Here is a 115,343-nt window from a genome sequence, read left to right as displayed (position 1 = left end):
GGTGCTCGCCGTAGTGCTGCTCCAGCGTGTCGTGGTCCAGGCTGCGCAGCTCCAGCGCGGTGATCCGCCACTCCGCCTTGCGCTCGATCCGGCCCACGATCTCACCGATCAGGCCGCGGCGGACCGCGTCGGGCTTGAGGAGGACGAGGGTGCGCTGAGTCATGTGCGGCTCCTTGCAGACACTACGGGTGCGGTGAGGCGAGGTTACAGGGATACGGGACGGGGTCTGCGCCCGGGTTCACTCAGGGTCACCTCCGCGCCCCGGGCACCTGCCGTCACGTCAGGCCGTGGCCCCGCCGGCCTCCTGCTGGGCGGCCCAGCGGGCCTTGGCCTCGTCGATCTTGCGGCCGTAGTGCACGGAGGCCCACCACAGCCCGCCGAAGACCAGGCCGAGGATGAACATCATCGGGACCACGAAGCCGCTGAGGACCAGCGCGACCTGCAGCGCCCAGCCGAGCTGGATGCCACCGGGCCGGGTGAGCATCCCGCAGAGCAGCAGCGAGAGCACCATGCCGGCTCCGCAGACCGTCCAGACCGTGGCCATGGAGAGGTCGTCGAGCTTCATCGCGACGAGACCGGCGAAACCGATCACGAAGAACTCACCGAGCAGCGTCGAGGCGCAGAGCGTACGCATCCCTCTCAGCCCCTTCCCAGAAGCAGCCGGGCCTCGCCGACCGTGATCACCGATCCGGTCACCAGGACCCCGGCGCCCGCGTACTCGTCGTCCTCCTCGGCCAGCGTGATCGCCGCCTCCAGCGCGTCGTCCAGACGCGGTTCGACCTGGACCCGGTCGTCGCCGAAGACCTCGACGGCGATGGCGGCCAGCTCGTCCGCGTCCAGCGCGCGGTCGGTGGAGTTCTGCGTGACGACGACCTCGGCGAAGATCGGCTCGAAGGCCTCCAGGAGACCGCGTACGTCCTTGTCGCCGCTGGTGCCGACCACACCGATCAGCCGGGAGAAGCTGAACGCCTCGGAGACCCCGTCCGCCGCGGCCCTGGCTCCCGCCGGGTTGTGCGCGGCGTCCAGGACGACGGTCGGGCTGGAGCGCACGACCTCCAGGCGGCCGGGCGAGATGACCGAGGCGAACGCCTTGCGGATGGCGTCGATGTCGAGCGAGCGGGCCTGCTCGGCGCCGATGCCGAAGAACGCCTCGACGGCGGCGAGCGCGACGGCCGCGTTGTGCGCCTGGTGGGCCCCGTACAGCGGGAGGAAGATCTCCTCGTACTCACCGCCCAGGCCCCGCAAGGTGACGAGCTGTCCGCCGACGGCGACCTCGCGGGCGGTGACGCCGAACTCCATGCCCTCGCGGGCCACGGTGGCGTCCACCTCGACGGCCTTCTTCAGCATCACCTGCGCGGCGTCCACCGGCTGCTGCGCCAGGATGACCGTGGCGCCCGCCTTGATGACACCGGACTTCTCGCTGGCGATCTCGGCCGGTGTGGTGCCGAGGCGGTCGGTGTGGTCCAGCGAGATCGGCGTGACGACGGCGACGGTGGAGTCGATGACGTTGGTGGCGTCCCAGGTGCCGCCCATGCCGACCTCGACGACCGCCACATCGACGGGCGCGTCGGCGAAGGCCGCGTACGCCATGCCGGTGAGCACCTCGAAGAAGGAGAGCCGGTAGGGCTGCTGGGCGTCGACCATCTCCACGTACGGCTTGATGTCCTCGTACGTCTCGATGAAGCGCTCGGGCGCGATCGGCGCGCCGTCCAGGCTGATGCGCTCGGTGATCGACTGGACGTGCGGCGAGGTGTACCGGCCGGTGCGCAGCTCGAAGGCGTTGAGCAGGGCCTCGATCATGCGGGCCGTGGACGTCTTGCCGTTGGTGCCGGTGATGTGGATCGACGGGTAGGCGCGCTGCGGCTCGCCGAGCACGTCCATCAGGGCGGCGATGCGCGTGACGGAGGGCTCCAGCTTGGTCTCGCCCCAGCGTCCGGCGAGCTCCTGCTCCACCGCGCGCAGTGCCTTGTCGGTCTCGGGGTCGGCGGGCCGGGTGGGGACGGCGTCGGACAGCGGAGCGCCCCCGTAGGTGCGCAGGGTGCGGCTCCCGGCCTCGATCACCGCCAGGTCGGGGTCGCGCTGGGTCTCTTCGCCGACGATCTCCTCGAAGGTGTCGTCGGGCTGGGACGCGTCGTGCCGGTCTGAAGGGCGGGGCTCACTCACGGGGCCAGTCTACGGATGGGCACCGACATCGCGCGCAGCGCCCGGCGCAGTGCGCAGCGGCGGTACGGCGAAGCCCCCGCATCCCCGGTCGGTCGGGGGTGCGGGGGCTTCGTCGGTCAGCACATCAGCTCTGCGGGAGGGCCGCCAGCTGTGCGGAGATCCGCTCGATGTCGGCCTCGGCCTTGGAGAGCCGGCCGCGGATCTTGTCGACCACGTTGTCCGGCGCCTTGGCGAGGAACGCCTCGTTGCCGAGCTTGCCCTCCGCCTGCGCCTTCTCCTTCCGCGCCGCCTCCAGATCCTTGGTGAGGCGCTTGCGCTCGGCCGGGACGTCGATCGTGCCGGACAGGTCCAGCGCGACGGTGGCCCCGGCGACCGGAAGGGACGCGGTGGCGTGGAAGCCGTCACCGGCCGGTTCCAGCCGCAGCAGCTGGCGGATGGCCGCCTCGTGCGGCGCGAACGCGGTGCCGGTGAGGGTCAGCTGGGCCGGGACCTTCTGGCCGGGCTTGAGGCCCTGGTCGCCCTTGAAGCGGCGGACCTCGGTGACGACCTGCTGGACCAGCTCGATCTCCTTCTCGGCCGCCTCGTCACGGAAGCCGGAGTCCGCGGGCCACGGCGCGATCACGACGGACTCGCCGCCGGTCAGCGTGGTCCACAGCGTCTCCGTGACGAACGGGACGATCGGGTGGAGCAGGCGCAGCGTGACGTCGAGGACCTCACCGAGGACGCGGCCGGAGACCTTGGCCTGCTCGCCGCCCGCGAAGAACGTGGTCTTGGACAGCTCGACGTACCAGTCGAAGACCTCGTCCCACGCGAAGTGGTAGAGCGCGTCGGAGATCTTCGCGAACTGGAAGTCGTCGTAGAAGCGGTCGACGTCCGCGACGGTCTCGTTGAGACGCGACAGGATCCAGCGGTCGGTGGCCGTCATCTCGGCCGGGTCCGGCAGCGGGCCCTCGACCGTCGCACCGTTCATCAGCGCGAAACGGGTGGCGTTCCAGATCTTGTTGGCGAAGTTGCGGGAGGCCTTGACCCAGTCCTCACCGATCGGGACGTCGGCGCCCGGGTTGGCGCCGTTGGCGAGGGTGAAGCGGACGGCGTCGGAGCCGTACGCGTCCATCCAGACGATCGGGTCGACGGCGTTCGGGTTGGACTTCGACATCTTCTTGCCGAACTCGTCGCGGACGAGACCGGTGAGGGCGACCGTCTTGAACGGGACCTCGCCGTCCATCGCGTACAGGCCGAACATCATCATCCGGACGACCCAGAAGAAGATGATGTCGTGGCCGGTGAGCAGGACGTCCGTGGAGTAGAACTTCTCCAGGTCCGGCGTCTGCTCCGGCCAGCCGAGCGTGGAGAACGGCCACAGGCCGGAGGAGAACCAGGTGTCCAGGACGTCCTCGTCCTGGAACCAGCCCTCGCCGGTCGGCGGCTCGTCGTCGGGTCCGACGCAGACGACCTCGCCGTCCGGGCCGTACCAGACGGGGATGCGGTGGCCCCACCAGAGCTGGCGCGAGATGCACCAGTCGTTGAGGTTGTCGACCCAGTCGAAGTAGCGGCGCTCCAGCTCCTTCGGGTGGATCTCGACGCGGCCGTCGCGGACCGCGTCGCCCGCGGCGGCGGCGAGCGTCTCGACCTTGACCCACCACTGGAGCGAGAGCCGCGGCTCGACGGTGGTCTTGCAGCGGGAGCAGTGGCCGACGGAGTGCATGTACGGACGCTTCTCGGCGACGACCCGGCCCTGCTCGCGCAGCGCCTCCACGATCGCGGAACGCGCCTCGAAGCGGTCCAGGTCCTCGAAGGGACCGGGGACGGTGATGACACCGCGGCCGTCCATGATCGTGACCGACTCCAGGCCGTGGCGCTGGCCGATGGCGAAGTCGTTGGGGTCGTGGGCCGGGGTGACCTTGACCGCGCCGGTGCCGAACTCCGGGTCGACGTGGGTGTCCGCGACGACCGGGATCGTACGGTCGGTCAGCGGCAGCTTGATCCGCTTGCCGATCAGGTGGGCGTAGCGCTCGTCGTCGGGGTGGACGGCGACGGCGGTGTCGCCGAGCATCGTCTCGACGCGGGTGGTCGCGACGACGACCGTCTCGTCACCTTCGCCGTACTCCAGCGAGACCAGCTCGCCGGCGTCGTCCTGGTGGTCGACCTCCGCGTCCGAGAGGGCCGTCATACAGCGCGGGCACCAGTTGATGATGCGTTCGGCGCGGTAGATCATCCCGTCGTCGAACAGGTTCTTGAAGATCGTCTGGACGGCCTGGGACAGGCCTTCGTCCATGGTGAAGCGCTCACGCGACCAGTCCAGGCCGGCACCGAGGCGACGCAGCTGGCCGAGGATCCGGCCGCCGTACTCCTCCTTCCACTGCCAGGTCCGCTCGACGAACGCCTGACGGCCGATGTCGTGCCGCGACTTGCCCTCTTCGGCGAGCTGCTGCTCGACCTTGTTCTGGGTGGCGATACCGGCGTGGTCCATACCGGGCAGCCACAGCGTCTCGAAGCCCTGCATCCGCTTGCGGCGGGTGAGGGCGTCCATCAGCGTGACCTGGAAGGCGTGGCCCAGGTGGAGGGCGCCGGTGACGTTGGGCGGCGGGATGACGATGGTGTACGGAGGCTTCTCACTCTTCGCGTCGGCTTCGAAGTAACCACGCTCTACCCAGCGCTCGTACAGCTTCCCCTCTACATCGGCCGGCGCGTACGTGGTCGGCAGTTCGGGGTTGCTGGCTGGCTGCTGCGATGAGTTCTCGGTCACGGGAGACAGTTTAGGGCCGTCACAGGTCTGCACTGAAACGGATTGGTTGAGTAACGGTGTCCGGGCCGATGGCCCATGTCAGGGCGGCTTCCGTCAGGATGTCCGCAACGCACAAGAGTTTCGGAGGGGACACCGCATGAGCTACAACCAGCCGGGCCCGTACGGTGGGCAGCCGCCGCAGGGCCAGCCCGGACCGTACGGACAGCAGCCCGGGCCGTACGGCGGCCCGCCGCCGCAGGGCCCGCCTCAGGGCCGGCCCGGCTACGGCTACCCCCAGCAGGCCCCTCAGGGTGTCCCGCCGCAGCAGCAGCCCGGCCCGTACGGCGCACCGCCGCAGGGCGGCCAGCCCGGCTACGGCTACCCGCAGCCGCAGCAGCCGGGCCCGTACGGCCAGCAGCCGCCCACTCCGCCGTACGGCGGCCAGCCGGTGTACGGCGGCCAGCCGCCGTACCCGCCGCAGCAGCCGAAGAAGAAGACCGGCCTGATCGTGGGAGCGTCCGTGCTGGCGCTGGCGGTCATCGGAGCGGGGATCTGGTACTTCGCCGGCGGCGGCAGCAGCGATGTGGCCGACTCCACCAAGGGCTACAAGCTGACGCCGGCCGCGTCGGTGGACGACTACAAGCAGGACCCGTCCAAGAAGAAGCCCGAGCGGGCGATGACCGGCAAGGACAAGGCCGAGGCCGAGGCCATGGGGGTCAAGAACCCGCACGAGGTCAGCGCCCAGTACGTGAGCGGTGACCTCGCGACGAATCCTCTCCTCGCCAAGATGCTGATGCTGGAAGGCGTCTGGGGTGAGGTCGAGGACCCCGAGAAGGTCATCGACGGCTCCTTCAAGAACGCCGAGAAGGAAGCGGCGGCCAGCGAGGACACCAAGGGCTCACTGGTCGGCAGCCCGAAGGCCGTCACCCCGGCCGGTTTCGAGGACGCGCTGATGAAGTGCCAGGACGTCAAGGTCATCAACGACAAGGCCGACGGCACTCCGCAGAAGGGTCCCAAGGAGATGACCATGCCGGTCTGCATCTGGGCCGACTACAGCACCGTGGGCGTGGTGATCGGCTTCGACATCGGCGGAGCCATGACCAACAAGCCGATGACCCAGGACGAGACGTCGGCCCTCGCCGCCAAGCTCTACAACACCTCACGCACCAAGATCTGACGCCTCAAACCCCGAAGGGGCGCCCACCGGTCGACCGGTGGGCGCCCCTTCGGCGTAGGTAAGTTCTCTGCGGCTAGGCCGACTTCTCGTGGCGGCCGCCGTCGTTCTTGCCGATCGTGCGCGGCTCGCGCGGGACCAGCGTCGGGTTGACGTGGTCGCGGACGACGTCCGGCGTGATGACGACGCGGGCGACGTCCTTGCGGGACGGGACCTCGTACATCACGGACTGGAGGACTTCCTCCATGATGGCGCGCAGGCCACGCGCGCCGGTCTGGCGCAGGATCGCCTGGTCGGCGATGGCCTCCAGCGCCTCGCGCTCGAACTCCAGCTCCACGCCGTCGAGTTCGAAGAGGCGCTGGTACTGCTTGACCAGCGCGTTGCGCGGCTCGATGAGGATCTGGAGCAGCGCCTCGCGGTCCAGGTTGTGGACCGAGGTCAGCACCGGGAGGCGGCCGATGAACTCGGGGATCATCCCGAACTTCACCAGGTCCTCCGGCATGACCTCCTGGAACTGGTCGCTCGCCTGGATCTCCAGCTTGGAGCGGATCGTGGCGCCGAAGCCGATGCCCTTGGCGCCGGCCCGGGACTCGATGATCTTCTCCAGCCCGGAGAAGGCGCCGCCCACGATGAACAGCACGTTCGTCGTGTCGATCTGGATGAACTCCTGGTGCGGGTGCTTGCGTCCGCCCTGCGGCGGCACGGAGGCGGTGGTGCCCTCCAGGATCTTCAGCAGGGCCTGCTGGACGCCCTCGCCGGAGACATCGCGGGTGATCGACGGGTTCTCGCTCTTGCGGGCGACCTTGTCGATCTCGTCGATGTAGATGATCCCGGTCTCGGCCTTCTTGACGTCGTAGTCGGCCGCCTGGATCAGCTTCAGCAGGATGTTCTCGACGTCCTCGCCGACATAGCCGGCCTCCGTCAGCGCGGTGGCGTCGGCGATGGCGAACGGGACGTTGAGCATGCGGGCCAGCGTCTGCGCGAGGAGCGTCTTGCCGGAGCCCGTGGGGCCCAGCAGCAGGATGTTCGACTTGGCGAGCTCGATCGCGTCCTCACGATTCGCGCCGCCGCCGTTCTCGCCGGCCTGGACCCGCTTGTAGTGGTTGTACACCGCGACCGAGAGGGCCTTCTTCGCGGGCTCCTGCCCGACGACATACCCCTCGAGGAACTCGTAGATCTCGCGGGGCTTGGGAAGCTCTTCCCAGCGGACCTCGCTCGTCTCCGCGAGCTCCTCCTCGATGATCTCGTTGCAGAGATCGATGCACTCGTCGCAGATGTACACACCGGGTCCCGCGATGAGCTTCTTCACCTGCTTCTGGCTCTTGCCACAGAACGAGCACTTGAGCAGGTCGCCGCCATCACCGATGCGTGCCACGAGGTGCTTCCCCTTCGCCTGGGAGGCCGCCTGGTTCAGCGGCTCCTGGTGCCTCTATCCGACGGTACCTTGCCTGGGCCCCCGTTCGGGCCCCCCTTGGCACGGTTCACACGGCCGAGACCGTGCAAAAGGAATGTGCCAAGGGGAAAGACCGACGTCAGACCGATGCGCCCGCGGTCGTCTTGCGGGTGGACACGATCTGGTCGACGAGCCCGTACGCCAGGGCGTCCTCGGCCGTGAGGATCTTGTCGCGCTCGATGTCCTCGCTGATCTTCTCCAGCGGAGTGGTCGAGTGGCGGGCCAGCATCTGCTCCAGCTGCGTCCGCATCCGGAGGATCTCGTTGGCCGCGATCTCCAGGTCGGAGAGCTGCTCGCGGCCCGTCTGCGAGGACGGCTGGTGGATCAGGACGCGGGCGTGCGGGAGCGCCATGCGCTTGCCCGGCGTGCCGGCGGCGAGCAGGACGGCGGCGGCGGAGGCGGCCTGGCCCATGCAGACCGTCTGGATGTCCGGCTTCACGAACTGCATCGTGTCGTAGATCGCGGTGAGCGCGGTGAACGAGCCGCCGGGGCTGTTGATGTAGATCGAGATGTCGCGGTCGGGGTCCATCGACTCCAGGCAGAGCAGCTGCGCCATGACGTCGTTGGCCGAGGCGTCGTCGATCTGGACGCCGAGGAAGATCACGCGCTCCTCGAAGAGCTTCGCGTACGGGTCGTACTCACGCACACCCTGCGAGGTGCGCTCCACGAAGCGCGGGACGACGTAGCGGTTGTCCACCTGCGGGCCGGTGTAGAGGCCGCTCGCGGAGGCGCCGGAGAAGTTGTTCATGTGGGTGTTCACCATCCTGGTGGCGTTCTGGGGCTGGAGGTCTCGGCGTACGAGAAGGGGGTGCGGGTGGAGTGCCGACGGTCCGGTGAGGACCGGATCAGGCACCCGTGCCGCCGCCGCCCGGGATGCCCGACGCGACCGTGATGATCTCGTCGATGAGGCCGTAGTCCTTGGCCTCCTCCGCCGTGTACCAGCGGTCGCGGTCGCCGTCGCGGATGATCGTCTCGACGGACTGGCCGGAGTGGCGGGCGGTGATCTCGGCCATGCGCGTCTTGGTGCGGAGCAGGTACTGCGCCTGGATCTTGATGTCCGAGGCCGTTCCGCCGATACCGGCCGAACCCTGGTGCATCAGGATGTCGGTGTTCGGGAGCGCGAAGCGCTTGCCCGCGGCGCCGCCGGTGAGCAGGAACTGGCCCATGGAGGCCGCCATGCCCATGCCGATGGTGACCACGTCGTTCGGGATGTACTGCATGGTGTCGTAGACCGCCATGCCGGCGGTCACCGAGCCACCGGGGCTGTTGATGTAGAGGTAGATGTCCTTGTCCGGGTCGGCGGCAAGGAGCAGGAGCTGTGCGGTGATCTTGTTGGCGATGTCATCGTCGACCTGCTGACCGAGGAAGATGATGCGTTCGCCGAGCAGTCGGCTGTAGACCTGGTCACCGAGGCCTCCACCGAGGGACGGCTCTCCGGCGGCGTAGGGCATCAGATTCGTCACGTATCCACCTGCTCGTCTCTGACGGCTCCGGCCGTCTCAGCGTCTTCGTACCGGGTGGATGGGGGACTCCCCCACCCTTCCTCTTCATGGACCCTAACGCGCAGGTGGGACAACGCCATCCCGGTTCCGCAACTGTTCGCTGGGAGCGCAAGGTCCGCCGGGGGCACAGGGGTTCCGTTGCCGCACAGCGATGCGAGGCGTTACGGCGACGGGCCCCGGACGCGTGGAGCGTCCGGGGCCCGTCGTGCGGTCGGCGCGAGGCCGGCGCGCGGATCAGGGCGAGGCTCAGGCCTCGTTCTTCTCCTCGGCCTTGTCCTCGGTGGCGGCCTCGGCCGTCTCCGTGGTCTCGTCCTCGTCGTCCTCCAGGTCGACGACCTCACCGTTGGTGTCGACGACCTTGGCGGCCTCGACGACGACGGCGAGCGCCTTGCCGCGGGCGACCTCGCCGACGAGCATCGGCACCTGGCCGCCTTCGACGACGGCCTGGGCGAACTGGTCGGGGCTCATGCCGGAGGAAGCGGCGCGCCGCATGAGGTGCTCGGTGAGCTCCTCCTGGTTGACGTTCAGCTTCTCCTTGTTGACGAGCTCGTCAAGGATGAACTGGGTCTTGATGCCCTTGATGGCCTGCTCGGAGGTCTCGTTCTCGAACTCCTCCAGGGTCTTGCCCTGGATCTCGAGGTACTTCTCGAGGTCGAGGCCCATCTGACCGAGCTGGTGGTGCTCCAGGTTGTGCTTGCGGGTCTGGACCTCGTCCGCGAGCAGCTTCTCCGGGATCGGGACCTCGGCGAGCTTCAGCAGCTCCTCCAGGACGCGCTCCTGGGCCTGGGTGGCCTGGTCGTACTGCTTGGTGGTCTCCAGGCGCTTGCGGCTGTCGGCCTTCAGCTCCTCCAGCGTGTCGAACTCGCTGGCCATCTGGGCGAAGTCGTCGTCCAGCTCGGGGAGCTCGCGGGCGGCGACGGCGGTGACCTTGACGGTGACCTCCGCGGCCTTGCCCTCGGCGGAGCCGCCCTTCAGCTCGGAGGTGAAGGTGGCCTCGCCACCGGCCTCCAGGCCGGTCACGGCCTCGTCGATGCCGTCGAGGAGCTCGCCGGAACCGATGGTGTACGAGACACCGGCGGCCACGCCGTCCTCCAGGACCTCACCGTCGACCTTGGCCTCCAGGTCGATCGTGACGACGTCGCCGTCGGCGGCGGCGCGCTCGACCGGGTTGGTGGCGGCGAAGCGCTCACGGAGCTGCTCCACGGCCTTCTCGACCTCTTCGTCGGTGACCTCGAGGGCGTCGACGGTGACCTCGATGCCGGAGTAGTCCGGGATCTCGATCTCGGGGCGTACGTCAACCTCGGCGGTGAAGGCCAGCAGCTCGCCGTCCTTCAGCTCGGTGATGTCGACCTCGGGCTGGCCGAGGACGTTCAGCTCACCCTCGTTGACCGCCTCGGTGTAGAACTTCGGAAGGGCGTCGTTGACGGCCTCCTCCAGCACAGCACCGCGGCCGAACCGCTGGTCGATGACCCGGGCGGGGATCTTGCCCTTGCGGAAGCCCTTCACCGTGACCTGCTGGTTGATCTTCTTGTACGCCGCGTCGAGGCTGTCCTTGAGCTCCTCGAAGGGCACCTCGATGCTGAGCCGAACCCGAGTCGGGTTCAGGGTCTCCACGGCGCTCTTCACGGTTCGGTCTCCTTGGTGGCTGACTTCTTGGGGTTCTGCTGGGCCGCCGATTGGCGGCTTCGCGGACCGAGCCCGGTACATCAGACACACGGGCACGCAATTTGCATAGTAACGGCAAGGGGGAGGACTCCCACAATGCGATCTTGCTGGTGGTCGGGGTGGCCGGATTCGAACCGACGACCTTCCGCTCCCAAAGCGGACGCGCTACCAAGCTGCGCCACACCCCGTCGGTGCGACACGTAGGGTACATGCCCCGGAGCCCTCCGTCGGCCCCTTAACGGGACGGGCGGGGAGCGGCGGTCCGGCGGCCGGCGTCAACGGGTGTGCGGAGAGCGCCGCCGACCCGCTACGATGCTTTCCGTGCCGCGGTCCGGTGGACCTGCGGTGCGGTGCACGCGGGCGTAGCTCAATGGTAGAGCCCTAGTCTTCCAAACTAGCTACGCGGGTTCGATTCCCGTCGCCCGCTCCACGCCTGGGCCCGGTCCGACATCTCCGTCGGACCGGGCCTCTTGCGTACCAGTGCTTCTCGCAGGCGGGAGCCTGACCCGCTTCAGAAGCTGATCTGGTTGATCGTGTCGGCTATCGAGTTCATGAACCTGTTGATCGACGGGGCCATGCCGGTCGACGCCAGGAAGAAGCCGAAGAGCACGGCAACGAGCGCGGGGCCGGGCTTGATGGAGCCCCCACGGATCAGCACCACCAGGATGACCGCGAACAGCAGCACCATAGACAGTGAAATAGCCACGTCTGATCACACCCTCGGTCGGTCCGCCTTGCCGGCCCGGAAACGTGCACCACTGCGCGCCCCGTCGCGTCCATCGTGCCACCAACTCCCCGGTGTCTGCTGCCGGGTGACGGATCGCACTGACCGGATCCCGCCATCCTGCCCAGCTCAGCGGCGCTCCACGCCGCATGCCCCACGCTTCCACGGCGAAATCCGCACGGCCGCATATTCACCGACCTCGCCGTGGCGATCTTTTCCCTGTCCCCACAGGCCGTTCACAGGTAATTGGCCCGCGCGGATGCGACGTAATTCACTGGCCCAACACGCCGCCGATATGCCCTGTTTAAGCGGGATCAAGTGTGCCATAGCGGGCGGTGTTCGATTGTTTCGCACGCTAATAGAAGGGAACACGCGCTATCTCATCGCGGTTTTACGCGAGGCAATCGACGGGCCTAAGGTGCCTTAGATGTTCCAAGCTCCGAGCGTATTCACCAGGGCCCCGCTCCCCCCGGCGACCCGCAAGTCGGAGCCCAGACGCGAGCAGACACCCACGCCCACCGCCCAGGCCCCCAAGGCCCCGCCGGCGGCGGCGAAGCAGCGTGATCCCTACTTCGACAACGTGAAGTACCTGGCCATCGTGCTGGTCGCGGTGGCGCACGCCTGGGAACCGGTGATGGACGGCAGCCGGGCCACCCGGGCGCTCTACATGATCGTGTACACGTTCCACATGCCGGCCTTCATCCTCATCTCCGGCTACTTCTCGCGTAACTTCGACCTGTCCGCGCCGAAGGTGAAGCGGCTGATCACCGGCGTCGTCGTGCCGTACGTCCTGTTCGAGACGGCCTATTCGCTCTTCAAGCGGTACGTGGACGACTCCCCCGGCACCGCGATCAGCCTGGCCGATCCGCTGTATCTGACGTGGTTCCTGATCGCCCTGTTCATCTGGCGGGTCACCACGCCGATCTGGCGCACGCTGCGCCATCCACTGCCGGTGGCGCTCGCCATCGCGATGCTGGCCTCGGTCTCTCCGGACATCGGGGACGACCTGGATCTCCAGCGGGTCTTCCAGTTCCTGCCGTTCTTCGTCCTCGGCCTGCTGATGAAGCCCGAGCACTTCCAGCTGGTCCGCCGCCGCGAGGTACGGCTCCTCGCCCTGCCGCTCTTCGCGGGCGCCCTGCTCTTCGCGTACTGGATCGCGCCGCACATGCGGCTCGGCTGGCTCTACCGCGCCAACAGCGCCCAGGAGATGGACGCACCGTGGTGGTCGGGCGCGGTGCTGTCACTGGCCCTCTTCGGCTGCGCGCTGGCGCTGACCGCCGGCTTCCTGGCCTGGGTGCCGCGCCGGCACACCTGGTTCACGGCGCTGGGCGCCGGGACGATCTGCGGCTATCTGCTCCACGGCTTCCTGATCAAGGGTGCCGTCTACACGGGCCTGTTCGACCGGTACACCTGGCTCTCGGACCCGGTCGGCCTGGTCGTCGTCTCGACCGTGGCCGCCGTCACGGTGACGCTCATGTGCTCGCCGCCGGTGGGCCGTGCGCTGAAGTTCGCCACCGAACCGGACATGCCGTGGGCGTTCCGGAAGGACCCCGCCAAGCGCTGAACCCGCTCCCCCGCCCAGGCCCTGATCCGCCGGACACGCCCTGACTCTCCGATCCACCCGCACCACCGGCCGCGGGTGGATCAGTGCGTTTCCGGGTTGGCCGAAACCTTTCGGTCGGAGGGCGGTTCTCCACCGGTCAGCCCCAACAGCTCCCGTACCTGCGCGTACTTCGCCGTCAGCCGGGCACGCGTCGGCTCCTCCAGGACCGCGAGGCGGGCCGGATCGGCGTTGTGGGCCAGATCCGCCTCCTTGATGAGCAGCGCGCCCTCGGTGGCGAGGATCCGCGCGGTGTACGCGGTCAGCTCCTCGCCCGGCCACTTGGTGACGGCCAGGACCAGGTCCTTGACCTCCTGCGGCAGTGCGGCCTCGGCCAGCCAGGCCGCGGAGAGCGCGTCGTCCTCGATCGCGTCGTGCAACCAGGCCGCCGCGATCTGGTGGCCGGTGCCGCCGCGCACCCGTACGCCCTCGGCCACCGCCGCCAGGTGTTCGGTGTACGGGCGGCCCGCCTTGTCGGTCTGCGTCGCATGGGCCGCACGGGCGAGGGCCTCGACCTGGGCCAGGTTCAGATGGTTGCCGGACATGGCCCGACTCTACGGCGGCACGGCAACGACCTCCCGGACCTGCGGCGTTGCCGGATTCGGCCGCCTTCACCCAACCCGACAAAAGCTGACAATGCGGCGGTCTCATAGTTGCAGAGTCAATCGTTCGGTAAACTAATTACTGATGGTTTATTGACACCCCCTTGACCCTCTCTTGACCTATCGCGAAGGAACAGGCTCATCGGACACGCAGACACCCTCCTCGCCATGGGCGGCGCCTTCCTGGCCGCTGCCGTCCTCGCCCGCCTCGGCGGCCGCATCGGGCTGCCGACGATCCCCCTGTTCATCCTGGCCGGCATCCTCCTCGGCCCGCACACCCCCGGTTACACGCTTCTCTCCAACCCGCACGACCTGGAGATGCTCTCCGCGCTGGGACTCGTCCTCCTGCTCTTCTACCTGGGGCTCGAGTTCCACATGGACGACCTCAAGACGGGCGGCCGGAAGATGGCGATCGCGGGCGGGACCTATCTGGTCCTGAACGTGGGCGCCGGTCTCGGCTTCGGTTTCGCGCTGGGCTGGGGCACGTCGGAGGCGTTGGTCCTCGCCGGTGTGCTCGGCATATCCTCGTCCGCCATCGTCACCAAGATCCTGGTGGACCTGGGCCGCATCGGTAACCCGGAGACCCGGCCGATCCTCGGCATCATCGTCGTCGAGGACGTCTTCCTCGCCCTCTACCTCGCCGCTCTCCAGCCGATCCTGTCCGGTGCGGACAGCCTCTCGGCGATGCTCGTCGACGCCGGCAAGGCCTTCGGCTTCCTGCTGCTGCTCGCTCTGGCGGCCCGGTTCGGGACGAAGGTCATCGGCAAGCTGATGAACACCAGGGACGACGAGCTCCTCGTCATCTCCTTCCTCGGTGTCGCGGTCTTCGTCGCCGGTGTCTCCGAGATGTTCGGCGTCGCCGACGCGATCGGTGCCTTCATGGTCGGCCTCATGCTCGGCTCGACCACCTCCGGCGAACGCATCCTCAAGCTGGTCCACCCGCTGCGCGACGCGTTCGGCGCGATCTTCTTCTTCGCCTTCGGCCTCTCCATCGACCCCGGCGTCCTCCCGAGCGTCCTCTGGCCGGTGCTGGCGGCCGTCGTCCTGACGCTCGCGATGAACGTGGCCGCGGGTCTCGCCGCCGCCCGGATCTACGACTTCGGCTCGCAAGGCACGGCCAACATCGCCACCACGCTGGTGGCCCGCGGCGAGTTCGCGCTCATCCTCGCGACGATGGCGGCCGCCGCCGGACTCGACAGCCGGCTCTCGCCGTTCATCGCCGGCTACGTACTCCTGCTCGCCGTCCTCGCGCCGCTGGCGGCCGGACGCTCGCACTGGCTGGCCCGGGTCCTGCCCGGCGGACGCGGCGGTGGCAAGGACGGTGGCGGGAAGGACGGCGACAAGGATCAGGAACAGATCCCGGTCTCGGTCTGAACGGAGGCAGAGAGGTGTCCTCGCGCCGCACCCGTGAGTGACGATCCCCACATGATCATTCGCGGGTGATGGACACCTCTCCGTTGACGAGGCCCTCTCAGTGCCGGCGCGAGAGCAGCAGCAGCGCCCGGTCGTCGTTGACGTCCTTGGCGCAGGCCTCGATCAGATGCCAGGCCGCGCCCTCGAAGCCGGTGGAGACATAGCGGTCGGCCTCGCCCGTCAGCCGGTCGATGCCCTCGGCGATGTCCCGGTCGGACGCCTCCACCAGGCCGTCCGTGAAGAGCATCAGCACATCTCCCGGCGCGAGCGAACCCTTCACCGCGTCGAACTCGGCCCCGTCGTAGACGCCGAGCAGCGGCCCCTCCCCCGACTTCTCCTCCCACTGCCCGCTGCCCGCGTGCAGTTGCAGGGCCGGCGGATGACCGGCCGAGAAGATCTCGTAGTCGCCTGACTCCAGGTCCAGCACCAGGTGGATCGAGGTCGCGAACCCCTCGTCCCAGTCCTGCCGCAGCAGATAGCCGTTGGCGGCGGCGAGGAAGCCGTGCGGCGGCAGCGAGCCGAGCAGGCCGCCGAAGGCGCCGGAGAGCAGCAGGGCCCGGGAGCCCGCGTCCATGCCCTTGCCGGAGACGTCGGTGAGGACGACCTCCAGGGTCCGGCCGCCGTGGGTGCGGGCCGCGACGACGAAGTCCCCGGAGAAGGACTGGCCGCCGGCCGGGCGCAGGGCCATCTCGCGGTGCCAGCCCTGCGGCAGGCGGGGCAGGGAGCTCTGGACCCGGATGCGTTCGCGCAGGTCGAAGAGCATGGTGCCGCCGCGCCGCCACGGCACGCCGACCCGGGCCCGGAACTGAGCCAGGATCAGGCCGAAGAACCCGCAGGCGGCGACCACGAGGACGGTGCCCGGAGTGACCCGGGCAGGGCCGTCCAGGTACGGGCCGAGGGTGAGCGCCTCCACGATCAGGGCGCCGGCGGCCGTGGCGTACAGACCGAGCAGGCTGGCCGGGCGCAGCAGCAGGCCGCCCGCGACGATGGGCAGCGCGAGGGCGGCCGGGTCGATCCAGACCGGGCTGGCGATGGTGGCGAAGGTGATGGCCGGGATCGTCAGCAGGAGACCGGCCATGGCGATCCAGTCGGAGCCGTCGCCGCGGAAGTAGTCCACCCCGGATTTGCGCAGCCCGATACGGGCCCGGTGCGCCGATCTGCGCCACCGGGCCCAGAAGTCGTCCACTCCTGCGCGACGGGCCATTGCCGGGACCCTATCCACCCGGACGCCGCCGGTGCAGGGGGACCCCGGTGCCCGTACGCGCGAAATGAGGTCGTCCGCTTCGGCGCGCCCTGGTAGGGATGGCCTATGACTTCAGAACTCCGTGTGCTGCGACCTGCCGAATGGGACCCCTGGTTCGCCTGTCTGGAGCGTGCGTTCGGCGGTGTGGAGAGCGCTCCGGAATCACGTGCGCTCTGGCGGGAGCTGACCGAGCACGAGCGGTCCATCGGGCTCTGGGACGGTGAGGCGTGCGTCGGTACGGCCGGGGCTTACAGCTTCCGGCTCACCGTGCCCGGCGGCGCGGCCGTGGAGACGGCGGGCGTCACGATGGTGAGCGTGGCGGGGACGCACCGGCGGCGCGGGCTGCTGCGGACGATGATGCGGCGCCAGCTGGACGACGTACGGTCCTGGGGCGAGCCGCTGGCCGTGCTGACGGCATCGGAACCGGCCATTTACGGACGGTTCGGGTACGGAGGTGCGACCCGCGCTCTGAGTGTGAACGTCGACACCTCGCGCGTACAGCTCGATCTGCCGCCGGGCACGGAGGACGTGCGGGTGCGGTACACGGATCCGGTGGCGGCCCTGCCCGCCTGCGAGGAGGTGTACGGGCGGCTCGCCGCGGAGCGTCCGGGCACGCCGGTGCGGCAGCCGAAGTGGGAGCAGGCGGCGGTGATCGACACGGCGCAGGACCGGGCCGGTGCCTCGGCGTTGCAGTGCGTGCTCGCCGAGCGGGACGGCGAGGTGACCGGGTACGCCACGTTCCGGGTGCGGCCGGACTGGGACCGGGCGGGGCCGAAGGGGACGGTGGCGCTGCGGGATCTGGGGGCGCTGGATCCGGCGTCGTACGCGGCGCTGTGGCGGTTCCTGTTCGGCATCGACCTGACGTCGTCCGTGGAGGCGGGCCCGCGGCCGGTGGACGAGCCGCTGCTGCAGCTGGTCTCGGACGTACGGCGGTGCGAGGCGCGGGTGCAGGACGCGCTCTATGTACGGCTGGTGGAGGTCGGTGCGGCACTGGAGGCGCGCGCGTACCGGGCGCCGGTGGATGTGGTGCTGGAGGTGGCGGACGCCTTCTGCCCGTGGAACGCGGGGCGCTGGCAGCTGGTGGCGGATGCGAAGGGCGGCGCTTCGTGCCGGCGTGCGCCGGATCGCGCGCCGGATCTGGAGCTGTCGGTACGGGAGCTGGGCGCCGCCTACCTGGGCGGGGTGTCGTTCACCTCGCTCGCGGCGGCCGGGCGGGTGCGGGAGGTGCGGCCGGGAGCGGTGGCGGAGGTCTCGGCGGCGTTCTCGTGGCATGTGGAGCCGTGGCTGCCGCACAACTTCTGAGCCGGGACGGGTACGCGGGTCAGGCCCCGGACGTCAGGTCCGGGTCCTGGCAGCGCGGGCACCAGAAGAGGTTGCGGGCGGCGAGGTCCGCCGTCCGGATCTCGCTCGCGCAGATATGGCAGGGCAGGTTGGCCCGGCGGTAGACGTAGACCTCGCCGCCGTGGTCGTCCTTGCGGGGCGGGCGGCCCATCGCCTCGGGAAGGTGCTCGGGGCGGACGGTGTCGATCCGGTTGTTCGTCACGCCCTCGTGCATCAGCTCCACCAGGTCCGCCCAGATCGCGTCCCACTCGGCGCGGGTGAGGTCCTTGCCGGCGCGGTACGGGTCGATGCCGTGGCGGAAGAGGACCTCGGCCCGGTAGACGTTGCCGACGCCCGCGATGACCTTCTGGTCCATCAGGAGCCCGGCGACGGTGGTCCGGCTGCAGGAGATCCGCTGCCAGGCCCGCTCGCCGTCCTCGTCGCCGCGGAGTGGGTCCGGGCCGAGCCGCTCGTGTATCGCGCGCTTCTCGGGCTCGGTGATCAGCGCGCAGGTGGTGGGGCCGCGCAGATCGGCGTGGTGGGCCGCGTTGACCAGGCGCAGGCGCACGGTGTCGGTCGGCGGCGGTGGCGGCGCCGTGCCGAAGCCGAGCTTGCCGAAGAGGCCGAGGTGGATGTGGACCCAGCCGGTGGAGCCGAAGCCCAGGAAGAGGTGCTTGCCGTGGGCGTCGGTGGCGGTGAGGGTGCGTCCGTCGAGGAGGGCCGCGCTGTCGGAGAACTTGCCCTGTGGGCTGCTCACCCGGACCGGTCCGCCCACGAACCGCTCGGCGTGGTCCTGGGCGAGGCGGTGGATCGTGTGTCCCTCGGGCACGGCGGGCTGCTCCTGTGGTTCCTGCGAAGGGCGGACGACATGGCCGTGCCGCCGGGTGCGGGACCCGGCGGCACAGGTGGCGTGGCGCGGGCTGGGTCAGCCCTGCTGCGGGTGGTGGGCCGGGATCGGCGGGAGCTCGCCGGTGGTCTCGTACGCCGAGAGCATCTCGATGCGGCGCGTGTGGCGCTCCTCGTTCGAGTACGGCGTGGAGAGGAAGATCTCGACGAACTTGGTCGACTCCTCCAGCGTGTGCATCCGGCCGCCGATCGCGACGACGTTGGCGTTGTTGTGCTCACGGCCGAGAGCGGCGGTCTGCTCGCTCCAGGCCAGTGCGGCGCGGACGCCCTTGACCTTGTTGGCGGCGATCTGCTCGCCGTTGCCGGAGCCGCCGATCACGATGCCGAGGCTGTCCGGGTCCGCGGCCGTCTTCTCGGCGGCACGGAGGCAGAACGGCGGATAGTCGTCCTGGGCGTCGTAGATGTGAGGGCCGCAGTCGACGGCCTCGTGCCCGTGGGCACCGAGCCACTCGACGAGGTGGTTCTTGAGTTCGTAACCGGCATGGTCGGATCCGAGGTACACGCGCATGGAGCGAAGTGTGGCACGAACCGCGCGGGGTGGCCGCCAGCGGGGTCGGAGCCTGTCACGTCGCGGGACCGCGGCCGCCTCCTCGGCCCGTGTGGCACACATCACTTGGGTAATGATCAGGCAAATGATCCGGAGGAGAGGGTTCCGTTTTCGCCTTCTTCCGGGCTTGAATGCGTGGCCTTGTCTTCCGCACCACCCCACGTGGAGCAGGGCACACCCTCATGCACGGAAACGTTAGGACTTCCCCCCATGACGTCGCAGACGACGCTGGCGGAGCCGGGCCACGAACCCGGTGAGCCGGATCGGCCCGACTCCTCGGGCGGGCTTCAGGCCGGCCTGAAGAACCGCCACCTCTCGATGATCGCGATCGGCGGTGTGATCGGCGCGGGCCTCTTCGTGGGCTCCAGCGCCGGGATCGCGGCCGCCGGACCGGCGATCCTGGTCTCGTACGCGATGGTCGGCCTGATGGTCGTCCTCGTGATGCGGATGCTCGGCGAGATGGCCGCCGCCCGCCCGAGCTCGGGCTCCTTCTCCGCCTACGCCGACCAGGCGCTGGGCCGATGGGCCGGTTTCTCCATCGGCTGGCTCTACTGGTTCTTCTGGGTCGTGGTGCTCGCCGTCGAGGCCACGGCCGGCGCCAAGATCCTGGAGAGCTGGATCCCGGGCGTCCCGCAGTGGGCCTGGGCGCTGATCGTGATGGTCGTGCTGACCGCCACCAACCTGGTCTCGGTGGGCAGTTACGGCGAGTTCGAGTTCTGGTTCGCCGGGATCAAGGTCGTCGCGATCGCCGCGTTCGTGGTCGTCGGCCTGCTCGCCGTCTTCGGCTTCCTGCCCGGCTCGGACAACCCGGGCTCGGGGCTCGCGCATCTCACGGACTCCGGCGGCTTCTTCCCCGAAGGACCCGGCGCGATCCTCACCGGTGTGCTGATGGTGGTCTTCTCGTTCATGGGCAGTGAGATCGTGACGCTGGCGGCCGGTGAGTCCTCGGACCCGCAGCGGGCCGTGTCGAAGGCCACCAACAGCGTGATCTGGCGTATCGCCGTGTTCTACCTCGGCTCGATCTTCGTCGTGCTGACGCTGCTGCCGTGGAACGACCCGTCGATCCTGGAGAAGGGCAGCTATGTCGCCGCCCTCGACTCGATCGGGATCCCGCAGGCCGGCAACGTCATGGACTTCATCGTGCTGACGGCCGTGCTGTCGTGTCTCAACTCCGGCCTGTACACGGCCTCCCGGATGGCGTTCTCGCTCGGTGAGCGCGGCGACGCGCCGAAGTCCTTCGCCAAGGTCAACAAGCGCGGCGTGCCGCAGGCGGCGATCCTGTCCTCGGTCGTCTTCGGCTTCGTGGCGGTGTTCTTCAACTACCAGTGGCCCGACACGGTGTTCCAGTTCCTGCTGAACTCCTCCGGCGCGGTCGCGCTCTTCGTGTGGCTGGTCATCTGCTTCACGCAGCTGCGGATGCGCGGGATCATCCTGCGCGAGACGCCGGGCAAGCTGGTCGTACGGATGTGGCTCTTCCCGTATCTCACCTGGGCGACGATCGCGGCGATCTCCTTCGTCCTGGTCTACATGCTGACCGACGACACCGCCCGTGAGCAGGTCGTGCTGTCGCTGCTGGTCGCGGCGCTCGTGGTGGGCATCTCGCTGGTCCGCGAGGCGCGCAGCCGTAAGGCGGTCACTCCGGCCGAGTGACCCGTAGGTGAGACATACGTGACGGAAGGTGTCACGTATACCGGGGAGGCTTTTCTTCGTACCGCCGAACAGCGCGAGCGAAGGAGAGCCTCCCTCATGGTTTCCGCATCCGCAGGGCACGCAGGACCCGCAGAGCCCCTTCCCACCTTCCAGACCGGCTTCCCGATCCGGCCCGACCGGCTGGTGGAGGCCGTCACGCCGGAGGACGTACGGAAGGCCGTGGCGTACGCCGGCGCGCGCGGGCTGCACGTCGCCGCGCACGCCTCCGGCCACGGCCTTCCCGGCCCGGTCGACGGCGGAGTCCTCATCGCCACCCGAGCCCTGGACTCCGTCACCGTCGACCCGGTCCGCCGCACCGCCCGGATCGGCGCGGGCGCGAGCTGGGCCCAGGTGATCGAGGCGGCGGCCCCGCACGGGCTGGCCCCGCTCAACGGCTCCTCTCCGTCCGTGGGCGCCGTCTCCTACACGCTCGGTGGTGGGCTCGGGATCCTGGCCCGGGAGTTCGGGTACGCCGCCGACCAGGTGCGCTCGCTGGACGTGGTGACCGCCGACGGCACCGCGCGCCGGGTCACGCCGGAGCGCGAGCCGGAGCTTTTCTGGGCGCTGCGCGGAGGCGGGCACCGGCTCGGCGTGGTGACCGGTCTGGAGATCGGGCTGGTGGCGGTGGAGCGGCTCTACGGTGGCTCGATCGCCTTCGACGGGGCGTCGGCGGCCGAGGTGGTGCGCGGCTATCTGGAGTGGACGCGGACCGTGCCGGACGCGTTGACGTCCTCGCTGGCCGCGCTCCTCCACCCGGACATGCCGCAGCTGCCGCAGGAGCTGCGCGGCCGGTACGTGCTCTCCGTGCGGGTGGCGTTCACGGGGAGCGTGGCGGAGGGCGAGCGGCTGGTGGCGCCGCTGCGGGCGATCGGGACGGCCGCGTCGCACGGCTCGCACGGGACGGCCGCGCCAATCCTCTCGGATTCGCTGCGGGAGATGCCGTACACCGAGAGCCACACCATCCACAGCGACCCGCCGTTCCCGCACGCGTACTACGGGGACAGTGCGGTGCTCGGCGAGCTGGACGCGGAGCGGACCGTACAGGCGTTTGAACTGGCCGGGCCCCGGGCGCCGATGATGACCGTGGTGCAGCTGAACCACCTGGGCGGAGCGCCGGCCGCCGGGCCTGAGGTGGCGAGCGCCGTGCCGTACCGCGATGCCCGGTACCTGCTGCGGCTGCTGTCGCCGCTGGACGGTACGGATGTGGCCGCGGTCCGCGCGCTGTACGGGGAGGTGGAACGGGTGCTGGAGCCGGCCGTCATGGGGCGGTCGCTGAACTTCTCCTTCGGCGGCGGGGACCGTACCGCCGGTTTCCATGACGCGGAAACGGCGAAGAGGCTCGCCGGTCTGGTCTCCCAGTACGATCCGGCGGGCCTCTTCGGTGGTCCTTACGGGGCTTGAGTCTTCCGACAGCGGGCTGTCAGCCTCGGCTGCCGAGCAGCTTCCAGGCGGCGGGCAGCACGCCCATCGCCAGGGCCGCCTTCAGCGCGTCGCCGATCAGGAACGGTGTGAGTCCGGCCGCGACGGCGGCGCTCAGGGACATGCCGGTGGCGAGCGCCAGGTACGGCACGCCGACGGCGTAGATGATCGCGGAGCCGATCACCATCGTGCCCGCCGTACGGAGCACCGAGCGGTCGCCGCCGCGCCGCGCGAGGGCGCCGACGACGGTGGCGGCGAGCAGCATGCCGAGGATGTAGCCGAGGGACGGCATCGCGTAGCCCGAGGTGCCCTCCGCGAACCACGGCATGCCGGCCATGCCGACGACCGCGTACACCGCGAGGGAGAGGAAGCCGCGGCGGGCGCCGAGCGCGGTGCCTATGAGGAGCGCCGCGAAGGTCTGGCCGGTGACGGGGACCGGGGAGCCAGGGACCGGGACGGCGATCTGGGCCGCGATGCCGGTGAGAGCGGCGCCGCCCAGCACGAGGGCCGTGTCGACGGCGTAGCGGTGCCGGGCTGCGGGCAGCAGGTCGGCGAGGACCGCTCCGGAACGGACGGGGGCGGCAGCAGTGCTCATCGGGACTCCGCGGGTGAGGGCAGGCAGGTGGTGGGGTGGGACTGCTGCCGACGTTAGCCCAGCAGTGAACGACCGATCACCATCAGCCGCCCACAAAGCGGTGGTTGACGGGTTGGTGGGATTCACACAAAGGTTCCTCCGCAATCACCACCGGGCGTGATGCTCGTCACGGAGGTGAGGCGGCAGGTGACCCGTTTTGCCGGGAGGGGCCTTGGAGGCTCAGACTGTAGGTTCCCCATAAATGATCCGAGAGTGACCCGCACACCATGCACGACGCTCCCCCCACCCCCACCGGGGCTCCCACCACCCCCGCAGAGCCTCTCGAACACGGGCTGAAACAGCGTCACCTCACGATGCTCGGGCTCGGCGGCGTGATCGGCGCCGGGCTCTTCGTCGGCTCCGGCGCGGGCATCGCGGTGGCGGGGCCCGCCATCGTCGTCTCGTATCTGATCGCGGGCGCGCTCGCGATGCTGGTGATGCGGATGCTCGGCGAGATGTCCGCCGCGATGCCGGCCTCCGGCTCGTTCTCCGTGCACGCGGAGCGGGCGCTCGGGCGGTGGGCCGGGTTCAGCGTCGGCTGGCTGTACTGGTTCCTGCTGGTGGTGGTCCTCGCCGTGGAGGCGACGGCCGCCGCGCAGATCGCTCATGGATGGGTGCCGGCGGTCGAACCGTGGGCGTGGGTGCTGCTGTTCATGGTGGTGTTCACCGCGGCCAACCTGGCGGCGGTGAAGAACTTCGGCGAGTTCGAGTTCTGGTTCGCCTCCTTGAAGGTCGGCGCGATCGTGGTCTTCCTGGTGCTCGGCGCGCTGGCCGTCTTCGGCCTGCTGCCGGACACCGACCCGGTCGGGATGACCAACCTGACCGGCCGAGGCGGCTTCCTGCCGAACGGGTGGAGCGGGGTCGCCTCCGGCGTGCTGACGGTGGTCTTCGCCTTCGGCGGCCTGGAGGTCGTCACCATCGCCGCCGCCGAGACGGACGACCCGGCCCGCGCGGTCGGGCGCGCGGTGCGCAGTGCGGTGGTGCGCATCCTCTTCTTCTACGTCGGCTCGATGCTGGTCATCGTGACCGTGCTGCCGTGGACCGCTCAGCAGGCCGGGCTGAGCCCGTACGTGAAGGTGCTGGACTCGATCGGCGTGCCGTCGGCCGGGCAGATCATGAACATCGTGGTGTTCGTGGCGCTGCTCTCGGCGCTCAACGCCAATCTGTACGGATCCTCGCGGATGGTGTTCTCGCTGGCGGAGCGCGGCGAGGCGCCGCGCGGGCTGCTGAAGGTGTCCCGTAAGCCCGGAACGGAGGGTGGTGTGCCCCGGCGGGCCGTGCTGGCCTCGGTGGCCTTCGGTTTCGTCTCCGTCCTGCTCAATCTGCTCTGGCCGGACACCGTGTTCCTCTACATGCTCAACTCGGTCGGCGCGGTGCTGCTGTTCGTCTGGGCGCTGATCGCCGCCTCCCAACTGCGGCTGCGCGCCCGGCTGGAGCGGGAGGCACCGGGAGCGCTGGCGCTGCGGATGTGGTGGTTCCCGTATCTGACCTGGCTGACGCTGGCGGGGCTGTTCGGCGTGCTGGTGCTGATGCTGACGGACGCCGACGCGCGGCCGCAGGTGCTGTGGTCGGCGGGCGCGACGGCGCTGGTGCTGCTGGTGGCGGTGGGGCGTCAGTGGCGGGAGCGTAGGAGTTCGGCGCTTACCGACCGGTAGGCGCGTGTGCACCTTGTGTGAGCCTCGTGCCCGTATAGCGGACACCCGTTCCGTGTGAGCGGTGAGGATGCTCAGACTGTGGGTTCGTCCCTCGTCTCAGCTAGCGAACAGAGCTCGTCCATGTCTCGGACCTCCGCGTCTTCCCCCACCGCTGACTCCGCGGCCGCAGCCGGAGCCTCGGCGGACTCCGCGCTCACCCACGGTCTCAAACAGCGCCACCTCTCGATGATCGCCCTCGGCGGCGTCATCGGCGCCGGGCTCTTCGTGGGCTCCGGGGCCGGGATCGCCGCCGCCGGGCCGTCCATCGTCGTCGCGTACGCGCTCTCCGGGCTGCTCGTCATGATGGTGATGCGCATGCTCGGCGAGATGTCCGCCGCCAACCCGGCCTCCGGCTCCTTCTCCGTGCACGCCGAGCGGGCCATCGGCCCGTGGGCCGGGTTCACGGCGGGCTGGTCGTTCTGGTTCCTGCTCTGCGTGGCCGTCGGCCTGGAAGGGATCGGCGCGGCCCAGATCGTCAGCGGCTGGCTGCCCGGAACGCCGGAGTGGGCCTGGGTGGCCCTGTTCATGGTGGTCTTCCTGGGGACAAACCTGGCGGCGGTGAAGAACTTCGGCGAGTTCGAGTTCTGGTTCGCCGCGCTCAAGGTCATCGCGATCACGCTGTTCCTGGTGCTCGGCCTGCTGGCGATCCTCGGCCTCCTCCCGGACACGGACGCGCCCGGCCTGACCAACCTCACCGGCGACGGCGGCTTCCTGCCGAAGGGCATGGACGGCTTCATCATCGGACTCCTCGCCTCCGTCTTCGCGTACGGCGGTCTGGAGACGGTCACCATCGCCGCCGCCGAGTCGGAGAACCCGGTGCAGGGCGTCGCGAAGGCGGTCCGTACGGCGATGTGGCGCATCGCGGTCTTCTACATCGGCTCCATGGCCGTCATCGTCACCCTGGTCCCCTGGGACAACCCGAAGGTCGCCGAGGTCGGGCCCTTCTACGCGATGCTCGACCACCTCGGCATCGGCGGTGCCGCGCAGATCATGAACGTGGTCATCCTCATCGCCCTGCTCTCCGCGATGAACGCCAACATCTACGGCGCCTCGCGGATGGCCCGTTCCCTGGTCGCCCGGGGCCAGGGACCGGCCGTACTCGGCAGGATCTCGTCCGGAGTGCCGCGTAACGCGGTGCTGTTCTCCTCGGTGTTCGGCTTCCTGTGCGTGCTGCTCAGCTACTGGCGGCCGGACGACGTCTTCCCGTGGCTGCTGAACATGATCGGCGCGGTGATCCTGGTCGTCTGGATCTTCATCGCCGTCTCCCAGCTGATCCTGCGCCGCCGCACCGAGCGCGAGTCGCCCGAGAAGCTGGTCGTACGGATGTGGCTCTTCCCGGTCCTGACGATCGTGGCGCTCGCGGGCATGGCGGGCATCTTCCTGCTGATGCTGCGCCAGCCGGAGACCCGCGACCAGCTGCTGGCCACGGGCGCGCTGACGGTGGTGCTGATCGGGATCGGGGTCGTACGTCAGCGGCGGCGTCCGGCCACCGACGCGGCGGAGATTCCCGCGCAGCGGAGGTAGGCGATCCGGGCAGCCCGGGGCACGGCCGCGCTGTTTCCACGGCGGTGCGGTGACCCGGCCGGAGGTCCGGGTCACCGGCGCACTGGTGGCCGGTGACCCGGACGGCATTCAGCCCGTGGTGCTCAGCGCGTGGTGCGCCTGTTCGCCGTCTTCTTGGCGGTCTTCTTGGCCGTCGTCTTCTTGGCCGGAGTGGGCAGCGCGGTCTTCTTCGCCGGGGTGGGCTTGGCGGCCGTGCGCTTCGGGGACGCGGCGGCGGCCGCGGCCTCCTCGGTGTCGGCGCCCGCGTTCGACAGCGTGCCGGAGCTGCTCTCCAGGTGGGCGCGGACGAACCACTGGAACTGCTCCAGGCCGCGCAGGTGCTCGATGAGCAGGTCCTCGGTGACGGGGTCGATCTCGCCGGCCTTCTCGACCGCCTCGCGGTGGTCCTCGATGATCCCCGTGTAGACCAGGTCCAGCGCGCCGAGGTGGGCGATGGCGTCGGCGCGGCCGACGCTGTAGTCGTCCCAGGTGCGCTCCTTGACCAGTACGCCCGGCGTGCCCTGCGGCTCGCCGCCGAGGGCCGAGATGCGCTCGGCGGCCGCGTCGGCCATCTCCCGTACGGCGGCGGTCTGCGGGTCGAGCATCTCGTGCACGGCGACGAAGTGCGGACCGACCACGTTCCAGTGGATGTGCTTGAGCGTCAGCGCGAGGTCGTTGAGCGCGTGCAGGCGCAGCGTCAGGAGGTCGATGACCTGGCGGCCCTCGTCGACGTCGAGGCCGGGAACGGTGTAACGCGGGGTGCTTGCGGGGGACATGGGGCTCCTTGTGCAGGGGGGATGGGTGACAGGGGTGGTCGCAAGATGCGGCTAGCCGGCGTCGGCGGTGCCGCCTTCGGTCGGAGTGGCGCCGGGGCGCTCGCCGCCGGGGCGGACCGGGCCCGCCGCCGCGCGGATGCTCGCCAGGGCGGCGTCGGCCACCGCGCGCGGGGTGATGCCGAACTCCTCGTACAGGCGCTCGTAGGCGGCCGAGGCGCCGAAGTGCTCCAGGCTGACCATGCGGCCCGCGTCGCCGACGATGTCCCGCCAGCCCTGGGCGACGGCGGCCTCGACGCTGACCCGGGCCCGAACGGCGGGCGGCAGGACCTCGTCCTGGTACGCGTCCGGCTGCTCGGCGAACCACTCGCGGCAGGGCAGCGAGACGACCCGCGCGTCGTGGCCCTCGGCGGCGAGCAACTCGCGGGCCTCCAAGGCGATGTGGACCTCGGAGCCGGTGCCGATGAGGAGGACGTCGGGCGTGTCGCCACGGCTGTCGGCGAGGACGTAGCCGCCGCGGGCGGCTCCGGACGCGGCGGCGTACGCACCTTCGCCCTTGCCTCGCTCCAGGACGGGCAGCGGCTGCCGGGTGAGGGCGAGGCCGGCGGGCCGGTCGTGGTGCTCCAGGACGGTGCGCCAGCAGACGGCGGTCTCGTTGGCGTCGGCGGGCCGGACGACGTCGAGGCCGGGGATCGCGCGGAGTGCGGCCAGCTGTTCGACCGGCTGGTGGGTGGGGCCGTCCTCGCCGAGGCCGATGGAGTCGTGGGTCCAGACGTAGGTGACCGGGAGCTTCATCAGGGCGGCGAGGCGGACGGCCGGGCGCATGTAGTCGCTGAAGATCAGGAACGTACCGCCGTAGGGCCGGGTGAGGCTCTGGAGCGCGACGCCGTTGAGGATGGCGCCCATGGCGTGCTCGCGGATGCCGAAGTGGAGCGTGCGGCCGTACGGATCGCCCGGGAACTCGCCCGTCTGCTTGCCTTCCGGCACGAAGGACGGCTCGCCCTCCATGGTGGTGTTGTTGCTGCCCGCGAGGTCGGCCGAGCCGCCCCACAGCTCGGGCAGCACCGGCGCCAGCGCGGTGAGCACGTCGCCGGAGGCCTTGCGGGTGGCGATGCCCTTCGGGTCGGCGTCGAAGACCGGGAGGCTGTCGGTCCAGCCGTCGGGGAACTTCTGCTCCAGCAGCCGGTCCAGGAGCGCGGCGCGCTCGGGGTGGGCGGTGCGCCACTCCTGGTAGCGCGGCTCCCAGGCGCGGTGGGCTTCGGCGCCCCGGTCCCGTACCGCACGAGCGTGCTTCAGTACGTCGTCCTCGACGGTGAAGTCGGCGTCCGGGTCGAAGCCGAGCAGCTTCTTGGTGGCGGCGACCTCGTCGTCGCCGAGCGCGGAGCCGTGGGCCTTGCCGGTGTTCTGCTTGGTGGGCGCGGGCCAGCCGATGATCGTGCGGAGCAGGATCAGGGACGGGCGGCCGGTGTCGTTCTTCGCGGCCTCGACGGCGGCAAGAAGCGCGTCGACGTCCTCCACGTAGTCGCCGGTGCGGGTGAAGTCGACCGTCTGGACATGCCAGCCGTACGCGGCGTAGCGGGCGGTCACGTCCTCGCTGAAGGCGATGTCGGTGTCGTCCTCGATGGAGATGTGGTTGGAGTCGTAGAAGACGACGAGGTTTCCGAGCTCCTGGTGTCCGGCCAGCGAACTGGCCTCGGACGTGACGCCCTCCATCAGGTCGCCGTCGGAGGCGACGACGTACACATGGTGGTCGAACGGGCTGGTGCCGGCGGGCGCGTCGGGGTCGAGGAGGCCGCGCTCGCGACGGGCCGCCATGGCCATGCCGACGGCGGAGGCGAGCCCCTGGCCGAGCGGTCCGGTGGTGATCTCGACGCCCCGCGTGTGGCGGTACTCCGGGTGGCCCGGCGTGCTGGAGCCCCAGGTGCGCAGCGCCTCCAGGTCCGCCAGCTCCATGCCGTAACCGCTCAGGTAGAGCTGGATGTAGAGCGTGAGGCTGGAGTGGCCGCAGGAGAGGACGAAGCGGTCGCGCCCGAGCCACTGGTCGTCGGCCGGGTCGTGGCGCATGACCTGCTGGAAGAGCAGGTACGCGAGCGGGGCCAGGCTCATCGCGGTGCCCGGGTGGCCATGGCCCGCCTTCTGCACGGCGTCGGCGGCCAGCAGCCGGACGGTGTCGACGGCCCGGACGTCGAGCGGACCCCAGCCCGCGTCATCCGCGACCGGCAGGGCGAGCTTCGGGTCACGGGGGCGGGCGGGGCCCTCCGGCGCTTCGGGGGCGTTGGGGGGTGCCATCAAGTCCTCCTGGTCGGTGGGGCGGGCGGGCGGCGAGCGGCGCACCTGCGGTCCCCGACCCCGGGCCACCCGGCTGCTTGGCCGGGTCCCCCGGGAAACGGCGTCCAAACATGGGCACTCGCGTGCGAAAGGTGGGGGCAAGCAAGAAGACAGAACGTCTTTATAACAAGAAAAGTGAAGATAATAGGACACCCGACCAGGGCGAGAGGCCCACCATGTCGAAGAAACCGCCCCGGCACGGCGAGGGGCCGAGCAGGTTCAAGGGCGAGGGACAGCACGGCTGGGCCCCCGATGTCGACGAGACGTCCCAGCAGTCCAATCCCAGCACGCACCGCTCCTTCCACCCGGACACGTACGCCCCGGAGCCGGACAGGCCCCGCAAGAAGCCGACCGAGGAGGAGAGAAGCGCGCCCCCTTGGAAGGCACCACGACGGAGAGCTCGACGAGCCGCGGCGAGGACCGCGGCGGCGACTCGGACATGCACGAGACCGGCCGCCGGGGAAAGTCCCGGCGGCCGAGCGGCGAGAAGGACGCGTCGGCGCATACGGGTGTCGACCCGGAGGAACGGAAGGACGGCGACCTCACGCACCGAGCCGTCAGACGTGTGAGCGGGCCCGTCCGGTCAAGCCGGACGGGCCCGCTCACGCATGCTCCGGCCTTCTGCGCCGCAGGTCCTAGGCCGAAGGGCTGATCACTTCGCGAACCTTCCTGCTGTTAGCCTGCTCTTGCATATAGGTTGCAATAACAACTGGACGGCATTCCCAGCAGTCGGAGGGCTCGCATCATGGCCACGTACACGCTCCCGGAACTCCCGTACGACTACGCGGCGCTCGAACCGGTCATCAATCCGCAGATCGTCGAGCTGCACCACGACAAGCACCACGCCGCCTACGTCAAGGGTGCGAACGACACCCTGGAGCAGCTGGAAGAGGCCCGCGACAAGGAGGCCTGGGGTGCGATCAACGGCCTCCAGAAGAACCTCGCGTTCCACCTCTCCGGCCACATCCTGCACTCGATCTACTGGCACAACATGACCGGCGACGGCGGCGGCGAGCCCCTCGCGGCGGACGGCGTGGGCGACCTCGCCGACGCGATCACGGAGTCCTTCGGCACCTTCGCGGGCTTCAAGTCCCAGCTGACGAAGGCCTCGGCCACCACGCAGGGCTCGGGCTGGGGCGTGCTCGCGTACGAGCCGCTCAGCGGCAAGCTCATCGTCGAGCAGGTCTACGACCACCAGGGCAACGTCGGCCAGGGCTCGGTCCCGATCCTGGTCTTCGACGCCTGGGAGCACGCCTTCTACCTTCAGTACAAGAACCAGAAGGTGGACTTCATCGAGGCGATGTGGCGGGTCGTCAACTGGCAGGACGTGGCGAAGCGTTACGCGGCCGCCAAGGAGCGCACGGACGTACTGCTGCTCGCCCCCTGACTCCGCTCCGGCGGTTGACGCGTCCTGCCTCGTGATCGTCTTCTCAACCTTCACTTCGGCAGGCGGATGAACGGAGAGCCCTCGCGAGGACGTGACTCGCGGGGGCTTTCCCATGCCCTGAGCCGGGTTGTTAGCTATTTAGCTCACATGCTAAACATGGCTCATGGAACCACCCTCCGCTTCTCCTTCTCCTGCCTCGGATGACGAGGCGAGTGCCTTCCGCGCGCTGGCCGACCCCACCCGGCGCCAGATCCTGGAGGATCTGCGCGGAGGCGAACTGGCCGCCGGAGAGATCGCGAGCCGGTTCTCGATCAGCGCGCCGTCCATCTCGCGCCACCTGGGCGTACTCAAGGGCGCCGGACTGGTCACCGAGCGCAGGGACGCCAACCGCATCCTCTACTCGCTCGCCGAGGAGCGGCTCGCCCTGTGCGTGGGCCGCTTCCTGAGCACGGTCTGCCCCGAGCAGATCGTCCTCCGCAACGCCAAGTGGCGCCCCGCGCCGGAAGGCGATGCCTCATGATCCGGCCCAAGCTCTCCAGCACCATCCAACGCCTCCTCCTGGTGAACTACCGGGTGGACCCGTACGTCGCGGCGGCCCTGCTGCCCGCGCCGCCGCGGCCGCACCTGGTGCGGGGCCAGGCGGTGGCGGGGATCTGCCTGCTCGGGATCGGCGGCGTCCGCCCCGGCTGGGCCCCGGCCGCGACCGGCTTGACCAGCTAACGCCGGCGGCACGCACCTGGACGTCCTCGTACTGTCCACGCCCGCCTGGAAGGTGACGGCGGGCCGGCCCCGTACCGTACGCTCCTCGTTCTTCGAGGACCCGGACCGCTTCCCGCCGGGCAGCGCGGTGCTGGACAGCGCGCTGGTGATGCGGGGCGTGGCGGCGGAGTGGTCGCAGGGGGCGGCGTTGCGGGTGGGGTACGGGGTGAGGGTGGCGTAGGGCGGCTACAGGGCTACGGCCCCGGGGGCGCAGCGGGCCGGGAGAAGGACGGCCGGTGGGGCGAGTTCGCTCGGGCGTACGCCGGTGACGTGCAGGCACGCGTCGGGGCTGCCGTCCTCCGGTCGGTAGTGGAGTGCGACCTGTTCGAGCGGGGTGACGCGGCCGGCCAGGTGCAGCTCCACCGTCTGCGGACCTTCAGCCGGAAATCGGCCCGCGAGAGTCCCGAGGACCACGGCATCATCGCCGTCGGCCTCGGACTCCTGGACGTCGAACCGCCAGTGCTCGGCCGCGTCGGCCAGCAGCCACTTCCCCTCCCTCCCCGATGCGGCGAGAAGGTCGGCGGCACCTCTGAGCCGGTCCGCGAGGGCGCAGCAGATCGCGACGGCTTCGGCATAGGGGGTCGCCACGCGGGTGTGCCGGTCGTGGGTGGCGAACGCCAGTGCGTCGTCGAGCAGCCCCAAGGCGGTGGTCCCGGCTTCGGAGTGCCCGTGCCGGGCGATGGCGAGGAGGATGGGAGCGGCGGTGACGACGGCGGGGAAGACCCCTCCGCTGTGGTCGTGCACGAGCCCGCCACCCGCCAGGACCGAACCGGCTCGGGCGGCCTGGACGAGGCCCGTCGCCGTGGCGAGGGCGCGCAGGCCGGAGGCGGCGAGGTCGGGTCGGTACCAGTCGGCGGGTCCGGGTATGCGGGCCCAGTTCACTGCCTCGATCGCGTCCAGCACCGTCGTATCGTCCCACGGCGACGGCGAGGCGCCGGCGCCAGCGACGGCGAGGCGCCGGCCCGGCCACGACGGTCGGCGGCCACGGCTCCGTCCCTGGACCTCGCCCGCCTGCGCCGAAAATACCCGCAGCTCACCGGCCCGGACTGCCACGATGGCTTTCGTCCCCGCCCATGCTCTCCCTCCGGAAGGCAACCGTGAGTTCCCATCCCGAACCCGTCCCGGCCGACCCCGCCGTCCTGCACCCGATGCCCGGTCAGCCGCGAGTGGTGCAGCTGCAGCCGCTGGTCACCTCGGAGCTGATCGAGGTGGGGGCGTACTCGTACTACGACGACCCGGTGCACGCCACGGAGTTCGAGACCCGGAACGTGCTGTACCACTACGGGCCGGAGCGCCTGGTGATCGGCAGGTTCTGCGCGCTGGGCACGGGAGTACGGTTCATCATGAACGGCGCCAACCACCGTATGGACGGCCCGTCCACGTTCCCGTTCCCGATGCTCGGCGGCTCGTGGTCGGACCACTTCGACCTGCTCACGGGCCTGCCCAACCGGGGCGACACGATGATCGGCAACGACGTGTGGATCGGCTACGAGGCGGTCATCATGCCGGGCGTCCGCATCGGGCACGGAGCAATCATCAGCTCCCGGTCCGTGGTCGTCTCGGACGTCCCGGACTACGGCATCGTCGGCGGCAACCCGGCCCAACTGATCCGCACCCGCTACGAGGAGGCGGACATCGCGCGCCTGCTGGCGGTGGCGTGGTGGGACTGGCCGGCGGACCACCTGACCCGCCACATCCGTACGGTGATGTCGGGCACGGTGGCCGAGCTGGAGGCGGCGGCACCGAGCAGCTGAGAGGCGGAGCGCCCTGCGGCCTCCGCCTCCGCGAAGGAGGCCGGGGCCGTTCAGCCGCTGTTCTTCTTCAGCGACTCCACGTAGTTGTGTGCGGCTTTGCTTCCCTGCCTGCCCGGCGAGATCGTCAGGATCGCCTCGTCCGTCTCGGAGTCACCGCTGAGGTACGCCTCGGTGAGGACGTACGGCAGTCCGTCGACCCGGAACCGGATGCTGCCGTCAGGGTAGGCGCGGACGCACACCGTCCGCCCGCCGGGAAGCACGATCGGGTCGGCGTCGAAGTGAGCCTGAGGCGGCTGACCATCCATGCGGGACCTCCGGGTCGTGCAGGCTTGCCGGGCTCGCGAGATTACCGCCGGACCGTCGACACCACCACGCCGCCAGCCGCCGAAGGTAACCGCGTCACGGCCGGCCCGAGCGGAACACCGACCCCACGAACTCCGTAAGCAGCCGTTCCTTCAGCCGGCCCGGCAGCTCGTCCAGCAGGAACAGGACCGGAGCCATCCGCTCCGGGAGGCCGGCGCCCTCTCCCAGGCCCGCGAAGGCCAGGATTCCCGCGATCTCGTCCGGGGTGAGCGTGTCGGGGTCCAGGTCCGCCGCCAGGTCGGTCAGGGCCGGGTCGGCGGTGGCCGGAGGCAAGGCGCGGGCCGAGGTCAGGGCTTCCGGCAGGTCGGTGAGCAGGGTGTCCACGCGGTCGACCGTGGCGGGGGTCAGGGTGAGGTGGAGGTTGGGCGGGAGGCCGTCGAAGGAGAGTTGGGGCTGGAGGTACCAGCCGCGTACGCGCATCTCGTCGGCCAGGTGGAGGAGGAGGCTCAGGTCCGGCGTGCCGGAGGGTCGGTCCGGTGTGGCTGTGGTGAGGACCGTGAACGCGACCAGGCCCGCCTCCGGTTCGCCGAGGATGTGGACGTCCGGGATGGCGCGGAGGCCCTCGGTGAGGTGGTCGGAGGCTTCCGCCACCCGTGCGGCCAACGCCGTGTAGCCGTCCTCGCCTATGTGCTGGAGCACCGCCCACGCCTGGGCCAGCAGGCCCGCCGACTTGGTGCCCTGGACCGTCGGGTTGACGACCGGATAGCCGGGCCAGCCCGCGTGGGCGAAGTACTGGTGGCGGCGGAGTTCGGCGTCCCGGTAGAGGACCACCGAGGCGCCCTTGTCCGCGTAGCCGTACTTGTGCAGGTCAACCGAGAGCGACGTGACGCCGGGCAGGGAGAGGTCGAACGGCTCGACCTCACGGCCCGTCTTACGCAGGTACGGCAGCAGCCAGCCGCCTATGCAGGCGTCCACATGGCACAGCACCTCGTGCTCGGCCGCCGCCTCCGCGATCCTCGCCACCGGGTCGATGACCCCGTGCGCGTACGACGGGGCCGAGGCGACCACCAGCGCGGTGCGCGGCGTGATCGCGGCGGCCATCGCGGTCGGGTTCGCCTTGTACGTCACCGGGTCCACCGGGACCACGACCGGTTCCAGGCCCAGATAGGCGGCGGCCTTGTGGAACGCGGCGTGCGCGGTGGAGGGCAGCACCAGCTGCGGGTCGGTCACACCACGGGTCGAACGGGCGTGGTCCCTCGCCGTCTTGACCGCGAGCAGGATCGATTCGGTGCCGCCGCTGGTGAAGGTGCCCCGCGTCTGCGGCGATCCGCCGAGGAGCGCCGCCGCAGCGCCGACCAGCTCGTTCTCCAGCCGCGCCACGCTCGGGAAGACCGTGGGGTCGAGGCCGTTGACGGTGGCGTACGCGGCGTAGGCCTCGGCGGCCAGCTCGTCCAGGCCCTCGCGCCCGGCGTCGTAGACGTACGCGAAGGTCCGGCCGCCCCGGGTCGGTGCGTCGGCGGTGCGCAGGGCCTTCAGTTCGGTGAGGATCTCGGCGGCCGGGCGGCCGGTGGGGAGGGCGGGGGCGTTGTCCTGGTCATGGGACACGGGCGGGTTCCTCCAGGGCGTCGGCGGGGTCCTCGCGGTAGTGGTGGAGCAGCCACAGGCTCGCGGCGGCGAGGAGTGCGGGCAGCAGGCTCATACCCGCCGTGATGCCGGTCAGCGCGGCGGCGGGCTGCGCGACCTCGTGGTCGGCGTCCGATGAGCGGAATCCGGTCACCGTCAGGACCAGCGCGAAGACGCCCGCGCCCAACGCGAACGCCAGCGTCTCGACCGCCGTCCACAGGCCGGTGAACGTGGCCGCGCGGCGCTTGCCGGTACGGGCCGTGTCGGCGGCCAAGGTGTCCGCGAGCAGGGTGAGCGGCAGGAGTTGGAGGCCCGCGTAGGCGATGCCGATGACCGCGACCGCCGCGTATCCGAGCGCGCTGCCCACCTGGCCGGTGAGCGCGAGGGCGGCGGCCCCGGCGACGTACAGCAGCGTTGCGCAGCCCTGCGCGTACTTCGCGCCGCGCACCTTGGCGAGCCTGGTCCACACCGGCATGACCAGGACCAGCGGGCCGATCAGGCAGGCGAAGAGCGGGGTCACGGCGGTCGGTGAGCCGAGGGTGTACGTGGCGAAGTACTGGACGCCCGCCAGCATCACGCCGACCGCCAGCGCCTGGAGGAACCACATGCCGGCCAGGAAGAGGAACGGTCGGTTCGTGCGGGCCACGGCGAGTTGGGCGCGGAGGGAGGGTTCGGCGGTGGAGCGGGCCACGCCGGGCGCCCAGCGGGTGGTGAACCAGGCGCCGAACATGCCGACCGCGAGCACGACGGCGACCGCGATGCCCATCAGCCGGTAGCTCGCCGAAGTGCCGCCGTCCGCATGGGCGATGGCCGGCGCGAGCGCGCCCGAGAGGAGGATCGCGGCGCCCAGGAAGCCGACCCGCCAGCTCAGCACCCGGCGGCGTTCGGCCGGGTCCTCGGTGATCTCGGCCGGCATCGTCACGTACGGCACCTGGAAGATCGCGTACGCGGTCGCGGCGAGCAGGAAGAGCGCGGCGACGTACGCGGCGGCCGCCGTGCCGCGCAGCGGTGGCGCGGCGAAGATCAGCGCGAAGAGCGGCGGCAGGGTGCAGGCGCCGATGAGGAGGAACGGGCGGCGCGGACCTCCGCGCAGCCGGCTGCGGTCGGAGAGCGCGCCGACGAGCGGGTTGATCAGGACGTCCCAGGCCTTCGGCAGGAAGACCGCGGCGCCGGCGATCGCCGGGGAGACGGCGAGCACGTTGGTCAGGTAGTAGAGCAGGATCAGGCCGGGCACGGTGGCGAAGGTGCCGGTGCAGAGCGAACCGAGGCCGTAGCCGATCCGCACCCGGCGCGGGAGGAGCGGGCCCGGGCTCCGCTCCGTCACCCTGTCGCGGCGGTTCTCGGTCGGCATGGGGCAGAGCATGAACGAGAGTTCGACCGCGCGGCAAGAGCTGGGCCCGGAGACCTCTCAGGTCACTGCGTGCCCTCGTCCGCCAGGCAGAACTCGTTGCCCTGCGGGTCCTGGAGGACGTTCCAGGTGAGCCCGTGCATGGAGTGCTCGCCGATCACCGTCGCCCCGAGCCCCACCAGGCGCTGCACGTCCGCCGGACGGTCGGGCGAGGCGAAGTCGATGTGCAGCCGGTTCTTGACGGACTTGGGTTCGGGCACCCGCTGGAAGCCGAGGACCAGCGGCGTGGCGGGGACGATGACGAACTCGCCGTAGTCCTGCGTGCCTTCCACTCCCAGCGCCGTGGCCCACCAGGCGGCGAGCGTCTGCGGGTCGGGACAGTCGATCGTGATCATCTCCGGTGAGATTCGCATGGTCCTCACCGTACGGTCCGCCACTGACAACGGGCCGGGAGCGCGCGCGCTCCCGGCCCGGAGCCACCGGAAAGGCCGGTCAGTCGAAGACCGGGCCCTGCGTGCGGGTCCGCTTGAGCTCGTAGAAGCCCGGGATGGAGGCGACGAGCAGCGTGCCGTCCCAGAGCTTCGCCGCGTCCTCGCCCTTGGGTGCGGGAGTGACGACGGGGCCGAAGAAGGCGACCTGCTCGCCGTCGGCGCCGGGCACGGCGACGACCGGCGTGCCGACCTCCTGGCCGACCTTGTCGATGCCCTCCTGGTGGGAGGCGCGCAGCTCGGTGTCGTACGTGTCCTTGTCGGCGTACTCCACCAGGTCCTCGGGCAGGCCGGCGTCCTTGAGGGCGCCGACGATCGCCTCGTGGGTGGGGCCCTCGTCGTTGTTGTGGAAGCGGGTGCCGAGCGCCGTGTAGAGCGGGCCGACGACCTCGTCGCCGTGGAGCTGCCGCGCGGCGGTGACGACCCGGACCGGGCCCCATGCCTGGGTCGCCAGCATCTCGCGGTACTCATCGGGGACGTCGTCCAGCTTGTCCTCGTTGAGGACGGCGAGGCTCATCACATGCCAGCGGACCTCGATGTCGCGGACCTTCTCGACCTCCAGGATCCAGCGCGAGGTCATCCACGCCCACGGGCAGAGCGGGTCGAACCAGAAGTCGGCCGGGGTCTTGCCGTTCGCGGGGGTGCTCTGGGACATCTCTCTCCTCAAGGAATGGCCTGGTGCTGCTGTGGTCCAGAACACTCCTCCAGGGCCCTCCATTCCCGGACCGGCCGCTACCGGCTGACCGGATATCGGCCGCCACGGACGCGTGCAAGGATCAATAGGTTCGAACACGACACATGACGCGCGTCACGAAGGAGTGCCCGTGCCCGGTGAAAACCTGTCCCGCGACGAGGCCCAGAAGAGGGCCGAGCTGCTGACCGTCGACGGTTACGAGGTCGAGCTCGACCTGCGTTCCGCCGTCGACGGGCCCGATGGGGCCGACGGGGGCGGGGGGCCGGTCACGTTCCGGTCGCTCACCACGATCCGGTTCCGCTCCGCCCGGGCCGGTGCCTCGACCTTCGCCGACCTGGTGGCGCCGGGTGTGGACGCCGTGACGCTGAACGGGAAGGCCCTCGACCCGGCCGCTGTCTTCGACGGCGTCCGGGTGGCCCTGGACGGGCTCCTGGAGGGCGAGAACGTCCTCGTGGTGGACGCCCGGTGCGCGTACAGCAGGACCGGCGAGGGCATGCACCGCTTCGTCGACCCGGAGGACGGCGAGGTCTACCTCTACACGCAGTACGAGCCGGCCGACGCCCGCCGTGTCTTCGCCAACTTCGAACAGCCGGACCTCAAGGCGCCCTACCGCTTCCAGGTGACAGCGCCGGACGGCTGGCGGGTCTGGTCCAACGGGGCCGAGGAGTCGCACGAGGGCGGGGTGTGGCGGTTCGCGGAGACCAAGCCGATCTCCACGTACATCACGGCCGTCGTCGCCGGTCCGTACCACTATGTGACCGACCACTACAGCCGGACGTTCGACGACGGCACCACCCTGGAGATCCCGCTCGGCGCGATGTGCCGCAAGGGGCTCGCCAAGCACTTCGACGCGGACGACGTCTTCCTGGTCACCAAGCAGGGCCTGGACTTCTTCCACGACAACTTCGACTACCCGTACCCCTTCGGCAAGTACGACCAGGCCTTCGTGCCGGAGTACAACCTCGGGGCCATGGAGAACCCGGGCATGGTCACCTTCCGCGAGGAGTACATCTTCCGCGGCAAGGTCACCTCGGCGGCCTACGAGCGGCGCGCGAACGTCATCCTGCACGAGATGGCGCACATGTGGTTCGGCGACCTGGTCACCATGGAGTGGTGGGACGACCTGTGGCTGAAGGAGTCCTTCGCGGACTTCATGGGCTCCTTCTCGATGGTGGAGGCGACCCGCTTCACCAACGGCTGGATCACCTTCGCCAACAACCGCAAGGCGTGGGCCTACCGCGCCGACCAGCTGCCCTCCACGCACCCGGTCACGGCCGACATCCGTGACCTGGAGGACGCCAAGCTGAACTTCGACGGCATCACGTACGCCAAGGGCGCCTCCGTACTGAAGCAGCTCGTCGCGTACGTGGGACGTGACGCCTTCCTCGAAGGCGCGCGGCGCTACTTCAAGAGTCACGCGTACGGCAACACGCGTCTCGGTGACCTTCTTTCGGTGCTGGCGGAGACCTCCGGCCGCGATATGACGGCCTGGTCGCGCTCCTGGCTGCAGACGGCCGGCGTCAACGTGCTGACGCCCGTCGCGACCTACGACGAGGCCGGCACGTTGACGGAACTCGTCGTCGTACAGGAGGCCGCCGCATCCCATCCGGAGCTGCGCCCGCACCGGGTCGCGGTCGGCCTGTACCGGCGTACGCCTCAGGGTGAGCTGACGCGGTACACGCGGGCCGAGGTGGATGTGGCCGGCGAGCGCACGGTGGTGAAGGAGCTGGCCGGTTCCGAGCGGCCCGACCTGATCCTGGTCAACGACGACGACCTCACGTACTGCAAGGTCCGCTTCGACGAAGGTTCGACGGCCACGCTCCGCGACCACCTGGGAGACATCACCGACCCGCTGGCCCGTGCCCTGTGCTGGTCGGCGCTGTGGAACCTCACCCGGGACGCACTGCTGCCCGCCCGCGACTTCGTCGCGCTGGTGCTGGCGCACGCCGGTCGCGAGAGCGACATCGGCGTCCTGCAGATGCTGCACGCCTGGGCGCAGTCGGCGCTGGTGAACTACGCCGCTCCCGCCTGGCGCGAGGAAGGCGGCCGGGCGCTGGCCGAGGGCGCACTGCGCGAGCTGCGCGCCGCCGAGCCGGGCAGCCAGCACCAGCTGACGTGGGCCCGGTTCTTCGCGGCCGTGGCGGGCTCCGAGGCGGACTTCCAGCTGCTGGGCGGGCTCCTGGAGGGTACGGCCCGGATCGACGGCCTGGAGGTCGACCAGGAGCTGCGCTGGGCCTTCCTCTCGCCGCTCGCCTCGCACGGCGTGGCGAACGAGGCGGCGATCGACGCCGAACTGGCCCGGGACGACACGGCGTCCGGCAAGCGCCACCACGTACGGTGCCTGGCCTCGCGTCCCTCGGAGGCGGTCAAGGCGCAGGCGTGGGCGGCGGTCGTGGAGTCGGACAAGCTCTCCAACGCGCTGGTCGAGGCGACGATCGCGGGCTTCGAGCAGCCCTCGCAGCGGGAGCTGCTGGCCCCGTACGCGGACCGGTACTTCGCGGCGATCGAGCGGGTCTGGGCGGAGCGGTCCATCCAGATCGGCATGCATGTGGTGAAGGGCCTCTTCCCGGCGCTCCAGGACAGCCCGGAGACCCTCGCGGCGACCGACGCCTGGCTGACCGGGCACGCGGAGGCCGCTCCGGCGCTGCGCCGGCTGGTCCTGGAAGCCCGCGACGACCTGGCGCGGGTCCTGCGCGGCCAGGAGTGCGACGCGCGAGCATAAGAGAGAGGCCGGTTCAGGGGGCGCGCGGGACGGGTGTGTGCGCGGCGCGAAAGTGGCGCTCGCACACCCGTCCCAACGCGCCCCCTGGCCAATTCCGGCGCGACAGCCCTTTTCGGATGTCGAACATCCTTACTTTAGGGCGGTGTTGTCCGCAATTGTCGACGGCTCTGTAACAGGGGTTAAGGGACCCTGAGCTGGCGGGAAATCATCGGCCATGACCCAGAACACCCCGCTGCCTCCCCTGTCACCCCTCTCTCCCCTGTTCTGCCGCCCTCCGCACCACCTCCCCGACGTGGCGCACCGCGTCCTCTCCGCCGCTCAGCTCCGCGCGCGCGGCGTCTCCGCCGCGCAGACGTCCGCGCACTGCCTGCCCGGCGGCCCCTGGCAGCACCTGCTCCCCGGCGTCTACCTGCTCCACCCGGGCCCGCCCGGCGGCCGGGAGCGGCTGCACGGCGCCCTGCTGTACGCCGGACGCCCGCCGGTCTCCTCCCGGCGCACGCCTCCGGAGTCCTCGGACGCGGGGTTCGGCGAGGCGATGGTGACCGGGCTCGCGGCGCTCGCGCTGTACGGCTTCGCCGCGGCGCCGGCGCTGGAGGCACTGCACCGGATCGACGTCCTGGTGCCGCGCACCCGGCGGCTGCGCTCGTCCCGGTTCGTGGAGGTGGTGCGGGCCACCGCCGCGCTGCCGGAGCCGGTGCTGCTGGCCGAAGTGCCCGTCGCCCCGGTGGAGCGGGCGCTGGCGGACGCGGTGGCGGGGCTGAGCGAGGCGGCGGAGGTGACCCGGCTGCTGACCGAGGCCGTACGGGCCGGGCACAGCGAACCGGCCGCCGTGGTGCGGGAGCTGAGCGCGGCCGAGGTGCTGGGACGGCCGGCGGTGGCCGGTGCGGTGGACGCGCTGCTGGCCGCGGGACGGGCGGTGGCGGAGGAGCGGCTGTACGCGATGGTGCGCGAGCACGGACTGCCGGAACCGCTGTGGAACGTGGAGCTGCGGCTGCCGGGCGGGCCGGAGCTGGGCGGGGTCGACGCGTACTGGCCGGATCTCGCCGTCGCCGTCGAACTGGACACCCGGGCGCCGCGGTTCGGTGCGCCGGAGGCGGGGTGGCGCGGCGGGAACCGGGGGCCGGGGCGTGCGGAGGACCCGCAGTGGTCCGCGTACGCCGCCAAGCGGGAGCGGCTGGAGCGGCTCGGGGTCACGGTCGTCCACCTCACCCCGCGGAAGCTGCGCGAGGCGGCGGAACAGCAGGCCACGGTGGTGCGTACGGCACTGATGGCGGCGGACGACCGGGAGCCGGCGGCGTATCTGGTGGTGCTGCCGCGGTGAGCGGCGCACGAGGTGGCGCCGCTGCCACTGGTCCGGACCACACAGGCCGTGGTCCGGACCGCAGAGGCGGAATGATCAATTCCAATAGGCACTTTGGCCTCATTCATCCCGTGTGACGCATCGTCCCCGGTGGCGGATCTATGCCATGTACCTGTCTCGTCTCCGTCAACTCTCCACAAAGCCCTGTCATTTACGACAGGCTGAGCGGTCATCCGGTACCGAATTCCGGACTCTCTCTTTCAATTACAGGGATGCTGATGACCAAGGAATCCCCCAGCTCCATACCCGGGACGAGACGCGCCGCGCGCATAGCGGCCGCTGCCGGCCTGGCTGCCGCTCTCGCGGCCGCCGGCGCCGCGCCGGTGTTCGCCGTCGACGACCCGGCACCGGCACCCGTCAAACCGGCCGCCACGAGCGACCGGGGCGACAAGCTCGGCACGGCCGACGCCGAAGTTCTGGCGAAGGCCGAGGCCAAGGGCGAGAAGAACGTCACGATGATGATCGCCACCACCCCGGGGGCGACCGAGCAGGTCACCGAGCAGCTGGACGCCGTCAAGGGCTCCGTGCTCGGCCAGACCTACGACAAGCTCGGCTACGTCCGGGCGACGGTGCCGACCGGCACCGCCGAGGCCACCATCGAGGCGGCGTCCAAGCTCACGTCCGTCCTCGGCATCGATCTCAAGCAGGAGATCAAGCTGGACGACCCGACGCCCTCGGGCGACCGGGCCGCGGGGGCCAAGCAGCTGAAGGCCACGGGCAGTTACCCGGCGCCGGGCAAGAACACGCCGGCCGCCAACCCGTACAACCCCTCCTTCGAGACGGGTGCGGTCGAGTTCGTCGAGAAGAACCCGAGGGCCGACGGCCGCGGGATCACCATCGGTGTCCTGGACTCCGGTGTCGACCTCGGCCACCCGGCCCTGAAGAAGACCACCACCGGCGAGCGCAAGATCGTCGACTGGGTCACCGCCACCGACCCGGTGAACGACGGCGACGGCACCTGGCTGCGGATGTCCGAGACCGTCACCGGCCCGACGTTCACGTCCGGCGGCAAGACGTACTCGGCTCCGGCCGGCAGCTACAAGTTCACCACCTTCGCCGAGTCGGCCACCACCGGCGGCGACATGGCGGGCGACCTCAACCGCGACGGTGACACCACCGACGTGTGGGGCGTGCTGTACGACGCGGTCAAGGGCACCGTCCGGGTGGACCTGAACGAGAACGCGGACTTCTCCGACGACACGGCCCTCAAGCCGTACAAGGACAAGTTCCAGGTCGCGTACTTCGGTGAGGACAACCCGGCCACCAAGGTGGTCGAGCGCATCCCGTTCGTCGTCGAGACCCGTAAGAACGTGGTCTACAACGCGGCCGGCGCCAAGGCCGACTACGTCAGCATCGGCGTGATCGAGGGCTCGCACGGGACGCACGTCGCGGGCATCACCGCGGCCAACGGCCTGTTCGGCGGCAAGATGAACGGCGCGGCGCCCGGCGCCAAGGTCGTCTCCTCGCGCGCCTGCACCTGGTCCGGCGGCTGCACCAACATCGCGCTGACCGAGGGCATGATCGACCTCGTCGTCAACCGTGGTGTCGACATCGTCAACATGTCGATCGGCGGCCTGCCGCCGCTGAACGACGGCAACAACGCCCGCGCCGAGCTCTACAAGCGCCTCGTCGACATCTACGGCGTCCAGCTCGTCATCTCGGCCGGCAACAGCGGCCCGGGCCTCAACACCATCGGTGACCCGGCCCTGGCCGACCACGTCATCTCGGTGGGCGCGTCGATCTCCAAGGAGACGTGGGCCGCGAACTACGGTTCCAACGTCACCAAGAAGTACGACCTGCTCCCCTTCTCCTCGCGCGGTCCGCGTGAGGACGGCGGCTTCACGCCGACCATCTCGGCCCCGGGTGCGTCGATCAACACCACGCAGACCTGGTCCGAGGGCGGTCCGGTCAAGGAGGCGGGCTACGCCCTGCCGCCCGGCTACTCGATGCTCCAGGGCACCTCGATGGCCTCGCCGCAGGCCGCCGGTGCGGCGGCCCTGCTGCTCTCCGCCGCGAAGCAGAAGGACCTGGAGCTGCCTCCGGCCGACCTCCGTGTGGCGCTGACCAGCTCGGCGACCCACGTCAAGGACGTGCCCGCGCACGCCCAGGGTTCCGGTCTGATCGACATCGTCGGTGCCTGGAAGCTCATCACCAAGAAGGGCAACCCGGCGCACGAGTACAAGGTGAAGGCCCCGGTCGACACCGCGATCGACTTCGCGCTCAAGGACCCGGGCTTCGGCACCGGCCTCTACGACCGTGAGGGCGGCCTCAAGGTCGGCGAGACGAAGGTCTACGAGATCACCGTCACCCGCACGACCGGTCCGGACCGCAACGTCCAGCACAAGCTGTCGTGGAAGAACAACGACGGCACCTTCAGGCTGAGCAGCCCCGAGTACGTCTCGCTGCCGCTCGACACCCCGGTGAAGCTGAAGGTCACGGCGAAGGCCAAGAAGGCAGGCGTGCACAGCGCCATCCTGGAGCTGGACGACAAAAAGACCAAGGGGATCGACCACCAGGTCCTCTCCACGGTCGTCGTCGCCAACGAGCTGGGCGGCCCCGCCTACGCGTTCAAGTCGTCGAGCTCGGTCCAGCGCAACGGCACCACCTCGTACTTCGTCAACGTGCCGCAGGGCGCCAAGACCCTTGAGGTCGCCCTCAGCGCGCTGCGCTCGGGCAGCCAGACCCGGTTCATCGCCCTGCACCCGTACGGGACGCCGGTCGACCCGACCTCCACGGTCAACTGCTACCCGAACTACGAGAACCCGGCCAACACCTGCCGTCCGGACGTGCGGTCCTACAAGGACCCGTTCCCCGGCGTCTGGGAGATCGAGGTCGAGTCGCGCCGTACGTCGCCGCTGCTGGACAACCCGTTCAAGCTGGACGTCTCGATCCTCGGTGCCACCTTCGACCCGGCGGTGCAGACCATCGCCGAGGCGAAGATCGGCGCTCCGGCCGCGGTGAACTGGAAGGTCACCAACGGCGCGGCGGCTCTTGAGGGCAAGCTCAAGGGCGGCTCGCTGGGCTCGGCCAAGGTGGCCGAGCCGACGATCTCCACGGGCCAGACCCAGCAGTCCACGGTCACCATCGGTGCCGGCGTCGAGAAGCTCGACATCGCCATCGGCGGTACGTCGGACGCCAACGCCGACCTCGACCTGTACGTCTTCCGGGGCGCCACGCAGGTCGGCAGCGGCACCACCGCCGGCTCCGAGGAGAGGGTCAGCCTGGCCAACCCGGCCGCCGGTACGTACACGGTCATCGTCGAGGGCTACTCGGTTCCGTCCGGGTCGACCACGTACGACTACCGCGACGTGTACTACGCGGCCTCGCTCGGCACCCTGAAGGTCGACGCGGCGAAGACCTACAGCCTGGCGAACGGCGCCTCGGCGCAGGTCGGCGCCGAGGTCGTGGTCGCCGGTGCGGCTCCGGAGGGCCGCCAGTTCTTCGGTGAGGTCCAGCTGGTCAACGCGCGCGGCACCGCCGCGGGCACCGGAAGCGTCGTGATCGAGAAGGTCACGCCGTAACGGACACCGTACGAACAGCAGCGGGGCGGGCGCTCTCCATGAGCACCCGCCCCGCTGTGCGTGTTCCTCGTCACAGGCGGCGGCCCGGGCCGCAGATCTTCCCCTTGGCGCACACGGCCGATGCGGATTCTGCGGTCCTCGCGCGGAGAGTCCGCAGGTCGGACAATGGATTGGACAAGCTGTGCCCGGTCATACGCATGATGGAGCGGCAAACGGGCCGCGCGCACGTCCAGCCCACGTGCTCACGTACAGAGGAGTCCCAGTGAAGGTCGGAATCGTCGGCGCCACCGGTCAGGTCGGCACAGTCATGCTCAGGATCCTGGCCGAGCGGGACTTCCCGGTCGACGAGCTGCGGCTCTTCGCCTCCGCCCGGTCCGCGGGCTCCACGATCGACTTCCAGGGCTCCGCCGTCACCGTCGAGGACGCCTCCACCGCCGACTACACCGGCCTGGACATCGTGCTGTTCTCCGCCGGCGGCGCGACCTCCAAGGCGCTGGCCGAGAAGGTCGCCGCCCAGGGCGCCGTGGTGATCGACAACTCCTCCGCCTGGCGCAAGGACCCCGAGGTCCCGCTCGTCGTCTCCGAGGTCAACCCGCACGCCGCCCGCGTACGGCCCAAGGGGATCATCGCCAACCCGAACTGCACCACGATGGCCGCGATGCCCGTGCTGCGCCCGCTGCACGCCGAGGCCGGCCTCGAAGCGCTGACCGTCGCCACGTACCAGGCGGTCTCCGGCTCCGGTGTGGCCGGCGTCGCCGAGCTGCACGGCCAGGCCTCCAAGGTCGTCGCCGACGCCGAGAAGCTGGCGCACGACGGCGAGGCCGTGGACTTCCCGGAGCCGGCCGTCTACAAGCGCCCGATCGCCTTCAACGTGCTGCCGCTGGCCGGCTCGATCGTGGACGACGGCTCGTTCGAGACGGACGAGGAGCAGAAGCTCCGCAACGAGTCCCGCAAGATCCTGGAGATCCCGGAGCTGAAGGTCTCCGGCACCTGTGTCCGGGTCCCGGTCTTCTCCGGCCACTCGCTCCAGATCAACGCCCGCTTCGCCCGTCCGATCGGCGTCGAGCGCGCCTACGAGCTGCTCAAGGACGCCGAGGGCGTCGAGCTCTCGGAGATCCCGACCCCGCTCCAGGCGGCCGGCAAGGACGCCTCCTTCGTGGGCCGCATCCGGGTCGACGAGACCGTGGACAACGGCCTCGCGCTCTTCGTCTCCAACGACAACCTCCGCAAGGGCGCCGCGCTGAACGCCGTCCAGATCGCGGAGCTGGTGGCGGCCGAGCTGAAGGGCTGACGCGCGGCCCTTGTATGCGCACGCGTACGCGGAAAGGGCGGCCACCGAGTGCACCGGTGGCCGCCCTTTCGCGTGCGTGCCTCAGGCCCGCCGCACCTCGAAGTGGAGACACCCGTACTCCACCGCCCGTACCTGCACCAGCGCCACCTCCGGGTCCGCGAACGCCTCCTCGAAGGCCGCGTCGAAGCCCTTCTCCGCCTCGGCCGGGATCTCCAGCAGCCGGCCGCCGACGATGTGCCCGCGCGCGTCGTAGCGGCGGAGCGTGCGGAGTGCGCCGGGGCGCGAGAAGGGGTAGCCGGGGCGCCTCAGGTCCGGGCCCGCGCACTTCTCGGCGTGGATGAAGACCGGGCCCTGTTCGTCGTACGCCCCCGGGCTCGCGCCGGTCCCGGCCGCCCAGCGGCGCAGCGGGGCGTAGGAGACCAGCGCGACGCGCTCGCCCGGTTCGCTGCCGCGCAGGCAGCAGCGGAGCGGGGCGCCGGCCCCCGTCTCCGTGTACGGGGCGCAGGGGCGGCCGGCGTCGTCAGTGGTGCGGAGCTCGGCGAGGGCCTCTGGTGTGATGGGGCGGGGCTCGTATCCGGTCATGGTTCGAGCCTGTCCCCCGGAGCCCTTCGCGTCCGGCGGAAAACGGACATCGCGCTGAGAGCACGGCCCATGGAAGGATGACGGAAACGTCGCATATCAAGTCGCACACCTAGGAGATGACCGCGTGCCTGGCACGAATCTGACCCGCGAAGAGGCACAGGAGCGGGCGCGCCTGCTGACCGTGGACGCGTACGAGATCGATCTCGACCTCTCCGGAGCGCAGGAGGGCGGCACCTACCGGTCCGTGACCACCGTGCGCTTCGACTCCGCGGAGGCGGGTGCGGAGACCTTCATCGACCTGGTCGCCCCCGCCGTCCACGAGGCCGTGCTCAACGGTGAGGCACTGGACGTCGCCGCCGTGTTCCGCGACTCCCGGATCGCCCTGGCCGGGCTGCGCGAGGGCGCCAACGAGCTGAAGGTCGTCGCGGACTGCGCGTACACCAACAGCGGTGAGGGACTGCACCGGTTCGTCGACCCGGTCGACGAGCAGGCCTACCTCTACACCCAGTTCGAGGTGCCGGACGCCCGCCGCGTCTTCGCCTCCTTCGAGCAGCCGGACCTGAAGGCGACCTTCCAGTTCACCGTGAAGGCCCCGTCCGGCTGGACGGTCATCTCGAACTCGCCGACGCCCGAGCCGAAGGACGACGTCTGGACGTTCGAGCCGACGCCGCGCATCTCCACGTACATCACGGCGCTGATCGTCGGCCCGTACCACTCGGTGCACAGCACGTACGAGAAGGACGGCCAGTCCGTCCCGCTCGGCATCTACTGCCGCCCCTCGCTCGCCGAGTACCTGGACGCGGAGGACCTCTTCGACGTCACCCGGCAGGGCTTCGCCTGGTTCCAGGAGAAGTTCGACTACGCGTACCCGTTCGCCAAGTACGACCAGCTCTTCGTCCCGGAGTTCAACGCCGGCGCGATGGAGAACGCGGGCGCGGTCACCATCCGCGACCAGTACGTCTTCCGCTCCAAGGTGACGGACGCGGCGTACGAGGTGCGGGCCGAGACGATCCTGCACGAGCTGGCCCACATGTGGTTCGGCGACCTCGTCACGATGGAGTGGTGGAACGACCTCTGGCTCAACGAGTCGTTCGCGACCTTCACCTCGATCGCCTGCCAGGCGGACGCCGAGGACTCGAAGTGGCCGCACTCCTGGACCACGTTCGCCAACTCCATGAAGACCTGGGCGTACCGGCAGGACCAGCTGCCCTCCACGCACCCGATCATGGCGGACATCGGGGACCTGGACGACGTCATCGTCAACTTCGACGGCATCACGTACGCCAAGGGCGCGTCCGTGCTCAAGCAGCTCGTGGCGTACGTCGGCGAGGACGCGTTCTTCCAGGGCGTGCAGGCGTACTTCAAGGCGCACGCCTTCGGCAACACGCGCCTCTCCGACCTGCTGGGCGCGCTGGAGAAGACCTCCGGCCGTGACCTGAAGACCTGGTCGAAGGCGTGGCTGGAGACGGCCGGGATCAACATCCTGCGCCCGGAGATCGAGACCGACGAGAACGGTCACGTCACCTCCTTCACCGTCCTCCAGGAGGCTCCGGCGCTGCCCGCCGGCGCCAAGGGCGAGCCGACGCTGCGTCCGCACCGGATCGCGGTCGGCTGCTACGACCTGAACGCGGACGGCAAGCTCGTCCGGACGGACCGGATCGAGCTGGACGTCGACGGCGAGCGCACCACCGTGCCGTTCCCGGAGAACACCGCCCGCCCGGCCGTCATCCTCCTCAACGACGACGACCTCTCGTACGCGAAGGTCCGCCTCGACGAGGAGTCGCTGCGGGTCGTCACCGAGCACCTCGGCGACTTCGCCGAGTCGCTGCCGCGCGCGCTGTGCTGGGCCTCCGCCTGGGACATGACGCGTGACGGCGAGCTGGCGACGCGGGACTACCTCTCGCTGGTGCTCTCGGGCATCGGCAAGGAGTCGGACATCGGCGTCGTCCAGTCGCTGCACCGCCAGCTGAAGACGGCCCTGGACCTGTACGCGGCCCCGCAGACCCGCCAGGCGGCGCTCAACCAGTGGACGGAGGCGACGCTGGCGCACCTGCGTGCGGCGGAGCCGGGCAGCGACCACCAGCTGGCGTGGGCCCGTGCCTTCGCGGCCACTGCCCGCAACCCGCAGCAGCTGGATCTGCTGCAGTCGCTGCTGGACGGCACGGAGTCGATCGAGGGCCTGACCGTCGACACCGAGCTCCGCTGGTCGTTCGTGCAGCGGCTGGCGGCCGTCGGCCTGCTGGACGCGGAGGAGATCGCCGCCGAGTACGAGCGCGACCGGACGGCGGCGGGCGAGCGCCACGCGGCCTTCGCGCGGGCCTCGCAGCCCTCGGAGGAGGCCAAGGCGCAGGCGTGGGCCTCGGTCGTGGAGGACGACAAGCTGCCCAACGCGGTCCAGGAGGCGGTCATCGGCGGCTTCGTGCAGCCGGACCAGCGCGAGCTGCTGGCCCCGTACACGGAGAAGTTCTTCGCCGTGGTGAAGGACGTCTGGGACTCGCGCAGCCACGAGATGGCCCAGCAGGTCGCGGTCGGCCTCTACCCGACGCTCCAGGTCTCGCAGGAGACGCTGGACGCCACCGACGCGTGGCTGGCCTCGGCCGAGCCGAGCGCGGCGCTGCGCCGGCTGATCTCGGAGTCGCGGTCGGGCGTGGAGCGCGCGCTGAGGGCCCAGGCGGCGGACGCGGCGGCAGCCACCGCGTAGTTCGTACGGCCCCGGGGGCGTCCTTTCCGCTGCGGCGGAGGGGCGCCCCCTTGACGTACGCCGGTGTCTCTTGTGTCGTCTCGGCGTACGCCCGCGCGTTTGACGTACGTCCGCGCGCGAGGTGGTCTCCCGTGGCCTACGGTCCGAAGGGTCGTCGCAAGAGCTTCGGTCGCAGGCCAGGGGAGGGTTCGGATGCCCGGCTTCGCCGCCGTGCCGGTCGCGCTGGCCCTGTGCGCGGGCCTGCTGACGGGCCCGGCCGCCGAGCCTTCGCGCGCGGACTGCCGCACGGGTCCGGCGGGCTGCCACGACCTCTACACGTACGGGTACGGCCTCGGGCCGCATCCCTTCACGGAGGCGGCCGACGTCCGCGAACAGCTGACGGACCACTTCTGGCTCTTCCCGGTCAGCGGCGGCTGCCCGAGCCGGATCCGGGCCGGGGCCCGCTGCGAGCTGCTGGGCGGCAATCCGGTGGAGGTCGAGTACATCGGGAACGACTTCTTCCAGATCAACACGCTGCCGGGCCACCAGCTGGGCCGGGGCATGCATATCCGGTTCGCCTTCTCCCGCTCCCTCGGCTTCCACTCCCTGACCGTCCACGCCTGGCAGGACCGGCCGACCGACTGCACCGGCGAGATGTTCTGCTCCGCCGTGAACAGCGCGTTCGCGTGGGGCACCTGGCTGGTGCTGGCCACGACCCTGCGGTTCTCCGCGTACGTGGCCTGAACCGCGGTCCGTTGGAGACCGCCCGGCGGGCGGGCGCAGAAGCGCAGCCGTCCGCCGGGCGGAAACTGAGCGGGCTACGCGCCGGACTCCTCGTAGCGGCGGGTCAGCTCGGCCGTGCCGGACTCCGTGAAACCGCCGTGCAGCCGCATCCGGGCCACGCCGCCGTCCGGGAAGGCGTCGAGGCGGACGTGGGTGACGACGGCCTGGGCGCGGAGCACGAAGCGGTGGAGGGTGTCGGGCTGGAGGCGGGTGCGCGGGATGATCTCGAACCACTCGCCGCTCTCGCCGTTGCGGCCCTGAAGGGCGATCCAGCCGGCGGAGTTGCCCTTGAGGTAGGCGGTGTCGATCTCGACCGCGCGGACCGCACCTTGGGCCGGAAGGCGGAAGCGGACCCAGTCGTTGGTGTCGCGGACCCGGCGGCGGCGGTTCTCCCAGCCGTCGTCCATCTTGCGGGAGGTGCCCGGCAGGATGATCTGGGTCGGTGAGGAGTAGAAGCGGTCGGAGGCGTCCTCGTACGTACCGCCGTTGAGCACCGAGATCAGGTCGACGGTGCCGAGCGCGGCGATCCAGGCCGGGTCCGGGACGACCTCGCCGTGCACGCGGAGGCGGGCTATGCCGCCGTCGGGGTGCTGGCAGAGGCGGAGGTGGGTGTAGCGGCGGCCGCCGGTGATCTCGAAGGCGTTGGCCGCGTGGCCGCGCACGGGCGTGGGCGGAAGGATCTCCTCCCACTTCACGTCGTCGGCGAGCAGCTCCTCCGGGCTCGGGGCGCCTTCGACGGCGGCGGCCTGCACCGATACGCGCTGCGGGTAGTTGCCGCGGAAGTGCGCGGTGTCCACGATCAGGCCGCGCACGATGCCGGGCGCGCCGAGGCGGACGATCGCCCAGTCGTGGTCCTCGGGGGCCGGGAAAGGGCTCTCGGCGTCGGCGCCACGGCGGCGGCGGGTCTCCCAGCCGTCCATGATCTTGCCCTTGTGGCCGAAGTGCTCGGGGTCGAAGACGGCGCGCTCGCGCAGGAGGAGGTTCTCGCGTTCGGCGAAGAACTCGTCGTTGGCGGCGATCACACCGGCGCCGAGACGGCGGTCGGCGAGGTCGACCAGCTCGGTGAAGGGGAGGTCGCCGGCCTCGCGGTAGTCGGCGTACGGGTCGCCGCCGCCGTAGGGCGCGGCGTCGTTGGCGTGGGGATCGGTGTCGGAGTTCTGGAATGTGGTCTCGCTCGCGTCGAAGGTCATGTGCTTACCTTCGCGCTACCGGAACCGTCAGGTCCATCGAAAGTTTTCGCAGACACTGTTCAGTTCAGCTGAACGATGTGGCGACAGCCGTCAGCGCTGTGAGGACCCGGGCCGCCGCCGGGCCGCTCTCCGCGCCGTGCCGGACCGCCGCCACCACATGGCGGCGCGGCTGGTCCGCCTCCAGGACCCGCATCACCACGCCTTCGCGGCGCTGTTCGCGGGAGGCCATCCGAGGGACGAGCGCGATGCCCATGCCCGCTTCGACCAAGGCGAGGATCGCGGTCCAGCCGGCGGCGCTGTGGGCCTGCTCGGGGACGAAGCCCGCCGCCTCGCAGGCGGCCGTGGTGATCTCGGACCAGGGGCCGGAGCCGCCGAAGATCCAGCGGTCGGCGGCCAGGTCCGCGAGACGCAGCGCGGGCGCGTCGGCCAGCGGGTGGCCGGCCGGGAGCGCCACGTCCAGCGGGTCGGCCAGCAGCGGGAAGAGAGTGAAGCGCGGGTCGCGGGCGGTCGGGGCGTGCGCGGCCAGCGAGAGGGCCAGATCCACCTCGCCCGCGGTGAGCAGCTCGTACGCCTGTGCCGCCTCGGCCTCCCGTACGCGTACGTCGGGTCCTGGACGCTCCTCCGCGCGCAGGAGCCGCACGGCGGGGACGACGAGAGCGGGCACGGCGGTGGAGAACGCGGCGACCCTGACCTCGCCGGCCTCGCCGCGCAGATAGCCGGTGAGTTCGGCGTCCGCCCGCTCCAGCTGGGCGAAGACCGCCTCGGCGTGGCGCAGGACGAGGTGGGCGGCGTCGGTGAGGCGGACGCGGCGGCCCTGCGGCTCCAGGAGCTCCACGCCGAGCTGCTTGGCCAGGTTGGTGAGCTGCTGGGAGACGGCGGAGGGGGTCATCAGGAGCGCCTCGGCGGTCGCCGTGACCGTGCCGTGGTCGCGCAGGGTGCGCAGGATCCGGAGCTTCTTGACGTCCCACTCGGTCATGGCCGCAACCTACCGGTGAGCCGTCCGGTGCCGGACACGCCGATGCGCCGCGCGGTAGCTCCTACCGGCGGCGCATCCTGCGTACGGGTGCGGGTCAGACCTGCTTCTTGGACTTGTCCAGGACCATGACCAGGGCCGTGATCAACAGGAAAAGGCCGATGGGCGCGATGACGTAGAGGCCGATGGTCTCCATCGCGCTGAGGCCCGGACCCGGGTCGTCACCGTCGTCGCGCGTGTACGCGAGAGCCGGGGCCGACATGAGCAGCATCATCAGCGTCGTCCCGGCCGCAACGACGCCGGCGCGCATAGCGTTCTTCTTGTCCACGGTGCCAACGTAGCGAACGGCTAGCCGAGGCGCGCGCCCGGGGGTGCCGTACGGGCCTTCGCGGGCCGCAGGACCTCCATCAGACCGTGCAGCCGCGGCGAGGCGGTGATCTCCTCCAGGGTGACGGGATGGCCGTCCGGATCGGCGATCGGCAGCCGCCAGTTGGGGTACTGGTCCCAGGTGCCGGGGAGGTTCTGCGGGCGGCGGTCGCCGACGGTGTCCGGGAGCCAGATGCCGGTCATCCGGGCGGGGGTGGCGCGCAGGAAGCGGTGGACCGCGCGGACGGCCGCCTCCTCGTTGCCGTCGCCTTCGGGCAGCATCCGCAGCCTGGCGAGGAGGGCCAGCCACTCGGCGGTGGAGGTGACGTCCTCGGTGAGCTCCTCCTCCAGCGGGCGGGTGAGCAGGCCGAGGCGGTGGCGGAGCGTCACATGGTCGCCGGTCAGCCGGGCGGCGGTGGAGGGCAGGTCGTGGGTGGTGGCGGTGGCGAGGCAGTCGCGCCGCCACTTCTCGGGAGCGAGCGGGCGGCCGTCGCCGTCCCAGTCACGCTCGAACCAGAGCACGGAGGTGCCGAGCACGCCGCGCCGGGCGAGCGCCTCGCGGACGCCGGGCTCGACGGTGCCGAGGTCCTCGCCGACGACGGCGGAACCGGCGCGGTGGGCCTCCAGGACGAGGACGGCGAGCATCGCCTCGGCGTCGTACGCGACGTACGTGCCATCGGTCGGCGGTCTCCCCTCCGGCACCCACCAGAGCCGGAAGAGGCCCATGACGTGGTCGATGCGCAGCGCGCCGGCGTGGGCCAGCAGGCCGCGCAGCAGGCCCCGGAAGGCGGCGTAACCGGTGGTGGCGAGGACATCGGGGCGCCAGGGCGGCAGGCCCCAGTCCTGGCCGCGCGCGTTGAAGGCGTCCGGCGGCGCGCCGACGGACATGCCGTGGGCGAAGGCGTCCTGCTGGGCCCAGGTGTCGGCGCCCGCCGGATGCACGCCGACGGCCAGGTCGTGGACGATCCCGATCTCCATCCCGGCGTCCTCGGCGGCCCGCTGGGCGTCGGCGAGCTGGGTGGCGGTGAGCCAGGCGAGGCGGCAGTGGAGGTCGACCCGGTCCAGCAGCCCGGAGCGGGCGCGGGCGGTCGCCGGCGAGCGGGGGTCGCGCAGCGGCTCGGGCCAGGAGTGCCAGTCGGGGCCGTGCACCTCGGCGAGCGCGCACCACAGGGCGTGGTCCTCCAGCGCCTGGCCCTGCTCGGCCAGGAAGTCGCAGTAGGCGGCGCGGCGGCCCGGGGTGAGCGGGACCTCGGCGATCAGCTCCAGAGCCTGCCGCTTCAGCTCCCAGACGGCGTCCCGGTCGATCAGAGCGCCCTTGTTGAGCACGGCCTCGCTCAGCGCGGCGGCGTCCTGGTGGAGGTCCTCCAGGGTGGTGCGGTCGCGGATGTGCCCGTACTCCGGGATCGACTCGACGCGCAGGTGCACGGGGTCGGCAAAGCGGCGCGAGGAGGGGCGGTACGGCGAGGGGTCGGTGGGCTTCCCGGGGACGGCCGCGTGCAACGGGTTGACCTGGACGAACCCGGAGCCGAGGGTGCGCCCGGACCAGACGGCGAGGTCGGCCAGGTCACCGAGGTCGCCCATGCCCCAGGAACGGGCGGAGAGCAGGGAGTAGAGCTGGACCAGGAAGCCGTGGGTCCGCTCGGGCGGCTGCGGGACCCGGGCCGGAGCGACGACCAGGGTGGCGGTGGCCTCGTGGTGGTCAGGCGTACGAACGTGGAGGCGGTGGATCCCGTACGGAGGCTGGGTCCAGCCGGCGGGAGCGGCGGGCCCGGCGGCCTCGGCGGAACCGGCCCCGACGAGCGCGGCGCCGAAGTCCCCGGCCGCCGGCTCCGGCTCGACCCTGACGGTCGAGCCGGGCGGCAGTCCGGTCAGCGTGGGCGGCAGCGGCTCACCGGCCCAGACCACCACGGTCGGCGGCAGCAGGCGCGAGCGGGACTCCGCGGCGACGAGTGACCTCCGTACGTCCTCCGGCGTGCCGGCGTCCACGCCCAGCGCGGCGAGCACGGCGATGACCGTGTCGTCGGGGACGGACACCGTGACATCCGGGGACGGGGAGTAGGAGGTGGCGACACCGTGCAGTGCGGCGAGCCGGGACAAGCCCATTCAGACTCCTGGGAACTCCATGCCCCCTGCGGTGCCGGGTGCGGTCGGCTCGCTGGTCAGAGGGGCGACGGCGGCGAGCGGAGGCTCGCTCGTGAGAGGGGTGGCATCGGCGAGCGGCGGCTCGCTGGTCAGCGGTGCGGCATCGGCGAACGAGGATTCACCGAGCAGGAGGGAGACATCGGCGAGCGGCGGCCCGCTGATCAGGTGGGCGACATCGGCGAGCGGAAGGCCGCTGGTGAGAGGTGCGGGATCGGCTTGGGCGGGTACCTGTTTGGAGAGGGCGGAGAGCAGAAGCTGCGCGGATGCGGGCATGGTGGCCTCCTGGCCGTGGAGAACAGGACCCTGAGGACCTACCCAGACCTGGCATGCGCAGACCTGGACGTGACCTACCCGTCATACATGGCGTCATGACGGCGTGCACCTTCGGACAACGAGCCCAACGTGCTCTGGGTCACACCCCGTTCCCTCACTCGACAGGTATGGACCGTTTTCAGCCACTCCCATCAGCCACACCTGTCCCACCAGGCGCGAAGGCGTCACCATTCCCGGCAAATCCGACAGAACAGCCATCTGCATTGACACCCTCGCGCCCGGGTGGTGGGCTCGGACTCCACTCAGGCCTTTCGAGGGAGCGCGACGTGCGGTTCGGGCGCAGAAGGCAGGCCACGGCCGTGGCCGTCGCCGTGATCGGTGGGCTGCTGAGCCCCTTCGCGCCGGCCGCCACAGCCGCTCCCGCCGACCCCGGCAAACCGCCCGCCTCCTCGCCCGACCGCGCCGCCGACGCGCAGCCGCCCGCCGTCTGGCCGCGGCCGCAGAGCATCAGGACCACCGGTCCGGCCCTGCCGCTCTCCACCGAGGCCACCGTCGTCGTCGCGCCGGACGCCGATCCGTACGCCGTGGCGGAGCTCCGCTCGCTGCTGAGCGCCGTTGGAGTCACGACCGTCCATGAGAGCCTGCCGGGCCGCGGACCGCTGATCCGGGCCGGCGGCCCGGGCGCCGGCGAGGCGCTGCGGGCGCTGCGCGCTCCCGACCGCGCCGACCTGCCCACCGGCGGCTACCGGATCGCGTCCGGCAAGGTCGACGGGCGCGTCACCGTGGCGCTGGACGGGCTCGGCGAGGACGGCTTGTTCCATGCGGTCCAGACCCTGCGGCAGCTGGTGAGCGGCGGCGCCGTGGCCGGGGTCGTGGTGCGGGACTGGCCGGGCACGGCCGTACGCGGCATGGCGGAAGGGTTCTACGGGCAGCCCTGGACCCAGGAGGAGCGGCTCGCGCAGCTCGCCTTCATGGGCCGCACCAAGCAGAACCGGTACCTCTACGCGGCGGGCGACGACCCCTACCGGCTGGCCCGGTGGCGTGAGCCGTACCCGGCCGAGCGGCGCGCCGACTTCCGGGAACTGGCGCGGAAGGCTGAAGCCGAGCACGTGACGCTCGGCTGGGCGGTCTCGCCGGGCCAGGCGATGTGCATGGCCTCCGACCAGGACGTCCGGGCGCTGACGAAGAAGATCGACGCGATGTGGGCGCTGGGAGTGCGGGTCTTCCAGCTGCAGTTCCAGGACGTCAGCTACAGCGAGTGGCACTGCGACCTGGACGCGGAGACGTTCGGCAGCGGGCCGGAGGCGGCGGCCCGCGCGCAGGCGAAGGTGGCCGGTGCGGTGGCGCGCCATCTGGAGGAGCGCCATCCGGACGCGGCGCCGCTCTCGGTGCTGCCGACGGAGTTCTACCAGGACGGCGAGACCGACTACCGCACGGCGCTCGCCGCCGAGCTGGACGACCGGGTGCAGGTGGCCTGGACGGGCGTCGGGGTCGTACCGAAGAAGATCACCGGTCGTGAGCTGGCCGGAGCGCGCGCCGCGTTCCGCCATCCGCTGGTGACGATGGACAACTATCCGGTCAACGACTACGCCCAGGACCGGATCTTCCTCGGGCCGTACACCGGCCGGGACCCGGCGGTGGCGAGCGGTTCGGCGGCGCTGCTGGCCAACGCGATGGAGCAGGCGTCCGCCTCGCGCATCCCGCTCTTCACCGCCGCCGACTTCGCCTGGAACCCGAAGGGGTACCGCGCGGACGAGTCCTGGCGGGCGGCGATCGACGATCTGGCGGGCGGCGACGCGTCGGCCCGGGAGGCGCTGTCGGCGCTGGCGGGCAACAGCGCGGACTCGGTGCTCGGCTCGGCGGAGTCGGCCTATCTGCAGCCCTTGTTCGCCACCTTCTGGCAGTCCCGGGCCGCCGCAGCGCCCGTACGCGACCGGGCGGCGCGTGAGCTGCGGGCGGCGTTCACCGTGATGCGGCAGACCCCCGACCGGCTCGGCACACCCGCCGACGGCCGCCTGGCCGACGAGGTGCGCCCGTGGACCGAGCAGCTGGCCCGTTACGGCCACGCCGGCGAGCTGGCCGTGGACCTGCTCCAGGCCCAGGCGGCCGGTGACGGAGCGGGCGCCTGGCAGGGCCGGCTGGCGCTGGAGCCGCTGCGTGAGGAGATAGCGGCGCAGAAGGCGACCGTCGGCAAGGGCGTGCTCGACCCGTTCCTGGACCGGGCCGAGAAGACCGCCGACGGCTGGAACGGCGTCGACCGCGCGGCCGGCCGGGTCACCAAGGACGCGCACAGCTATACGGTGCGGCTGGAGCGGACCCGTCCGGTGGAGGCCGTGACGGCGCTCGCCGAGCCGGGACCGGATCTGGCCGGCGCGGTCGTGGAGGCCCACGTTCCGGGCGAAGGCTGGCGGGCGCTGGGCCGGCTGTCGCCGAGCGGCTGGACCCAGACCGCCGCGAAGGGGCTGCGCGCCGATGCCGTACGGGTCACCGTGCCCGAGTCCGCCCGGACCGCGCCTCCGTCGTACCTGAGCCCCAGCCTGCCGCCGTCGCCCGCGATCCCGGCGGGCGCTCCGCGGCTGCGCGCGCTGGTGCCGTGGTTCGGGGACGAGCCGGACGCGGTGCTCGACCTGGCGCACGGCGAGACGGACGCGGAGATCGGCGGTGAGCCGCAGCGGGTGGCGGCGCGGCTGGCCGGGCGGCGTCCGGCCGAGGTGAAGGGCAGGCTGACCGCGAAGGCGCCCAAGGGCATCGAGGTGCGGGTCCCGAAGCAGACGACCGTGCCGCGCGGATCCCGTACGGAAGTGCCGGTGGACATCACCGTTCCGGCGGACACTCCGGCGGGTGAGTACGAGGTCCCGCTGACCTTCGGCGGCCAGGAGTCCACGCTGACCGTGCGGGCCTTCCCGCGGACCGGCGGCCCGGATCTGGTGCGTACGGCCGCGGCCTCCTCCTCCGCCGACGAGACCCCGGACTTCCCGGCCTCCGCCGCCTCGGACGGCGATCCGGAGACCCGGTGGTCCTCGCCGGTGGAGGACGGCGCGTGGTGGCAGGCCGAGCTGGAGCAGCCGGTGCGGCTGGGACAGGTGGTGCTGTCCTGGCAGGACGCGTACGCCTCCGCCTACCGCATACAGACCTCCGCCGACGGCCGCACCTGGCGCACCGCCGCGACCGTCCGGGAGGGCCGGGGCGGGCGTGAGTCGGTGCGGATGGACGCGAAGGACACCCGGTTCATCCGGGTGCAGGGCGAGGCGCGGGCGACGCAGTACGGCTACTCGCTCTGGTCGGTGGAGGCGTACGCGGTCGCGGAGTGACCTCCTTGACCGAGGAGACGGCGAAGGCCCGGTCTCAGGCGGAAACGCCGTCGATCCGGGCCATCACGTCGTCCGCGCCGAACGGTTGCAGATACGGCAGCCAGCGCGGGTCGCGGTGTCCGGTCCCGATGATCCGCCAGGCCAGGCCGGTCGGCGGGGCCGGCTGGTGCCGCAGCCGCCAGCCGAGCTCGGGGAGGTGGCGGTCGGCCTTGACGTGGTTGCAGCGGCGGCAGGCGGCCACCACGTTGTCCCAGGCGTGCTGTCCACCGCGGCTGCGCGGAATGACGTGGTCGACGCTGGTCGCGGCGGCCCCGCAGTACATGCAGCGCCCTCCGTCCCGGGCGAACAGCGCCCGGCGCGTCAGGGGAACGGGCCCCCGGTAGGGGACCCGGACGAAACGCTTGAGCCGGACCACGCTGGGAGCGGGCACGGCACGGGTGGCACTGTGCAGGAAGGCGCCGGTCTCCTCGAGGCAGATCGCCTTGTTTTCGAGGACGAGGACGAGCGCGCGGCGGAGCGGTACGACGCCGAGCGGCTCGTACGACGCGTTGAGAACCAGGACGTGCGGCACGGTGGATGCCTCCTTGTACGCCGGCGGCGCGTGGCTCGCGCCGGGACGATCCGATCTCAGTCTCTCCTCATGCCTGGTCGAAGCGCCACCACGTACGGGTAACGGGCCGAGAGGATTTTTCTCACCCTCCGGCGCGGCGGGCGTCCGCCGCGCTCCTCGGAGGTGTCTCACCAGGGCGGCGTCACGCGTTGTGCGATCGGCCACAGCACACATGTCCCCGGTGAGACCTGTCTCTCCTCCGAAGACGGCAACGATCCACTCCCCCGGCTTCGTTAGTGTTGTCGGTCAGCCGTCGTCCCTCTGGAGGTCCCCGCCGTGCACCTGTCCGTCCTCTTGGCCGCAACCCCGTCACCCGAGCCGGGCGGCTCGCTGGAGGAAGCCGCCGAGCAGGCCGGGAACGCCGCGGGGTGGGTCGAGGAGAACTGGTCCACCTGGCTGAGCACCGGTCTGCGGATCCTGCTGATCGTGGCCGTGGCGGTCACGCTGCGCTATCTGATCCGGCGCACCCTGACCAACCTGATCGACCGGATGAACCGCAGCGCCCAGGCGGTGGAGGGCACGGCGCTCGGCGGTCTGCTGGTGAACGCGGAGCGCAGACGCCAGCGCTCGGAGGCGATCGGCTCGGTCCTGCGGTCGGTGGCCTCCTTCATGATCATGGGAACGGCCGCGCTGATGGTGCTGGGCGCCTTCCAGATCAACCTTGCGCCACTCCTCGCCTCCGCCGGTGTCGCCGGTGTGGCGCTCGGTTTCGGCGCCCGCAACCTGGTCACGGACTTCCTCTCCGGCGTCTTCATGATCCTGGAGGACCAGTACGGGGTCGGGGACACGGTCGACGCCGGTGTGGCCTCCGGTGAGGTCATCGAGGTGGGCCTGCGGGTCACCAAGCTGCGCGGCGACAACGGCGAGATCTGGTACGTCCGCAACGGCGAGGTCAAGCGGATCGGCAACCTGAGCCAGGGCTGGTCCACCGCCGGCGTCGACGTCACGGTCCGTCCGACGGAGAGGCTGGAGCACGTCCGCGAGGCGATCAACACGGCCGCCGAGGCCATGGCCAAGGAAGAGCCCTGGTCGGAGCGGCTCTGGGGCCCGGTGGAGGTGCTCGGCCTGGACGCGGTCCTGCTGGAATCCATGACGGTCCGGGTCACCGCGAAGACGATGCCGGGCAAGTCGGTGGGCGTGGAGCGCGAGCTGCGCTGGCGCATCAAGCAGGCGCTGGACGATGCGGGCATCCGGATGATCGGCGCGGTGCCGCTCCAGGCGGACGGCGAGTCCACGGCGGACCCGACGGCGGCGATGGCGGCCCCGTCGGCGTACGCGTCGGCCACCTCGCCGCAGTCGCTGGCGGCGACGCCGATACCGCCGCCGGCGACGAACCTGAACAAGTAGGCCCTCGCCTGCCGGAAGCCCCCGGCCGCCCCTGGATCCCAGGAAGGCGGCCGGGGGCTTTCGCGTACGAGAGGTAACGCTTTCGTTGCCGGACCGGCGGTCCCCATTGACGCCCCGGCGACCCGCGTCTTACCGTCCTCCCTGAATAGGAAAGTTTCCTAACAGAGTCGACGAGGGTGGGGCATCCACGATGACGGGAACCACACCGGGCACTCCTCGGGTGCTGCGGGCCATGAACGACCGCGCCGCCCTCGATCTGCTGCTGGAACACGGTCCGCTCTCCCGGACCCGGATCGGCAAGCTGACCGGCCTGTCCAAGCCGACCGCGTCGCAGCTCCTGGCCCGGCTGGAGGCCGCCGGTCTTGTCGTCGCCACCGGGACCAGTGAAGGGCGGCCAGGGCCCAACGCGCAGCTCTACACCGTCAACGCGCGCGCCGCGCATGTCGCCGGGCTCGATGTGAACGAGCGGCGCATCGTCGCCGCCGTGGCGGACGTGACCGGGGCGGAGGTCGGGCAGTTCGAGCTGGCGACGCCGGGCCGGCGCGCCGACAGCGTGGTGCGCCAGGTGGCCGACGCGCTGGACGGAGCGGCGAAGGAGGCCGGGCTGACCCGCGCCGACCTCCACCGGGTCGTCATCGGCACACCGGGCGCCTTCGACCCGAGCACCGGGCGGCTGCGGTACGCCTCACACCTGCCCGGCTGGCACTCCCCCACCCTCCTGGAGGAGCTGGCCGCGTCGTTGCCGATGCCGGTGGAGTACGAGAACGACGTCAACCTGGTCGCCGTGGCCGAGCAGCGCCTCGGTGCGGCCCGCGGCCACGAGGACTTCGTACTGCTCTGGAACGAGGAGGGCCTCGGCGCCGCCCTCGTCATCAACGGGCGCCTGCACCGCGGCTTTACCGGCGGCGCGGGCGAGGTCGGCTTCCTGCCGGTGCCCGGAACCCCGCTCGTACGCCAGGTCGTCAAGGCCAACAGCGGCGGCTTCCAGGAGCTGGCGGGCGCCCAGGCGGTGCCCCGGCTCGCCAAGGCGCTCGGCATCGACACACCGCAGCAGCCGTACGCCGAGGCCGCCGCCGCGCTGCTGGAGCGGGCGGCCGCCGCGTACGAGCAGGACGACGCGCTCACCGAGCTGCTGCGCCAGTACGCCCACCGGCTCGCCACCGGCCTCGCCTCCGTCACCGCCGTCCTGGACCCCGGGCTCATCGTGCTCTCCGGCGGCGCGGTCGCGGCCGGCGGCGAGGTCCTGCGCTCCCTGATCCAGTCCGAGCTGGCCGAACTCGCCGCCTCCCGGCCCCGGCTGGTCGTCGGCGAGATCGACCGCACCCCGGTGCTGCGCGGCGCCCTGGAGAGGGCGCTCGCCGACACCCGCGACGAAGTGTTCGACACCTCGCGCTGAGCCCGCCTCCTCCCCGTACCGCCGTCCGCTTCTCCACCTCGCGCCGAGCCTGTTCCCCCGTTCCCGCCGTCTGCCTCTCTTCCCCGTCCCTGGGAGTTTTGTCATGCGCACAAATCGTCTCACCACCACCGCTGTCGCCGTCGCCGCGATATCGGTGCTCTCCACCGCGTGTACCGGCCAGTCCGAGGCCGGAGCCACCGACGATCCGAAGGCGGAGACCACGATCAACTTCTGGCACGGCTGGAGTTCGCCCGCCGAGGTGAAGGCCGTCCAGGACAACATCGACCGGTTCGAGAAGGCCCATCCGAACATCACGGTGAAGGTCTCCGGCAACATCAACGACGACAAGCTCAACCAGGCGCTGCGCGCGGGCGGTTCGAACGGGCCCGACGTGGTCTCCTCCTTCACCACCGCCAACGTCGGCAAGTTCTGCTCGTCGGGCGCCTTCACCGACCTGAAGCCGTTCATCGAGAAGTCGAAGCTCGACCTGGAGAAGACGTTCCCGAAGGTCCTCCTCGACTACACCCAGTTCGAAGGCAAGCGCTGCGCCCTGCCGCTGCTCACGGACGCCTACGGCCTCTACTACAACAAGGACGCTTTCAAGAAGGCCGGAATCACCGCGCCGCCGAAGACCATGTCCGAACTGGCGAGCGTGGCCGCGAAGTTGACGGTGGAGAAGGGCGACAGCTACCAGCAGCTCGGGTTCATGCCGAACTTCCACGGTTACGAGACCGTCGCCGACCACTACCTCTCCTCGTGGGACCACCGGTACTTCGACGAGAACGGCAAGTCCAACATCGCCAAGGATCCGGCGTTCGCGGAGATGTTCACGTACCAGAAGAAGCTCGTGGAGACGCTCGGCGGCTACGCGAAGCTGGAGAAGTACCGCTCCACCTTCGGTGACGAGTGGGGCGCCGAACATCCGTTCCACACCGGCCAGGTGGCCATGCAGCTGGACGGCGAGTGGCGGCTCGGGATGGCCGAGGACGCCGGGGCCGGCTTCGAGATCGGCGTCGCGCCGATGCCCGTCGCCGACGACGAAGCCGACAGCTACGGCAAGGGGTTCCTCTCCGGCACCATCGTGGGCATCGCGCCGGCCGGCAAGAAGCAGAACGCCGCGTGGGAGCTGGTGAAGTACATGACCAGCGACACCGAGGCGGTCGTCAACTTCGCCAACGGCATCCGGAACGTGCCGTCCACCTTCGAGGCGCTGAAGTCGCCCGACCTGAAGTTCGACCCGCGCTTCCGGACCTTCCTGGACATCGCCCAGCACCCGAAGTCCAGCACGCCGGACGGAGCCGTCAACGGCTCCACGTACCAGCAGACCCTCCAGGACTTCGGCTACCAGTACGAGAAGGGCGCGGTGAAGGACCTCCAGGCCGGTCTGGAGAAGACCGCGAAGCAGATCGACACCGACATCGCCAAGGCCAAGTAGCCCGCCGATGACGACGCACACACTCCGCTCCAAGCGCCGCAGGTCGGCGCTGCGGAACGCGGCCTTCATGTCGCCGTGGCTGATCGGGTTCTCGGTCTTCTTCGCGTACCCGATGGTCTCGACGGTCTACTTCTCCTTCACGTCGTACGACGGGTTCGGCGCGCCGGTCTTCAACGGGCTGACGAACTGGACGTACGTCTTCCAGGACTATCCGATGTTCTGGCCGTCGCTGTGGAACACGCTCTGGCTGGTCGTCGTCATGGTCAGCTGCCGGGTCGTCTTCGGCCTCGGGATCGGCCTGCTGATCACCAAGATCAAGACAGGGACCGGCGTCTTCCGGACGCTCTTCTACCTGCCGTACCTGGCTCCGCCGGTGGCCGCGACGCTCGCCTTCGTCTTCCTCCTCAACCCCGGCACCGGGCCGGTCAACGCGATCCTCGGGGACCTGGGGCTGCCGACACCCGGGTGGTTCAACGACGCCACCTGGTCCAAGCCGGCCCTCACCATGCTCGCGGTCTGGGGCATCGGGGACCTGATGGTCATCTTCATGGCCTCGCTGCTGGACGTGTCGACCGAGCAGTACGAGGCGGCCGAGCTGGACGGCGCCTCGGCCTGGCAGAAGTTCCACTTCGTGACGCTGCCGAACATCTCGCCGATCGTGCTGTTCGCCGTGGTGACGGGCGTCATCCAGGCCATGCAGTACTACACACAGCCACTGGTGGCCGGAAAGGTCGCCTCCGGAATCATCGGCGGCTCAGGACAGTCCTTCGAACCCGGCTATCCCGACAAGTCGACACTCACGCTCCCCCAGCTCGTCTACAACCTCGGCTTCCAGCGCTTCGACTACGGCGCCGCCTGTGTCGTCGCCCTCATCCTGTTCGCCCTGGCCATGGCCTTCACCGCGCTGCTCATGCGGGGCCGCAACAACCTGATCCAGGCCGGTGACTGAGCCATGACCCAGCTCCTCGACCAGCCCGCCACCACCTCTGCGGCGAAGGTCCCGCACACGCCCGCCGCGCGCACCGCACGCCGCAAGGCGCTGCTGCACTGGATCGCCGTCCACTCGCTCGGGATCGCCGCCGCGCTCTTCTTCGTGCTGCCGTTCGTCTTCGTGGTGCTCACCTCGCTGATGAGCGACCAGCAGGCGCTGACCCGCGACCTCACACCCAACACCTGGGAGTGGGGCAACTACGAGAGGGTCTTCAACACTCCCGGCTTCCTTGTCTGGTGGCGCAACACCCTCTTGTACGCGGGACTCGGCACCGTACTGACCGTCGTGTCGTCGATCCCTGTGGCGTACGCGCTGGCGAAGTTCCGCTTCCGGGGCCGCAAGCTGTCCCTGATGCTCGTCATCTCGATGATGATGCTGCCGCCGCAGGTCGTCATCATCCCGATGTACCTGTTCTGGGCGAAGCAGATGGACCTCTCCGGCACGCTGTGGCCGCTGATCATTCCGATGGCCTTCGGTGACGCGTTCTCCATCTTCCTGCTGCGACAGTTCCTTCTGACCATCCCGAACGAGTACCTGGACGCCGCCAAGGTGGACGGGTGCGGCGAGTTCCGTACGCTGATGAAGGTCGTCCTGCCGATGGCCAAGCCCGGCATCGCGGCCATCGCGCTCTTCCAGTTCTTCGCCGCCTGGAACGACTACTTCGGACCACAGATCTACGCCTCCGAGAACCCGGCCGCCTGGACCCTCAGTTACGGCCTGGAGTCCTTCAAAGGCGCGCACCACACCGACTGGAACCTGACCATGGCCGCGACCGTTCTGGTCATGGCCCCTGTGATCGCCGTCTTCTTCTTCGCTCAGAAGGCATTCGTCGAGGGCGTCACACTGACCGGAGTAAAGGGCTGACAATGAAGCTCGCAGTAGTGGGTGGCGGGTCCACCTACACACCTGAACTGATCGACGGCTTCGCGCGGTTGCGGGACACGCTGCCGGTCGAGGAGCTGGTGCTCGTCGACCCGGCGGCCGACCGGCTGGAGCTGGTCGGCGGCCTGGCGCGGCGGATCTTCGCCAAGCAGGACCACGCCGGGAAGATCACCACGACCACCGACCTGGACGCGGGCGTCGCCGGCGCCGACGCGGTCCTCCTCCAGCTGCGCGTCGGCGGACAGGCCGCGCGCAACCAGGACGAGACGTGGCCGCTGGAGTGCGGCTGCGTCGGTCAGGAGACCACCGGCGCCGGCGGCCTCGCCAAGGCGCTGCGGACCGTGCCGGTCGTCCTGGACATCGCCGAGCGGGTGCGCCGCACCAACCCGGACGCTTGGATCATCGACTTCACCAATCCGGTCGGCATCGTCACCCGCGCGCTGCTCCAGGCCGGGCACAAGGCGGTCGGCCTGTGCAACGTGGCGATCGGCTTCCAGCGCAAGTTCGCCCGGCTGCTGGAGGTGAGCCCTTCCGAGGTGCACCTGGACCACGTCGGGCTCAACCACCTCACCTGGGAGCTGGGCGTGCGCCTGGGCGGCCCGGACGGCGAGAACGTGCTGCCGAGGCTGCTGGCCGAGCACGGTGACGCGATCGCCGACGACCTCCACATGGACCGGAAGCTGGTGGACCGGCTCGGTGTCGTCCCGTCGTACTACCTGCGGTACTTCTACGCCCACGACGAGGTCGTACGGGAGCTGGGGACCAAGCCGACCCGCGCTGCCGAGGTCGCGGCGATGGAGAAGGAGCTGCTGGCGATGTACGGCGATCCGACGCTGGATACGAAGCCCGAGCTGCTCGCCAAGCGCGGCGGCGCGTTCTACTCGGAGGCGGCGGTGGACCTCGCGGCCTCGCTGCTGGGCGGCGGCGGTTCGCCGGTCCAGGTGGTGAACACGTACAACAACGGGACGCTGCCGTTCCTCCCGGACGACGCGGTGATCGAGGTGCAGGCCCGGGTCGGCCACGACGGAGCGGCGCCGCTGGCCGTGCCGGCGCTGGACCCGCTGTACGCCGGTCTCATCGCCAATGTGACGGCGTACGAGGACCTCGCCCTGGAAGCCGCGCTGCGCGGTGGCCGGGAGCGGGTCTTCAAGGCGCTGCTCTCGCATCCGCTGATCGGCCAGTACGACTACGCCGAGCAGCTCACCGACCGGCTCATCGCGCACAACCGGGAGCACCTCGCGTGGGCGTGAACGTCTCGGTCGTCGCCGTCGACGCGGGCAACAGCAAGACCGATGTGGCGTTGATCGGTGACGACGGCACGGTCCTCGCCACGGCCCGCGGTGGCGGGTTCCAGCCGCCGCTGGTGGGCGTGGACTCCGCGATCGACGTGCTGGGCTCGGTCCTGGACCGGGCGGTGGCCGGGCTTCCGGATGAGGCCGCCGCCGAACTGGGCTCCGCTCCCGGCTCGTTCGGCCACATCTCCGCATGTCTCGCCAACGCCGACCTGCCGGTCGAGGAGGCCGAGCTGGCCCGGGCGCTGGAGGCCCGTGGCTGGGGAACGTCGGTCCAGGTGCGCAACGACACCTTCGCGATCCTGCGCGCGGGGGTGGACGAGCCTCGGGGCGTCGCGGTGGTCTGCGGGGCCGGGATCAACTGCGTGGGCATGGTGCCGGACGGGCGGACGGCCCGCTTCCCGGCGATCGGGCGGATATCCGGTGACTGGGGCGGCGGTGCGGGGCTGGCGGAGGAGGCGCTGTGGTTCGCCGCGCGGGCCGAGGACGGGCGCGGTGAGCCGACCGAGCTGGCCCGTGCGCTGCCGGGCCACTTCGGGCTCGACTCGATGTACGCGCTGATCGAGGCGTTGCACCGGGGCGCGGTCCCGCTGACCCGCCGCCATGAGCTGACGCCGGTGCTGTTCGCCACGGCGGCCGCCGGGGATCCGGTGGCCGCCGCGCTGGTGGAGCGGCTGGCGCAGGAGGTGGTGGCGATGGCGTCGGTGGCGCTCACCCGGCTCGGGCTGCTGGAGGAGGAGGCTCCGGTGCTGCTGGGCGGCAGCGTGCTGGCCGCGCGCCATCCGCAACTGAACGACCGGGTCGCCGAACTGCTGGTGGCCCGCGCGCCGAAGGCGGTGGTGCGGGTGGTGTCGGAGCCGCCGGTGCTGGGTGCGGCGCTGCTGGGCCTGGATGTGACGGGGGCTCCGCCGGAGGTCCACCGGCGGCTGCGGGAGCAGTACGCCTGATCGCTCGGAAGGGCTGGCAGGAGGGGCGTCCCGTCGCGTTCGTGCGGCGGGACGCCCCTCGTTCGGGGGAACGTGAGGGTGCTCGGGGAACCGATCGGGCGCCTCGCACGTGTACCTGATGGGGAGTCCGCAACGCGTGGGGATGGCTGGACGGTCGGGGAGGCCCGGGGCGGAACGGAGCGGTGCGAAGGGGCCGGCGACGATGCCGTTCGCTTATGGGGATGTTTCGGGGCACGTTGCGCCGATCGCCTTGATCCACCGCGTCCGCCCTGATCGAATGCGTTGTCCGGTGCGGGATCCAGGCGTTCTCGATGTGCGGGTCCGTCACCGCGGCCATACTTCTGGCCGGGCGCCGGCCCGCGATCGGCCGGGGTCCGGAGCACCGTCAGTGACCGAGGGGGAGGTCGAGTGACACAGCTGCCGCAGGGCGGCCCGCAGACGCAGCGCGCGCCGGAGCAGGCGCCCGCGCCGACCGGCCTGCCCGGTCAACGACCGGGCTCCTGGGCCGCGCAGAGCCGTCGGCTGCGCGCCGTGGCGACGACCGAGCCCGGCCGCCTCCAGATCATCGGGGCCGTGCTGGCGCTGCTGGTCGTGGCGTTCGGCGCGGTGACCGCTCTGGAGATCTCGCACCGGGCCTCCGCCGCCGACGGCGTGGTGGGGCGCAGCCAGCCGCTCAGCGCGGACGCGGCGAACATCTACCGCTCGCTCGCCGACGCGGACACGATGGCGGCCGGTGGCTTCCTCGCGGGGGCTCAGGAGCCGAAGGCCGTGCAGGAGCAGTACCGGAAGGACATCGAGGAGGCGGCCCGGCTGCTGGTGAAGGCGTCGGCCAACACCGACTCCTCGACCAGCTCCTGGCAGGAGATCACCACCCTCAACGAGCTGCTGCCGGTCTACACCGGCCTGATCGAGCGGGCCCGCGCCAACAACCGGCAGGGGCTGCCGCTCGGCGGCGCCTATCTGCGGTACGCCAACCAGAAGATGACGAACGAGCTGCTGCCGGCGGCCGAGCGGCTGTACGCGGCGGAGACGGGCCGGCTCGACCGGGACGCCGCCGACGCCCGGCGGTGGCCCTTCCTCTCGCTCGCCGCCGGACTGGTGGTGCTGGGCGCGCTGGTGTGGATGCAGCGCCGCAACTACCGCCGCACCAACCGGGTGTTCAACCACGGGCTGCTGGTGGCGACGGCCGCCGCGTCGGTGGTGCTGCTCTGGCTGGCGGTCGGGCACACGGTGGCCCGCACCGAGCTGCGGTCCGCGATGACGCAGGGCCAGGAGTCGCTCGACGTGCTCAACAACGCGCGCATCAACTCCCTGAAGGCGCGAGCCAACGAGAACCTGACGCTGGTGGCGCGCGGCGCGGTGCTGACCGCCGACGGTTCGGCCGACCAGTACGAGACGGACTACACCACGGGCATGAAAGCCCTCCAGGAACAGCTGAAGAAGGCCGAGCGGCTCGCGGACGACGAGAGCGGCAGCGCTCCGGTGGTCCGGGCCGCCAAGAGCGTCACCGACTGGCAGGACCGCCACCGCAAGGCGCGCGCCACGGACGACCAGGGCGACTACGACGGTGCGCTGGAGCAGATCATCGGAGCGAAGGACTCCACCGGACAGTCCTTCCAGCAGGTGGACACCGCGCTGCGGACGGCGCTCGCCCATGAACAGGGCGAGTTCACCGCGGCCGCCGAGGACGGGCGCTCGGCCCTGCACGGCCTGCCGACCGGAGCCGCCGCGCTGGCGGTGCTGGGTGCGGTCGCCGCGATCCTCGGGGTCAACCGCAGGCTCTCGGAGTACCGGTGAGAGGGGCAGCGATGGCCAGGGCGAGAACGTGGGCGCGGCGCCGTACCTCGCGGGTCCGGCTGCGCGGCTGGGGCGGTGTGACGGCGATGGCGGTGGCGTGCGTGATCACCGCCGCGCTCACGCTGCTGCCGCTCTCGCACCACAGCGGGCGGACCGCCGGGGTGGACACGGTGGGCGGCGGGACGACGGCGACCCTGCCGGTGCGGGCCGAGGCGTGCACCGATCCCGAGGCGAGCCTGCCGCCTTCGTCGGCGGACGGGCCGGGCATCGCGAAGATCAAGGCGCGCGGGAAGCTGGTCGCGGGCGTCGACCAGAACAGCTACCGCTGGGGCTACCGCAACCCGTACAGCGGAGAGCTCGAAGGGTTCGACATCGACCTCGTGCGGGCGCTGGCCAAGGACATCCTCGGCGACCCGAACGCGGTGATCTTCCGGGCCATCCCGACCAACCAGCGCATCGCCGCTCTGGAGCGGGACCGGGTCGACGTCATCGTGCGGACGATGACCATCAACTGCAAGCGGCTGGAGCAGGTCTCCTTCTCCACCGCCTACTTCCGGACCGGTCAGCAGATCCTGGCGCCCAAGGACTCCGCCATCACGGGGTACGACGGCTCGCTGAAGGGCAAGCGGGTCTGCTCCGGCGAGGGCACCACCGCGTACGAGGCGCTGGAGAAGGAGTCGTACGGGGCGATATTCAAGGACGAGCTCGACGGCACCGGCCGGGACCCGGACCGGCTGACCGTCCCCAACCAGCTGGACTGCCTGGTCCGGCTCCAGCTCGGCGAGGTCGACGCCGTCCTCACGGACAACGCGCTCGGCGCCGGGCAGGCGGCGCAGGACCCGGCGGTGGCCCTCAAGGGCACGGGGCCGTTCACCACCGAGTTCTACGGTGTGGCGGCGAAGAAGGGCGCCGACGATCTGGTGGCCCGGGTCAACAAGGTCCTGGTCGACTACCGCGCCGGCGGGCAGGACAGCGCCTGGATGGTGTCGCACCGCAAGTGGCTGGCGGCCGGGCTGCCCGGCATGACGGAGCCGCCGGCCCCGAAGTACCGCAGCGAGTGACCCCGGCGCGCCGGGCCACGTCCGTACGGCGGTGACCGCGTACGGGCCGGACCGGACGCGCGTACCGGAGCAACTGACCCCGTCCGGGCCCACCGGCCCGGCGGCGAGAGCGGAGAGGTGATCGATGGGCGTCGCGGGATCCTTCCCCAGCTTCGCGGGGAGGCCCCCCGGCCCGGTCATGGACCGGGACGAGGCGGACCGTGCGCTGGCCCGGCTCGGCGCGGAGCACGAGGCGATCGAGACCTCGCTCCTCGCCTTGCAGGACCATGCGGGCCGCCGTCTCCTGGAGGGCGCCGAGCTGACCGGTCTCACCCGGGAGCGCTGGGCCACGACCGAGCAGTCGATCACACTGCTGTGGGGGTATTTCGACGCCTACGCGGGCGCGCTGGAGCAGGCCCGGGACATACGGGCGCGCCGCCGCTACCCGAACCGGGAGGATCTGGCGGCCCTGACCGAGCTGCTGCGCGGCGAAGCGGTCACGGTCGCCAACTCCGGTGCGGTGCCGCCGTCCTCGGTGACGGGACCGGCCCGGCTCTCGGAGCGGTTCTCGCTCCAGAAGCTGGTCGCCCGGATGAACGAGCTGTACGCCAGGTCGCTGGACATGGTCGTCGCCTCGGACTCCGTCTGGTCGGCGCTGCCCGCACGGATCGACCTGCTCGCCGCCGAGCTGCACCGCACCCGTTCGCTGGCCCACTCGGTCGGTGTGCGGCCCGGTGAGCACCCGGCCGGGGACGACCTGGAGGAGATCACCGAGGAGCTGGCCACGCTGCGCGTGCAGGTGATCTCCGACCCGCTGGCGTTCTGGCTGCCGGGCCCCGGCAGCGCCGCGCCCGGCGGTGGCCGGCCGGACACCTCGCGGTACGACCGGGCGGCCCGCGCGCTGGAGGACGTACGGCGGGAGATCGAGGCGGTGCTCGCGGTGCGGCAGGACGCCGAGGCGCGGCTGATGCGGGTGCGGGACGTGCTCTCGCGCGCCGACCGCACGCTGACCGAGGCGCGGGCGGCGCGCGGCGAGGTGCTGGCCAAGATCGCCGCCTCCGAGGTGCCCGCCGTCAGCGGACCGGCGACCGCACTCCAGGAGCGGCTGGACATCGCCGCCGAGTACCGCAGGCGCGCCCAGTGGAACCGGCTCTCGCCGCTCCTGGAGACGCTGGAGCGGGAGGCCGAGGAGGAGCTGCTGCGCGCCCGGGAGTCGCTGACCTCGGTGACGGCCCCGCTGGCGGTCCGCGCCGAGCTGCGCGGCCGGCTCGACGCGTACAAGGCGAAGGTGGCCCGGCACGGTCTGGCGGAGGACCCGCTGCTGATCGAGCGGTACGACGCGGCGCGCCGGATGCTGTGGAGCGCGCCGTGCGATCTGCGGGTGGCCGAGCAGAACGTGCTGCGCTACCAGCAGGCGGCGGCCGAGCTGCTGACACCGCAACGGCCCGAAGGCCAGGACGGGTCCCGGGGGCCCGAGGACCGGCGGGGCGATCACGGGGAGACACGATGAGTACGCAGTGCCAGCGCCCGGCGTGCGAGGGTGCCTACGAGGACATGGGCGGCGGTGAGCTGTACTGCGACACCTGCGGTCTGGCCCCGGTCGTCTCGCCGACGGGCATGGTCTCCTCACCGCCTACCGGGATCGCGGGCGGCGGTCGGGCCAGCAGCCGCGACAGCTCTTCGCAGCGCTCCTCCTCCCGCGCCTCCGCGCGCTCCTCGTCGCGTTCGTCGACCTCGCGGCGCTCGGTGTCGGGACGGCTCTCGCGCTCGCTCTCCGGCTCCTCCGCCTCCCGTTCGGTCTCGGTACGCTCCTCGGGCTCCTCGGCCGCCTCCTCCACCCGCGGCCGGCTCGGCGTCGGCCTGGTGCAGGTCCCGGACGTGCCGCGGCCCGACCCGCGTACGGCGGTGATGGAGAACCCGGAGGTGCCCGAGCGCAAGCGGTTCTGCTCGCGCTCCGACTGCGGTGCGCCGGTGGGCCGTTCGCGCGGCGAGCGGCCGGGCCGGACCGAGGGGTTCTGCACCAAGTGCGGCCACCCGTACTCCTTCGTGCCGAAGCTGACCGGCGGCGACATCGTGCACGGCCAGTACGAGGTGGCGGGCTGCCTGGCGCACGGCGGGCTCGGCTGGGTCTACCTCGCGGTGGACCGGGCCGTCTCGGACCGCTGGGTGGTCCTCAAGGGCCTGCTCGACACCGGCGACCAGGACGCGATGGCGGCGGCCATCTCCGAGCGCCGCTTCCTCGCCGAGATCGAGCACGCCAACATCGTGCGGATCTACAACTTCGTGGAGCACCTGGACCAGCGGACCGGTTCGCTCGACGGGTACATCGTCATGGAGTACGTCGGCGGCAAGGCGCTCAAGGAGATCGCCAACCAGCGCCGCACCCCGTCCGGCCGGCGTGACCCGCTCCCGGTCGAGCAGGCCTGCGCGTACGGAATCGAGGCGCTGGAGGCGCTCGGCCATCTGCACAGCCGCAACCTGCTCTACTGCGACTTCAAGGTCGACAACGCGATCCAGACCGAGGACCAGCTCAAACTGATCGACATGGGCGCGGTGCGCCGGATGGACGACGACGAGTCCGCCATCTACGGCACCGTCGGCTACCAGGCCCCCGAGGTCGCGGAGGTCGGCCCGTCGGTCGCCTCCGACCTGTACACGGTGGCGCGCACGCTGGCGGTCCTCACCTTCGACTTCCAGGGGTACACGAACGTCTTCGTGGACTCGCTGCCGGACCCGGACAACATCGAGGTGTTCCGCACCTACGAGTCCTTCTACCGCCTGCTGGTCCGCGCCACCGACCCGGACCCGGGCCGCCGGTTCGCCTCCGCATCGGAGATGGCCGAGCAGCTGACGGGTGTGCTGCGCGAGGTCGTGGCGCTCCAGAGCGGTCGGCCGAGACCGGCGCTGTCGACGCTGTTCGGTACGGAACTGCGCGTTACGGACACGGAGTTGTTCGCCGAGCAGGTGGACGACGTGTCCCGGCTGGGCGCCCGGACGGCCGCCTCGGGCCGCGGTGGCCGCTTCGGGCGGCGCAAGGGCGGTGCGGGGCCGCTGCCGGGGATTCCGGCGCAGGGTGGTGGCGTGAGCGGGCCAGGCGGTGCGGCGCCGGTGGCTCCGGGGGCCGTGACGTCGGCGGTGGCGGGTGCGCTGCCGATCGGGTCGCAGCCTGCCGGCCCGGGAGCCGGGGCGGCTCCGTTGACGGCGGCGGCGACGCATGTACGGGGCGGCGGGCCGCCGAGCGGCGCGAACACGGGGTCGTACGCCGGTTCGCCAGGCGGTGCGAGCGCTGGTTCGTACGCCGGTCCGCACGGCGGTACGGGTACTGGTTCGTACGCCGGTCCGCGAAGTGGCGGCCCGGCAGCGGCGTACGCGCCACCGGCGCACGCTCCCGCGCCTGCCCAGCCCCGGACGTACGGGCACGCTCCCGTCCCGGCGCCCCGGGAAGCTCCACCGGCCTCTGCCGCGCAGCCGGGCCCCACCACCTCGTACGGCACCTCCGGAGCTGTCACCAGGGGCGTGCGGCTGGCCGTGTTCGACGCGCGGGCCACCTCTCTGGCGCTGCCGGTGCCCCGGGTCGACGCGAACGATCCGAACGCCGGGTTCCTCGCCGGGCTGATGGCCTCCGCACCCGCCGAGCTGATCGCGGCTCTCCAGGACGTGCCCGCGGCCTCGCTGGAGACCCGGCTGCGGGAGCTGCGGGCCCGGCTGGAGATGCGTGAGCTGGACGCGGCCGCCGACGCGCTGACCGCGCTGGAGGCCCGGCATCCGGACGACTGGCGGGTCGTCTGGTACCGGGGTGTCACCTCGCTGGTGACCGGTGACCACGAGGTGGCGGCGCTCTCCTTCGACGCGGTGTACGACGCGTTCCCCGGCGAGCCGGCGCCGAAGCTGGCGCTGGGGATCTGCGCGGAGGTGCTGGGCCAGCTGGACAACGCCGCCGAGTACTACCGCCTGGTGTGGGCGACCGATCCGAGCTTCGTGAGCGCCGCGTTCGGCCTGGCGCGGGTGCAGATCGCCGCCGGGGACCGGGCGGGTGCGGCGCACACCTTGGAGTCGGTGCCGGAGGCGTCCATCCACTACACCGCGGCCCGGGTCGCCGCCGTACGGGCCCGGCTGCGCGAGCGGGACCCGGCCGAGCCTCTGCTGACCGATCTGACGGCGGCCGCCGTCCAGGTGGCGGCGCTGGCCGGGTTCGGCCTGGACCCGGTGCGGCGCGAGCAGTTGACGACCGAGGTACTGGGCAAGGCGCTGGACTGGGTACTCTCCGGTAGTCCCGGCGCCCCGCCGCCGGGCGGATCGGCGGCCGCCGGACCTTCGGGCTCCCGGAAGCTGCTCGACGCCGAACTGGACCAGCGGGGCCTGCGGTTGGGCCTGGAACGCTCGTACCGCATGCTCGCCCGGCTCGCGCAGCGGGGCGACGAGAGGATCGAACTGGTGGAGCGGGCCAACCGTTTCCGCCCCCGGACGTGGGTGTGAAGATGTCAGAGAGCCACCAGCAGCCCGCCCTGGCGAGGTGCCCCGGCTGCGAGGAACCGCCGGCGTCCGGCGACCTGTTCTGCGGCGCGTGCGGCTACGACCTCTCGGCCGTGCCGGCCCGCCCCGACGACCGGCCGACGATGCCGATCACCGTGCCTCCGGCCGCTCCGGCGGCCCAAGCGCCTCCGGCAGCTCCGCCCGCGCCCGCCGCACCGGTGCAAGCCGTCGCGCCCGACGCTCCCTCGCCGCCCGTCGCGGCCGTGGAGTGGCCCGCCGCCTCCGAGACGGACAGCTCCGACGTGCCCGCCCCGGTGCACCGGCCGACGGACCTGCCCGGCACGGACTCGGGCGGCACGCCGCTGCCGACGGCCCCTCCGGCGCAACACGACGGGCCGGCCCCATCACCTCCGGTACGCCACGACGACCGGGCGGCGGGCCGGACCGCTACCGAGCCGACCCCCGCCGCCGCCGAGCCGACCGCCACGGCACAGCCCGCCGCCACCGGCCCGGTCCTCGCCGAACCCACTCCCGTACGCAGCGAACCCGCCCCCGCCTCCGGCGACTTCGCGCCGGCCGCTCCCGATCCCCGTACGGCGGAGCCCACCCCGACGCCCGCCTCCGGCACCAAGGTCTGTGTGGCCTGCCGGTCCGGCCGGGTCGACCCCGACGGGTACTGCGAGAACTGCGGCCACGCCCAGCCCCGCGAGCGCGACCACATGGAGCAGGAGCTCGGCTCGGTGGCCGCCGTCAGCGACCGGGGCCTGCGCCACCACCGTAACGAGGACTCCTTCGCGGTCTCCTCGACCGCGCTGCCGGACGGTTCGCCGGCCGTCGTGGCGATCGTCTGCGACGGCGTCTCCTCGGCGAGCCGGCCCGACGAGGCGTCGGCCGCCGCCGCGAGCGCCGCCAACGAGGCGCTGCTGGAGTCGCTGCCGCGTGGCACGCACCCGCAGCAGGCGATGCACGAGGCGATCGTCGCCGCGTCCGAGGCGGTCAACGCGCTGGCGCAGGGCCCGTCCGGAGCGGCCGAGCACGAGGCCCACCGCCATCAGAACGCGCCGGCCTGCACGCTGGTCGGCGTGATCATGGCGGGCGGGCTGCTGGTGGTCGGCTGGGTCGGTGACAGCCGGGTCTACTGGGTCCCGGACGACCGGACCGGCCCGCCCGCCCGGCTCACCGAGGACGACTCATGGGCCGCGCAGATGGTGGCGGCGGGCCTGATGAACGAGGCCGAGGCGTACGCGGACGAGCGCGCTCACGCCATCACCGGCTGGCTCGGCGCCGACTCCTACGAACTGGAGCCGCACACCGCCTCGTTCAAGCCGGACCGCCCCGGCCTGGTGGTGGTCTGCACGGACGGCCTGTGGAACTACGCGGAATCCGCCGAGGAGATGGCCGCCGCCGTGCCTCCGGAGGCCCACCGGCAACCGCTGCACGGCGCCCAGGTTCTCGTCGGTCACGCGCTCGACGGCGGGGGCCACGACAACGTAACAGTGGCGCTGCTGCCGTTCGCCGTGGAGCCGCAAGGGGCAGGATCGGCCTGCACCACCGTTTGAGCCTCAAGGAGCAGACCAGATGGCCAACTTCTCGAAGTCGAACGTGACGCAGTTCTCCGTCGAGGTCTACCAGAACGCGTTCCTGCCGGAGGGTGGCCGCGAGGTCAACGCGATCGTCACCGTCACCTCGACCGGCGGCGGCACCACCGGCGGCGTCCCGCTGCCGCGCGCGGCGGCCTCACCCGGACACGTACCCGTATACGGGCCCGGGCCCGGGCAGGCGCCGAGCGCCGCGGTGGTGCTGATGGTCGACTGTTCCGGTTCGATGGACTATCCGCCGACGAAGATGCGCAACGCGCGCGACGCGACGGCGGCCGCGATCGACACCCTGCGTGACGGCACGCGGTTCGCGGTGGTCGCCGGTACGCATGTGGCCAAGGACGTCTATCCGGGCAACGGGCAGCTCGCGGTCGCCGACGCGCGGACGAAGGCCCAGGCCAAGGAGGCGCTGCGGAGGCTGAGCGCGGACGGCGGAACGGCGATCGGCACCTGGCTGCGGCTGGCCGACCGGCTGCTCGGCTCCGCCGACGTCGACATCCGGCACGGCATCCTGCTGACCGACGGCCGCAACGAGCACGAGGCGCCGGAGGACCTGCGAGCCGCGCTGGACTCCTGCGCGGGCCGGTTCACCTGTGATGCCCGAGGTGTCGGCACCGACTGGGAGGTGAAGGAGGTCGCCTCCGTCGCCTCCGCGCTGCTCGGCACCGCCGACATCGTCGCCGACCCGGCCGGTCTCGCCGCCGACTTCACGCAGATGATGGAGAACGCGATGGGCAAGGAGGTCGCGGACGTGGCGCTGCGGCTCTGGACGCCCGTCGGAGTGGAGATCCGCTTCGTGAAGCAGGTGGCGCCCACGGTCGAGGACCTGACCGGCCGGCGCACCGAGGCGGGCCCGCGCGCCGGGGACTACCCGACCGGTTCCTGGGGCGACGAGTCCCGCGACTACCACGTCTGCGTCCTGGTCCCCGAGGCCGGCATCGGTCAGGAGATGCTGGCGGCCCGCGTCTCGCTGATCCTGCCCGACCCGTCAGGTGCGGGGGCTCCGCAGGTGCTATCGCAGGGTCTCGTACGGGCGGTGTGGACGGACGACATGGTGGCGTCGACCTCGATCAATCCGCAGGTCGCGCACTACACAGGTCAGGCGGAACTGGCACAAGTCATCCAGCAGGGCCTGGACGCCCGCAAGTCGGGCGACTTCGACGGTGCGACGGCGAAACTGGGCCGTGCGGTGCAACTGGCATCGGCGTCCGGGAACCAGGACACTGCGAAACTGCTTTCGAAGGTGGTCGACGTCGTCGATGCGGCGACCGGTACTGTGCGACTGAAAGCGAAGGTCGCGGAAGCGGACGAGATGACCCTCGAAACGCGCTCCACCAAGACCGTTCGCGTCAAGAAGTAGCAGGACTTGGTGGCCGAACGGTCACCATAGATCAACAGCATGACGGCCCCCGGGGCCGGACGAGGAGAGGGGGAAGCGCCGACATGCCGACCTGCCCGAACGGACACCAGTCGGGTTCCGAGGACTGGTGCGAGGTCTGCGGACACCGCATGACCGGAACGGGCGCCCCCGCCGGCGCCGTACCTCCGCCGCCCCCGCCGCCTCCCGCGCCCGGTTACGGCTATCCGCCGCCCGTCGGCAACGACGGCGGCCCGCCGACGATGCAGGCGGAGCTCTGCCCGCAGTGCCGTACGCCGCGCGAGGCGGGCGCGCCGTACTGCGAGGAGTGCCGCTGGAACTTCATCACCAGCACGGCCACCTCGTACACACCGCTGGCCCCGCAGCACAGCACGCCCGGCGGCCCTGGCGGATCCGGCCCCGTCGGCCCGCCGCCCGGTCTCAACCTGCCGCCCGGCTTCCTGGCCCAGCAAGGTCCCGGAGCCCAGGGTGGCCCGGGCGGCCAGGGCGGTCCCGGAGGACAGGGCGGTCCCGGAGGACAGGGCGGTCCCGGCGGCGCGCCCCAGTCCCAGCTCCACTCCCAGCCTCAGTCCCAGCCCCATCGGGACCCGTTCGAGTTCCAGGGTTCGCGGCCTTCGCAGGTGAACCGTCCGGCCGAGCCGCTCGCTCCGGAGCAGACCGGTCACGGCGACCGGTCCGGTCACGGTGGCCAGTCCGGTCACGGCGGCCAGGACCAGCGCGGTGGCTCCTCAGGCCCCGGCGGACAGAGCGGACCGGGCGGCCAGGCCGGCCAGGCCGGTCCTCCGCCGCACGCGTTCCAGCAGGGCCCGCCGCCTCCGCCGGCCTTCCAGCAGCAGGGTCCGCCGCCTCCGCACCAGCAGCAGGCGCCTTCACCGTTCGAGCCGCAGCAGTCCCCGCCCTTCGCGCCGCCCCAGCAGCAGGCCCCGCGCGGTGGTGGTGGCGACGACTGGGTCCTGTCGCCGCCCTCCCAAACCCAGGCACCGCAGCCGCAGCAGCAGGCCCAGCAGCCGCCTCAGGCGTTCCAGCAGCAGGCCCCGTACCAAGGCGGTCAGCAAGGCCAGGGCGGTCAGCAGACCGGCCACCCCGATCAGAACCACAGCAACCAAGGCAACCAGGCCTACGGCCAGGACCAGGGCTACGACCGGAGCCAGGGCAACCAGGGCTTCGGCCAGGTCCCCGGTCAGGTGCCGGGCCAGGGACAGCCGCAGCAGCCCGCCACCACCACCTGGACCGCCGTCATCGCGCCGGACCGTCAGTACTTCCTGGCGATGATGCAGCGCAGCGGCCCCGACGCGACCGGCCTGAACCTGCCCGCCTACTCCCCCGAGCAGCGCCTGCCGCTCACCGGCAGCCAGGTCACCATCGGCCGCCGCCGGCACAGCACCGGCGAGTCGCCGGACATCGACCTGTCGGTGCCGCCGGAGGATCCGGGCGTCTCGCACCAGCACGCGGTGCTGGTGCAGCAGCCCGACGGCGGCTGGTCCGTGGTCGACCAGAAGTCCACGAACGGCACCACGCTCAACGGCGCCGAGGACCCGATCCAGCCGTACGTCCCCGTCCCTCTCCAGGACGGCGACCAGGTGCACGTCGGCGCCTGGACGACGATCACGATCCGCCGGGACTGAAAGCGCTCATCCGGGCAGCGGCCAGGTGTACGGCCCCTCCGGGTCGTCCAGCCAGGACCACTGCCGGCCCTGCTCGACCGTGACGCCGTACCTCTCCCGCCGCGGGTGCTCCTCGCGCTCCCAGAGCGAGAGGGCCTCGCGCGGATCGAGGCTGCCCGCCGTCAGGGTCAGCAGGAACCGGAACAGCTCGTCCCCGATCGCGCGCCTCGGCACACCGCCGGGGCGCGCGACGGGTTCATGCAGCGGTGAGGCCCCGCGCAGAGGCACGAAGTACGCCGGGGTGTGCAGGAAGTGCCCTTCGGCGCGCGGGCCGTACGCCGTCGCGCGGACCTCCAGTGAGACGAGCCCGGTCGCGACCGGTGCCAGGATCCGCGCTCCCGGAGCGCACTGTCCCGGCCAGGCGTGCGGTACGGAGGGGAGCGCGCAGGTCGCGATGATCCGGTCGTACGGGGCTCGCTGCGGACAGCCACGGGCACCGTCGCCGGTGATGACCGTCGGGCGGTATCCGGCGGCGGCGAGATGGCTGCGGGCCGTGTCCGTGATCTCCGGGTCGAGATCGACACTGGTCACCGCCGCGTCGCCGAGCCGGTGGGAGAGCAGCGCCGCGTTGTAGCCGGGCCCGGTGCCGATCTCCAGGACGGTGTGGCCGTCGAGCAGGTCCAGGGCGTCGAGCATCAGGGCCATCAGCGAGGGCTGGCTGGAGGACGAGATGAGCTCGCCGTCCCGCATCCGGGTGGCCAGCGCCTCGTCCCCGTACACTCCGCGCAGCCAGCGCCGACGGCGTACGGGATCCGGGTCGTCGCCCCAGAGCCGCTCGTAACCGCGGCCGCCGTGCACGTAGTAGTACGGCACGAAGAGGTGGCGCTCCACCTCCTCGAAGGCCCGGCGCCAGGCGGGATCGGTGAGGCCGCCGTGCGCGACGATGTTCCGTACGAGGGTGTGACGCGCCTCGTCGGCCTCGGGGTCGGAGCCGGTCTCGGCGGGGACTTCCCGGTGTGCGCCCATGTCTCCACTGTCCTGCGGCGGGACGGCGTAGGCGACCGCACGCGACCGCACACGGATCGCTGAGTGGTCCCGGCCATTGGTCCTAGGACCCCTGACCTCGGCCGCCGCGTCTGCGACCATGGACGGGTGACAGAGATTCCGCGCGACACGCTTCAGGAGCAGACCTTTTACGAGCAGGTCGGCGGCGAGGAGACCTTCCGGCGCCTGGTCCACCGCTTCTACGAGGGGGTCGCGGGCGACGAGCTGCTGCGGCCGATGTACCCGGAGGAGGACCTGGGCCCGGCCGAGGAGCGCTTCGCGCTGTTCCTGATGCAGTACTGGGGCGGCCCGCGCACCTACAGCGACCACCGAGGCCACCCGAGGCTGCGGATGCGGCACGCCCCGTTCCGGGTGGACCGGGCGGCGCATGACGCGTGGCTGGCCCATATGCGGGTGGCGCTGGACGAGCTGGAGCTGGCGCCGGAGCACGAGCGGCAGCTGTGGGACTACCTGACGTACGCGGCGGCCTCGATGGTCAACACGGCGGACTGACCGCTCCGCCAGGAGAACGGCGGCCCGTCCGTCTCAACAGACCGGCAGGAGAACGGCGGCCCGTCCGCCTCAGCCGTGCTCCACGGTCAGAGCCAGCGACCCGAGCCCGCCCACCGGATCCCGGCGCAGGGCGACCGAGCCGAACGGGGTCCGCAGCCGCAGCCAGCCGCCCGAGGCGAAGAGCGAGACGGGGAATTCGGGGTCGGCGCGGAGGAAGCCGAGGGACTGGGCTGCGTGGACCGCGCGCAGCGGCAGCTCGGTGGCGCCGACGGGCCGGGACCAGATCTCGCGGCCGATCCGGTCGCGTTCGGCGCGGGTGCGCAGCTCCTCGGGCAGCGCCTCGTCCCGCGTACGGAATTCGGCGACGGCCGCTTCGAGGTCGGCGCGCAGGACGTCGGGCCGAGGCAGGCCGGTCTGCTCCCGCCACGGCCCCCGGGGCGGCAGGACGCCGGTCCAGGGCGGCCCGGTGACGGGTTCGGGCAGCACACCGCCACGCTCGTCGGGACCCTCACCGGAGGCGTCTCCCGGGCCCTCTCCGGAGATGTCGAGTGACTCCAGCAGCTCGCCGGCCGACACCGTGACGTCGAGCGTCTCGGGCCGGGCCAGGCGGGCCGTACGGACGGCGAGGACCTCGAAGGAGGGCGGCCGGCCGAACACGGCCAGTGCGTCGCCGCCGCCCGCCTGCAACCGGACCGCGGCGGCCCGGTCGTAGTGGAGCAGCCGGCCGAGGAAGGCGGCGAGATCCGCCGCCTCCCTCGGGTCGGCGAACAGCAGCGACTGCACAGGCACGGTCATGCCGCGGCGGGCTCCTCTGCCAGGTACTGCTGGAGGAAGAGCTTCTCCTCGGCGGAGATCCGCCGGGGCCGCTCGGCCGCCAGGTCGTACGGGACGACGACGGTCGAAGCCCGTACGTACACCTGGTCGGGGTCCTTGATCTCGTAGGCGATCGTCAGCGACGCGGCGCCTATCTTCGTGACCCACGACTCGACGGTCACCGGCTCGTGCCGGTGGACCAGCGGCCGTACGTAGTCGATCTCGTGCCGGGCCACGACGGACCCGCCCGAGAACGACGGCGAGCCGTCCCCCGGCGCCAGCCGGAACATGAAGTCGATGCGCGCCTCCTCCAGGTAGCGGAGGAAGACCACGTTGTTGACGTGGCCGAAGGCATCCATGTCCGACCAGCGCAGGGGGCAGCTGTAGAGGTGACGAGCCAAGACGATCAGCCTCGCGTGAGCTTCTTGTACGTGGCACGGTGCGGACGGGCCGCGTCCGCGCCGAGACGCTCGATCTTGTTCTTCTCGTACGACTCGAAGTTGCCCTCGAACCAGTACCACTTGGAGTCACCCTCGTAGGCGAGGATGTGCGTGGCGACGCGGTCCAGGAACCAGCGGTCGTGGGAGATGACCACGGCCGCACCGGGGAACTCCAGCAGCGCGTTCTCCAGCGAGGAGAGCGTCTCCACGTCCAGGTCGTTGGTGGGCTCGTCGAGGAGCAGCAGGTTGCCGCCCTCCTTGAGCGTCAGCGCCAGGTTGAGACGGTTGCGCTCACCACCGGAGAGGACGCCGGCCGGCTTCTGCTGGTCCGGGCCCTTGAAGCCGAACGCGGAGACATAGGCGCGCGAGGGCATCTCGACCTGGCCGACGTTGATGTAGTCCAGCTCGTCCGAGACGACGGCCCAGAGGGTCTTCTTCGGGTCGATGTTGGCGCGGGACTGGTCGACGTAGGAGATCTTGACCGTGTCGCCGACCTTGATGGCGCCGCTGTCCGGCGTCTCCAGGCCCTGGATCATCTTGAACAGCGTGGTCTTGCCCGCGCCGTTCGGACCGATGATGCCGACGATGCCGTTACGGGGCAGCGTGAAGGACAGGTCGTCGATGAGGACCTTGTCGCCGAAGGCCTTCGAGAGGTTCTCGACCTCGACGACGATGGAACCGAGGCGCGGGCCCGGCGGGATCTGGATCTCCTCGAAGTCCAGCTTCCGCATCTTGTCGGCCTCGGCCGCCATCTCCTCGTACCGGGCGAGACGGGCCTTGGACTTGGTCTGGCGCCCCTTGGCGTTGGACCGCACCCACTCCAGCTCTTCCTTGAGCCGCTTCTGGCGCTTCTCGTCCTTGCGGCCCTCGACCTTGAGGCGGGTGGCCTTGCGCTCCAGGTACGTGGAGTAGTTGCCCTCGTACGGAATCGCGCGGCCGCGGTCGAGCTCGAGGATCCACTCGGCGACGTTGTTCAGGAAGTACCGGTCGTGGGTGACGGCGACGACGGCACCCGGGTACTTCGAGAGGTGCTGCTCCAGCCAGTTCACCGACTCGGCGTCGAGGTGGTTGGTGGGCTCGTCGAGGAGGAGGAGGTCCGGGGCCTCGATGAGCAGCTTGCAGAGCGCCACGCGGCGCTTCTCGCCACCGGAGAGGGTGGTGACCGGCCAGTCGCCGGGCGGGCAGCCCAGCGCGTCCATGGCCTGCTCCAGCTGGGCGTCCAGGTCCCACGCGCCTGCGTGGTCCAGGTCCTCCTGGAGCTTCCCCATCTCGTCCATGAGCGCGTCGGAGTAGTCGGTCGCCATGAGCTCGGCGACCTCGTTGAAACGCTGGAGCTTGCCCATGATCTCGGCGGCGCCGGCCTGGACGTTCTCCAGGACGGTCTTGCTCTCGTCGAGCTTCGGCTCCTGCATGAGGATGCCGACGCTGAAGCCGGGCGACAGGAACGCGTCACCGTTGGACGGCTGCTCCAGGCCCGCCATGATCTTCAGCACCGTGGACTTACCGGCGCCGTTGGGCCCCACGACACCGATCTTCGCGCCGGGCAGGAAGTTCAAGGTGACGTCATCAAGGATCACCTTGTCGCCGTGCGCCTTGCGCGTCTTGCGCATGGTGTAGATGAACTCAGCCAAGAGAAACCGTCCGGCAGCAATAGAGGTGTGGGCAGATACACCCCATCTTGCCTGACGTCCATCCCCGGACGGAAACCCGTCCAGGGATGAACGGGCCCCGGCCCCGGGACCAGCCGTTACGCGCCGTGCTGCCGGGGCACCTGGGCCGCTTCCTTCCGGCGCAGGACGAACAGCGTGCCGCCGCCGATCACGAGGAGGCCGACGGCGAGCGCGGCGATCATCGGGGTGGTGCTGGAGCCGCCGGTGGCCGCGAGGTCGCCTTCCAGGCCGGAGGTGGTGGTGCCGGTGGAGGCGGGGAGGGGGTCGCGGGCGGTCTGGGTGTTGATGCCGCTGTCCTCGTCGGCCGGCAGCTCCTTCTCGGCCGCGGCGACGCTGCCGCTGGTGGCGCAGTCCAGCACGCCGGTGAAGTTCTTCCGGAAGCCGCCGGGGCCGGTGATGGTGAAGTCGTACGCCTGGTCCTCGGCCACCGGGATCGTCACCGTCTCGGTGTCTCCGGCCGCCACGGTGTGCTCGGCGCCGCCCAGCTCGAAGGTGAACGGCTCGTCACCCTGGTTGGCCGCGGTGATGTCGACGCCGCCGGCCACGCAGTTCTTCCGCGCGGTGAGCGCAGGCGCGGCGCCTGTCTCGGCCCAGGTGGCGGTGGCCCGTGCGGAGACCGTGGACTCGCTGGAGCCGGCCAGGATCTGGGTCTGGGTGCGGGTGGTCCCGGCGAAGGCGCGGCCGACCGGTACGGAGGTGGTGGTCTGGACGCTCAGCGAGGCGGAGCCGTCGGCGCTGCCTTCCGGCACGTCGAAGTAGAGGCGGGCGCCGTCGGTGGCGGCGGTGACGGGCGTGCCCTTCTCGTCGGTCACCGTGATGCCGCTCGCCGCCGCGTCCACCGGAGGCGAGACGGAGACCTGGTCCGCGTCGGTGCGGACAATCACCGGGCCCAGCCGCTCCCCGGCCCGGCCGGAGACCGCAGCGGGCTCCAGCGTGAGGGACGCCCGGGGCTCGACGACGTTGCGCGCGCTCTTCTGCAGCCAGTCGGCGAGCTTCTCCGCCTGCCGGTCGGAGGCGGTGACGTCGGCGCCGTCCGAGTACCGCCAGATGGCGACCTGGGTGCCCGCGGCGGCGGTCCTCTCGGTGAGCGGCCCGGTGCCCGCCGCCTCGGCCAGCGCGGCGAGGTCGTCGACCCGCGGGTAGGAGTGCTGGAGGATCCACCGGATCTTCCCGGCGTTCCGGTTGGCGCCGAGCGAGGTCTCGGCCCACGGCGTCTCCAGGTATCTCGCCTGGTCCTGGGTGGGGTTGTGGAGGTCGATGCAGTACGTCTTGAGCTTGCCGCCGCCGTCCACGGTCATCTCGAAGAGCCCGGCGGGCAGCTCCTGCGTACGGTCGGGGGCGCCGTCCTCGCCCGGGGTGCGGAGCACGGCGCTGTCGAACGTCTTCAGCCCGTCGAGCACCGCGGCCGCGCCGCCCTGGTACCTGGCCGGGTCGTCGGCGGCCGCCGTGCCCGTCGCGGCGAGCGTGGCCGCCGTGACGAGACCGGAGAGCAGTAGCGCGGTCACCGGCCGGAAGAAGCCCAGGCCTCGCCGTAGCCGCCAGGTCCCGGAGGCCTCCCCGACCCGTGACGCTCTGCCACGGACGGCGTGCACCGCCTTCGCGTCGGACGGCGAAGCGGACACTGAAGGCGCAGAAAACACAGAATTCCCCTCCGGGCGGGACCCTCGCGCGTGGTGCGCGTGTGGGGAATGCCCCGCCAGCAGACTCAAGTGATCCATGAGCTCTGGGAATCCTAAGGACCGGGCGAACCACCGTCCCCCGTACTGCCCCCGGCCAACCATTCCGAATCGGAATCGTTATCGCCGGGCCACCCGTGCGACCAGCCCTTTCAGGACACGGCCGCCTTTTCGGCGGCTCGTTCCGACAGGTCACGTGACGCGCCGGAACCGTCGTCCGACTCTCCGTCAGCTCCGCTGTGCGAGGCCGCCGTCAGCGCCGGTTCGGTCCTGACGACCCGGCGGAAGGCGGCGGTCCCGCGGCTCAGGTCGTGGCCGACCGCGACCGCCTCGACATCGACGAACGTCCGCCGTCCGCCGTCCCGTTCCTCCTCGCGGACCTTCAACCGGCCGTGCACCACCAGTGGTTCCCCGATCGCCACCGAGGCGGCCAGGTTGGCGGCGAGTGTCCGCCAGGCCCACACCGTGTAGAAGCTGGTGGGCCCGTCCGCCCAGAGCTGCGTCTCTCGGTCCCGGCGCCTCGGGGTCACGGCAAAGCGAAAGCGCGCCATTCCCCCGGTCGCCGTCTCGCGGAACTCCACCGCCGTAGCGGCGTTTCCCACCAGCGTCACCGTCGTCTCGTTCATTTCCCGCCCCCGCTTTCCGTCGTTCCGGCCGTACGTCTCGTATCCATGCGCCGGCGAACGTTCCTGCCGACGACTTCATGGTGAACGCCGGAAGCGCGTCGCGCCGGAGCCTGTGGACTACTGGCCGGTTGTGGAAAACTCCGTCACCGCCACGTACCGCTCGCGCACCTCCCGGTAGCGCACCAGCTCCGCCGAGACCGGGTCCAGGACCCTGGCCCGGCCGCACCCGGCCGCCGCCTCGCGCAACCTCCGTTCGGCGTCCTGCCCGTAGCGCCGGGCGGGGCCACGGATCGCCGCCGCGCAGGACCACTCCACCAGCGGCCCGCCGACGACTCCGGCCAGCATGATCAGGGCCGGTGTGACGAGCCCCGGCTCCAGGATCCCGACGATCTGGCCGAGCAGCCAGAGACCGCCGAAGACCTGGAGCAGCGTCATGGACACCTGGGCCAGCACCGCGGCGGGCCACCACTTCGGCCGAGGCGGTTTGGCCGGCCGGCCGCCGAACGCCACGCCGGTCGCGGGACCCCGCCCCACCGACGTACCGACCCGCCCGGAACCACCGTCAGCCTCGGACCCCAGGGAAGCCTTGGACCCCTTGGATCCCTTGGAGGAACCGCCCCCCGCAGCCGCCTTCGCCGCCAGCTCGTCCAGCGCCTCCGGCAGCCCCTGCGCCCCGGTGAAGGCGGCCTCGCGCACCGCCTGCGCCCAGGGTGCGGGCAGCCCGTGGGCGGCGTCGTCGGCGACGATCCGGACCGCCTGCTCGACCCGCTGCCGGGCGGTCGGCTCCTCCTCGGGCGGGGCGAGCGCCTGGCCCATCCGGTCCAGGCTGCCCGGCAGCCCCCGGGACTCGTACCAGCGCCAGAGCCGCAGCCACGGCGTCCCGCACGCGCGTCCCGCGTTCCGGCGCCACTCCCGCTCGGCCGCCTGCCCGGCAGCCGCAGCACCGACCGCCTCGGCCAACCGGTCCGTGAACTCCTCCCGGGCCCGCTCCCCCAGACCCGGCCGCCCCTCCGCCACGTACACCGGACGCAGCCGCGCCGCCGCCGCGTCCACATCGGCGGAGAGCCGGCGGGTCGCGGCCGTACGGTCCTGGACGAACCGGCCGACCATCTCCCGCAGTTCGGGCACGCCGTCGCCGGTCAGCGCGGACAGGGACATGACGGTGGCGCCGGGTTCGCCGTGCTCGCCCAGCGCCATACCGTCCTCGTCCAGGAGCCGGCGCAGGTCGTCGAGCACGAGGTCGGCGGCCTCGCCGGGCAGCCGGTCGATCTGGTTGAGGACGACGAAGGTGACCTCCGCGTGCCCGGCCAGCGGACGCAGGTAGCGCTCGTGGAGGGCGGCGTCCGCGTACTTCTCCGGGTCCACCACCCAGATCACCGCGTCGACCAGCACCAGCACCCGGTCCACCTGGTCACGGTGAGCGGTCGCGGCGGAGTCGTGGTCGGGCAGGTCGACCAGGACGAGCCCTTGGAGCGCCTCGTCGAAGGCGGCGGGCCCGGGATGCGGCCTGCGGCGGAGACGGCCGGGGATCGCGAGGCGGTCGAGCAGGCCCGCGGCACCGTCGGTCCAGCTGCACGCGATGGGCTGGGAAGTGGTGGGGCGGCGCAGCCCGGTGTCGGAGATCTGGGCCCCGGCGAGCGCGTTGAACAGGGTCGACTTCCCGCTCCCGGTGGCCCCCGCGATGGCGACGACCGTGTGCCGCGAGGAGAGCCGCTGCCGGGCGGCGGCCTCGTCCAGTACGCGTCCGGCCTCGGCGAGGGTGTCCCGGTCGAGCCGGGCGCGGGAGAGGCCGACGAGTTCACGCAGGGCGTCGAGCCGGGTCGGCAGGGGGCCGCCGGAGGGCCCGTACGCCTCGACCTGCGGCTGTACGTCGTCGTCCTCGGGAGCGGAGCCGGCGGAGCCCACGTCCGTACGGGCATCGCCGCGTCCGGACGTACTGGTGCCGGACGTCCCGGTTCCGGGATCGCCGGTCGAGGACGCACCGCTGCGGGCGTCGGCCGCCGCGGCACGCCGTGCGATGAGCCCGTCGTCCCAGCGTCCGGCGTCCTCCTTACCCGGAACTCCCGGAGCTTGCGCCTCCTTCAGCTCCCCCGTCCCCGCCGTGCCGTTGCCCTGGTCCTCGTCCGTGACGGCAGTCATCGCTGCCACCTCTCCTTCTGCAGTACGGAAAGCGCGGCGATCAGTGCGGCCTGCGGCTCGGGAGCGACGTCGAGCGCGTCGAGCGGCGCGAGGCGGCGGTCGCGTTCGCCGCCGAGTACCTGGTCCAGATAGGTCGTCAGCAGTTGGCCGCCCTTGTCGCGGAGGCGCAGCGCGCCCTGGGCCCCGATGCGTTCGGCGAGCTGCTCGCCGGCCGTACGGGCCCGCCGTCCGCCGAGCAGGGCCGCCGCGAGCAGGGCGGCGACGGTCTCGGGGTCGGGCGCCACGCTGCGTTCGAGCTGCCGCACCTCCTCCTCGGCGAGCTCCTCCAGAACCCGCCGCCACCGCCGTACGGCCACGGCGATCCGGCCCTCGATGTCCTCGGCGGGCCCCCACGCACCGGCCTCCCGCCCCGCGCCCTCGAACCGGAACACTCCGGCGGCGGGCTCGCGGCTCCACCGCGTACGGATCTGCGCGTCGGCGGCGGAGACGGAGCACTGGAGGAGGGCGATGAGGCTGTCCTCCAGGGCTTCGAGGAGTTCGCCGGGTGAGCTGTAGAGGGGGTAGCCGCGCCACCGGGTCCGCGCGTCGCCGGAGAGGACCGCTCCGCTCTGGAGCCGGCGCCGGACGCGGGCGGCCTCCTTGCCGTACGCGTCCTCGACGACACCGGTGAGCCGTACGGAGGCGGCGTACTGCGCGGCGACGGCCGACGCCAGCTCGGGCATCCGTACGTTGAGCGATTCGATGAGCCCGGAGGCCGTACGTCCCACCGCCTGCTGTCGCGCTGCGGGGTCCTGGGCCCGGTGGGTGAGCCAGGCGCGCAGCGGGGCGACGGCGGTGGTGGGGAGCAGCCCGCTGCCGCCGCCCGCGGACTCGGGGAGTTCGGGGATGGTGAAGCGCGGTACGTCGCCGAGCCCGGCGCGGGTCAGGAGCGCCGCGTACTGCCGGGAGACCTCGGCGATCACCTGGTGCGGCACCCGGTCGAGGACGGTGACGAGGGCCGCGTCGTACTCCTTCGCGGTACGCAGCAGATGCCAGGGCACCGCGTCGGCGTACCGGGATGCCGTGGTGACCATGACCCAGATGTCGGCGGCGCAGATGAGTTCGGCGGCCAGGACCCGGTTGCGTACGACGAGGGAGTCGATGTCGGGGGCGTCGAGGATGGCGAGCCCGCGCGGCAGGCTGACGGCGGTCTCCACGCGCAGCACGTTCGCGTCGTCGTCCGCGCCGGCGCCGAGGTCGTCGAGCCCGTCGGGGTCGCGGGCCTGACCCGGCGGCAGCCAGATCCGGGTGAGCTGCGGCAGCACCCGTACGCCCGCGAACCAGTGGTGGTCGTCTGGGTGACACACCAGCACGGGCGTCCGCGTGGTGGGCCGCAGCACCCCGGCCTCGCTGACCCGGCACCCGACGAGCGAGTTGACCAGCGTGGACTTCCCGGCCCCGGTGGATCCGCCGATCACGGCGAGCAGCGGGGCCTCGGGGTCCTTGAGCCGCGGCAGGAGGTAGTCGTCGAGCTGCGCGAGGAGTTCGACCCTCGTCTGCCGGGCGCGTTCGGCCCCCGGCAGCGGGAGTGGAAGACGCACGGCGGCGACACGGTCGCGCAGGGCGGAAAGTGCGTCGATGAGCTGAGGCCGTACGTCCATGGTCACCACATGCGAAGAATGCCCAATTTTGGCGCCCTTTTGAAGCTTATAGACCCCTCTGCGCGGCGGTTCCACCCTCCGGACAGCGTCAGAGCGAACCCCGGACAGACCTCGGGCAGACCTGGGGCAGACCTCGGACAGACTCCGGACAAGAGGGACGAGTGGGGCACAGGCATAACGAGTGCACAACACCCGGGCCGCATGGCGCGAAAAGCTATGCACGATCCGCACACACCTGCGATTATCGGTTCGCTTCACCGAACCTCCACATCGTGCCACGCAGGTGAAGCAACCGGGTCCAGGCGATCGGAGCCCTATCCTTGTCCCGGCACGGCCACGGAACCACCCGATCAGGGCTCCCGGCCCCCGTAGCTCAGTGGATAGAGCAGGCGCCTTCTAAGCGCTTGGCCGCAGGTTCGAGTCCTGCCGGGGGCGCACCGACCGCACGACCGTGAGGCCCTCCACCCGGAGGGCCTTTTCGCTGGTCGGAGCAGGTTAGCGGGGGTGGGGTAGTGGGGGCGTAAGGACCGCCGCGCACTGGCTCCCGATGTTGCGTTACGCCCCCCTCACGCGTCCCGCCGCCGGAGGAGCGGCAGGGCGGCCAAGGCAAGAGACGTCGTGCGGGCGGTGACCAGGGCCATCACCTCGCGCACCCGGTCCGTGAGGACGGCGAGCCGATCCGCGCCCGCTGCCTCCGGCGCCTTCAGCCGCGCGAACTCCTCGATCACCCGGCAGGTGACGGCCGGAGCGAGCAGGTTGCGGCCCTCGGCGACCGTAAGGATCGCGGCGCGCAGGTCGTCCGGCTCGATGTCCTTGAGCAGGAAGCCTGCAGCTCCGTGGCGCAGGGCCTCGAAGACGTACGCGTCGACCTGGTACGTCGTCAGCATGATCACCCGGACCCCGTCCAGCGAGCGGGCGGCGGCGATCCGGCATATGACCTCCAGGCCGTCGACTCCGGACATCCGGATGTCTGTCATCCCGTCGATCCCTCCGTCGGCAGCGTCGCCCGGACGCGGAAGCCGCCGCCCGGCACCGGACCGTACGCGAGGGCCCTCCCTCCGCGAGCACCCGCTCCCATATGCCGATCAGCCCGAAGCTCTCGCCGGTGGCGGGCTCGGAGCGAGGTGGGCTGTCGTCCGCGATCTCGATGTCCAGGTGTGTGTCCCCGCCGGTCAGCGAGACCGCGACCCGCTCGGCACCCGAGTGCTACACCACATGGGTCAGTGCCTCCTGCACGATCCGGTACGTGGTCGTCTCGACGACCGCCGAACAGGCTGCACTAGCCTCGACCCCCTCCACCAGCTTGGCCAGCTGGTCCAAGCGGGGCGCCGGGGCGGTGGTCTCCGTCTCGCGCAGGACGGACAGCGTGGCGCGCAGCTCCCATACCGCCTCCCTCCCGAGACCCGCACCCGCTCCTGGCGCACCCGGCGCACGGCCTCCCGCTCCCGTTCCTCCTCCGCCCGTTCGGCCCGTGCCTCGTACTCCGCGAGCAGCTCGCGCCGGGTCCGCACGGCCTCGCCGAGCAGCAGCGGCACGAGCGGCCAGACCATCTCCAGGACCGGCAGGCCCTGCGGGTTGACCACGTCCCGGCCCACGATCAGAGCCACCACGCCGGAGCCGGCCGCGGCGATCAGGCCGGTCCACAGGGTGCGGCGGCGGTCACCCAGGACGGGCCACCGTGTACAGCGCCACGATGACCGGCAGGTTCAGCAGCTCGCCGATGTGTCCGTGCAGCGCCCATCCGGCGCACGCCGCCCCGGTCACGCACACCACCGGAACGGGTCGGCGGCGGCGGAAGGCCAGCGCCGCGACCGAGACCGCGAGCAGGGCCCAGCTGAGCGTGTCGGCCTGCCGGTAGCCGGGGTCGTTCACCGCAAGGTCAGCGGCGGTGAGCAGGCCCACCACCGCCACCACCAGCAGATCCGCGGAGAGCGGCGGAAGGGCGCGCAAGCACGCGGTGAGGCGGTCGAAGATCGTCACTCCTGGACGGTAGGAGCCGGTGGCTCCAGGCGCATACGACGGTGGGAGTACGGGACGTGGCGCACCCTCCTCCGTGCCGGGCGCGCCCCTTCCCGTACGCACCCCAGCGCCGGAACTCCCGCCCCACCCGCCCCGCCCCTCCCCCTAAGCGGAATCCGCCGCACAAGAGTGGTGGGCCGACGAAACGTTCGGTACGGGAGGACGTTCAGGGCGGCGCAAGAACGGGCAAATCGATCCTGTACGGCCCCTAGGCGGAATCCCGCCGCCGGGCGTCCCCCACCTCTCCGCAAACCCGTTCGGGCGAGCGCAACTTCGTTGTGCCGTCCGGCATCCGAGCCTGCCCGCCACCTCTCGAACAACCCTGCGAACCCCCGTATCACCTGGAAAGGAGCGCCACGATGGCGACGCCTCTGTCCGCCGACAAGCTGCTCAAAGCCCTCCGCGCCGAAGGCCTCCACGTCGTCGAGCACCGGAGCTGGCGTACGAACAACCGGAATCACAAAGGGCCCTGGGGCCCGACGCACGGCGTCATGATCCATCACACCGTCACCTCGGGCACCGCCTCCTCCGTCGAGCTCTGCTACAACGGCCACTCCGCCCTCCCCGGACCCCTCTGCCACGGCGTGATCGCCAAGGACGGGACCGTCCATCTCGTCGGGAACGGGCGCGCCAACCATGCCGGGCTCGGTGACGACGACGTCCTGCGGGCCGTCATCGCGGAGAAGGCCCTGCCGCCGGACAACGAGTCCAACACCGACGGCAACCGGTACTTCTACGGCTTCGAGTGCGTCAACCTCGGGGATGGGAAAGATCCCTGGCCCGCCGCCCAGTTGCTGGCGATCGAGCGGGCCGCCGCGGCCGTCTGCCGGGCGCACGGGTGGGGCGAGCGGTCGGTGATCGGGCACCTGGAGTGGCAGCCGGGCAAGGTCGATCCTCGGGGCTTCACCATGAGCTCGATGCGGACCAGGATCGGCAAGCGGCTGGACGGTGCGCCGGACGGGCCCGCCGAACCGCCTCCGAAACCGACGTACGAACCGTTTCCCGGAGCCTCGTTCTTCAAGGCCGGCCGCACCAGCCCGATCGTCACGGCGATGGGCAAGCGTCTGGTGGCCGAGGGGTGCGGGCGGTACACGGTGGGGCCGGGTCCGGCCTGGTCCACGGCGGACCGGAACTCGTACGCGGCCTGGCAGCGCAAGCTCGGCTACAACGGCACCGACGCCGACGGCATCCCGGGCAAGAGCAGCTGGGACCGGCTCAAGGTGCCCAACGTGTGAGCCGAAACAGGCGAGTCGGCTACAGCGCGATGGCCAGCAGAACGCTTGCCGCCAGCACCAAGGCGGTGCGGATCCGGTGGAAAGTGTTCCATCGCGACTCGAACGCCCGGCGGGCTACGCTGTCGTCGCCGCCCTCCGACGTCGCGAGCGCGTTGTTGAGCGGGATGTTCCCGGCGATCGTGACCAGGTGGCCGGCGACCGCGCAGACGAGCGCCGCCACGAGCGCCGGGCCCGCCACCTCGTCGTGCTCGCCGAGTCCGGTGAAGAGCGCGGCGCCGGGCAGAGCGACCACGCCGAGGAAGAGGACGAGGAAGAGCGGCCCGGGGACCTTCTCGTTGAAGCGGCGCATCGCCGCCGTGAACTGCTCGTCCGGCAGTTCGGCGAGACCGGGCATGATCGCGATCAGGAACGTCAGCATGATGCCCGCGTAGAGGCCGGTGACGATCACGGAGAGCACCAGGAGCAGGGAGGTCATGGCGGACATCATGACCGGTGGCAGCCGTTCGCACAGCCAGTTTTCGTGTGAGTGTGCGAACGGCATGGTCGCCGTCGTGGTGCCTGGCCGCTCAGCCGATCTCGCCCTCGTCCTCGCCTCCACCGGCTTCCGGCTCGGTCCCGTTCCTGAGCGCCTCCGCCTGGCCGATCGCCGTCGCCAGCTTCCGTACGGAATCGTCCTCGGTCTCGTCCGCCAGCTTCGTGGCGCGCGAGGCCAGTGCGCGCAGTGCGGGTGTGCCGGGAAGGTCGCCGCCGCGCAAGGTGTCGGCGAAGTAGGCTGCCACGGCGGCCACTTGGAGCCGCTGTGACTCTCCGCCCCACAGCCTGCCGTCGATCGTGCCGGTCCGCGCCGAGCCGCTTTCCTCGTACGCCTTACGGGTCTTGGGGTCGAGCCAGCGCACCGTCGCCTTGGCCACCTGGCCGGAGGCGCCCTCGCGCAGCCGTACGGCGTAGAGCGCGGTGACCGTGTGGCCGGGGCCGACCTCGCCGCCGTCGACGTTGTCGTCGCGGAAGTCCTCGTCGGCGACCTTGCGGTTCTCGTAGCCGATGAGCCGGAACTGCCGCACGTTCTTGCGGTCGAAGGCCACCTGCGCCTTGGCGTCGCGCGCCCGGAGTTCGATGTGGGCGGGCAGCTGGTCGACGAAGACCTTGCGGGCCTGCTCCTCGTCGCCGACGTACGTGGTGTGGCCGTCGCCCCGGTTGGTGAGCCGCTCCATGAACGCGTCTCCGTAGTCGCTGCCGACGCCGACGCCGAAGAGGGTGATGCCGTACTCGCGGCGGGCGGAGTCGATGCGTTCCAGGATGTTGTCGGCGTTGGTGTCGCCGGTGTTGGCCAGCGCGTCGGAGAGCAGCACCACCCGGTTGTTCACGCCCTTGCGGTGGCCCTTGACGGACTCCTCGTAACCGCGCATGATCCCCGCCTCCACATTGGTGGACTGGGCCGGTTCCATGGCGTCCACCACGTCCCGGATCTTGTTCCGGTTGCCCTTGAGGCGGGTCATCGGCAGCCGCGTCTCGGCCTCGTCGCTGAAGGTGACGAGAGAGACGGAGTCGTCGTCGCGCAGCTCGTCGGTCAGGATGTTCAGCGACTTCTGGACCAGTCCCAGGCGGCCCGGGCCGGCCATGGAACCGGAGATGTCGACGACGAACGTCAGCGAGGCCGGCGGGCGTTCGCTGGTCGGCGGCGCGGCCTTGGTGGCCAGTCCGACCCTCAGCAGCGACCAGTCGGAGGGGCCGGAGCCGACGTCCGCGCCGATGCGCGCGCCGTCGACCGTGACGGAGAAGCCGTTGCCCTTCGGACGCTCGTACCCTTGGCGGAAGCTGTTGACGAACTCCTCCGGCCGTACGTTCACCGGGTCGGGCAGCCTGCCGTCGCCGAGAGTGGAGCGCGCGTAGCCGTAGCTGGCGGTGTCGACGTCCAGGGCGAAGGTGGAGAGGTAGTCCGGCGCGGCGATGTCCGGCTCGGCCTTCTCATCGCTCGCCTCGGACGGCCGGCCCTGGTCCGGTGCCACCGCGTCCGGTGCGCCTTTTCCGTCGCCGGTCGTGCCGTGCGGCGGGCGTGCGCCCGAGCGCTTGTCGGCGGCGGTGCCCTCCGACGAACCGCCCGCACCGCACGCCGTGAGCACCATCCCGCCCGCGAGCAGAAGCGCCACCACACCCGCCCGGCGCCCTGCCCGGACACCTGTCGTCCGCTTGCCGTTTCGCTGGTCCATCCGTAACCCCCCACGTCATCACGGTGTCGCGTTCCTGTCTCCGACACCTGTGAATGTGACGTACGGGGCCGCCGACCGGAGTCGACGAAAGCGTTGCGGAACCGTCTCGATGCGGCAACAGAGGCCGGTCCGGGCGCCTTTGGGGGCGCCAAACCCGCGGAACATCAGGTTCAGGACACGATGTCCTTACGACTGAACCCGCGGAACGCCAGAGCGAACAGGATCAGCGCGTACGTCACCGAGATCGCCGCTCCCTTGATCATGCCGCCCCACTCCAGCTCCGGCTGGAGCGCGTCGGCCCACGCGAACTGCCAGTGCGCCGGCAGGAAGTCGCGCCAGGAGCCGAGCGCGGTGACCGCGTCGAGCACATTGCCGACGATGGTGAGGCCGACCGCGCCGCCGACCGCGCCGAGCGGCGCGTCCGTCTTCGTGGAGAGCCAGAACGCCAGCCCGGCGGTGACGAGTTGCGAGACGAAGATGAACGCGACGACGAGCGCGAGGCGCGGCACGGTGTCCCCGGCCGCCAGCGCTCCTCCGGTCGGCAGTTTCAGCGGCCCCCACCCGTAGGCCGCCGTGCCCGCCACCAGTGCGACGACCGGCAGCAGCACCATCGCGGCGAGGCTGAAGGCGAGCGCGACGACGAGCTTGGACCAGAGCAGCCGTACGCGCGGTACGGGCGCGGCGAGCAGGTAGCGCAGCGAGGACCAGCTCGCCTCGGAGGCGACGGTGTCCCCGCAGAACAGGGCCACCGGGATCACCAGCAGGAAGCCGGCCGAGACGAAGAGCGAGGTGGCGGCGAAGTTCGCGGCGGACTCGGTCGCTACGTCCATCAGGTTGATGCGGCCGCCGCCGCGTCCGCCACCGCCGCCGTCCTCGCCGTCCGGCGTGCCGCCGATCGCGAAGGCGATGATCAGGATGAACGGCAGAGCCGTGAGGATTCCGCCCATGAGCAGGGTGCGGCGGCGGCGCAGCTGGCGCATGGCCTCCACGCGGAGCGGGAGCGTGCGCCCGGCGCGGTAGCCGGCGGCCTCCGGGTGCTCGGGCGCCACCTCGGCCTCGGGCGGCTGTACGGCGGCGCTCATGCTGCTCCTCCGGAGATCAGGGTGAGGAAGGCGTCCTCCAGGCGGCGGTGCGGGCCGACGCCGGTGACCGGGACGTCGAGCCGGACGAGGTCGGCGACGAGGCGCGAGGTGGTGGCTCCGTCCAGGCGGACCAGGAGGCCGCGCCCGTCGTCGGTGCGGACGGCGGAGCCGATGCCGGGCAGTGCGGCGACCTTCTCCGCGAGCGGCTCGGACACCTCCTCCGCCGTGGTCACCAGGATCATGTCGCCGGAGCCGGTGATCTCGGCGACCGGACCGGCCTGGACGAGCCGGCCCCGGTCCATGACGACCAGGTGGGTGCAGGACTGCTCGACCTCGGAGAGCAGGTGGCTGGAGACGATGACGGTCCGGCCACCGGCCGCGTACCGGATCATCACGTCACGCATCTCGCGGATCTGCGGCGGGTCGAGCCCGTTGGTCGGCTCGTCGAGGATGAGCAGGTCCGGCATGCCGAGCATGGCCTGCGCGATGGCCAGCCGCTGCCGCATGCCCTGCGAGTACGTCCGTACGGCGCGGGCCAGCGCGTCGCCGAGGCCCGCGATCTCCAGAGCCTCGTCGATGTACGCGTCCTCGGCGGGCCGGCCGGTGGCCTGCCAGTAGAGGTCCAGGTTGGCGCGCCCGGAGAGGTGCGGCAGGAAGCCCGCGCCCTCGACGAAGGCGCCCACGCGGGACAGCACCGGCGCGCCCGGCCGGATGGCCTGCCCGAAGACGCGGATCTCGCCCTCGTCCGGGCCGATGAGGCCCATGAGCATGCGCAGCGTGGTCGTCTTGCCCGCGCCGTTGGGCCCGAGCAGCCCGAGGACCTGGCCCTTCTCGACGCGGAAGGAGAGCTCGCGCACGGCGTACCGGTCGACGGACTTCGCGTACTTCTTCGAGAGCCCGGTGATCTGGAGCGGTACGTCGGTGAGTTCGGGGTCCGGTGCGGGCGTCGCGGTCCGGCGGCGAGCGGTGATCAGGAGCGCGGCCGCGATGACGAGGGCGGCGGCCGGGAGGCCCCAGGTCCACCACGGGAGAGTGGCCGCGGCGGTCTTGACGGCGGGTGCGGTGGGGACGGTCAGCGGTCCGTCGGCGGTCACGGTGTAGGTGGCGGGCTCGGCCGGGGACGCGTAGCCGAGGTCGGTCGCGGAGAAGACGAGCCGCATCCGGTGCCCGGCGTCGAACTCGTGGTCCACGGCCGGCAGCGCCAGCTCGATCGGCTTGCCCTGCTGGTCGGGCGTGATCCGGTAAGGAGCGACGAGCTGGGAAGGCAGCACCTGCTGGCGGCCGTCCGGCGACACGTCGTACACCTTGCCGAAGAGCACCGCGTCGCGGCCCTCGGTCGCCTTGACGTTCACGCGGACGGTCGGCGTGCCGGTGACGTGCACGGAGGTGTCCAGCGGGGCCGACTCGAAGCGGCCGAACTGTCCGGGGAAGTCGAGCGAGAGGCCGACGCCGAGCGAGGAGAGCTGGGAGAGTCCGCCGCCGATGCCGGGTACGGCGGAGATGGCGGGCGGGACGGAGCCGGCGGGGTTGCGGAAGGTGGTGGTGGCGTTGGCCGGTGCTGCCTTCTTGTCAGCGACGGCGGACGCGCCGGTTCCACCGCTTTCCTCCGGCCTGTCGGTGTCGTCGGGCCGGTCGGTGCCACCGATGCCGCCGGTGTCGCCGGGCGCGGCGCCTGCCGCCCGGAGCGGGATCTCGCGGCCGCCGCTGCGCAGGCCCGGGTAGGTGTCGCTGGAGGCGCCGCGCTTGAGGGCCGCGCCGTCGGTGGAGTCGATGCCTCCGGTACGGGTGACGCGGAAGGCGGGTCCGGTGTCGGTGCCGGTCTCCTCCTTCAGGTACCGGTCGAACCAGGAGCCGACGCGCCCTGCGACGCGCGCGGTCTCGTTGTCGCCGCCGTCGTGGCCGCCGGAGATCCAGTCGACGGAGACGGGCGCGCCGTTGGCGCTGATCGCCTTCTGCATGGCGTCGGCATGGCCGAGCGGGAAGAGGGAGTCGGACTGGCCCTGGAGGAGGAGCGAGGGCACCTTGATGCGGTCGGCGACGGCGGACGGCGAGCGCTCGGTGAGCAGCTTCGTCGCGGCCGCGTCGGGCTTGCCGCTGACGGCGACGCGCTCGTACATCTCGCAGAGCTGCTTCTCGAACCTCTCGCAGCCGCCGCCGGTGGTGATGAAGATCCCGGCCCAGAGCTTCTTGAAGACGCCGTCGGGGAAGAGGGCGTCGGCCAGGTTCCAGTAGGTGATCACGGGCGCGATGGCGTCGACGCGCTGGTCGTGTCCGGCGGCGAGCAGGGAGACGGCCCCGCCGTAGGAGGCGCCGGTGAGGCCGACGCGGGGATCGCCCTTCTCGTCCAGCTCGACCTCGGGCCGCTCCGCCAGCCAGTCGATGAGCCCGGAGACGTCCTTGACCTCGTGGTCGGGGTCGTTGAGCGAGATCTCTCCGCCGGACTTCCCGAACCCGCGCGCCGACCAGGTCAGCACCGCGTACCCGTCGGCGGCCAGCTTCTCGGCCTGGGCCCGCACGTCGTTCTTGCTGCCGCCGAAGCCGTGGCCGATGAGGACGGCGGGCCGCTTACCGGAACCTCCGGAGGTGAAGTACGAGGTGTCGATCTCCACCCCGCCCGGCCGCAGCGTCCGGTCCTCGCGCTGCACGGCGGGCGGGCCGTCATCGGCGACGGCGGTCCAGGTGCCGCCGCCCACCAGCACAGCGAGCACGGCGACAGCCGCGGCCCACCGGCCAGGGGTGCGAGGCAGCAGGCGCCGCCATCGAACAGTAGGAGTCTCCATCCCTTGACCCTAAACGGAGGACGCAACCCGGTTGAGTGCCACCAGGCTGAGGTGAGCAGCCTCCCTGAGAGGTACGGTGCGCCCGCGCCGTACTCCGGACGCGGTACGGCCCTTATCCCGGCCGAAGGCGATTGCGGACATTGGCCGCGCAACGACCGTGACGGACGCGATGGCCCACCGCCCGGCCCCTGCCAACCGCGACGGCCCGCCTACCGCCCGGCCCGCACCGGCCGCGGCGCGGCGAGATCCAGCGGCGTCTCCACCGGCAGCAGGGCCGCCGCCCGCTCGCGCTCTCCCGCGCGCACCGCCGCGTGCACCTCGCGGGCGAGCGGGGTGACATCGCGTACGGAGACGGTCCACTCGTCCGCGTACCGCCGGGACGCCTCGCCGCTCAGGCCCAGTTGCAGGGAGCGGTACGGGAGCGGGTTCAGGTCCAGGTCACGTTCGGGGTCCCACTGGACGCGGGCGGGAGCGGTGCGCAGGCCGCGCTTCCAGGTGGCCTGGTCCGGGTGCACATCGTGTACGTAGTGGGAGAGTTCGGCGTGCGCGAGGGCCCACTCCAGGCCGGCGCGCTCGATCTCGACGGCGAGGACGACCTCCTGGCCCTCCTTGGTGCCCCAGCCGCAGCGGTACATCATCCACAGGAAGCTGGGCTTGATCCACGTCATCCGGTCCCGCTTCCAGTTGGCGGGAAACCGCCCGTCGCGCGCGGCGGGCAGCCCGATGGCGGGCCGGTACGCCTGGTAGACGGTGACCGTGGTGGCGGTGTGGAGCGCGCGGATCTCGTAACGGGGCGGGAGGGACGGGGTGTTCATGGGGCCAGGATGCGGGACGCGTGCGCGGGCCGGCACCTCGTTTATTTCCGGGCACGCCCGGGCTCCGGTGCGGCATGACCGACCAGGCCGGTGGCTACGGCGGGGCCGTCCGCCGCTGCCGGCTCTGAAGGTGGCTGCCAGCTCCGAAGACCGCTGCCGGTCCTGAAGGCCACCGCCGGTCCTGAAGCCACCGCGGCGGTTAGCGGCGCGCCACGGACATGCCTCCGTCCGTCCTCGGCATCAGCGAGGACGGACGGAGAGACGCATCAGGACGGTCAGTGGTTACGCGGGAACCCCAGGTCCACGCCGGCCGGTGCGTCCGCCGGGTCGGGCCAGCGGGTGGTGACGACCTTGCCTCGGGTGTAGAAGTGCACGCCGTCGTTGCCGTAGATGTGGTGGTCGCCGAAGAGCGAGTCCTTCCAGCCACCGAAGGAGTGGTAGCCCACCGGGACCGGGATCGGCACGTTGACGCCGACCATGCCGGCCTCCACCTCCAGCTGGAAGCGGCGGGCCGCGCCGCCGTCGCGGGTGAAGATCGCGGTGCCGTTGCCGAACGGCGAGGCGTTCATGAGCGCGACGCCGTCCTCGTACGTCTCCACGCGGAGCACGCACAGGACCGGGCCGAAGATCTCGTCCTTGTACGCGTCGGAGTCGGTGGAGACCTTGTCCAGGAGCGAGAGGCCGATCCAGTGGCCGTCCGCGAAGCCCTCCACCGTGTGGCCCGTGCCGTCGAGGACGACCTCCGCGCCCTGGGCGGCGGCGCCCGTGACGTAGGAGGCGACCTTGTCGCGGTGGGCGGCGGTGATCAGCGGGCCCATCTCGGAGGCGGGGTCGTTGCCGGGGCCGATCTTGATCTTCTCGGCGCGCTCGCGGATCTTGGCCACCAGCTCGTCGCCGATCGCGCCGACCGCGACGACCGCCGAGATCGCCATGCAGCGCTCACCGGCGGAGCCGTACGCCGCCGAGACCGCCGCGTCGGCGGCCGCGTCCAGGTCGGCGTCCGGGAGGACGAGCATGTGGTTCTTCGCGCCGCCGAGCGCCTGGACCCGCTTGCCGTTGGCGGAGGCGGTGGCGTGGATGTAGCGGGCGATGGGGGTGGAGCCGACGAAGGAGACCGCCGCCACGTCGGGGTGGTTCAGGAGGCCGTCCACCGCGACCTTGTCGCCGTGCAGCACGTTCAGGACGCCGTCCGGAAGGCCCGCCTCCGCCGCCAGCTCGGCCAGCAGGTTGGCCGCCGACGGGTCCTTCTCGCTCGGCTTCAGCACGAACGTGTTGCCGCACGCGATCGCCAGCGGGAACATCCACATCGGCACCATGGCCGGGAAGTTGAACGGCGTGATGCCCGCGACCACACCGAGCGACTGGCGGATGGACGAGACGTCGACCCGGTTGGAGACCTGGGTGGAGAGCTCGCCCTTGAGCTGCGTGGTGATCCCGCACGCCAGCTCCACGATCTCCAGACCGCGGGCGACCTCGCCGAGCGCGTCCGAGTGCACCTTGCCGTGCTCGGCGGTGATCAGCGCGGCGATGTCGTCGCGGTGCGCGTCGAGCAGCGCGCGGTAGCGGAAGAGGACCGTGGTGCGCTGAGCGAGCGAGGAGGTGCCCCAAGTGGCGTACGCGGCCTTCGCGGCCGCCACCGCCGCGTCGACCTCCTCCACCGAGGCCAGCGCCACCTGCGTGGTGACCTGGCCGGTGGCCGGGTCGGTGACCGGACCGTACTGGCCCGACGTGCCCTCCACTGTCTTGCCGCCGATCCAGTGGTTGACGGTCTTCGTCATGACGTACTCCTTCAGGCTTCAGGCAGGCATGAGGGCCGGTTGAGACGGTCAGGCGTTCTCAGGCATTCACGCGTTCAGGCAGGGCTTCACAGGTGGCGGCGTCGGGCGGCGACCTGCCGGTCGTACTCCTCCCGGGCCTTGACCGCCGCCGGACGGCTCGCGGTTTCGGCTACCGGAACATCCCACCACGCCTGTGCCGGAGGGGGGCCCGACACTGTGTCGGGCGTTTCGGTCTCGACGTAGACACAAGTAGGGCCCTCCGCGTCGCGCGCCTCCGCGAGGGCTTTGCGCAGGTCGTCGACGGTGGTGGCGCGCAGGACCCGCATCCCCAGGGAGGCCGCGTTGGCGGCGAGGTCGACCGGGAGCGGCGGGCCGGTGAAGCCGCCGTCGGCGTCACGGTGGCGGTAGGCCGTGCCGAAGCGCTCGCCGCCGACCGCTTCGGAGAGGCCGCCGATGGAGGCGTACCCGTGGTTCTGGATGATCAGCAGTTTCAGCGGGAGGTTCTCCTGGACGGCGGTGACGATCTCGGTGGGGTTCATCAGGTACGTGCCGTCGCCGACCAGGGCCCAGACGGGCCGGGGCCGCTCGTGGGTCCGGGTCGCGAGCAGGACGCCGATCGCGGCCGGGATCTCGTAGCCCATGCAGGAGTAGCCGTACTCGACGTGGTACTGGTCGCGGGAGCGGGTGCGCCAGAGTTTGTGGAGGTCACCGGGGAGCGAACCGGCGGCGTTGATGAGGATGTCGTCCTCGGTGACCAGCGCGTCGAGCAGGCCGAGGACCTGGGTCTGGGTGGGGCGCGCGGTGGGGTCCGGGGTGGTGAAGGACGCTTCGACCTGTTGCTCCCACGCCTCCTTCGCGCCGGTGTACTCCGTCTCGTACGCCGGGTCGACCCGGTAGCCCCGTCCGGCGAGCGCGCTGGTGAGCGCCTCCAGGCCGGTGCGGGCGTCGGCGACCAGCGGGAGCGCGGCGAGCTTGTGGGCGTCGGAGCCGGTGATGTTGAGGTTGAGGAAGCGGACGTTCGGGTGCGCGAAGAGCGTGCCGGAGGCGGTGGTGAAGTCCGTGTACCGGGTGCCGACGCCGATCACCAGGTCGGCGGTGCGGGCCAGCTCGTCGGCGGTGGCGGTGCCGGTGTGGCCGATGCCGCCGACGTCCGCCGGATGGTCGTGGCGCAGGGACCCCTTGCCCGCCTGGGTGGAGGCGACCGGGATGCGGGTGGCGGCGGTGAAGGCGGCGAGCGTCTCCTCGGCCGCGCTGTGGCGGACCCCGCCGCCGGCGACGATCAGCGGACGGCGGGCCGAGCGCACCGCCCGTACCGCCGCTTCCAGTTCCGCCACGTCGGGCGCCGGCCGGCGGACCCGCCAGACCCGCTCGGCGAAGAACTCCTCCGGCCAGTCGTACGCCTCCGCCTGCACGTCCTGCGGCAGCGCCAGCGTCACCGCGCCCGTCTCGGCGGGATCGGCCAGCACCCGCATCGCCTGAAGGGCCGCCGGAATCAGCGCTTCCGGGCGGGTGACCCGGTCGAAGTGGCGCGAGACGGGCCGCAGGCAGTCGTTGACCGACACATCACCGGCGTACGGGACTTCGAGCTGTTGCAGTACGGGATCGGCCGGCCGGGTCGCGAAGGTGTCGCCGGGCAGGAGGAGGACGGGCAGGTGGTTGATGGTGGCGAGCGCGGCACCGGTGACGAGGTTGGTGGCGCCCGGGCCGATGGAGGTGGTCACCGCGTGCGCGGAGAGCCGGCCGGACTGGCGCGCGTATCCCACGGCCGCGTGCACCATGGCCTGCTCGTTACGGCCCTGGAGGTACGGCATGCGGGGCGCGGTCCGGTTCCCGTGGCCGTAACGCCTCCCGTTGCTCTCGCCGTTCCGCGTCCGGTGGCCGTCGCCGTTCCGCGTCCCGCTGCCCGCCTCCACGAGGGCCTGGCCGATGCCGGCGACGTTGCCGTGGCCGAAGATGCCCCAGGTGGCGCTGATCAGGCGGTGGCGGCGGCCGTCGCGCTCGGTGTACTGCCGGGCGAGGAAGGCGACCAGGGCCTGAGCGGTGGTCAGGCGGCGGGTGGGGATGTGCTGCGCGCTTGCGGGGGTCGCGGGGCTCGCTCCGTGGGCGGGACTCGTCGGGCTCAACCTGTTACCTCCGGGCCGGGCGACGGATGCGCCGTGTCCGGGCGGGCCGTCTGCGGATGCGCCGTGTACAGCGGCAGTCTGGCGTCGACCGGCTCGTCCCGCCAGGTGTCGCGGATCCACCGGTGGTCCGGATGGTCGCGGATCAGCCAGGCCCGCTCCTCTCCCGGCCCCGCCATGACGTTCAGGTAGTACAGCGTGCGGCCGGGCGGCGCGATGGACGGGCCGTGCCAGCCGTCGGGGATGAGGACCGCGTCGCCGGTGCCGACCTCGGCGAGGACATCCGTACCGCCTGCGCGCGACGGCGAGACCCGGTGGTAGCCGAGGCCGCCGTTCTCCACCTCGAAGTAGTAGATCTCCTCCAGCTCGCACTCCTCGCCCGGCACGTTCTCGTCGTGCTTGTGCGGCGGGTAGGAGGACCAGTTGGAGCCGGGCGTTAGGACCTCGACGGCGATCAGGCGGTCGCAGTCGAAGGTGTCGGCGGCGGCGAAGTTGTTCACCTGGCGCGAGCAGGTGCCGGTGCCGCGCAGTTCGACGGGTACCTCCGGCGCGGGGCCGTAGCGAGCGGGGAGTCGTCGCTCGCACTTCGCTCCTGCCAGGGCGAAGCGGCCTCCTGCGCCGGAGGCGATCTGCGCTCGGTCGTCGCGTGGCACGTAGGCGAAATCACTCACCCCGCTGAACACGCTTTCCCGGCCCAGCAGTTCGAAGGTCTCGCCTGCCGTACGCACCGTACAGGCACCGGCCAACGGCAGGACGATCCATTCGCACTCCCCGGTGACCAGCGTATGAACTCCGCCCGGCTCCAGCTCGAGAACACGGAGACCGGACCGGTCCCATCCGGCCATTTCCGGATCGATGTCCAGGGCATAGGGCCCGCGCGCGGCGCTGCCGGCGGGCAGATGGCGGCGCGCGGCGGGCGGAGCGCCTCCGGTGCGGTGCCCGTGGTGTTCGTGGTGCGTTTCCATGGCCACTCCTTACCCGGCTACAGCAGCGATACGGCGGTGTCGACGGCCCCCGCCACGTCCCCGTCGACCGGGTAGAGCAACGAACGCCCCACGACCAGCCCGCGCACCGTCGGCAGCCGCAGCGCCTCACGCCACTTCCCGTACGCGCCGTCCAGGTCGTCGCCCACCTCGCCGCCGAGCAGGACGGCGGGCAGCGTCGAGGTCTCCATGACCTGCGCCATGTCGTCCGGATGCTCGGTGACGGGGACCTTGAGCCAGGTGTACGCGGAGGTCCCGGCCAGGCCCGAGGCGATGGCGATGGAGGTGGCGACGGCGGCGGCGCCGAGGTCGTTGCGGAGGCGGCCGCCGACGCGCCGGCAGAGGAACGGCTCGACGAAGACCGGCAGCCGGTGCGCGGCCATGGCGTCGATGGTGCGGGCGGCGGCGTGCAGGGTGTCGAGCGAGCCCGCGTCCTCGTGGTCGATGCGGAGCAGCAGCTTCCCGGCGTCGAACCCGTGGCGGACCAGGTCCTCGGGCCGGTGCCCGGTGAACCGGTCGTCCAGTTCGAAGGCCGCGCCCGCGAGCCCGCCGCGGTTCATCGAGCCCATGACCACCTTGTCCTCCAGCGCGCCGAGGAGGAGCAGGTCGTCCAGGACGTCGGCGGAGGCGAGGACGCCGTCGACGCCGGGCCGGGAGAGCGCGAGGCAGAGCCGCTGGAGGAGCTCGAACCGGTTGGCCATGGCCAGCGCCCGGTCGCCGACGGCGAGAGCACCGCGTGCGGGATGGTCGGCGGCGATGATCATCAGCCGGCCCGGGTGGTGCGTGCTCCCGTGAGCGACGGAGGTGCCGGTCGTACGGAGCAGAGGTCTCCGCTTCCGTCGCGCGGCGGCTTCGGCCACCGCTTCGGGGCGCTCGGCGCGGAGCCGGACCAGTTCGCGGAGGGAGGAGGCGGCGGGGGTCATGAGGCCGCTCCTGAGGGCCCGGCGGTGCTGTCCGCCGGCACGGCTCCCGCCGCGAGCGCCCGCTCCACCTCGTCCGGGAACGGCATCGCGGAGGAGCAGGCGAGGCGGGAGGCGACGATGGCCCCGGCGGCGTTCGCGTACCGCATGATCCGGGCGATGTCCCAGCCGGCCAGCAGCCCGTGGCAGAGCGCTCCGCCGAACGCGTCCCCGGCGCCGAGCCCGTTGACGACCTCCACCGGCAGCGGTGGCACATCGGCGGTGGAGCCGTCTCGGTGAACGGCGAGGACGCCCTTCGGCCCCTGCTTGACCACGGCCAGCTCCACTCCGGCCGCGAGCAGCGCGCGGGCGGCGGCGTGCGGTTCGCGCTCGCCGGTCGCGATCTCGCACTCGTCGATGTTGCCGACGGCGACGGTGGCGTGGGCGAGCGCTTCCCGGTAGCGGGCGGGCGCGACCGAGCTGTGGTCGCCGCCGTCCCAGAACATGGGCCGCCAGTCGAGATCGAACACGGTCGCGGTACGAGACGCCCGGGCCGGGCTCCCGGTACGAGTCCGGAGCGCCGTCAGCGTCGCCGCCCGGCTGGGCTCGGCGCTGAGCCCCGTACCGGTCATCCAGAAGATCCGCGCATCGCGCACCGCGTCCAGGTCCAGTTCCGGCGGGTGGATCTCCAGATCGGGCGCCTTGGGCCGGCGGTAGAAGTAGAGCGGGAAGTCGTCCGGCGGGAAGATCTCGCAGAAGGTCACCGGCGTCGGATACTCCTCGACCTCCGTCACCCACCGGTCGTCCACCCCGAACCCCTGGAGCTCCTGGTGGAGGTACTCCCCGAAGGCGTCCCGGCCGGTCCGGGTGATCAGCGCCGTACGCCGTCCCAGCCGCGCCGCCGCCACCGCCACGTTCGCCGGGGAGCCGCCGAGGAACTTGCCGAACGTCTCCACCCGGGCGAGCGGCACGCCGATGTCCAGCGGGTAGAGGTCCACCCCGATCCGCCCCATGGTGATCACGTCGTACGGCTCAGGCATACCCATCCCTTCGACCCACCGGTGCGACCCACGGCTCTGCCTACCGGTGGCCGGCTGATCCCAGGTCAGGTCTAGCCCTCTCCCCGGAACCCTGTCAACATTTTGTCCGGACATTCGGACGAACTCTTGACACTCGTCCGCACAGGCCGCGACGCTGGGCGATATGACCCCCTCCGCACCCTCTTCGGCCCGCATCCGTATCGGCTCGGCACCCGACTCGTGGGGGGTGTGGTTTCCCGAGGACCCGCAGCAGGTGCCCTGGCAGCGCTTCCTCGACGAGGTGGCCGAGGCCGGGTACGCGTGGATCGAGCTCGGTCCGTACGGCTATCTGCCCACCGATCCGGCCCGGCTGACGGACGAGACGCGCAGCCGTGGACTGATCGTCTCCGCCGGCACCGTCTTCACCGGATTGCACCACGGCCCCGACGTCTGGGACCGGACCTGGGCGCATGTCGCCGACATCGCCGAGCTGACCCGGGCCATGGGCGCGGAACACCTGGTGGTCATCCCTTCCTTCTGGCGCGACGACAAGACGGGCGAGATCCTGGAGGACCGCACGCTCACGCCCGCGCAGTGGCGGGACCTGACGACCCAGACGGAACGGCTCGGCCGGGAGGTCCGGGAGCGCTACGGCCTCCGCATCGTCGTCCACCCGCACGCGGACACCCACATCGACAGCGAGGAGAACGTCAACCGCTTCCTCGACGCCACCGATCCCTCGCTGGTCTCGCTCTGCCTGGACACCGGGCACTACGCCTACTGCGGCGGCGACAGCGTCAAGCTCATCGAGACCTACGGGGAGCGCATCGGCTACCTCCACCTCAAGCAGGTCGACCCCGAGATCCTGGCGACCGTGGTGGCGGACGAGGTCCCGTTCGGCCCGGCCGTGGCGCGCGGTGTGATGTGCGAGCCGCCCGGTGGCGTGCCCGCCCTGGAGCCGGTCCTGGACGCGGCGCGTGCCCTGGACGTCGACCTGTTCGCGATCGTGGAGCAGGACATGTACCCGTGCGACCCGGACAAGCCGCTCCCGATCGCGCGCCGCACCCGCGAGTTCCTCCGCTCCTGCGGACGGCCCTGACGTCGTACGGAGTGGCAGGGAAGCCCGACGGAGCCCGGCGACCGCCGGGTCACACTCCCGTACGCCCGTCGATGCGCTCGCGGATCAGGTCGGCGTGCCCGCAGTGGCGCGCGTACTCGCCGATCATGTGCGTGTAGATCCAGCGGAGCGTCACCTCGCCGCCCATGAACGGACTGGTGTCGTCGAGCCCCCGGCCCGCACAGTTCTCCCGAGCCCGCCGGATCTCGCCCTGCCACACCGCCACCGCCTCCTCGTACGTGGCGTCCTCGGCCAGCTCGAACCCACCGTCGTGCCCACCGCCACCGCCCCCGCTCCCGTCGGCCGGGGCGAACAGCCGCTCCACGTCCTCCTGCACAAGGACCCGCCGGAACCAGTTCCTCTCCACGGCCGCCGCGTGCTGGACCAGGCCGAGCAACGTCATCGCCGAGGGTGCCGCGGACGCCTCACGGAGTCGCTCCTCGGGCAACTCCGCGCACTTCTGGGCAAGAGTGGCGCGGTAGAAGTCGAGCCAGCTCTCCAACGAGGTGCGCTCGTCGGCGACCAGCGGGGGCATCGAACGCTCGGAAGTACTCATGGTCACCATCGTGGCATCCGGGTCTGACATCGCCCGGGCGGTGAGCAGTGCGCCGCTGTCCTCGCCCTCACAGGTCAGAGCGTCGACTGCTCCACCCTGCCGGTGAACCGGCCGCCCACGCGGGCTGCGAGCCAGTGGACGCGGGCGGTCTGGTCGCCGTTCCGGTTCCGACAGTGCACATGGACGGTGTGGTCCTGCGACGGCTCATTCTGGTAGAGGTCCCGGGAGTTCACCGTCAGGGTGAGGTAGGCGAACTTCTGCGAGATCAGGCATTTACCGTTCACCCCTTCTGTCACACCAGTAACCGTTTCGCCACACATATCTCCGTTACGCGGGTTTTCCGTCACAGGCGCACAACAGCCCCACCCTGCCTGCCGTCCGCAGTCGTTCAACCGAGCGCAGGCTGCGTGATCACGAGGGCAGAACCGGTCCTCAGAACAGAGCAGCGCAGAGAGGTGTCACGGATGACGGACAGAACACTCTGGTCCTACAAGGACATTGCCGCGCACATCCAGGTCCAGCCGGACACCGTCCGCTCCTACCGCAAACACGGCCTCCTCCCCCCGCCCGACCAGGTCAAGAACGGAAAGCCCTACTGGTACGGCGACACCGTCCGCGCCTGGGTCGCCTCCCGCCCACGCAACCGCGGCCGCTGAACCCGGCCCCGCCCGGCCCTACTGCCGGGCCTCCCTCCTGAACAGCGCCGTCCAGAGAAAGGACTCACCGAAGACCGGGGAGCCGGGCGCCTCGTCACGCATGCGGCGCAGCTCGACCTCCGTCAGGCCCGAGAAGATGTCACGCAACTCCTCCGAGGAGTAGGCCAGTCCGCCACCCAGGCTCCCGCGCCGGTAGAGCTCCTCGTCCGGCAGCTCGGAGCCCATGCCGCCCTCCCCCGCCGCGAAGCAGGTGAGCGCGAAATGGCCGCCAGGGGCGAGGCAGCGGTCGAGGAGCGCGAGGTAGGTGATACGGCGGTGGGGCGGCAGGTGGTGGAAGCACCCGGAGTCGTAGATCAGGTCGTACGGGCCCGCCGCCTCCGCCCCCTCCGCTGTCAGGACGAAGGCGTCACCCCAGTGGAACCGGGCCCCGGCTCCCGGCACTTCGGCGCGCTCCTCGGCCCAGGCGATCGCCGCCGGGGAGAGGTCGATCGCGGTGACGTCGAAGCCGTGCGAGGCCAGCGCGTGCGCGTTGCGCCCGGGACCGCAGCCGAGTTCGAGCGCGCGGCCCGGAGTGACCAGCCCCCGGTCGACGTACGAGATGAGGCTCTCGTCGGGCTTTTCCGTGAAGAACGGCACCGGCTTCGTGCGGTCCTCGTAGAGGCCGTCCCACCACGAGGCGGCTTCGGAGGTCCAGCGGTGCGCTTCGGGTGCGAACAAGCCGTCCAGGAGCGTCAGTACGTCGTCCGCCGTGCGGATGTTCCGGTCCATCCGGTCCCCTTTCCTCATGCGCCAATTTTACGGATCGACTGGAAGAAAGCCCAGGTCACAGCTGGTTCGGCGATCGCGCTGGTGGCTCCCGGAGGCGCTGCGGCCGGGTCGGAGACCACCACCCCCTCCGCTCCTGCCGCCAGGCCCTCCGCATGCCTGCCACGGCCCGTCAGAAGGCTTTGCGAAGCCGGCCCGGGAGCCGTTTCCGAACGGATTCCAGGCCGACCGCGCAAGAAGATGCCCTCCTACGCCCCTGCGGCGACCTTCTCGCCGTCCCGACTCCCCGCCTCGGGTATCTCCCCGTCGGCCGTGGGCTCACCCGGGCCGCTCTTCGTACCGGAGGAGCCGGCCGGGGCCGACTCTCCTTCGCTGAGGCCGAACCGCTGGTGGAAGGCGCGCAGCGGCCTGGGGGCCCACCAGGTGGCGTGGCCCGTCAGCTTCATCACGGCGGGGACCAGCAGGCTGCGGACCACCATGGCGTCCATCAGGACGGCGAGGGCGATCCCGAGCCCCAGCATCTTGGTGTTGGTGACCCGTGAGGTGCCGATGGCGACCATCACGACCGCGAGGATCACGGCGGCCGCGGTGATCAGGCCGCCGGTGCGGGACAGCCCGAAGGTGACCGAGCGTTCGTGGTCGCCGGTCCGGTCGTACTCCTCCTTGATACGGGAGAGCAGGAAGACCCCGTAGTCCATGGAGAGTCCGAAGGCGACGCAGAACATCAGGACGGGCAGGGTGGTCTCGATGTCTCCCGTACTGGTGAAGGCGAGGACCCCGGAGAGGTTCCCGTCCTGGAAGACCCAGACCACCGCGCCGAACATGGCCGTCAGGCTGAGGGCGTTGAGCACGACCGCCTGGATCGGGATGAGCACACTGCCGGTGAGCAGGAAGACCAGGAGCAGCGTCACCACGACGATGATGCCGATCGCCCAGGGCAGCCGGTCCGCTATGGCGTCCTTGGAGTCGACGAGGACCGCCGCCGTGCCGGTCACCGAGGTGTCGAAGGAGCCGGCGGGCAGCGCGCGCAGGTCCCGTACGAGCTGCTGGGTGTCCTGACCGACCGCCTCACCGCCGGACAGCACGTTGAAGTACGCGGCCGAGTCCGATGTGAGCGGGCCCTCGACGCCCCGCACGCCCGGGACCTTCTCGATCCGTTCCTTGAGGCCCGCGTACGCCGCAGGCGTCCCCTCCCCCTCGACCAGCATCGACAGGCCGCCGCCGGGACTGCCGGGGAAGCCGTCCCGGATGTGCTCCTGGACCACGCGGGACTCGGCCCCGGCAGGGAGCTGGCGGTCGTCCGCCGTGCCGAACTTGACGCCGAGGAAGGGCAGTCCGAGGAGGACGAGGCCCACCGTGGTGACGATGGCGAAGACCGGTGCCCGGCGCATCACCAGCTCGGCGAAGCGCGCCCACCCCTTGCCGGTCTCTCCAGCAGCGGCTTCCTTCCTCTTCCCGCGGCGCAGCAGACGGCGCAGGTCGAGCGCGTTGACCCGGTGGCCCAGCAGCATGAACGCGGCAGGCAGCAGGATCAGCGCGGCGGCAGCGGCCAGCAGGACAACGGCGATCCCGGCGTAGGCGAAGGACCGCAGGAAGTACTGCGGGAAGACGAGCATCGCCGACAGGGACACGGCGACCGTCAGCGCGGAGAAGAGCACCGTGCGCCCGGCCGTGCGCAGCGTGGTGCCGATGGCCGTCCAGGTGTCGGCTCCCGCGTCCAGCTCCTCGCGGAAGCGGCGGACGATGAACAGGGCGTAGTCGATGGCCAGTCCGAGGCCGAGGGCCGTGGTGAGGTTCATCGCGAAGACCGAGACGTCGGTGAACTCGGTCAGTCCGCGCAGCACGGCGTTGGTGCCGAGGATGGCGACGATGCCGACGAGGAGCGGCAGCATGGCGGCGATCGCGCTGCCGAAGACCATGACCAGCAGGACGAGCGTCACCGGCAGAGCGATGAGCTCGGCCCGCAGCAGGTCCTCCTGGATGATCGTCTGCATCTCCTGCTGGACGGCGACGGGCCCGCCGACCGAGACCTTCACCGGGCCGCGCTCCCCGGCGAAGGCGGGAGCGATCCGTTCGAGCGTCTTGCCCGCCTCCGTCTCGTCACCGCCTATCCGGGCCGCGATGAGTGCCTCGCGGCTGCCCTCGGCGCGCAGGGCCGGCGATGTGGTCTGCCAGTAGGAAGTGACTCCCGATATGCCCTGCTCGGCGGCGAGCCGCTCGGTGAGCCGTGCGGCCTCGGCGGCCACCGCTGGATCGTCCACGGTCGCGGTACCGCTGTCCACCAGGAGGAGCAGATTGGGCTGCGAGGCCGGGAACTCGCGCTCCAGCGCCTCGGTCGCGTACGACGACTCGGCGTCGGGAGCCTGCCAGCCACCGCTGCCCATCCGGTCGGCGACCCCGCTCCCGGCGAAGACGGCGAGGGCGGTGATCACGAGGGCGGCCAGCAGAGCGAGCCGGGGCCTGGCGGTGACGAACCGGGTCCAGCCTCCGACGGGCCGAGGACCCGACGGACCGGACAGACCCGACCGACCCGACGGATCCGACGGATCCGACGGGCCGGATGGACCCGGCAGACCGGACGTACCTGCGGCAGCGGCCGGCGCGGCCGTGCCGGGTGGACCGTTGACTTCGGACATGGCGCGGTGTCCCCTTCACCGAGACCCGGGCGGCGCAGGGCAGCATGGGTCAGTCATTGCCACTTACACTGGCAAACACGAGTAGTCGCTCGCGTTTCACAAGAATGCGAGCGAGCACTCGTGTTTGTCAAACGCATCACGAAAGCTGGGGATTGCCGTGCCGGAGGCCAGAGACAAGAGGGGCGCCGCAGGGGACGGCGCAGCCGGGAAAGCCGCAACCGAGGGGCCCGGTGCGACCCGTCCTCGCCGCCGCCAGGCCCGCGGCGAGGCGCGCATCGCGCAGCTGCTCCGAGCCGCGGCCACCGTCTTCGGCACCACCGGCTACACCGCGTCCAGCACCAACGCCATCGCCCGCGAGGCCGGCGTCTCGCCCGGCACGCTCTACCAGTTCTTCCCGAACAAGGAGGCCATCGCCGTCGAGCTCGGCGACCAGCTGCTCCACCGCTGGCGCGACACCTACGGAGCGGCCTTCGTCCCGAGTCACGTCGAGCTGCCGCTCGACCGGATGCTCGACGCCGTCCTCGACCCGCTGATCGCGTTCAACTGCGAGAACCCGGCGTTCTTCGTACTGATGCACGGTTCGGAGATCCCCGGCCGGATCACCGAGGCGCACGACACCCTGCACGTCACCATGTTGAGCCGGGTCGAGGAGGTCCTTGCCGACTACCTCCCGGACGCCCCCGCCGCCCAGCTCCACCGGGTCGCCGAGATGGCCTTCATGGTGTTCAAGGCCGGGCTCGACCTGGTCCTGGCCAACGAGGGCGATGAGCGCGCGGCGTACATCCGCGAGCTGAAGGCGGCCATGTACCGCTACCTGGACCCGCTCATCGGCGACGACTCACCCCACCTGGCACCGCAAACCCGCCGGGGCCGCACCTCCTAGCACCACACCTCCAAGCGCCGGAGTCCACGAGCGGCAGTCGGCACCGGGCGCACCCTCATCTCGTTAATACCCCCCAGGGGTATAGTGTGGAGTAAGTGAGGCGCCCCGGGGCTCCCTGTGCTCCCCCACGCCCCACGCGTATGCCGAACGTGTCCCCGAAGAGGAGAACGCCATGACCGCCGAGACCGAGCCCACCACCCAGTCCACCGGCTCCTGCTGCTCGCCCGCCGGTTCCTGTCACGGTGGCGGCGGCGCCGACGTACAGATCGAGCCGACGGACTCGGTCACCACGGTGTACGAGGTGAAGGGCATGACCTGCGGCCACTGCGAAGGCGCCGTGTCGGAGGAGATCTCCGCGCTCGGCGGCGTGACGTCCGTCGAGGCCGTCGCCGCCACCGGCCGCGTCACCGTCTCCTCCAAGGCCCCGCTGGCCGAGGACGCCGTGCGCGCCGCCGTCGACGAGGCCGGTTACGAGCTCGTCGGCCGGGCCGCCTGAGCGCCGCCGCACCACCCTCTCTCCGTCGGGCCGTACCCCACCAGCAGATACTGGTGGGGTACGGCCCGACCTGGGTTACCCAGGAGTTCGGACATGGCCAGCACAGCAGCAGCCGGGACCCCGGCCGCCCACGCCTCCGAGGCCGAGCTCGTGATCGGCGGAATGACGTGCGCCTCGTGCGCCGCCCGCGTCGAGAAGAAGCTCAACCGGATGGACGGCGTCACCGCCACGGTGAACTACGCGACCGAGAAGGCCCGCGTCACCTTCAGCGAGGACCTGGAACTGGCGGACCTCGTCGCGACGGTCGAGAAGACCGGCTACACGGCCCGCCCGCTCGGACAGCCGGCGCGGCAGCCGGAGCCGGTGCCGGAGTCACAGCCCGACCCTGGCCCTGGACAGGAGCAGAACCCGGAGCCCGGCACCTCAGGCGCGGACGCCGCCCAGGAGTCCCGTACGACATCTCCCACCGCAACCGCCCCCGAAGCGGACACAGAGCCCCCGACCGAAGGCCCCGTCGAAGCCGGACAAGCCGCCTCCCTCGCCGCGCTGAGGCAACGGCTCACCGTCTCCGCCGTCCTCAGCATCCCCGTCGTCCTGCTCGCCATGGTCCCGGCGCTCCAGTTCGACTCCTGGCAGTGGCTCTCGCTGACCCTCGCCGCGCCCGTCGTCGTCTGGGGCGGCCTGCCCTTCCACCGCGCCACCTGGACCAACCTCCGGCACGGCGCGGCCACCATGGACACGCTCGTCTCGATGGGCACGCTGGCCGCCTTCGGCTGGTCGCTGTGGGCCCTGTTCCTCGGCGACGCGGGGATGCCGGGGATGCGGCACGGGTTCGACCTCACCGTCTCGCGCGCCGACGCCGGCTCCACGATCTATCTGGAGGTCGCGGCCGGGGTCATCACCTTCATCCTGCTGGGCCGCTACCTGGAGGCGCGCGCGAAGCGGGGGTCCGGCGCCGCGCTGCGGGCGCTGATGCACCTGGGCGCGAAGGACGTCGCCGTGCTCAGAGGCGGTACGGAGGTACGCGTCCCGGCCGACCGGCTCGTCGTCGGCGACCGCTTCGTCGTACTGCCCGGAGAGAAGATCGCCACCGACGGCCGGGTCGTGGAAGGCAGCTCGACCGTGGACGCCTCCATGCTCACCGGCGAGTCGCTGCCGGTGGACGTCGGTACGGGCGACTCCGTCACCGGTGCGACGATCAACGCCGGCGGCCGTCTCGTCGTCGAGGCCACCCGTATCGGCTCCGACACCCAACTCGCCCGCATGGCCCGCCTCGTCGA

At 71.3% G+C, this 115,343-nt stretch carries 91 protein-coding genes, 3 tRNA genes and 2 pseudogenes (1 of these 96 running past the window's edge); 42 read left to right on the top strand and 54 right to left on the bottom strand.

Going from position 1 to position 115,343, the window contains the following annotated elements:
* The 4 genes from ndk to ABZ267_RS12775 all read right to left on the bottom strand — a co-directional run.
* Positions 1–163 carry the start of a nucleoside-diphosphate kinase gene (gene ndk, locus ABZ267_RS12790; protein ID WP_356750241.1) on the bottom strand. 251 nt of this gene lie to the left of the window's left edge, so 163 of the gene's 414 nt are visible here — the first part of the coding sequence; its start codon is at positions 161–163; its stop codon lies off the left edge, out of view.
* A gap of 117 nt (positions 164–280) precedes the next feature.
* Positions 281–634, bottom strand: a complete 354-nt coding sequence (locus tag ABZ267_RS12785) for a DUF4233 domain-containing protein (protein ID WP_356750239.1) — start codon at positions 632–634, stop codon at positions 281–283.
* Positions 635–639: 5 nt separating this feature from the next.
* Positions 640–2,163 (bottom strand): folylpolyglutamate synthase/dihydrofolate synthase family protein, encoded by a 1,524-nt coding sequence (locus tag ABZ267_RS12780; RefSeq protein WP_356750237.1) that lies wholly within the window; start codon positions 2,161–2,163, stop codon positions 640–642.
* Positions 2,164–2,287: 124 nt separating this feature from the next.
* Positions 2,288–4,909: a valine--tRNA ligase gene (locus tag ABZ267_RS12775; RefSeq protein WP_356750235.1), complete on the bottom strand. Its 2,622-nt coding sequence runs from the start codon at positions 4,907–4,909 to the stop codon at positions 2,288–2,290.
* A gap of 136 nt (positions 4,910–5,045) precedes the next feature.
* On the opposite strand from ABZ267_RS12775, the gene ABZ267_RS12770 reads away from it, so the two are divergent.
* On the top strand, positions 5,046–6,065 hold the full coding sequence (locus ABZ267_RS12770) for a hypothetical protein (RefSeq protein ID WP_356750233.1): 1,020 nt from the start codon (positions 5,046–5,048) through the stop codon (positions 6,063–6,065).
* A 73-nt stretch (positions 6,066–6,138) separates the two neighbouring features.
* On the opposite strand, the gene clpX is transcribed toward ABZ267_RS12770, so the two are convergent.
* From clpX to ABZ267_RS12745, 5 genes are all read right to left on the bottom strand, one after another.
* Complete coding sequence (clpX, locus tag ABZ267_RS12765; RefSeq protein ID WP_093687246.1) at positions 6,139–7,437, bottom strand: ATP-dependent Clp protease ATP-binding subunit ClpX; 1,299 nt, start codon at positions 7,435–7,437, stop codon at positions 6,139–6,141.
* Between the two features lie 157 nt (positions 7,438–7,594).
* Positions 7,595–8,278 (bottom strand): ATP-dependent Clp protease proteolytic subunit, encoded by a 684-nt coding sequence (locus tag ABZ267_RS12760; RefSeq protein WP_356750231.1) that lies wholly within the window; start codon positions 8,276–8,278, stop codon positions 7,595–7,597.
* Positions 8,279–8,360: 82 nt separating this feature from the next.
* The gene (locus ABZ267_RS12755) at positions 8,361–8,966 is read right to left on the bottom strand and encodes an ATP-dependent Clp protease proteolytic subunit (RefSeq protein WP_356750441.1); all 606 of its coding nucleotides are present in this window, start codon (positions 8,964–8,966) and stop codon (positions 8,361–8,363) included.
* Between the two features lie 297 nt (positions 8,967–9,263).
* Positions 9,264–10,643 (bottom strand): trigger factor, encoded by a 1,380-nt coding sequence (gene tig / locus ABZ267_RS12750; protein WP_356750229.1) that lies wholly within the window; start codon positions 10,641–10,643, stop codon positions 9,264–9,266.
* Between the two features lie 150 nt (positions 10,644–10,793).
* Positions 10,794–10,870, bottom strand: a tRNA-Pro gene (locus ABZ267_RS12745).
* 168 nt (positions 10,871–11,038) lie between these two features.
* Between ABZ267_RS12745 and ABZ267_RS12740 the strand changes: the two genes are divergently transcribed.
* Positions 11,039–11,112: transfer RNA gene (locus tag ABZ267_RS12740), tRNA-Gly, on the top strand.
* Positions 11,113–11,193: 81 nt separating this feature from the next.
* Here ABZ267_RS12740 and ABZ267_RS12735 read toward each other — a convergent pair.
* Positions 11,194–11,388, bottom strand: a complete 195-nt coding sequence (locus tag ABZ267_RS12735) for a hypothetical protein (protein ID WP_026241379.1) — start codon at positions 11,386–11,388, stop codon at positions 11,194–11,196.
* Positions 11,389–11,833: 445 nt separating this feature from the next.
* Between ABZ267_RS12735 and ABZ267_RS12730 the strand changes: the two genes are divergently transcribed.
* Positions 11,834–12,970 (top strand): acyltransferase family protein, encoded by a 1,137-nt coding sequence (locus ABZ267_RS12730; RefSeq protein WP_356750227.1) that lies wholly within the window; start codon positions 11,834–11,836, stop codon positions 12,968–12,970.
* A gap of 80 nt (positions 12,971–13,050) precedes the next feature.
* Here ABZ267_RS12730 and ABZ267_RS12725 read toward each other — a convergent pair whose 3' ends face one another.
* On the bottom strand, positions 13,051–13,551 hold the full coding sequence (locus tag ABZ267_RS12725; RefSeq protein ID WP_356750225.1) for an HD domain-containing protein: 501 nt from the start codon (positions 13,549–13,551) through the stop codon (positions 13,051–13,053).
* Between the two features lie 225 nt (positions 13,552–13,776).
* Here ABZ267_RS12725 and ABZ267_RS12720 point away from each other — a divergent pair, with 225 nt between their 5' ends.
* Complete coding sequence (locus ABZ267_RS12720; protein WP_356750223.1) at positions 13,777–14,982, top strand: cation:proton antiporter; 1,206 nt, start codon at positions 13,777–13,779, stop codon at positions 14,980–14,982.
* A 97-nt stretch (positions 14,983–15,079) separates the two neighbouring features.
* Here the strand turns inward: ABZ267_RS12720 and ABZ267_RS12715 are convergent, their stop codons facing one another.
* Entirely contained in the window at positions 15,080–16,225 is a 1,146-nt protein-coding gene (locus tag ABZ267_RS12715) for a PP2C family protein-serine/threonine phosphatase (RefSeq protein WP_356750221.1), read from the bottom strand.
* Between the two features lie 105 nt (positions 16,226–16,330).
* Here ABZ267_RS12715 and ABZ267_RS12710 point away from each other — a divergent pair, with 105 nt between their 5' ends.
* On the top strand, positions 16,331–17,566 hold the full coding sequence (locus tag ABZ267_RS12710; protein WP_356750219.1) for a GNAT family N-acetyltransferase: 1,236 nt from the start codon (positions 16,331–16,333) through the stop codon (positions 17,564–17,566).
* A 19-nt stretch (positions 17,567–17,585) separates the two neighbouring features.
* Here ABZ267_RS12710 and ABZ267_RS12705 read toward each other — a convergent pair whose 3' ends face one another.
* Together ABZ267_RS12705 and ABZ267_RS12700 are read right to left on the bottom strand one after the other, a co-directional pair.
* The gene (locus ABZ267_RS12705; RefSeq protein ID WP_356750217.1) at positions 17,586–18,413 is read right to left on the bottom strand and encodes a DNA-formamidopyrimidine glycosylase family protein; all 828 of its coding nucleotides are present in this window, start codon (positions 18,411–18,413) and stop codon (positions 17,586–17,588) included.
* A gap of 96 nt (positions 18,414–18,509) precedes the next feature.
* Positions 18,510–18,998: a ribose-5-phosphate isomerase gene (locus tag ABZ267_RS12700; protein WP_356750215.1), complete on the bottom strand. Its 489-nt coding sequence runs from the start codon at positions 18,996–18,998 to the stop codon at positions 18,510–18,512.
* 249 nt (positions 18,999–19,247) lie between these two features.
* Here ABZ267_RS12700 and ABZ267_RS12695 point away from each other — a divergent pair, with 249 nt between their 5' ends.
* Both ABZ267_RS12695 and ABZ267_RS12690 read left to right on the top strand, forming a co-directional pair.
* The gene (locus tag ABZ267_RS12695; protein WP_356750213.1) at positions 19,248–20,687 is read left to right on the top strand and encodes an amino acid permease; all 1,440 of its coding nucleotides are present in this window, start codon (positions 19,248–19,250) and stop codon (positions 20,685–20,687) included.
* A 96-nt stretch (positions 20,688–20,783) separates the two neighbouring features.
* Complete coding sequence (locus ABZ267_RS12690; protein WP_356750211.1) at positions 20,784–22,127, top strand: FAD-binding oxidoreductase; 1,344 nt, start codon at positions 20,784–20,786, stop codon at positions 22,125–22,127.
* Positions 22,128–22,146: 19 nt separating this feature from the next.
* Here the strand turns inward: ABZ267_RS12690 and ABZ267_RS12685 are convergent, their stop codons facing one another.
* Positions 22,147–22,740, bottom strand: coding sequence for a biotin transporter BioY (locus ABZ267_RS12685; RefSeq protein ID WP_356750209.1), 594 nt, complete (start codon positions 22,738–22,740; stop codon positions 22,147–22,149).
* Between the two features lie 266 nt (positions 22,741–23,006).
* Here ABZ267_RS12685 and ABZ267_RS12680 point away from each other — a divergent pair, with 266 nt between their 5' ends.
* On the top strand, positions 23,007–24,434 hold the full coding sequence (locus tag ABZ267_RS12680) for an amino acid permease (RefSeq protein WP_356750207.1): 1,428 nt from the start codon (positions 23,007–23,009) through the stop codon (positions 24,432–24,434).
* Between the two features lie 120 nt (positions 24,435–24,554).
* Positions 24,555–25,997, top strand: a complete 1,443-nt coding sequence (locus ABZ267_RS12675; protein ID WP_356750205.1) for an amino acid permease — start codon at positions 24,555–24,557, stop codon at positions 25,995–25,997.
* A gap of 122 nt (positions 25,998–26,119) precedes the next feature.
* Here ABZ267_RS12675 and ABZ267_RS12670 read toward each other — a convergent pair whose 3' ends face one another.
* Together ABZ267_RS12670 and tkt are read right to left on the bottom strand one after the other, a co-directional pair.
* Positions 26,120–26,791 (bottom strand): DNA starvation/stationary phase protection protein, encoded by a 672-nt coding sequence (locus ABZ267_RS12670; RefSeq protein ID WP_356750203.1) that lies wholly within the window; start codon positions 26,789–26,791, stop codon positions 26,120–26,122.
* A 51-nt stretch (positions 26,792–26,842) separates the two neighbouring features.
* A complete protein-coding gene (gene tkt, locus ABZ267_RS12665) occupies positions 26,843–29,077 on the bottom strand; it encodes a transketolase (protein WP_356750201.1) in 2,235 nt (744 codons plus the stop codon).
* Between the two features lie 784 nt (positions 29,078–29,861).
* On the opposite strand from tkt, the gene ABZ267_RS12660 reads away from it, so the two are divergent.
* The 3 genes and pseudogenes from ABZ267_RS12660 to ABZ267_RS12650 all read left to right on the top strand — a co-directional run bounded on the left by ABZ267_RS12660 (position 29,862) and on the right by ABZ267_RS12650 (position 31,443).
* Complete coding sequence (locus tag ABZ267_RS12660) at positions 29,862–30,503, top strand: superoxide dismutase (RefSeq protein ID WP_356750199.1); 642 nt, start codon at positions 29,862–29,864, stop codon at positions 30,501–30,503.
* A 163-nt stretch (positions 30,504–30,666) separates the two neighbouring features.
* Positions 30,667–31,023, top strand: coding sequence for a metalloregulator ArsR/SmtB family transcription factor (locus tag ABZ267_RS12655; protein ID WP_356750197.1), 357 nt, complete (start codon positions 30,667–30,669; stop codon positions 31,021–31,023).
* Positions 31,020–31,443 (top strand): annotated as a pseudogene (locus ABZ267_RS12650) (hypothetical protein). Before ABZ267_RS12655 ends, ABZ267_RS12650 begins: the two are co-directional and overlap by 4 nt.
* A 5-nt stretch (positions 31,444–31,448) precedes the next feature.
* Here ABZ267_RS12650 and ABZ267_RS12645 read toward each other — a convergent pair.
* On the bottom strand, positions 31,449–32,315 hold the full coding sequence (locus ABZ267_RS12645) for a hypothetical protein (RefSeq protein ID WP_356750195.1): 867 nt from the start codon (positions 32,313–32,315) through the stop codon (positions 31,449–31,451).
* Between the two features lie 44 nt (positions 32,316–32,359).
* Here ABZ267_RS12645 and ABZ267_RS12640 point away from each other — a divergent pair, with 44 nt between their 5' ends.
* A complete protein-coding gene (locus ABZ267_RS12640) occupies positions 32,360–33,016 on the top strand; it encodes a CatB-related O-acetyltransferase (RefSeq protein WP_356750193.1) in 657 nt (218 codons plus the stop codon).
* A gap of 50 nt (positions 33,017–33,066) precedes the next feature.
* On the opposite strand, the gene ABZ267_RS12635 is transcribed toward ABZ267_RS12640, so the two are convergent.
* The 5 genes from ABZ267_RS12635 to ABZ267_RS12615 all read right to left on the bottom strand — a co-directional run bounded on the left by ABZ267_RS12635 (position 33,067) and on the right by ABZ267_RS12615 (position 37,433).
* Entirely contained in the window at positions 33,067–33,321 is a 255-nt protein-coding gene (locus tag ABZ267_RS12635) for a hypothetical protein (protein ID WP_356750191.1), read from the bottom strand.
* 94 nt (positions 33,322–33,415) lie between these two features.
* On the bottom strand, positions 33,416–34,924 hold the full coding sequence (locus ABZ267_RS12630; protein WP_356750189.1) for an aminotransferase class V-fold PLP-dependent enzyme: 1,509 nt from the start codon (positions 34,922–34,924) through the stop codon (positions 33,416–33,418).
* Positions 34,914–36,293 (bottom strand): MFS transporter, encoded by a 1,380-nt coding sequence (locus tag ABZ267_RS12625; RefSeq protein ID WP_356750187.1) that lies wholly within the window; start codon positions 36,291–36,293, stop codon positions 34,914–34,916. Before ABZ267_RS12625 ends, ABZ267_RS12630 begins: the two co-directional genes overlap by 11 nt.
* Positions 36,294–36,355: 62 nt before the next feature.
* Complete coding sequence (locus ABZ267_RS12620; protein ID WP_356750185.1) at positions 36,356–36,703, bottom strand: VOC family protein; 348 nt, start codon at positions 36,701–36,703, stop codon at positions 36,356–36,358.
* A gap of 79 nt (positions 36,704–36,782) precedes the next feature.
* Entirely contained in the window at positions 36,783–37,433 is a 651-nt protein-coding gene (locus tag ABZ267_RS12615; protein ID WP_356750183.1) for a DsbA family protein, read from the bottom strand.
* A gap of 169 nt (positions 37,434–37,602) precedes the next feature.
* Here ABZ267_RS12615 and pepN (ABZ267_RS12610) point away from each other — a divergent pair, with 169 nt between their 5' ends.
* From pepN (ABZ267_RS12610) to ABZ267_RS12595, 4 genes are all read left to right on the top strand, one after another.
* The gene (gene pepN, locus ABZ267_RS12610; protein WP_356750181.1) at positions 37,603–40,194 is read left to right on the top strand and encodes an aminopeptidase N; all 2,592 of its coding nucleotides are present in this window, start codon (positions 37,603–37,605) and stop codon (positions 40,192–40,194) included.
* Between the two features lie 214 nt (positions 40,195–40,408).
* A complete protein-coding gene (locus ABZ267_RS12605; protein WP_356750179.1) occupies positions 40,409–41,515 on the top strand; it encodes a hypothetical protein in 1,107 nt (368 codons plus the stop codon).
* A 251-nt stretch (positions 41,516–41,766) separates the two neighbouring features.
* Positions 41,767–45,075 carry a S8 family serine peptidase gene (locus ABZ267_RS12600; protein WP_356750177.1) on the top strand — a complete coding sequence of 1,103 codons (3,309 nt, stop codon included), beginning with the start codon at positions 41,767–41,769 and terminating at the stop codon, positions 45,073–45,075.
* 262 nt (positions 45,076–45,337) lie between these two features.
* Positions 45,338–46,366: an aspartate-semialdehyde dehydrogenase gene (locus tag ABZ267_RS12595; protein WP_356750175.1), complete on the top strand. Its 1,029-nt coding sequence runs from the start codon at positions 45,338–45,340 to the stop codon at positions 46,364–46,366.
* An 81-nt stretch (positions 46,367–46,447) separates the two neighbouring features.
* On the opposite strand, the gene ABZ267_RS12590 is transcribed toward ABZ267_RS12595, so the two are convergent.
* Positions 46,448–46,948, bottom strand: a complete 501-nt coding sequence (locus ABZ267_RS12590) for a DUF1203 domain-containing protein (protein ID WP_356750173.1) — start codon at positions 46,946–46,948, stop codon at positions 46,448–46,450.
* A 124-nt stretch (positions 46,949–47,072) separates the two neighbouring features.
* Here ABZ267_RS12590 and pepN (ABZ267_RS12585) point away from each other — a divergent pair, with 124 nt between their 5' ends.
* On the top strand, positions 47,073–49,649 hold the full coding sequence (gene pepN / locus ABZ267_RS12585; RefSeq protein WP_356750171.1) for an aminopeptidase N: 2,577 nt from the start codon (positions 47,073–47,075) through the stop codon (positions 49,647–49,649).
* A 192-nt stretch (positions 49,650–49,841) separates the two neighbouring features.
* Positions 49,842–50,372, top strand: a complete 531-nt coding sequence (locus ABZ267_RS12580) for a hypothetical protein (protein ID WP_356750169.1) — start codon at positions 49,842–49,844, stop codon at positions 50,370–50,372.
* Positions 50,373–50,446: 74 nt separating this feature from the next.
* On the opposite strand, the gene alc is transcribed toward ABZ267_RS12580, so the two are convergent.
* From alc to ABZ267_RS12555, 5 genes are all read right to left on the bottom strand, one after another.
* Positions 50,447–51,601 carry an allantoicase gene (gene alc, locus ABZ267_RS12575; RefSeq protein WP_356750167.1) on the bottom strand — a complete coding sequence of 385 codons (1,155 nt, stop codon included), beginning with the start codon at positions 51,599–51,601 and terminating at the stop codon, positions 50,447–50,449.
* Positions 51,602–51,665: 64 nt separating this feature from the next.
* Positions 51,666–52,577 carry a LysR family transcriptional regulator gene (locus ABZ267_RS12570; protein WP_356750165.1) on the bottom strand — a complete coding sequence of 304 codons (912 nt, stop codon included), beginning with the start codon at positions 52,575–52,577 and terminating at the stop codon, positions 51,666–51,668.
* Positions 52,578–52,671: 94 nt separating this feature from the next.
* A complete protein-coding gene (locus ABZ267_RS12565; RefSeq protein WP_356750163.1) occupies positions 52,672–52,902 on the bottom strand; it encodes a hypothetical protein in 231 nt (76 codons plus the stop codon).
* Between the two features lie 20 nt (positions 52,903–52,922).
* On the bottom strand, positions 52,923–55,043 hold the full coding sequence (gene malQ, locus ABZ267_RS12560) for a 4-alpha-glucanotransferase (RefSeq protein ID WP_356750161.1): 2,121 nt from the start codon (positions 55,041–55,043) through the stop codon (positions 52,923–52,925).
* Positions 55,044–55,355: a hypothetical protein gene (locus tag ABZ267_RS12555; protein WP_356750159.1), complete on the bottom strand. Its 312-nt coding sequence runs from the start codon at positions 55,353–55,355 to the stop codon at positions 55,044–55,046.
* Between the two features lie 326 nt (positions 55,356–55,681).
* On the opposite strand from ABZ267_RS12555, the gene ABZ267_RS12550 reads away from it, so the two are divergent.
* Positions 55,682–58,666, top strand: coding sequence for a beta-N-acetylglucosaminidase domain-containing protein (locus ABZ267_RS12550; protein WP_356750157.1), 2,985 nt, complete (start codon positions 55,682–55,684; stop codon positions 58,664–58,666).
* A gap of 34 nt (positions 58,667–58,700) precedes the next feature.
* On the opposite strand, the gene ABZ267_RS12545 is transcribed toward ABZ267_RS12550, so the two are convergent.
* Complete coding sequence (locus ABZ267_RS12545; RefSeq protein ID WP_031122726.1) at positions 58,701–59,237, bottom strand: HNH endonuclease; 537 nt, start codon at positions 59,235–59,237, stop codon at positions 58,701–58,703.
* A gap of 315 nt (positions 59,238–59,552) precedes the next feature.
* Here ABZ267_RS12545 and ABZ267_RS12540 point away from each other — a divergent pair, with 315 nt between their 5' ends.
* The 14 genes from ABZ267_RS12540 (at position 59,553) to ABZ267_RS12475 (ending at position 79,477) form a co-directional block, all read left to right on the top strand.
* Positions 59,553–60,623, top strand: a complete 1,071-nt coding sequence (locus ABZ267_RS12540; protein WP_356750155.1) for a mechanosensitive ion channel family protein — start codon at positions 59,553–59,555, stop codon at positions 60,621–60,623.
* A 190-nt stretch (positions 60,624–60,813) separates the two neighbouring features.
* Positions 60,814–62,019: an ROK family transcriptional regulator gene (locus ABZ267_RS12535; RefSeq protein WP_356750153.1), complete on the top strand. Its 1,206-nt coding sequence runs from the start codon at positions 60,814–60,816 to the stop codon at positions 62,017–62,019.
* Between the two features lie 103 nt (positions 62,020–62,122).
* Positions 62,123–63,454, top strand: a complete 1,332-nt coding sequence (locus ABZ267_RS12530) for an ABC transporter substrate-binding protein (protein WP_356750151.1) — start codon at positions 62,123–62,125, stop codon at positions 63,452–63,454.
* A gap of 7 nt (positions 63,455–63,461) precedes the next feature.
* Positions 63,462–64,403: a sugar ABC transporter permease gene (locus ABZ267_RS12525; RefSeq protein WP_356750149.1), complete on the top strand. Its 942-nt coding sequence runs from the start codon at positions 63,462–63,464 to the stop codon at positions 64,401–64,403.
* 3 nt (positions 64,404–64,406) lie between these two features.
* Entirely contained in the window at positions 64,407–65,309 is a 903-nt protein-coding gene (locus tag ABZ267_RS12520) for a carbohydrate ABC transporter permease (RefSeq protein ID WP_356750147.1), read from the top strand.
* A 2-nt stretch (positions 65,310–65,311) separates the two neighbouring features.
* Entirely contained in the window at positions 65,312–66,577 is a 1,266-nt protein-coding gene (locus ABZ267_RS12515) for a 6-phospho-beta-glucosidase (RefSeq protein WP_356750145.1), read from the top strand.
* Positions 66,568–67,566 carry a BadF/BadG/BcrA/BcrD ATPase family protein gene (locus ABZ267_RS12510; protein ID WP_356750143.1) on the top strand — a complete coding sequence of 333 codons (999 nt, stop codon included), beginning with the start codon at positions 66,568–66,570 and terminating at the stop codon, positions 67,564–67,566. The genes ABZ267_RS12515 and ABZ267_RS12510 overlap by 10 nt, the downstream gene beginning before the upstream one ends.
* Positions 67,567–67,974: 408 nt before the next feature.
* Complete coding sequence (locus ABZ267_RS12505) at positions 67,975–69,363, top strand: hypothetical protein (protein ID WP_356750141.1); 1,389 nt, start codon at positions 67,975–67,977, stop codon at positions 69,361–69,363.
* A gap of 11 nt (positions 69,364–69,374) precedes the next feature.
* Positions 69,375–70,424 (top strand): glutamate ABC transporter substrate-binding protein, encoded by a 1,050-nt coding sequence (locus ABZ267_RS12500; RefSeq protein WP_356750139.1) that lies wholly within the window; start codon positions 69,375–69,377, stop codon positions 70,422–70,424.
* Between the two features lie 124 nt (positions 70,425–70,548).
* Positions 70,549–71,913, top strand: a complete 1,365-nt coding sequence (locus ABZ267_RS12495) for a hypothetical protein (RefSeq protein ID WP_356750137.1) — start codon at positions 70,549–70,551, stop codon at positions 71,911–71,913.
* On the top strand, positions 71,910–74,879 hold the full coding sequence (locus tag ABZ267_RS12490; protein ID WP_356750135.1) for a tetratricopeptide repeat protein: 2,970 nt from the start codon (positions 71,910–71,912) through the stop codon (positions 74,877–74,879). The genes ABZ267_RS12495 and ABZ267_RS12490 overlap by 4 nt, the downstream gene beginning before the upstream one ends.
* A 2-nt stretch (positions 74,880–74,881) precedes the next feature.
* Complete coding sequence (locus ABZ267_RS12485) at positions 74,882–76,435, top strand: protein phosphatase 2C domain-containing protein (RefSeq protein ID WP_356750133.1); 1,554 nt, start codon at positions 74,882–74,884, stop codon at positions 76,433–76,435.
* Positions 76,436–76,454: 19 nt separating this feature from the next.
* Positions 76,455–77,834, top strand: coding sequence for a VWA domain-containing protein (locus tag ABZ267_RS12480; RefSeq protein ID WP_356750131.1), 1,380 nt, complete (start codon positions 76,455–76,457; stop codon positions 77,832–77,834).
* Between the two features lie 83 nt (positions 77,835–77,917).
* On the top strand, positions 77,918–79,477 hold the full coding sequence (locus ABZ267_RS12475; RefSeq protein ID WP_356750129.1) for an FHA domain-containing protein: 1,560 nt from the start codon (positions 77,918–77,920) through the stop codon (positions 79,475–79,477).
* 6 nt (positions 79,478–79,483) lie between these two features.
* Here ABZ267_RS12475 and ABZ267_RS12470 read toward each other — a convergent pair whose 3' ends face one another.
* A complete protein-coding gene (locus ABZ267_RS12470; RefSeq protein ID WP_356750127.1) occupies positions 79,484–80,482 on the bottom strand; it encodes a methyltransferase domain-containing protein in 999 nt (332 codons plus the stop codon).
* A 126-nt stretch (positions 80,483–80,608) separates the two neighbouring features.
* On the opposite strand from ABZ267_RS12470, the gene ABZ267_RS12465 reads away from it, so the two are divergent.
* On the top strand, positions 80,609–81,013 hold the full coding sequence (locus ABZ267_RS12465; RefSeq protein ID WP_356750125.1) for a globin: 405 nt from the start codon (positions 80,609–80,611) through the stop codon (positions 81,011–81,013).
* A 69-nt stretch (positions 81,014–81,082) separates the two neighbouring features.
* On the opposite strand, the gene ABZ267_RS12460 is transcribed toward ABZ267_RS12465, so the two are convergent.
* The 7 genes from ABZ267_RS12460 to ABZ267_RS12430 form a co-directional block, all read right to left on the bottom strand.
* Entirely contained in the window at positions 81,083–81,808 is a 726-nt protein-coding gene (locus ABZ267_RS12460; RefSeq protein WP_356750123.1) for a hypothetical protein, read from the bottom strand.
* Positions 81,805–82,227 (bottom strand): thioesterase family protein, encoded by a 423-nt coding sequence (locus ABZ267_RS12455; protein ID WP_007448086.1) that lies wholly within the window; start codon positions 82,225–82,227, stop codon positions 81,805–81,807. The genes ABZ267_RS12460 and ABZ267_RS12455 overlap by 4 nt, the downstream gene beginning before the upstream one ends.
* A 5-nt stretch (positions 82,228–82,232) precedes the next feature.
* Positions 82,233–83,897 (bottom strand): energy-dependent translational throttle protein EttA, encoded by a 1,665-nt coding sequence (gene ettA / locus ABZ267_RS12450; protein ID WP_356750120.1) that lies wholly within the window; start codon positions 83,895–83,897, stop codon positions 82,233–82,235.
* A 116-nt stretch (positions 83,898–84,013) separates the two neighbouring features.
* Complete coding sequence (locus ABZ267_RS12445) at positions 84,014–85,576, bottom strand: Cys-Gln thioester bond-forming surface protein (protein ID WP_356750118.1); 1,563 nt, start codon at positions 85,574–85,576, stop codon at positions 84,014–84,016.
* Between the two features lie 188 nt (positions 85,577–85,764).
* Positions 85,765–86,238, bottom strand: a complete 474-nt coding sequence (locus tag ABZ267_RS12440; RefSeq protein WP_356750116.1) for a single-stranded DNA-binding protein — start codon at positions 86,236–86,238, stop codon at positions 85,765–85,767.
* A 117-nt stretch (positions 86,239–86,355) separates the two neighbouring features.
* On the bottom strand, positions 86,356–88,377 hold the full coding sequence (locus ABZ267_RS12435; RefSeq protein ID WP_356750114.1) for a GTPase: 2,022 nt from the start codon (positions 88,375–88,377) through the stop codon (positions 86,356–86,358).
* Positions 88,374–90,017, bottom strand: coding sequence for a dynamin family protein (locus tag ABZ267_RS12430; RefSeq protein WP_356750112.1), 1,644 nt, complete (start codon positions 90,015–90,017; stop codon positions 88,374–88,376). The genes ABZ267_RS12435 and ABZ267_RS12430 overlap by 4 nt, the downstream gene beginning before the upstream one ends.
* A gap of 362 nt (positions 90,018–90,379) precedes the next feature.
* Here ABZ267_RS12430 and ABZ267_RS12425 point away from each other — a divergent pair.
* Positions 90,380–90,452: transfer RNA gene (locus ABZ267_RS12425), tRNA-Arg, on the top strand.
* A gap of 188 nt (positions 90,453–90,640) precedes the next feature.
* Here the strand turns inward: ABZ267_RS12425 and ABZ267_RS12420 are convergent.
* Positions 90,641–90,994 (bottom strand): annotated as a pseudogene (locus ABZ267_RS12420) (response regulator); the annotation flags it as partial.
* Positions 90,995–91,676: 682 nt separating this feature from the next.
* The gene (locus ABZ267_RS12415) at positions 91,677–91,997 is read right to left on the bottom strand and encodes a hypothetical protein (RefSeq protein ID WP_356750110.1); all 321 of its coding nucleotides are present in this window, start codon (positions 91,995–91,997) and stop codon (positions 91,677–91,679) included.
* Between the two features lie 398 nt (positions 91,998–92,395).
* Between ABZ267_RS12415 and ABZ267_RS12410 the strand changes: the two genes are divergently transcribed.
* Positions 92,396–93,271 (top strand): peptidoglycan-binding protein, encoded by an 876-nt coding sequence (locus ABZ267_RS12410; protein WP_356750108.1) that lies wholly within the window; start codon positions 92,396–92,398, stop codon positions 93,269–93,271.
* 19 nt (positions 93,272–93,290) lie between these two features.
* Here ABZ267_RS12410 and ABZ267_RS12405 read toward each other — a convergent pair whose 3' ends face one another.
* The 10 genes from ABZ267_RS12405 to iolC form a co-directional block, all read right to left on the bottom strand.
* Complete coding sequence (locus tag ABZ267_RS12405) at positions 93,291–93,746, bottom strand: anthrone oxygenase family protein (RefSeq protein ID WP_356750106.1); 456 nt, start codon at positions 93,744–93,746, stop codon at positions 93,291–93,293.
* A 91-nt stretch (positions 93,747–93,837) separates the two neighbouring features.
* Positions 93,838–95,478 carry a von Willebrand factor type A domain-containing protein gene (locus ABZ267_RS12400; protein WP_356750104.1) on the bottom strand — a complete coding sequence of 547 codons (1,641 nt, stop codon included), beginning with the start codon at positions 95,476–95,478 and terminating at the stop codon, positions 93,838–93,840.
* A gap of 170 nt (positions 95,479–95,648) precedes the next feature.
* Complete coding sequence (locus ABZ267_RS12395) at positions 95,649–96,560, bottom strand: ABC transporter permease (RefSeq protein WP_356750102.1); 912 nt, start codon at positions 96,558–96,560, stop codon at positions 95,649–95,651.
* Complete coding sequence (locus ABZ267_RS12390) at positions 96,557–99,340, bottom strand: alpha/beta fold hydrolase (protein WP_356750100.1); 2,784 nt, start codon at positions 99,338–99,340, stop codon at positions 96,557–96,559. The genes ABZ267_RS12395 and ABZ267_RS12390 overlap by 4 nt, the downstream gene beginning before the upstream one ends.
* Positions 99,341–99,549: 209 nt before the next feature.
* Entirely contained in the window at positions 99,550–100,155 is a 606-nt protein-coding gene (locus ABZ267_RS12385; RefSeq protein WP_356750098.1) for a DUF4291 domain-containing protein, read from the bottom strand.
* 275 nt (positions 100,156–100,430) lie between these two features.
* Positions 100,431–101,933 carry a CoA-acylating methylmalonate-semialdehyde dehydrogenase gene (mmsA, locus tag ABZ267_RS12380; RefSeq protein ID WP_356750096.1) on the bottom strand — a complete coding sequence of 501 codons (1,503 nt, stop codon included), beginning with the start codon at positions 101,931–101,933 and terminating at the stop codon, positions 100,431–100,433.
* An 86-nt stretch (positions 101,934–102,019) separates the two neighbouring features.
* Positions 102,020–103,996 (bottom strand): 3D-(3,5/4)-trihydroxycyclohexane-1,2-dione acylhydrolase (decyclizing), encoded by a 1,977-nt coding sequence (gene iolD, locus ABZ267_RS12375; RefSeq protein ID WP_356750439.1) that lies wholly within the window; start codon positions 103,994–103,996, stop codon positions 102,020–102,022.
* A gap of 56 nt (positions 103,997–104,052) precedes the next feature.
* Positions 104,053–105,018, bottom strand: coding sequence for a 5-deoxy-glucuronate isomerase (iolB, locus tag ABZ267_RS12370; protein WP_356750094.1), 966 nt, complete (start codon positions 105,016–105,018; stop codon positions 104,053–104,055).
* A 17-nt stretch (positions 105,019–105,035) separates the two neighbouring features.
* Positions 105,036–105,959 carry a deoxyribose-phosphate aldolase gene (locus ABZ267_RS12365; protein WP_356750092.1) on the bottom strand — a complete coding sequence of 308 codons (924 nt, stop codon included), beginning with the start codon at positions 105,957–105,959 and terminating at the stop codon, positions 105,036–105,038.
* Complete coding sequence (gene iolC, locus ABZ267_RS12360) at positions 105,956–106,975, bottom strand: 5-dehydro-2-deoxygluconokinase (RefSeq protein ID WP_356750090.1); 1,020 nt, start codon at positions 106,973–106,975, stop codon at positions 105,956–105,958. The genes ABZ267_RS12365 and iolC overlap by 4 nt, the downstream gene beginning before the upstream one ends.
* Before the next feature lie 163 nt (positions 106,976–107,138).
* On the opposite strand from iolC, the gene ABZ267_RS12355 reads away from it, so the two are divergent.
* Positions 107,139–108,053, top strand: a complete 915-nt coding sequence (locus ABZ267_RS12355; RefSeq protein WP_356750088.1) for a sugar phosphate isomerase/epimerase — start codon at positions 107,139–107,141, stop codon at positions 108,051–108,053.
* 49 nt (positions 108,054–108,102) lie between these two features.
* On the opposite strand, the gene ABZ267_RS12350 is transcribed toward ABZ267_RS12355, so the two are convergent.
* Both ABZ267_RS12350 and ABZ267_RS12345 read right to left on the bottom strand, forming a co-directional pair.
* Positions 108,103–108,627: a DinB family protein gene (locus ABZ267_RS12350; protein WP_356750086.1), complete on the bottom strand. Its 525-nt coding sequence runs from the start codon at positions 108,625–108,627 to the stop codon at positions 108,103–108,105.
* A gap of 74 nt (positions 108,628–108,701) precedes the next feature.
* Positions 108,702–108,923 carry a hypothetical protein gene (locus tag ABZ267_RS12345; RefSeq protein WP_356750084.1) on the bottom strand — a complete coding sequence of 74 codons (222 nt, stop codon included), beginning with the start codon at positions 108,921–108,923 and terminating at the stop codon, positions 108,702–108,704.
* 168 nt (positions 108,924–109,091) lie between these two features.
* On the opposite strand from ABZ267_RS12345, the gene ABZ267_RS12340 reads away from it, so the two are divergent.
* Positions 109,092–109,283 carry a MerR family transcriptional regulator gene (locus ABZ267_RS12340; protein WP_010064909.1) on the top strand — a complete coding sequence of 64 codons (192 nt, stop codon included), beginning with the start codon at positions 109,092–109,094 and terminating at the stop codon, positions 109,281–109,283.
* A gap of 18 nt (positions 109,284–109,301) precedes the next feature.
* Here the strand turns inward: ABZ267_RS12340 and ABZ267_RS12335 are convergent, their stop codons facing one another.
* Both ABZ267_RS12335 and ABZ267_RS12330 read right to left on the bottom strand, forming a co-directional pair.
* Positions 109,302–110,051 (bottom strand): class I SAM-dependent methyltransferase, encoded by a 750-nt coding sequence (locus ABZ267_RS12335; protein WP_356750437.1) that lies wholly within the window; start codon positions 110,049–110,051, stop codon positions 109,302–109,304.
* 245 nt (positions 110,052–110,296) lie between these two features.
* The gene (locus ABZ267_RS12330; protein WP_356750082.1) at positions 110,297–112,684 is read right to left on the bottom strand and encodes an MMPL family transporter; all 2,388 of its coding nucleotides are present in this window, start codon (positions 112,682–112,684) and stop codon (positions 110,297–110,299) included.
* Positions 112,685–112,841: 157 nt separating this feature from the next.
* Between ABZ267_RS12330 and ABZ267_RS12325 the strand changes: the two genes are divergently transcribed.
* The 3 genes from ABZ267_RS12325 to ABZ267_RS12315 all read left to right on the top strand — a co-directional run.
* Positions 112,842–113,567 carry a TetR/AcrR family transcriptional regulator gene (locus ABZ267_RS12325; RefSeq protein ID WP_356750080.1) on the top strand — a complete coding sequence of 242 codons (726 nt, stop codon included), beginning with the start codon at positions 112,842–112,844 and terminating at the stop codon, positions 113,565–113,567.
* A gap of 172 nt (positions 113,568–113,739) precedes the next feature.
* Complete coding sequence (locus ABZ267_RS12320; RefSeq protein ID WP_356750078.1) at positions 113,740–114,063, top strand: heavy-metal-associated domain-containing protein; 324 nt, start codon at positions 113,740–113,742, stop codon at positions 114,061–114,063.
* A gap of 93 nt (positions 114,064–114,156) precedes the next feature.
* Positions 114,157–115,343 (top strand): cation transporter (locus ABZ267_RS12315; protein ID WP_356750076.1); only part of this gene is annotated, 1,187 nt, incomplete at its 3' end.

The organism is Streptomyces sp. NPDC006174 (assembly GCF_040614075.1).
Taxonomy (GTDB): Bacteria; Actinomycetota; Actinomycetes; order Streptomycetales; family Streptomycetaceae; genus Streptomyces.
Note: the sequence above shows the minus strand (reverse complement) of the source record. Positions and strands in the feature narration are given on the sequence as shown.

Excerpts from the sequence above, each read along its gene's own strand:
- ABZ267_RS12785 (WP_356750239.1), bottom strand. The coding sequence starts at position 634 with ATGCGTACGCTCTGCGCCTCGACGCTGCTCGGTGAGTTCTTCGTGATC.
- ABZ267_RS12770 (WP_356750233.1), top strand. The coding sequence starts at position 5,046 with ATGAGCTACAACCAGCCGGGCCCGTACGGTGGGCAGCCGCCGCAGGGC.
- ABZ267_RS12760 (WP_356750231.1), bottom strand. The coding sequence starts at position 8,278 with ATGGTGAACACCCACATGAACAACTTCTCCGGCGCCTCCGCGAGCGGC.
- ABZ267_RS12755 (WP_356750441.1), bottom strand. The coding sequence starts at position 8,966 with ATGCCCTACGCCGCCGGAGAGCCGTCCCTCGGTGGAGGCCTCGGTGAC.
- ABZ267_RS12730 (WP_356750227.1), top strand. The coding sequence starts at position 11,834 with ATGTTCCAAGCTCCGAGCGTATTCACCAGGGCCCCGCTCCCCCCGGCG.
- ABZ267_RS12725 (WP_356750225.1), bottom strand. The coding sequence starts at position 13,551 with ATGTCCGGCAACCATCTGAACCTGGCCCAGGTCGAGGCCCTCGCCCGT.
- ABZ267_RS12720 (WP_356750223.1), top strand. The coding sequence starts at position 13,777 with ATGGGCGGCGCCTTCCTGGCCGCTGCCGTCCTCGCCCGCCTCGGCGGC.
- ABZ267_RS12715 (WP_356750221.1), bottom strand. The coding sequence starts at position 16,225 with ATGGCCCGTCGCGCAGGAGTGGACGACTTCTGGGCCCGGTGGCGCAGA.
- ABZ267_RS12710 (WP_356750219.1), top strand. The coding sequence starts at position 16,331 with ATGACTTCAGAACTCCGTGTGCTGCGACCTGCCGAATGGGACCCCTGG.
- ABZ267_RS12700 (WP_356750215.1), bottom strand. The coding sequence starts at position 18,998 with ATGCGCGTGTACCTCGGATCCGACCATGCCGGTTACGAACTCAAGAAC.
- ABZ267_RS12695 (WP_356750213.1), top strand. The coding sequence starts at position 19,248 with ATGACGTCGCAGACGACGCTGGCGGAGCCGGGCCACGAACCCGGTGAG.
- ABZ267_RS12690 (WP_356750211.1), top strand. The coding sequence starts at position 20,784 with ATGGTTTCCGCATCCGCAGGGCACGCAGGACCCGCAGAGCCCCTTCCC.
- ABZ267_RS12685 (WP_356750209.1), bottom strand. The coding sequence starts at position 22,740 with ATGAGCACTGCTGCCGCCCCCGTCCGTTCCGGAGCGGTCCTCGCCGAC.
- ABZ267_RS12680 (WP_356750207.1), top strand. The coding sequence starts at position 23,007 with ATGCACGACGCTCCCCCCACCCCCACCGGGGCTCCCACCACCCCCGCA.
- ABZ267_RS12675 (WP_356750205.1), top strand. The coding sequence starts at position 24,555 with ATGTCTCGGACCTCCGCGTCTTCCCCCACCGCTGACTCCGCGGCCGCA.
- ABZ267_RS12670 (WP_356750203.1), bottom strand. The coding sequence starts at position 26,791 with ATGTCCCCCGCAAGCACCCCGCGTTACACCGTTCCCGGCCTCGACGTC.
- tkt (WP_356750201.1), bottom strand. The coding sequence starts at position 29,077 with ATGGCACCCCCCAACGCCCCCGAAGCGCCGGAGGGCCCCGCCCGCCCC.
- ABZ267_RS12660 (WP_356750199.1), top strand. The coding sequence starts at position 29,862 with ATGGCCACGTACACGCTCCCGGAACTCCCGTACGACTACGCGGCGCTC.
- ABZ267_RS12655 (WP_356750197.1), top strand. The coding sequence starts at position 30,667 with ATGGAACCACCCTCCGCTTCTCCTTCTCCTGCCTCGGATGACGAGGCG.
- ABZ267_RS12635 (WP_356750191.1), bottom strand. The coding sequence starts at position 33,321 with ATGGATGGTCAGCCGCCTCAGGCTCACTTCGACGCCGACCCGATCGTG.
- ABZ267_RS12625 (WP_356750187.1), bottom strand. The coding sequence starts at position 36,293 with ATGCCGACCGAGAACCGCCGCGACAGGGTGACGGAGCGGAGCCCGGGC.
- ABZ267_RS12620 (WP_356750185.1), bottom strand. The coding sequence starts at position 36,703 with ATGCGAATCTCACCGGAGATGATCACGATCGACTGTCCCGACCCGCAG.
- ABZ267_RS12615 (WP_356750183.1), bottom strand. The coding sequence starts at position 37,433 with ATGTCCCAGAGCACCCCCGCGAACGGCAAGACCCCGGCCGACTTCTGG.
- ABZ267_RS12605 (WP_356750179.1), top strand. The coding sequence starts at position 40,409 with ATGACCCAGAACACCCCGCTGCCTCCCCTGTCACCCCTCTCTCCCCTG.
- ABZ267_RS12600 (WP_356750177.1), top strand. The coding sequence starts at position 41,767 with ATGCTGATGACCAAGGAATCCCCCAGCTCCATACCCGGGACGAGACGC.
- ABZ267_RS12590 (WP_356750173.1), bottom strand. The coding sequence starts at position 46,948 with ATGACCGGATACGAGCCCCGCCCCATCACACCAGAGGCCCTCGCCGAG.
- ABZ267_RS12580 (WP_356750169.1), top strand. The coding sequence starts at position 49,842 with ATGCCCGGCTTCGCCGCCGTGCCGGTCGCGCTGGCCCTGTGCGCGGGC.
- alc (WP_356750167.1), bottom strand. The coding sequence starts at position 51,601 with ATGACCTTCGACGCGAGCGAGACCACATTCCAGAACTCCGACACCGAT.
- ABZ267_RS12570 (WP_356750165.1), bottom strand. The coding sequence starts at position 52,577 with ATGACCGAGTGGGACGTCAAGAAGCTCCGGATCCTGCGCACCCTGCGC.
- malQ (WP_356750161.1), bottom strand. The coding sequence starts at position 55,043 with ATGGGCTTGTCCCGGCTCGCCGCACTGCACGGTGTCGCCACCTCCTAC.
- ABZ267_RS12555 (WP_356750159.1), bottom strand. The coding sequence starts at position 55,355 with ATGCCCGCATCCGCGCAGCTTCTGCTCTCCGCCCTCTCCAAACAGGTA.
- ABZ267_RS12535 (WP_356750153.1), top strand. The coding sequence starts at position 60,814 with ATGACGGGAACCACACCGGGCACTCCTCGGGTGCTGCGGGCCATGAAC.
- ABZ267_RS12530 (WP_356750151.1), top strand. The coding sequence starts at position 62,123 with ATGCGCACAAATCGTCTCACCACCACCGCTGTCGCCGTCGCCGCGATA.
- ABZ267_RS12525 (WP_356750149.1), top strand. The coding sequence starts at position 63,462 with ATGACGACGCACACACTCCGCTCCAAGCGCCGCAGGTCGGCGCTGCGG.
- ABZ267_RS12520 (WP_356750147.1), top strand. The coding sequence starts at position 64,407 with ATGACCCAGCTCCTCGACCAGCCCGCCACCACCTCTGCGGCGAAGGTC.
- ABZ267_RS12515 (WP_356750145.1), top strand. The coding sequence starts at position 65,312 with ATGAAGCTCGCAGTAGTGGGTGGCGGGTCCACCTACACACCTGAACTG.
- ABZ267_RS12500 (WP_356750139.1), top strand. The coding sequence starts at position 69,375 with ATGGCCAGGGCGAGAACGTGGGCGCGGCGCCGTACCTCGCGGGTCCGG.
- ABZ267_RS12495 (WP_356750137.1), top strand. The coding sequence starts at position 70,549 with ATGGGCGTCGCGGGATCCTTCCCCAGCTTCGCGGGGAGGCCCCCCGGC.
- ABZ267_RS12490 (WP_356750135.1), top strand. The coding sequence starts at position 71,910 with ATGAGTACGCAGTGCCAGCGCCCGGCGTGCGAGGGTGCCTACGAGGAC.
- ABZ267_RS12485 (WP_356750133.1), top strand. The coding sequence starts at position 74,882 with ATGTCAGAGAGCCACCAGCAGCCCGCCCTGGCGAGGTGCCCCGGCTGC.
- ABZ267_RS12480 (WP_356750131.1), top strand. The coding sequence starts at position 76,455 with ATGGCCAACTTCTCGAAGTCGAACGTGACGCAGTTCTCCGTCGAGGTC.
- ABZ267_RS12475 (WP_356750129.1), top strand. The coding sequence starts at position 77,918 with ATGCCGACCTGCCCGAACGGACACCAGTCGGGTTCCGAGGACTGGTGC.
- ABZ267_RS12470 (WP_356750127.1), bottom strand. The coding sequence starts at position 80,482 with ATGGGCGCACACCGGGAAGTCCCCGCCGAGACCGGCTCCGACCCCGAG.
- ABZ267_RS12460 (WP_356750123.1), bottom strand. The coding sequence starts at position 81,808 with ATGACCGTGCCTGTGCAGTCGCTGCTGTTCGCCGACCCGAGGGAGGCG.
- ABZ267_RS12440 (WP_356750116.1), bottom strand. The coding sequence starts at position 86,238 with ATGAACGAGACGACGGTGACGCTGGTGGGAAACGCCGCTACGGCGGTG.
- ABZ267_RS12435 (WP_356750114.1), bottom strand. The coding sequence starts at position 88,377 with ATGACTGCCGTCACGGACGAGGACCAGGGCAACGGCACGGCGGGGACG.
- ABZ267_RS12430 (WP_356750112.1), bottom strand. The coding sequence starts at position 90,017 with ATGGACGTACGGCCTCAGCTCATCGACGCACTTTCCGCCCTGCGCGAC.
- ABZ267_RS12410 (WP_356750108.1), top strand. The coding sequence starts at position 92,396 with ATGGCGACGCCTCTGTCCGCCGACAAGCTGCTCAAAGCCCTCCGCGCC.
- ABZ267_RS12405 (WP_356750106.1), bottom strand. The coding sequence starts at position 93,746 with ATGACCTCCCTGCTCCTGGTGCTCTCCGTGATCGTCACCGGCCTCTAC.
- ABZ267_RS12400 (WP_356750104.1), bottom strand. The coding sequence starts at position 95,478 with ATGGACCAGCGAAACGGCAAGCGGACGACAGGTGTCCGGGCAGGGCGC.
- ABZ267_RS12395 (WP_356750102.1), bottom strand. The coding sequence starts at position 96,560 with ATGAGCGCCGCCGTACAGCCGCCCGAGGCCGAGGTGGCGCCCGAGCAC.
- ABZ267_RS12390 (WP_356750100.1), bottom strand. The coding sequence starts at position 99,340 with ATGGAGACTCCTACTGTTCGATGGCGGCGCCTGCTGCCTCGCACCCCT.
- ABZ267_RS12385 (WP_356750098.1), bottom strand. The coding sequence starts at position 100,155 with ATGAACACCCCGTCCCTCCCGCCCCGTTACGAGATCCGCGCGCTCCAC.
- mmsA (WP_356750096.1), bottom strand. The coding sequence starts at position 101,933 with ATGACGAAGACCGTCAACCACTGGATCGGCGGCAAGACAGTGGAGGGC.
- iolB (WP_356750094.1), bottom strand. The coding sequence starts at position 105,018 with ATGGAAACGCACCACGAACACCACGGGCACCGCACCGGAGGCGCTCCG.
- ABZ267_RS12365 (WP_356750092.1), bottom strand. The coding sequence starts at position 105,959 with ATGACCCCCGCCGCCTCCTCCCTCCGCGAACTGGTCCGGCTCCGCGCC.
- iolC (WP_356750090.1), bottom strand. The coding sequence starts at position 106,975 with ATGCCTGAGCCGTACGACGTGATCACCATGGGGCGGATCGGGGTGGAC.
- ABZ267_RS12355 (WP_356750088.1), top strand. The coding sequence starts at position 107,139 with ATGACCCCCTCCGCACCCTCTTCGGCCCGCATCCGTATCGGCTCGGCA.
- ABZ267_RS12350 (WP_356750086.1), bottom strand. The coding sequence starts at position 108,627 with ATGAGTACTTCCGAGCGTTCGATGCCCCCGCTGGTCGCCGACGAGCGC.
- ABZ267_RS12340 (WP_010064909.1), top strand. The coding sequence starts at position 109,092 with ATGACGGACAGAACACTCTGGTCCTACAAGGACATTGCCGCGCACATC.
- ABZ267_RS12335 (WP_356750437.1), bottom strand. The coding sequence starts at position 110,051 with ATGGACCGGAACATCCGCACGGCGGACGACGTACTGACGCTCCTGGAC.
- ABZ267_RS12330 (WP_356750082.1), bottom strand. The coding sequence starts at position 112,684 with ATGTCCGAAGTCAACGGTCCACCCGGCACGGCCGCGCCGGCCGCTGCC.
- ABZ267_RS12320 (WP_356750078.1), top strand. The coding sequence starts at position 113,740 with ATGACCGCCGAGACCGAGCCCACCACCCAGTCCACCGGCTCCTGCTGC.